Annotated in this window: 113 protein-coding genes, 4 tRNA genes and 1 riboswitch (1 of these 118 only partly in view); of the genes, 66 read left to right on the forward strand and 51 right to left on the reverse strand. The window is 69.9% G+C overall.

From position 1 onward, the window contains the following. Window positions 1-502: 502 nt before the first annotated feature. Complete coding sequence (dapE, locus tag GRI72_RS12265; protein WP_160734227.1) at window positions 503-1,648, reverse strand: succinyl-diaminopimelate desuccinylase; 1,146 nt, start codon at window positions 1,646-1,648, stop codon at window positions 503-505. A gap of 53 nt (window positions 1,649-1,701) precedes the next feature. Between dapE and GRI72_RS12270 the strand changes: the two genes are divergently transcribed. Further along, entirely contained in the window at window positions 1,702-2,169 is a 468-nt protein-coding gene (locus tag GRI72_RS12270; RefSeq protein WP_160734228.1) for a cupin domain-containing protein, read from the forward strand. 9 nt (window positions 2,170-2,178) lie between these two features. On the opposite strand, the gene GRI72_RS12275 is transcribed toward GRI72_RS12270, so the two are convergent. The 9 genes from GRI72_RS12275 to GRI72_RS12315 form a co-directional block, all read right to left on the reverse strand. Continuing rightward, window positions 2,179-3,075: a S1/P1 nuclease gene (locus GRI72_RS12275; protein WP_160734229.1), complete on the reverse strand. Its 897-nt coding sequence runs from the start codon at window positions 3,073-3,075 to the stop codon at window positions 2,179-2,181. Then, the gene (locus GRI72_RS12280) at window positions 3,036-3,701 is read right to left on the reverse strand and encodes a glutathione S-transferase family protein (protein WP_160734230.1); all 666 of its coding nucleotides are present in this window, start codon (window positions 3,699-3,701) and stop codon (window positions 3,036-3,038) included. The genes GRI72_RS12275 and GRI72_RS12280 overlap by 40 nt, the downstream gene beginning before the upstream one ends. Before the next feature lie 138 nt (window positions 3,702-3,839). Next, entirely contained in the window at window positions 3,840-4,754 is a 915-nt protein-coding gene (locus GRI72_RS12285; RefSeq protein WP_160734231.1) for an RDD family protein, read from the reverse strand. Beyond that, window positions 4,751-5,821 (reverse strand): stage II sporulation protein M, encoded by a 1,071-nt coding sequence (locus GRI72_RS12290; protein ID WP_160734232.1) that lies wholly within the window; start codon window positions 5,819-5,821, stop codon window positions 4,751-4,753. Before GRI72_RS12290 ends, GRI72_RS12285 begins: the two co-directional genes overlap by 4 nt. After that, window positions 5,818-7,146, reverse strand: a complete 1,329-nt coding sequence (locus tag GRI72_RS12295) for a DUF58 domain-containing protein (protein ID WP_160734233.1) — start codon at window positions 7,144-7,146, stop codon at window positions 5,818-5,820. Before GRI72_RS12295 ends, GRI72_RS12290 begins: the two co-directional genes overlap by 4 nt. Before the next feature lie 31 nt (window positions 7,147-7,177). Further along, on the reverse strand, window positions 7,178-8,134 hold the full coding sequence (locus GRI72_RS12300; protein ID WP_160734372.1) for an AAA family ATPase: 957 nt from the start codon (window positions 8,132-8,134) through the stop codon (window positions 7,178-7,180). A 2-nt stretch (window positions 8,135-8,136) separates the two neighbouring features. Then, window positions 8,137-9,429, reverse strand: coding sequence for a DUF4350 domain-containing protein (locus GRI72_RS12305; RefSeq protein ID WP_160734234.1), 1,293 nt, complete (start codon window positions 9,427-9,429; stop codon window positions 8,137-8,139). Continuing rightward, the gene (locus GRI72_RS12310) at window positions 9,426-10,097 is read right to left on the reverse strand and encodes a hypothetical protein (protein WP_160734235.1); all 672 of its coding nucleotides are present in this window, start codon (window positions 10,095-10,097) and stop codon (window positions 9,426-9,428) included. The genes GRI72_RS12305 and GRI72_RS12310 overlap by 4 nt, the downstream gene beginning before the upstream one ends. 69 nt (window positions 10,098-10,166) lie before the next feature. Further along, window positions 10,167-11,075 carry a prephenate dehydratase gene (locus GRI72_RS12315; RefSeq protein ID WP_160734236.1) on the reverse strand — a complete coding sequence of 303 codons (909 nt, stop codon included), beginning with the start codon at window positions 11,073-11,075 and terminating at the stop codon, window positions 10,167-10,169. A 123-nt stretch (window positions 11,076-11,198) separates the two neighbouring features. On the opposite strand from GRI72_RS12315, the gene GRI72_RS12320 reads away from it, so the two are divergent. Then, complete coding sequence (locus tag GRI72_RS12320; protein ID WP_160734237.1) at window positions 11,199-11,858, forward strand: c-type cytochrome; 660 nt, start codon at window positions 11,199-11,201, stop codon at window positions 11,856-11,858. A gap of 24 nt (window positions 11,859-11,882) precedes the next feature. Here GRI72_RS12320 and GRI72_RS12325 read toward each other — a convergent pair whose 3' ends face one another. Next, window positions 11,883-12,548, reverse strand: coding sequence for an RlmE family RNA methyltransferase (locus GRI72_RS12325; protein WP_160734238.1), 666 nt, complete (start codon window positions 12,546-12,548; stop codon window positions 11,883-11,885). Further along, window positions 12,548-13,756, reverse strand: a complete 1,209-nt coding sequence (locus tag GRI72_RS12330; protein WP_160734239.1) for a Ppx/GppA phosphatase family protein — start codon at window positions 13,754-13,756, stop codon at window positions 12,548-12,550. Before GRI72_RS12330 ends, GRI72_RS12325 begins: the two co-directional genes overlap by 1 nt. Window positions 13,757-13,949: 193 nt before the next feature. Here GRI72_RS12330 and GRI72_RS12335 point away from each other — a divergent pair. The 3 genes from GRI72_RS12335 (at window position 13,950) to GRI72_RS12345 (ending at window position 15,462) form a co-directional block, all read left to right on the forward strand. Beyond that, window positions 13,950-14,023 (forward strand) — tRNA-Gln (locus GRI72_RS12335). 193 nt (window positions 14,024-14,216) lie between these two features. Then, window positions 14,217-14,495, forward strand: a complete 279-nt coding sequence (locus GRI72_RS12340; protein ID WP_160734240.1) for a hypothetical protein — start codon at window positions 14,217-14,219, stop codon at window positions 14,493-14,495. A gap of 301 nt (window positions 14,496-14,796) precedes the next feature. After that, window positions 14,797-15,462, forward strand: coding sequence for a formyltransferase family protein (locus tag GRI72_RS12345; RefSeq protein ID WP_160734241.1), 666 nt, complete (start codon window positions 14,797-14,799; stop codon window positions 15,460-15,462). A gap of 48 nt (window positions 15,463-15,510) precedes the next feature. Here the strand turns inward: GRI72_RS12345 and GRI72_RS12350 are convergent, their stop codons facing one another. Genes GRI72_RS12350 through GRI72_RS12360 form a run of 3 tightly spaced genes read right to left on the reverse strand, consistent with a single transcriptional unit; the run spans window position 15,511 to window position 19,555 of the window. Continuing rightward, the gene (locus tag GRI72_RS12350; RefSeq protein ID WP_160734242.1) at window positions 15,511-16,818 is read right to left on the reverse strand and encodes a PepSY-associated TM helix domain-containing protein; all 1,308 of its coding nucleotides are present in this window, start codon (window positions 16,816-16,818) and stop codon (window positions 15,511-15,513) included. 11 nt (window positions 16,819-16,829) lie between these two features. Further along, a complete protein-coding gene (locus GRI72_RS12355) occupies window positions 16,830-17,393 on the reverse strand; it encodes a hypothetical protein (RefSeq protein ID WP_160734243.1) in 564 nt (187 codons plus the stop codon). Further along, the gene (locus GRI72_RS12360; RefSeq protein ID WP_160734244.1) at window positions 17,393-19,555 is read right to left on the reverse strand and encodes a TonB-dependent siderophore receptor; all 2,163 of its coding nucleotides are present in this window, start codon (window positions 19,553-19,555) and stop codon (window positions 17,393-17,395) included. Before GRI72_RS12360 ends, GRI72_RS12355 begins: the two co-directional genes overlap by 1 nt. A gap of 171 nt (window positions 19,556-19,726) precedes the next feature. Between GRI72_RS12360 and GRI72_RS12365 the strand changes: the two genes are divergently transcribed. Then, window positions 19,727-20,662 carry an LOG family protein gene (locus tag GRI72_RS12365; protein ID WP_160734245.1) on the forward strand — a complete coding sequence of 312 codons (936 nt, stop codon included), beginning with the start codon at window positions 19,727-19,729 and terminating at the stop codon, window positions 20,660-20,662. Here GRI72_RS12365 and thiD read toward each other — a convergent pair. From thiD to glmM, 3 genes are read right to left on the reverse strand one after another with little or no spacing between them, the layout of a single operon-like run. Beyond that, window positions 20,617-21,435 carry a bifunctional hydroxymethylpyrimidine kinase/phosphomethylpyrimidine kinase gene (gene thiD, locus GRI72_RS12370; RefSeq protein ID WP_160734246.1) on the reverse strand — a complete coding sequence of 273 codons (819 nt, stop codon included), beginning with the start codon at window positions 21,433-21,435 and terminating at the stop codon, window positions 20,617-20,619. The genes GRI72_RS12365 and thiD overlap by 46 nt on opposite strands. Further along, window positions 21,432-21,656, reverse strand: coding sequence for a DUF1272 domain-containing protein (locus GRI72_RS12375; RefSeq protein ID WP_160734247.1), 225 nt, complete (start codon window positions 21,654-21,656; stop codon window positions 21,432-21,434). The genes thiD and GRI72_RS12375 overlap by 4 nt, the downstream gene beginning before the upstream one ends. Before the next feature lie 20 nt (window positions 21,657-21,676). Continuing rightward, window positions 21,677-23,014: a phosphoglucosamine mutase gene (gene glmM, locus GRI72_RS12380; protein ID WP_160734248.1), complete on the reverse strand. Its 1,338-nt coding sequence runs from the start codon at window positions 23,012-23,014 to the stop codon at window positions 21,677-21,679. Between the two features lie 80 nt (window positions 23,015-23,094). Here glmM and GRI72_RS12385 point away from each other — a divergent pair, with 80 nt between their 5' ends. Both GRI72_RS12385 and GRI72_RS12390 read left to right on the forward strand, forming a co-directional pair. Continuing rightward, window positions 23,095-24,354 carry a dicarboxylate/amino acid:cation symporter gene (locus GRI72_RS12385; RefSeq protein ID WP_160734249.1) on the forward strand — a complete coding sequence of 420 codons (1,260 nt, stop codon included), beginning with the start codon at window positions 23,095-23,097 and terminating at the stop codon, window positions 24,352-24,354. A gap of 79 nt (window positions 24,355-24,433) precedes the next feature. Further along, entirely contained in the window at window positions 24,434-25,045 is a 612-nt protein-coding gene (locus GRI72_RS12390; protein WP_160734250.1) for a superoxide dismutase, read from the forward strand. Between the two features lie 103 nt (window positions 25,046-25,148). On the opposite strand, the gene GRI72_RS12395 is transcribed toward GRI72_RS12390, so the two are convergent. From GRI72_RS12395 to GRI72_RS12405, 3 genes are all read right to left on the reverse strand, one after another. Beyond that, on the reverse strand, window positions 25,149-26,324 hold the full coding sequence (locus GRI72_RS12395) for an AI-2E family transporter (RefSeq protein ID WP_160734251.1): 1,176 nt from the start codon (window positions 26,322-26,324) through the stop codon (window positions 25,149-25,151). A 66-nt stretch (window positions 26,325-26,390) separates the two neighbouring features. After that, complete coding sequence (locus GRI72_RS12400) at window positions 26,391-27,002, reverse strand: sigma-70 family RNA polymerase sigma factor (RefSeq protein ID WP_160734252.1); 612 nt, start codon at window positions 27,000-27,002, stop codon at window positions 26,391-26,393. Beyond that, window positions 27,002-27,178, reverse strand: a complete 177-nt coding sequence (locus GRI72_RS12405) for a NepR family anti-sigma factor (protein ID WP_160734253.1) — start codon at window positions 27,176-27,178, stop codon at window positions 27,002-27,004. Before GRI72_RS12405 ends, GRI72_RS12400 begins: the two co-directional genes overlap by 1 nt. 193 nt (window positions 27,179-27,371) lie before the next feature. Here GRI72_RS12405 and GRI72_RS14855 point away from each other — a divergent pair, with 193 nt between their 5' ends. Continuing rightward, entirely contained in the window at window positions 27,372-29,210 is a 1,839-nt protein-coding gene (locus tag GRI72_RS14855) for a CHASE domain-containing protein (protein ID WP_160734254.1), read from the forward strand. An 82-nt stretch (window positions 29,211-29,292) separates the two neighbouring features. Here GRI72_RS14855 and GRI72_RS12415 read toward each other — a convergent pair whose 3' ends face one another. From GRI72_RS12415 to GRI72_RS12425, 3 genes are all read right to left on the reverse strand, one after another. Further along, window positions 29,293-30,087 (reverse strand): response regulator, encoded by a 795-nt coding sequence (locus tag GRI72_RS12415; RefSeq protein ID WP_160734255.1) that lies wholly within the window; start codon window positions 30,085-30,087, stop codon window positions 29,293-29,295. 354 nt (window positions 30,088-30,441) lie between these two features. Next, window positions 30,442-30,882, reverse strand: coding sequence for a response regulator (locus GRI72_RS12420; RefSeq protein WP_160734256.1), 441 nt, complete (start codon window positions 30,880-30,882; stop codon window positions 30,442-30,444). An 80-nt stretch (window positions 30,883-30,962) separates the two neighbouring features. Continuing rightward, window positions 30,963-32,120, reverse strand: a complete 1,158-nt coding sequence (locus GRI72_RS12425) for an N-acetyltransferase (RefSeq protein ID WP_160734257.1) — start codon at window positions 32,118-32,120, stop codon at window positions 30,963-30,965. A 155-nt stretch (window positions 32,121-32,275) separates the two neighbouring features. On the opposite strand from GRI72_RS12425, the gene GRI72_RS12430 reads away from it, so the two are divergent. Next, window positions 32,276-33,382, forward strand: coding sequence for a fatty acid desaturase family protein (locus GRI72_RS12430; RefSeq protein ID WP_160734258.1), 1,107 nt, complete (start codon window positions 32,276-32,278; stop codon window positions 33,380-33,382). A gap of 132 nt (window positions 33,383-33,514) precedes the next feature. Here GRI72_RS12430 and GRI72_RS12435 read toward each other — a convergent pair whose 3' ends face one another. From GRI72_RS12435 to GRI72_RS12460, 6 genes are all read right to left on the reverse strand, one after another. Continuing rightward, entirely contained in the window at window positions 33,515-33,805 is a 291-nt protein-coding gene (locus GRI72_RS12435) for a hypothetical protein (protein WP_160734259.1), read from the reverse strand. Between the two features lie 71 nt (window positions 33,806-33,876). After that, entirely contained in the window at window positions 33,877-34,974 is a 1,098-nt protein-coding gene (gene lptG / locus GRI72_RS12440; protein WP_160734260.1) for an LPS export ABC transporter permease LptG, read from the reverse strand. Between the two features lie 10 nt (window positions 34,975-34,984). Then, window positions 34,985-36,208: an LPS export ABC transporter permease LptF gene (gene lptF / locus GRI72_RS12445; protein WP_160734373.1), complete on the reverse strand. Its 1,224-nt coding sequence runs from the start codon at window positions 36,206-36,208 to the stop codon at window positions 34,985-34,987. Between the two features lie 101 nt (window positions 36,209-36,309). Continuing rightward, a complete protein-coding gene (clpS, locus tag GRI72_RS12450; protein ID WP_237487173.1) occupies window positions 36,310-36,696 on the reverse strand; it encodes an ATP-dependent Clp protease adapter ClpS in 387 nt (128 codons plus the stop codon). 208 nt (window positions 36,697-36,904) lie between these two features. Then, window positions 36,905-37,702, reverse strand: a complete 798-nt coding sequence (locus GRI72_RS12455) for a phasin family protein (RefSeq protein WP_160734261.1) — start codon at window positions 37,700-37,702, stop codon at window positions 36,905-36,907. 193 nt (window positions 37,703-37,895) lie between these two features. Beyond that, complete coding sequence (locus GRI72_RS12460; RefSeq protein ID WP_237487162.1) at window positions 37,896-39,803, reverse strand: PHA/PHB synthase family protein; 1,908 nt, start codon at window positions 39,801-39,803, stop codon at window positions 37,896-37,898. Between the two features lie 157 nt (window positions 39,804-39,960). Between GRI72_RS12460 and GRI72_RS12465 the strand changes: the two genes are divergently transcribed. The 3 genes from GRI72_RS12465 (at window position 39,961) to GRI72_RS12475 (ending at window position 42,660) form a co-directional block, all read left to right on the forward strand. Then, window positions 39,961-41,166, forward strand: coding sequence for an LL-diaminopimelate aminotransferase (locus GRI72_RS12465; RefSeq protein ID WP_160734263.1), 1,206 nt, complete (start codon window positions 39,961-39,963; stop codon window positions 41,164-41,166). A 279-nt stretch (window positions 41,167-41,445) separates the two neighbouring features. Beyond that, on the forward strand, window positions 41,446-41,850 hold the full coding sequence (locus tag GRI72_RS12470) for a winged helix-turn-helix domain-containing protein (RefSeq protein WP_160734264.1): 405 nt from the start codon (window positions 41,446-41,448) through the stop codon (window positions 41,848-41,850). A gap of 3 nt (window positions 41,851-41,853) precedes the next feature. Beyond that, complete coding sequence (locus GRI72_RS12475) at window positions 41,854-42,660, forward strand: crotonase/enoyl-CoA hydratase family protein (protein WP_160734265.1); 807 nt, start codon at window positions 41,854-41,856, stop codon at window positions 42,658-42,660. A 9-nt stretch (window positions 42,661-42,669) separates the two neighbouring features. Here the strand turns inward: GRI72_RS12475 and GRI72_RS12480 are convergent, their stop codons facing one another. Then, on the reverse strand, window positions 42,670-43,449 hold the full coding sequence (locus GRI72_RS12480) for an acyl-CoA thioesterase (RefSeq protein WP_160734266.1): 780 nt from the start codon (window positions 43,447-43,449) through the stop codon (window positions 42,670-42,672). Window positions 43,450-43,676: 227 nt separating this feature from the next. On the opposite strand from GRI72_RS12480, the gene GRI72_RS12485 reads away from it, so the two are divergent. The 6 genes from GRI72_RS12485 to GRI72_RS12510 all read left to right on the forward strand — a co-directional run bounded on the left by GRI72_RS12485 (window position 43,677) and on the right by GRI72_RS12510 (window position 50,988). Then, window positions 43,677-43,750: transfer RNA gene (locus GRI72_RS12485), tRNA-Cys, on the forward strand. Window positions 43,751-43,810: 60 nt separating this feature from the next. Next, a tRNA-Thr gene (locus GRI72_RS12490) sits at window positions 43,811-43,886 on the forward strand. Between the two features lie 241 nt (window positions 43,887-44,127). Next, window positions 44,128-47,208: a TonB-dependent receptor domain-containing protein gene (locus tag GRI72_RS12495; protein ID WP_160734267.1), complete on the forward strand. Its 3,081-nt coding sequence runs from the start codon at window positions 44,128-44,130 to the stop codon at window positions 47,206-47,208. A 219-nt stretch (window positions 47,209-47,427) separates the two neighbouring features. Next, window positions 47,428-47,904 (forward strand): hypothetical protein, encoded by a 477-nt coding sequence (locus GRI72_RS12500; protein WP_160734268.1) that lies wholly within the window; start codon window positions 47,428-47,430, stop codon window positions 47,902-47,904. A gap of 242 nt (window positions 47,905-48,146) precedes the next feature. Beyond that, window positions 48,147-50,702 (forward strand): TonB-dependent receptor, encoded by a 2,556-nt coding sequence (locus GRI72_RS12505; RefSeq protein WP_160734269.1) that lies wholly within the window; start codon window positions 48,147-48,149, stop codon window positions 50,700-50,702. Between the two features lie 100 nt (window positions 50,703-50,802). Beyond that, window positions 50,803-50,988, forward strand: a complete 186-nt coding sequence (locus tag GRI72_RS12510; RefSeq protein ID WP_202389111.1) for a DUF1289 domain-containing protein — start codon at window positions 50,803-50,805, stop codon at window positions 50,986-50,988. On the opposite strand, the gene GRI72_RS12515 is transcribed toward GRI72_RS12510, so the two are convergent. The 11 genes from GRI72_RS12515 to GRI72_RS12565 form a co-directional block, all read right to left on the reverse strand. Further along, a complete protein-coding gene (locus tag GRI72_RS12515) occupies window positions 50,972-51,745 on the reverse strand; it encodes an ABC transporter ATP-binding protein (protein WP_160734271.1) in 774 nt (257 codons plus the stop codon). The genes GRI72_RS12510 and GRI72_RS12515 overlap by 17 nt on opposite strands. Next, window positions 51,742-52,725: a FecCD family ABC transporter permease gene (locus tag GRI72_RS12520; RefSeq protein WP_337191191.1), complete on the reverse strand. Its 984-nt coding sequence runs from the start codon at window positions 52,723-52,725 to the stop codon at window positions 51,742-51,744. The genes GRI72_RS12515 and GRI72_RS12520 overlap by 4 nt, the downstream gene beginning before the upstream one ends. Then, on the reverse strand, window positions 52,722-53,615 hold the full coding sequence (locus GRI72_RS12525; protein WP_237487164.1) for an ABC transporter substrate-binding protein: 894 nt from the start codon (window positions 53,613-53,615) through the stop codon (window positions 52,722-52,724). The genes GRI72_RS12520 and GRI72_RS12525 overlap by 4 nt, the downstream gene beginning before the upstream one ends. 166 nt (window positions 53,616-53,781) lie before the next feature. Further along, window positions 53,782-53,994: riboswitch (cobalamin riboswitch) on the reverse strand. A gap of 48 nt (window positions 53,995-54,042) precedes the next feature. Then, on the reverse strand, window positions 54,043-54,762 hold the full coding sequence (locus GRI72_RS12530) for a sigma-70 family RNA polymerase sigma factor (RefSeq protein WP_160734272.1): 720 nt from the start codon (window positions 54,760-54,762) through the stop codon (window positions 54,043-54,045). Next, complete coding sequence (locus GRI72_RS12535; RefSeq protein ID WP_160734377.1) at window positions 54,759-56,930, reverse strand: flagellar biosynthesis protein FlhA; 2,172 nt, start codon at window positions 56,928-56,930, stop codon at window positions 54,759-54,761. Before GRI72_RS12535 ends, GRI72_RS12530 begins: the two co-directional genes overlap by 4 nt. Before the next feature lie 26 nt (window positions 56,931-56,956). Continuing rightward, the gene (locus GRI72_RS12540) at window positions 56,957-57,841 is read right to left on the reverse strand and encodes a lysozyme family protein (protein WP_160734273.1); all 885 of its coding nucleotides are present in this window, start codon (window positions 57,839-57,841) and stop codon (window positions 56,957-56,959) included. A gap of 93 nt (window positions 57,842-57,934) precedes the next feature. Next, complete coding sequence (locus GRI72_RS12545) at window positions 57,935-58,279, reverse strand: flagellar protein FlgN (protein WP_237487166.1); 345 nt, start codon at window positions 58,277-58,279, stop codon at window positions 57,935-57,937. Then, on the reverse strand, window positions 58,276-58,566 hold the full coding sequence (locus tag GRI72_RS12550) for a flagellar biosynthesis anti-sigma factor FlgM (RefSeq protein ID WP_160734274.1): 291 nt from the start codon (window positions 58,564-58,566) through the stop codon (window positions 58,276-58,278). Before GRI72_RS12550 ends, GRI72_RS12545 begins: the two co-directional genes overlap by 4 nt. A gap of 62 nt (window positions 58,567-58,628) precedes the next feature. Further along, window positions 58,629-59,138 carry a flagella basal body P-ring formation protein FlgA gene (locus tag GRI72_RS12555; RefSeq protein WP_160734275.1) on the reverse strand — a complete coding sequence of 170 codons (510 nt, stop codon included), beginning with the start codon at window positions 59,136-59,138 and terminating at the stop codon, window positions 58,629-58,631. Between the two features lie 90 nt (window positions 59,139-59,228). After that, entirely contained in the window at window positions 59,229-59,669 is a 441-nt protein-coding gene (locus GRI72_RS12560) for a hypothetical protein (protein WP_160734276.1), read from the reverse strand. Further along, a complete protein-coding gene (locus GRI72_RS12565; protein WP_160734277.1) occupies window positions 59,666-60,340 on the reverse strand; it encodes a MotA/TolQ/ExbB proton channel family protein in 675 nt (224 codons plus the stop codon). Before GRI72_RS12565 ends, GRI72_RS12560 begins: the two co-directional genes overlap by 4 nt. A gap of 225 nt (window positions 60,341-60,565) precedes the next feature. On the opposite strand from GRI72_RS12565, the gene GRI72_RS12570 reads away from it, so the two are divergent. From GRI72_RS12570 to GRI72_RS12630, 13 genes are read left to right on the forward strand one after another with little or no spacing between them, the layout of a single operon-like run. Beyond that, a complete protein-coding gene (locus tag GRI72_RS12570; protein ID WP_160734278.1) occupies window positions 60,566-60,913 on the forward strand; it encodes a flagellar basal body rod protein FlgB in 348 nt (115 codons plus the stop codon). Further along, a complete protein-coding gene (flgC, locus tag GRI72_RS12575) occupies window positions 60,910-61,320 on the forward strand; it encodes a flagellar basal body rod protein FlgC (protein WP_202389112.1) in 411 nt (136 codons plus the stop codon). The genes GRI72_RS12570 and flgC overlap by 4 nt, the downstream gene beginning before the upstream one ends. Continuing rightward, window positions 61,317-61,604 (forward strand): flagellar hook assembly protein FlgD, encoded by a 288-nt coding sequence (locus GRI72_RS12580; RefSeq protein ID WP_160734280.1) that lies wholly within the window; start codon window positions 61,317-61,319, stop codon window positions 61,602-61,604. The genes flgC and GRI72_RS12580 overlap by 4 nt, the downstream gene beginning before the upstream one ends. 18 nt (window positions 61,605-61,622) lie before the next feature. Beyond that, window positions 61,623-62,435 carry a flagellar hook-basal body complex protein gene (locus GRI72_RS12585; protein ID WP_160734281.1) on the forward strand — a complete coding sequence of 271 codons (813 nt, stop codon included), beginning with the start codon at window positions 61,623-61,625 and terminating at the stop codon, window positions 62,433-62,435. A gap of 49 nt (window positions 62,436-62,484) precedes the next feature. After that, the gene (locus GRI72_RS12590; protein WP_160734282.1) at window positions 62,485-63,225 is read left to right on the forward strand and encodes a flagellar basal body rod protein FlgF; all 741 of its coding nucleotides are present in this window, start codon (window positions 62,485-62,487) and stop codon (window positions 63,223-63,225) included. Between the two features lie 40 nt (window positions 63,226-63,265). Further along, window positions 63,266-64,054, forward strand: coding sequence for a flagellar basal-body rod protein FlgG (gene flgG, locus GRI72_RS12595; protein ID WP_160734283.1), 789 nt, complete (start codon window positions 63,266-63,268; stop codon window positions 64,052-64,054). 8 nt (window positions 64,055-64,062) lie between these two features. Beyond that, window positions 64,063-64,740, forward strand: coding sequence for a flagellar basal body L-ring protein FlgH (locus tag GRI72_RS12600; protein WP_160734284.1), 678 nt, complete (start codon window positions 64,063-64,065; stop codon window positions 64,738-64,740). An 8-nt stretch (window positions 64,741-64,748) separates the two neighbouring features. Next, window positions 64,749-65,846, forward strand: coding sequence for a flagellar basal body P-ring protein FlgI (locus GRI72_RS12605; protein WP_160734285.1), 1,098 nt, complete (start codon window positions 64,749-64,751; stop codon window positions 65,844-65,846). Continuing rightward, the gene (locus GRI72_RS12610) at window positions 65,843-66,154 is read left to right on the forward strand and encodes a rod-binding protein (RefSeq protein WP_160734286.1); all 312 of its coding nucleotides are present in this window, start codon (window positions 65,843-65,845) and stop codon (window positions 66,152-66,154) included. The genes GRI72_RS12605 and GRI72_RS12610 overlap by 4 nt, the downstream gene beginning before the upstream one ends. A 3-nt stretch (window positions 66,155-66,157) precedes the next feature. Next, the gene (gene flgK, locus GRI72_RS12615) at window positions 66,158-67,486 is read left to right on the forward strand and encodes a flagellar hook-associated protein FlgK (protein WP_160734287.1); all 1,329 of its coding nucleotides are present in this window, start codon (window positions 66,158-66,160) and stop codon (window positions 67,484-67,486) included. A 4-nt stretch (window positions 67,487-67,490) separates the two neighbouring features. Beyond that, the gene (locus GRI72_RS12620; RefSeq protein ID WP_160734288.1) at window positions 67,491-68,399 is read left to right on the forward strand and encodes a flagellin N-terminal helical domain-containing protein; all 909 of its coding nucleotides are present in this window, start codon (window positions 67,491-67,493) and stop codon (window positions 68,397-68,399) included. Between the two features lie 28 nt (window positions 68,400-68,427). Beyond that, the gene (gene motA / locus GRI72_RS12625; protein ID WP_160734289.1) at window positions 68,428-69,291 is read left to right on the forward strand and encodes a flagellar motor stator protein MotA; all 864 of its coding nucleotides are present in this window, start codon (window positions 68,428-68,430) and stop codon (window positions 69,289-69,291) included. Continuing rightward, entirely contained in the window at window positions 69,291-70,157 is an 867-nt protein-coding gene (locus GRI72_RS12630; protein ID WP_160734290.1) for a flagellar motor protein MotB, read from the forward strand. The genes motA and GRI72_RS12630 overlap by 1 nt, the downstream gene beginning before the upstream one ends. Window positions 70,158-70,238: 81 nt before the next feature. On the opposite strand, the gene GRI72_RS12635 is transcribed toward GRI72_RS12630, so the two are convergent. Genes GRI72_RS12635 through GRI72_RS12645 form a run of 3 tightly spaced genes read right to left on the reverse strand, consistent with a single transcriptional unit; the run spans window position 70,239 to window position 72,500 of the window. Further along, window positions 70,239-70,541, reverse strand: a complete 303-nt coding sequence (locus GRI72_RS12635; RefSeq protein ID WP_160734291.1) for a polyhydroxyalkanoic acid system family protein — start codon at window positions 70,539-70,541, stop codon at window positions 70,239-70,241. Further along, window positions 70,541-71,281 (reverse strand): hypothetical protein, encoded by a 741-nt coding sequence (locus tag GRI72_RS12640; protein WP_160734292.1) that lies wholly within the window; start codon window positions 71,279-71,281, stop codon window positions 70,541-70,543. Before GRI72_RS12640 ends, GRI72_RS12635 begins: the two co-directional genes overlap by 1 nt. Window positions 71,282-71,288: 7 nt before the next feature. Next, entirely contained in the window at window positions 71,289-72,500 is a 1,212-nt protein-coding gene (locus GRI72_RS12645) for a toxic anion resistance protein (RefSeq protein WP_160734293.1), read from the reverse strand. A gap of 148 nt (window positions 72,501-72,648) precedes the next feature. On the opposite strand from GRI72_RS12645, the gene GRI72_RS12650 reads away from it, so the two are divergent. Next, window positions 72,649-74,205, forward strand: coding sequence for a TIGR00341 family protein (locus tag GRI72_RS12650; protein ID WP_160734294.1), 1,557 nt, complete (start codon window positions 72,649-72,651; stop codon window positions 74,203-74,205). Between the two features lie 49 nt (window positions 74,206-74,254). Here the strand turns inward: GRI72_RS12650 and GRI72_RS12655 are convergent, their stop codons facing one another. Next, on the reverse strand, window positions 74,255-76,009 hold the full coding sequence (locus GRI72_RS12655; protein ID WP_160734295.1) for a fatty acyl-AMP ligase: 1,755 nt from the start codon (window positions 76,007-76,009) through the stop codon (window positions 74,255-74,257). 135 nt (window positions 76,010-76,144) lie between these two features. Here GRI72_RS12655 and GRI72_RS12660 point away from each other — a divergent pair, with 135 nt between their 5' ends. From GRI72_RS12660 to GRI72_RS14610, 4 genes are all read left to right on the forward strand, one after another. Continuing rightward, window positions 76,145-76,708, forward strand: a complete 564-nt coding sequence (locus tag GRI72_RS12660; protein ID WP_160734296.1) for a regulatory protein RecX — start codon at window positions 76,145-76,147, stop codon at window positions 76,706-76,708. A 79-nt stretch (window positions 76,709-76,787) separates the two neighbouring features. Beyond that, on the forward strand, window positions 76,788-77,315 hold the full coding sequence (locus GRI72_RS12665) for a DUF192 domain-containing protein (protein ID WP_160734297.1): 528 nt from the start codon (window positions 76,788-76,790) through the stop codon (window positions 77,313-77,315). Between the two features lie 61 nt (window positions 77,316-77,376). After that, complete coding sequence (locus tag GRI72_RS12670; RefSeq protein WP_160734298.1) at window positions 77,377-77,775, forward strand: NADH:ubiquinone oxidoreductase subunit NDUFA12; 399 nt, start codon at window positions 77,377-77,379, stop codon at window positions 77,773-77,775. Between the two features lie 2 nt (window positions 77,776-77,777). Continuing rightward, window positions 77,778-78,371 carry a DUF2155 domain-containing protein gene (locus GRI72_RS14610; protein ID WP_202389113.1) on the forward strand — a complete coding sequence of 198 codons (594 nt, stop codon included), beginning with the start codon at window positions 77,778-77,780 and terminating at the stop codon, window positions 78,369-78,371. Here the strand turns inward: GRI72_RS14610 and aat are convergent. Then, window positions 78,293-78,985 (reverse strand): leucyl/phenylalanyl-tRNA--protein transferase, encoded by a 693-nt coding sequence (gene aat, locus GRI72_RS12680; protein ID WP_160734299.1) that lies wholly within the window; start codon window positions 78,983-78,985, stop codon window positions 78,293-78,295. The genes GRI72_RS14610 and aat overlap by 79 nt on opposite strands. A 139-nt stretch (window positions 78,986-79,124) precedes the next feature. Between aat and GRI72_RS12685 the strand changes: the two genes are divergently transcribed. Next, a tRNA-Trp gene (locus GRI72_RS12685) sits at window positions 79,125-79,200 on the forward strand. 87 nt (window positions 79,201-79,287) lie between these two features. After that, entirely contained in the window at window positions 79,288-79,548 is a 261-nt protein-coding gene (locus GRI72_RS12690; protein WP_160734300.1) for a hypothetical protein, read from the forward strand. 75 nt (window positions 79,549-79,623) lie between these two features. Here GRI72_RS12690 and GRI72_RS12695 read toward each other — a convergent pair whose 3' ends face one another. After that, on the reverse strand, window positions 79,624-80,313 hold the full coding sequence (locus GRI72_RS12695) for a queuosine precursor transporter (RefSeq protein WP_160734301.1): 690 nt from the start codon (window positions 80,311-80,313) through the stop codon (window positions 79,624-79,626). A 127-nt stretch (window positions 80,314-80,440) separates the two neighbouring features. On the opposite strand from GRI72_RS12695, the gene GRI72_RS12700 reads away from it, so the two are divergent. From GRI72_RS12700 to GRI72_RS12725, 6 genes are all read left to right on the forward strand, one after another. Further along, the gene (locus GRI72_RS12700) at window positions 80,441-81,748 is read left to right on the forward strand and encodes a NupC/NupG family nucleoside CNT transporter (RefSeq protein ID WP_160734302.1); all 1,308 of its coding nucleotides are present in this window, start codon (window positions 80,441-80,443) and stop codon (window positions 81,746-81,748) included. Between the two features lie 35 nt (window positions 81,749-81,783). Continuing rightward, on the forward strand, window positions 81,784-82,713 hold the full coding sequence (locus GRI72_RS12705) for an isopenicillin N synthase family dioxygenase (RefSeq protein WP_160734303.1): 930 nt from the start codon (window positions 81,784-81,786) through the stop codon (window positions 82,711-82,713). Between the two features lie 234 nt (window positions 82,714-82,947). Next, the gene (locus GRI72_RS12710) at window positions 82,948-85,509 is read left to right on the forward strand and encodes a TonB-dependent receptor (protein ID WP_160734304.1); all 2,562 of its coding nucleotides are present in this window, start codon (window positions 82,948-82,950) and stop codon (window positions 85,507-85,509) included. Window positions 85,510-85,675: 166 nt separating this feature from the next. Next, complete coding sequence (locus GRI72_RS12715) at window positions 85,676-86,425, forward strand: TonB family protein (protein ID WP_160734305.1); 750 nt, start codon at window positions 85,676-85,678, stop codon at window positions 86,423-86,425. 73 nt (window positions 86,426-86,498) lie between these two features. Then, window positions 86,499-87,557: a mannose-1-phosphate guanylyltransferase gene (locus GRI72_RS12720; protein ID WP_160734306.1), complete on the forward strand. Its 1,059-nt coding sequence runs from the start codon at window positions 86,499-86,501 to the stop codon at window positions 87,555-87,557. After that, window positions 87,554-88,375 (forward strand): class I mannose-6-phosphate isomerase, encoded by an 822-nt coding sequence (locus tag GRI72_RS12725; RefSeq protein ID WP_160734307.1) that lies wholly within the window; start codon window positions 87,554-87,556, stop codon window positions 88,373-88,375. Before GRI72_RS12720 ends, GRI72_RS12725 begins: the two co-directional genes overlap by 4 nt. Before the next feature lie 62 nt (window positions 88,376-88,437). On the opposite strand, the gene GRI72_RS12730 is transcribed toward GRI72_RS12725, so the two are convergent. Continuing rightward, on the reverse strand, window positions 88,438-89,247 hold the full coding sequence (locus GRI72_RS12730) for a flagellin N-terminal helical domain-containing protein (protein WP_160734308.1): 810 nt from the start codon (window positions 89,245-89,247) through the stop codon (window positions 88,438-88,440). Window positions 89,248-89,341: 94 nt separating this feature from the next. Then, entirely contained in the window at window positions 89,342-89,521 is a 180-nt protein-coding gene (locus GRI72_RS12735; RefSeq protein WP_160734309.1) for a hypothetical protein, read from the reverse strand. Window positions 89,522-89,527: 6 nt separating this feature from the next. Between GRI72_RS12735 and GRI72_RS12740 the strand changes: the two genes are divergently transcribed. From GRI72_RS12740 to GRI72_RS12830, 19 genes are all read left to right on the forward strand, one after another. Further along, the gene (locus GRI72_RS12740; protein ID WP_337191192.1) at window positions 89,528-90,799 is read left to right on the forward strand and encodes a sigma-54 interaction domain-containing protein; all 1,272 of its coding nucleotides are present in this window, start codon (window positions 89,528-89,530) and stop codon (window positions 90,797-90,799) included. Further along, entirely contained in the window at window positions 90,796-91,167 is a 372-nt protein-coding gene (gene fliE, locus GRI72_RS12745) for a flagellar hook-basal body complex protein FliE (protein ID WP_160734310.1), read from the forward strand. The genes GRI72_RS12740 and fliE overlap by 4 nt, the downstream gene beginning before the upstream one ends. Window positions 91,168-91,170: 3 nt before the next feature. After that, on the forward strand, window positions 91,171-92,808 hold the full coding sequence (gene fliF / locus GRI72_RS12750) for a flagellar basal-body MS-ring/collar protein FliF (protein ID WP_160734311.1): 1,638 nt from the start codon (window positions 91,171-91,173) through the stop codon (window positions 92,806-92,808). Next, a complete protein-coding gene (gene fliG, locus GRI72_RS12755; protein ID WP_160734312.1) occupies window positions 92,808-93,824 on the forward strand; it encodes a flagellar motor switch protein FliG in 1,017 nt (338 codons plus the stop codon). The genes fliF and fliG overlap by 1 nt, the downstream gene beginning before the upstream one ends. After that, window positions 93,817-94,428 (forward strand): FliH/SctL family protein, encoded by a 612-nt coding sequence (locus GRI72_RS12760; RefSeq protein WP_160734313.1) that lies wholly within the window; start codon window positions 93,817-93,819, stop codon window positions 94,426-94,428. The genes fliG and GRI72_RS12760 overlap by 8 nt, the downstream gene beginning before the upstream one ends. Next, window positions 94,422-95,753 (forward strand): FliI/YscN family ATPase, encoded by a 1,332-nt coding sequence (locus tag GRI72_RS12765; protein ID WP_251105008.1) that lies wholly within the window; start codon window positions 94,422-94,424, stop codon window positions 95,751-95,753. The genes GRI72_RS12760 and GRI72_RS12765 overlap by 7 nt, the downstream gene beginning before the upstream one ends. Beyond that, complete coding sequence (locus GRI72_RS12770) at window positions 95,743-96,168, forward strand: hypothetical protein (protein ID WP_160734315.1); 426 nt, start codon at window positions 95,743-95,745, stop codon at window positions 96,166-96,168. Before GRI72_RS12765 ends, GRI72_RS12770 begins: the two co-directional genes overlap by 11 nt. 33 nt (window positions 96,169-96,201) lie before the next feature. Then, a complete protein-coding gene (locus tag GRI72_RS12775; RefSeq protein ID WP_160734316.1) occupies window positions 96,202-97,551 on the forward strand; it encodes a hypothetical protein in 1,350 nt (449 codons plus the stop codon). Window positions 97,552-97,587: 36 nt separating this feature from the next. Then, complete coding sequence (locus tag GRI72_RS12780; protein WP_160734317.1) at window positions 97,588-98,169, forward strand: flagellar basal body-associated FliL family protein; 582 nt, start codon at window positions 97,588-97,590, stop codon at window positions 98,167-98,169. Beyond that, the gene (locus GRI72_RS12785; RefSeq protein ID WP_160734318.1) at window positions 98,166-99,086 is read left to right on the forward strand and encodes a FliM/FliN family flagellar motor switch protein; all 921 of its coding nucleotides are present in this window, start codon (window positions 98,166-98,168) and stop codon (window positions 99,084-99,086) included. The genes GRI72_RS12780 and GRI72_RS12785 overlap by 4 nt, the downstream gene beginning before the upstream one ends. Next, a complete protein-coding gene (gene fliN / locus GRI72_RS12790; RefSeq protein ID WP_160734319.1) occupies window positions 99,083-99,409 on the forward strand; it encodes a flagellar motor switch protein FliN in 327 nt (108 codons plus the stop codon). Before GRI72_RS12785 ends, fliN begins: the two co-directional genes overlap by 4 nt. Beyond that, the gene (locus GRI72_RS12795; protein ID WP_160734320.1) at window positions 99,409-99,708 is read left to right on the forward strand and encodes a flagellar biosynthetic protein FliO; all 300 of its coding nucleotides are present in this window, start codon (window positions 99,409-99,411) and stop codon (window positions 99,706-99,708) included. The genes fliN and GRI72_RS12795 overlap by 1 nt, the downstream gene beginning before the upstream one ends. Next, entirely contained in the window at window positions 99,705-100,460 is a 756-nt protein-coding gene (gene fliP / locus GRI72_RS12800) for a flagellar type III secretion system pore protein FliP (protein ID WP_160734321.1), read from the forward strand. Before GRI72_RS12795 ends, fliP begins: the two co-directional genes overlap by 4 nt. A gap of 16 nt (window positions 100,461-100,476) precedes the next feature. After that, window positions 100,477-100,749 (forward strand): flagellar biosynthetic protein FliQ, encoded by a 273-nt coding sequence (locus tag GRI72_RS12805; RefSeq protein ID WP_160734322.1) that lies wholly within the window; start codon window positions 100,477-100,479, stop codon window positions 100,747-100,749. Next, window positions 100,746-101,531 carry a flagellar biosynthetic protein FliR gene (gene fliR / locus GRI72_RS12810; protein ID WP_160734323.1) on the forward strand — a complete coding sequence of 262 codons (786 nt, stop codon included), beginning with the start codon at window positions 100,746-100,748 and terminating at the stop codon, window positions 101,529-101,531. The genes GRI72_RS12805 and fliR overlap by 4 nt, the downstream gene beginning before the upstream one ends. Next, entirely contained in the window at window positions 101,528-102,658 is a 1,131-nt protein-coding gene (locus tag GRI72_RS12815) for an EscU/YscU/HrcU family type III secretion system export apparatus switch protein (RefSeq protein WP_160734324.1), read from the forward strand. Before fliR ends, GRI72_RS12815 begins: the two co-directional genes overlap by 4 nt. Window positions 102,659-102,704: 46 nt before the next feature. Continuing rightward, window positions 102,705-104,123, forward strand: coding sequence for a flagellar filament capping protein FliD (fliD, locus tag GRI72_RS12820; RefSeq protein ID WP_160734325.1), 1,419 nt, complete (start codon window positions 102,705-102,707; stop codon window positions 104,121-104,123). A gap of 1 nt (window position 104,124) precedes the next feature. Beyond that, the gene (locus GRI72_RS12825; RefSeq protein WP_160734326.1) at window positions 104,125-104,499 is read left to right on the forward strand and encodes a flagellar protein FliS; all 375 of its coding nucleotides are present in this window, start codon (window positions 104,125-104,127) and stop codon (window positions 104,497-104,499) included. 179 nt (window positions 104,500-104,678) lie between these two features. Further along, complete coding sequence (locus tag GRI72_RS12830) at window positions 104,679-105,311, forward strand: response regulator transcription factor (protein ID WP_160734327.1); 633 nt, start codon at window positions 104,679-104,681, stop codon at window positions 105,309-105,311. Here GRI72_RS12830 and GRI72_RS12835 read toward each other — a convergent pair. Continuing rightward, a complete protein-coding gene (locus GRI72_RS12835) occupies window positions 105,278-105,718 on the reverse strand; it encodes a hypothetical protein (RefSeq protein ID WP_160734328.1) in 441 nt (146 codons plus the stop codon). The genes GRI72_RS12830 and GRI72_RS12835 overlap by 34 nt on opposite strands. A 275-nt stretch (window positions 105,719-105,993) precedes the next feature. On the opposite strand from GRI72_RS12835, the gene GRI72_RS12840 reads away from it, so the two are divergent. Then, entirely contained in the window at window positions 105,994-107,325 is a 1,332-nt protein-coding gene (locus tag GRI72_RS12840; protein ID WP_160734329.1) for an alkaline phosphatase PhoX, read from the forward strand. Between the two features lie 57 nt (window positions 107,326-107,382). Beyond that, a protein-coding gene (locus GRI72_RS12845) for a hypothetical protein (RefSeq protein WP_160734330.1) crosses the window boundary here: on the forward strand, window positions 107,383-107,934 show its 5' portion. Its footprint extends 12 nt past the window's final position; the window shows 552 of its 564 coding nt (coding positions 1-552); its start codon is at window positions 107,383-107,385; its stop codon lies beyond the right edge, outside the window.

A 107,934-nucleotide genomic window follows, 5' to 3' on the forward strand; every position in this document is an offset into this window, starting at 1 on the left:
GTGCGGACGGTTACGCCGGGAGGAAAGGCAAGCGGACGGAACCGGCCGGTGCCGCCTGGGCATCACAGGATTGCCACCTGGGCGTCACAGGGTTGCCTTGGCAACATCCTTGCGAGTGGCGGGAGGGGTTGCCTTCAACCTCCCGCTCGGCCCTTCGAGGGGTGCGAGGCGCGGACAGGGCCAGGGCTCGCGCTTGCCCTGTCCGCCAGAGGCTATCGCGGGAGCGTCCCCTGGAAAGGCTCGCGGCGTTGAGGTCCGCCGCGGGCCGGGCAAGGGACATGCCCCGTTACGAATAGTCCTCGCATCCCGGCACAGGGGTGCTTTATCGAGCGGTCACTAGCCCCCCGAGGCACCGGCCGTATGGACGAAGCGGCCAGACGTGACGCGTACACGCTTTGCCCCCGTCGCTGTAGCCAGCCTGGACTGGCCCTCACCACATAACCAAAACGGTTATAAATGTCAAGGGAAATGTGCCAAGGACGCTTTCGCGCGCCGTTGCGGGCTACCCCGCGCGGGTATGGAGCGCGGCGAGCGCGATGCGGGCGTAGATCCGCGACAGCGCGTGGAGATCGTCGACCGCGACGGCCTCGTCGCGCTTGTGCATCGTCGCGTTGCACAGCCCGAACTCGATCACCGGGCACAGGTCTTTCAGGAAGCGGGCGTCGGACGTGCCGCCGCCGGTGGACGCTTCGGGCTCGATACCGGTTTCGGCTGCGATCGCGCTGGCGACGAGCTGCGAGAATGCGCCCGGCGGGGTCAGGAAGGGCTCGCCCGAGATCACCGGCCGCGCACGGCCGCCGTGCCTTTGCGCGATGGCGGAAATCGTCTCCGACAGCGAGGCGCCCGAATGCCGGTCGTTGAAGCGGATCGAGATGCGCGCGGTGGCCTTGGCCGGGATGACGTTGTGCGCCGGGTTGCCGACTTCCAGCTCGGTGATCTCGATATTCGACGGCTGGAACCAGTCGGTCCCCTCGTCCAGCGCCAGCGCGTCGATCTCCGCCAGCATCGCGACCAGGCGCGGCACCGGGTTGTCGGCATTCTGCGGATAGGCGACGTGGCCCTGCGTCCCCTCTACCTCGAGCCAGATGTTGACCGATCCGCGCCGGCCGATCTTCATCGTGTCGCCCAGCCGGTTCACGCTGGTCGGCTCGCCCACCAGGCACAGGTCCGGCCGGATGCCGCGGTCGCGCATGTAATCGATCAGCGCGCGCGTGCCGTGGATGGCCGGACCTTCCTCGTCGCCGGTGATGACGAAGCTGATCGTGCCCGCTTCGGGCGGGACCGCGACGACCGCCGCGACCATCGCCGCGATCGCGCCCTTCATGTCCACCGCGCCGCGGCCATAGAGCAGCTCTCCGCCCGGCGCATCGCGCCGTTCGGGGGCGAAGGGCCCGCTGGTCCAGCCGTCGCCCGGGGGCACGACGTCGAGGTGGCCGGCGAAGGCGAAGTGGCGCGAGCCCGGCGGCCCCTGGCGCACCGCGAACATGTTCTCCACCGGCCCGTCGGGCGCGTCCCCCGCGGTGAAGCGGTGGACCGCGAAGCCGGCGGGGGCCAGCATGTCTTCGAGCACGTCGAACACCTGGCCGGTGGCGGGGGTGACGCTGGGGGCGGCGATCAGCTTCTCGGCAAGCAGGCTGGCGTCGGTCATGGCTGGCGGGTTAGACCACCGCGCGCGCAGTGACCAGCCACCGGAGACGCTCGATGCCCCGAATAGACCTCGACGCCGTGCCGCAGACCAATGCCACCGGCTATCCCGCCCCCCACGATCGCGCGGTCGCGGGGCGCTGGCACCGCCGGCTCGCCCCGGCGGGCGGGCTGACCGCGCTGGGCGCGAGCCACGTCGTGCTGAAGCCCGGGGCCTGGTCGTCGCAGCGCCACTGGCACGCGGCGGAGGACGAGCTGCTGGTCATGCTCTCGGGCGAGGCCGTGCTGGTGGAGGACGGCGGCGAGACCGTGCTGCGCGCGGGCGACGTGGCCGCCTGGCCGATGGGGGTGCGCGACGGGCACCACCTGCAGAACCGGGCGGCGCAGGACTGCGTGTTCGTGGTCGTGAGCGCCGGCGACCGCGCCGCCGACCACGGCGAATACCCGGACATCGACATGGTCTTCGGCCCCGAAGGCTACGCCCGCGAGGACGGCACGCCTTACGGCGCGAACCGCACGCCGTAGGGCGCGCCTTCAGGGAATCCGGTCGAGCTTGCCCGGCGCGAAGGCGGCGTCGAGCAGGTCGGCGATCCGCAGGCCCGCCTGGGCCAGGCGCCGTTCGACCACCGGGACGGCGGCGGCGATGTCGTCCTGCGTCAGCGCGGTCTCACCGGGCAGGTCGCCTTCGCACGGCGCGCGGTCGAAGGCGGTCGGATAGACGAAGTCGCGCGCGATCTGCCACGATTCGCGCCCCCAGTCGGCCGGCTGCCCGCCCGCCAGCGCCTGCCGCTCCGCCGCGGCATAGCGGCGCACCAGCGGCGGCTGGGCCGCGGTGATCGCGCGTTCGGCCAGCGCGGTGTCCCAGATCGAATGGAGGTTGAGGCCGGGCACGATGCCATAGGCGGTCTCGCGGTCGTTGCCGCCGCGGTCGTCCTTTTCGCCCGAATGGAGCGGCATGTGCACGTCGCCGGCGAAATGGACCATGAAGGCCAGCGCCTCGAGCCGGACGTTCGCCGGCAGGCTCTCGTCCGAAAGGATGCGGAAATTGCGCTCCACCTGCGCGGTCACGCAGTTGCCGCCGGGGCAGTTGGCGCGCGCGTCGTAAGGTTCGCAGACCGGGGCGGTGCGATAGTGCCAGGCCGCGGTATAGCCCCAGCGCCAGTAATCGCGCCGCACGCAGTCGGGCCAGGTCGAGGCGTCGGCGAGGTCGGCGATGCGGCATTCGGGCGTGCCCAGCTCGGCATCGTGCGCGACGAGGCGCGCGATCGCCGCGCGCGTTTCGGGCGAGACGTTGGCGAGCGCGATGTCCGCCGTCGTGCGGTGGCCGTAATAGCCCCAGGCCGCGGCCCCCTGGGGGGCGAGCGCGGCCAGCGCCAGCGCGAGCGCCGCGATCAGACGCGCGGCGCGGTCTCGTATTGCTCGATCACCCATTGTTCGTCTTCCGCCCCGTCGATCCAGGCCTGCATCCATTCGTGTTCCCACACCGCCTCCATGTACGCGCGGGCGAAACCGGGCACCGCGATCCCGTAAGTGACGAAGCGCGAGACGACGGGGGCGTAGAACACGTCCGCCGCGCCGAACGTGCCGAACAGGAACGGCCCGCCCTTGCCGAACCGGGCGCGCGCCTCGGCCCAGAGCTGGAGCACGCGCACGATGTCGTCGCGCGCCGCGTCGCTGAGGCCCACGCCGTCGAAGCGCTTGCGCACGTTCATCGGGCATTCGCTGCGCATCGCCATGTACGAGCTGTGCATTTCGGCGACCATCGACAGCGCCATGCCGCGCGCCGCGTCGTCCCGGGGCCAGAAGCGTTCGCGCCCGACCTTGTCGGCGAGATAGTCCATGATCGCCAGGCTGTCCCAGATCACGGTCTCGCCGTCCCACAGCACCGGGACCTTGCCCGAGGGCATGATCTCGCCCGATTCGCGCTTGAGCGCGGCCCAGTCGTCGCCGCCGATGTTGACCGTCAGCTCCTCGAACGAGAGGCCCGACTGCTTGAGCGCGAGCCAGGCCCTGAGGCTCCAGCTCGAATAGTTCTTGTTGCCGATGATCAGCTTCATGCCTGCGCCCGTTTTGCCTGCCGCGCGGGACCTAGGGGCTCGGTGCGGGCAAGTCGAGGGCCAAGCCGCACCGTTTTCGCCCCGGCGCGGGTTTCGCCGGCGGGCCGGTGCCGGCTAGCTGAAGCGGGCCGGTGCCGGCTAGCTGAACTTGTCCGCCTTGCGCCGACCGAAGCGCATTTCCCCCTCCAGCCGGGCGCGGAGCTGGGCATAGAACGCCTCGAGGAAGGCGCGCTCGTCCCCGCGGCCCGGGTTCCAGCCGATCTTGCGGCAGATGGCGGCATGGACCGCCTCCAGCGTTTCGGGATCGCCGTCGCGCAGGACGCCTTCGAGCGTCTGCAGCTCGTACTCGCCGTAGATCGCCAGTTCCTCCTCGCCGAAACGGTACTGCGCCCCGGTCACCGTGCTGGCCCCTTCGCGCGCGGCGCCGCCGGTGGACAGCGCGTCGGCCAGGCTGGCGCGCGGCGCCTCGACCACCCAGGTCCCGGCGATCACGTCGCCGGCGCGCAGCGCGTCGCGGTTGAAGCAGGGGAACAGCAGGAAGACGAGGAACCAGGCCGCCCCCGCGATCCCGGCGGCGCCCATCTCTCCGCTGGAGGCGGAGATCAGCAGCGCGAGCGGCAGGAACAGCTCGATATCGCGCAGCAGGTTGCGCGCCAGCACCGCCTCGGGCGTCAGCCGCCCGCCGTCGCGCGCGGCGACCCGGATGCCGGCCAGCCGCTTGCCGATCGTGGCCCCGCGCGGGCCCATCTCCAGCGCGAGGAAATAGCCGTTCCACAGCACGAACCAGATCAGCGTATAGGCGACGAAGATGAACTCGGCCGCTTCCTCGCCGCCCGCCGTCCCGTCCAGCGCGAGGCTGGTCGCGAGGTAGAAGGCGCCGATCGCCATCGCGATCGCGGTGACGAAGAGGATGATGAAATCGATGATCAGCGCCCCGGCGCGGGCGGCGCGGCTGGCGACGGTGAAGGGAAGCGCGATCCCTTCCGGGGTCACGACCTCGCGCATCCGGCGCGCGCGCTGGGCCCGGTGCCGCGCGGTGCCGGCTGCGGTCATGCCCCGTCCCCCGCGTCCGGCGCGCGCTTGCGCGCGAAGGCGAAGAAATAGGCCAGCCACGCCAGCAGCATCGTCGTGCCGATCAGCAGGCGCCCCTCGGTCCCGAGCAGTTGCCGGGGGAAGGCCTCCAGCACGGCGGCGGCGACGAGCATGATCACAACCCCGACCATCACCTGCGCCCCGCGCCGCCCGCTCGCGGCCGCGGCGGCCAGGATCGAGCGGTCGCCGGGGAAGGCCATCGCGCGCCCGATATGCAGGCCCGCCGCCCCGGCGAGGAGGATCGCGAACAGCTCGGTCGTGCCGTGCACGGCGAGCCAGGCGGCGAATTCCAGCGTCAGCCCCGCATCGTGGTAGAGCCACAGCATCGCGCCGAGCAGCGCCATGTTGTGCAGCAGCAGCATCAGCGACGGAATGCCGAAGGCGAAGCCGAGCGCGAAGGCCAGGATCGCCACGCCGGCATTGTTGCTGAACAGCTGCGCCGCGAAGGCGGACAGGCCGGCGGCCTCGTCCTGCGCCCGGAGGCTTTCGAGCAGGGCCGCGCGCCCGGCGCCGGGGACCCGTTCGCCCGCCATCTCTGCCGGGACGAGGGCGAAGAACCATTCGCGCTCGCGCATCACCAGCAGCCAGCCGACGATCGTGCCCGCGACCATGACCGCCAGGGCGACGCAGATGTCGAGCCAGATCGCCCGGACCGCGCGGCTCAGCCCGCCGCCGAGGAAGGCGCGCAGCCAGGCGATGAACCCCTGGCGCGGGCCATAGACCTGGAACCAGGCGCGCTGGACCAGCGCGTCGAGGTAGGCAAGCGTCGCCGTGTCGAGCGAAGTCTCGCGCGCGACCGCGAGGCTGGAGGCCGCGGTGCGGTAAAGCGCGGGCAGGGCCAGGACATCCTCGTCCGAAAGGCCGCGCAGGCGCCCTTTCTCCATCCGCGCGACGATCGCGTCGAGCCGGCGCCAGTCGCCCTCGCGCTCCAGCCGGAAGCGGTCGGACCGCAGCGCCGCGGCCTCGACGTCGGGCGGCGGGGCGACTTCGGCCCGGCCGAACAGGGTTCGCAGGATCGGGGCCTTCATCCGATCGCCTCCGCCCGCTTGATCTCCAGGTAGCGATCGATCAGGCGGTAGCCGATCCGGTCCCACGGCGCCTCGATGATGTCGACCCCCATCTGCCGCAGTCGTTCGAGCACCAGGGCCCGCTGGCGCAGCAGGGTCTCGGCCGCGACCGCGGTGGCGAGCGAATCGAGCGATTCGGGCTCCGCGTCGGACAGGCCCGCCAGGTCCTCGTCCTCGATCGTCACGAACAGGACCAGGTGCCGGTCGACCAGCCGGCCGATGCTCTCGATCATCAGTTCGGCCCCGGTCGGGTCGGTGAAGTCGGAAAACAGCACGATCATCGAACGGCGCTGGAGCCGCGTGGCGAGCGTGGCGAGGGCGAGAGTGAAATTGGGTTCCTGCGCGTGGTACTCGAGCCCGGCGGCGGCGCGCTGGAGGCGGTGGAAATTGCGCGAGTTGCCGACGAAAGGCGTCGAGAGTTCGGGCCGCTGGGCGAAGCCGAACAGGGCCACCCGGTCGCCGCCCTTGAGCGCGACGTAGCTGGCGGTCAGCGCCGCGGTCACCGCGCGGTCGATCCGCGGCAGGCCGCCGACCGGCTCGCACATGGCCTGGCCGCAGTCGAAGGCCAAGACGATCTGGTTGTTGCGCTCGCTCTCGTTCTCGCGGGCATAGAGGCGGGTGTGGCGCGCGCTCGCCTTCCAGTCGATCCGGCGCCGGTCCATCCCCGGTTCGTATTCGCTCAAGGCCTCGAACTGGGTGCCCTCGCCGCGGATGCGCCGCGCGATCAGGCCGAACTGCGCGTCGCGCAGGAAAGCCTGCAGTTCGGGGCTGCGCACCGGGGCGAGATCGGGCCAGATGCGTACGTTTTCGTCCAGCGCGTGGCTCGCCTGGCGCGCGCCGAGGCCGAGCGGCCCGGCCCAGCGCAGCCAGACCCGGTGGACCGGGGCCGTGCCGCGCCGCCCGGGCGTGACCTCGGCCGTGCCCTGCCAGGCGCCGGCCTGCGGGGCGAAGGGGGCGGCGAAGCGCACGCCGCCCGCCGGGTCGAGCCGGGGATCGACCGCCAGCGCGACGTCGACCGGCGTGCGCGCGGCGCGCCCGGCAATCTCCGTCAGGGCCAGCACGGTCAGCGGCTCGCCCACTTCGGCGTCGGCCGGCAGGTGGACGCGCCAGTCGGTCATGCGCCCGGCCAGCAGGCCGTCGAGCACGATGACGACCAGCAGCGCGACCCCGGCGGCCGGCGCGACCACCCACGCCTGGGGCGCGGCCGCGGCGATCACGATCGCCAGCGGGGCGGCCAGCGCCGCCAGCCAGGCCGCGCGCGCGGTGGGCACGACGGGCAGGGTCACCGCGCCGCCCGCACAGCGGGGGAGGCGCGGGTCATCGCGGCGCCTCGGTGTTCTCGACCAGCTCGCCGACCAGCGTTTCGACCTCGCGCCCCTCGATCTCCGCCGCGGGGCTGAGCACGAGGCGGTGGCGCAGGGCCGCGACCGCAAGCGCCTTCACGTCGTCGGGCAGGACGTAGTCGCGCCCTTCCAGTGCCGCCCGCGCGCGCGCCGCGTTGGCGAGCAGCACCGCCGCGCGGGGGGAGGCGCCGCTCGACAGCTCGGCGCTCTCGCGCGTGGCGCGCACCAGCCGCACGACGTATTCGACCACTTCGGGCGCGACGCTGACCTGCTTCAGCGCGGCCCCCGCCGCGCCGAGCGCGGCGGCATCGGTGACCGCCGAGACCCCGAATTCCGCCGGGCGCGGCGGGCCCTGCCGTTCGCCGAAACGGGCGACGATCGCGGCTTCTTCCTCGGCGCTGGGATAGGGGACCAGGAGCTTGAACAGGAACCGGTCGAGCTGCGCCTCGGGCAGGGGATAGACCCCCTGGTTCTCGATCGGGTTCTGCGTCGCGACGACCATGAACCGCTCGGGCAGGGGGTGGGTTTCGCCGTCCAGCGTCACGCGCCGTTCCTGCATCGCCTCCAGCAGGGCGGCCTGGGTCTTGGGCGGGGTGCGGTTGATCTCGTCCGCCAGCAGCAGGTCGCAGAAGATCGGCCCGCGCGTCAGCGTGAACTGGCTGGTCTGGAAATTGAACAGGTTGGACCCCAGGATATCGCCCGGCAGCAGGTCGGGCGTGAACTGGATCCGCCCGTAATCGAGGCCCAGCGCGCTGGCGAAACACTGGGCGAGGAACGTCTTGGCCGTGCCCGGCGGCCCTTCCAGCAGGACGTGCCCCTCGCTGACGAGGGCGACCAGCAGGTGATCGATCGTCTCGTCCTGGCCGACAATCGCCTTGGCCACTTCTGCGCGGATCGCCTGCGCCATCGCGCGGACGTCGTCGAGCGTCATCGTCATCGAACCAGTTTCCTTTCGAGGGATTTCAGCGCGCGCGCGGCGCGCAGGATTTCTTGGGGCCGCGCGGCCGTGTCGAGCGCGGCCGCCAGTTCGGCGAAGGGCGGCGCGCCGGGCAGGCGGCGGGCGATCGCGCGATCGAGCGCCGCGTCGTCGGGCCGGCGCAAGTGCAGGGCATCGGCGATCCGCTGCCGCACCGCGCGGGCATAGGGCGCGGTCAGCAGGTGGAGCCGCCCGGTGCGAAGGGTGAAGGCGGCGCTGTTGGCGACCAGGCTGCCCTTGCCGAAAGCGATCGCGCGCGCTTCGGCCAGCGGCGGGCCGAACCGGCGGAACGCGCGCCAGCCGACGATCGCCAGCGCGAGCAACAGGCACAGCGTGGCCGCGAGGAAGGGCGGCGTGAAGGCCAGCGTCAGCAGGCTCCTGTTCGCGCCCAGCCCGTTCAGCGTCACGTCGAACACGATCGGCATGTCCTGCCCTTCCAACGCGGTGTCGATCAGCGCGTGGGCCAGCGCGGCCCGTTCGCGGTCGGCCATGCCATAGTTGTTGAACAGGTCGGGGTCGGCGACGACGGTGAAGTTCCAGCGATCGGTGTCGAGATCGTCGGCCTCCGGGTCGGCGCGCGGCAGGCCCGCTGCCTCGTCCAGCACCGGGTAATAACCGCCGTCGTCGTAGTAGCCGGCAAGGACGCTGCCCTCGGCCGCGGTGACGAGCGGGATCACCGTCCCGTATTCGAGGACCTGGAGATTGCCCGGATCGGGCATCGCCCCGCGCCGGGCGCCCATCTGCCAGTGCGCCGCGCCGTCGCCGTCCAGCGCCAGCGGGGCCAGCCCGGTCGCGTAGCGGCCTTCGAAATCCTCCACCCATTGCGGCGGGCGCGCATCGGCCAGGTAGACCCAGCCGTCTTCCGCCCCGACCGGGTCGCGGGCCGGGACTTCGAACGCGATCCACTTGGGCAGGACCAGGATCGTCGGCCCGGCGTAGCGCCGGCGGGAGACGATCTCGGCGATCTCCTCCCCGTCGGCGCTGTGGGGCGGGGCCAGGACCAGCAGGTTCTCTTCGTCGAGCGAAGCCGCGCTGCGCGAAACGCGCACCTCGTGCCCCTCTTCCTCCAGCAGGCGGACGAGCGCGGCATAGCCGTCGAGCCCGCGCGCGATGGCGTGCCCGCTGCCCGCCGAGCCGCCCGACGTCTGGCCCGCCGCGATGAAGTAGAGCGTTGCCAGGAAAGCCGCGGCGCCGAACACCACGATGCCCAGCACGACCCGCGGGTCGAAGGCCGGCGGCGCGCCTTTCATGCCCGGTCCGCCAGCGGCTGGAGGGCGAAGCGGGCATAGGCGTCGCGCGCGGCCTGCCAGTCCTCGCGCGCCAGGCTGCGCAGCGCGAACAGGCTGCGCTCGACCCGGCCGGCGATGGTCGCGAAGGCCTCGCGCGCGGGTTCGGGCAGGCCGGGCAGCATGGCCAGCTCGCGCGCGGTGCTCGACGGTTCGACCCAGCCGGGGCGGGCGGCGGCGATCTGCCCGACGCTGCGCCGGAGGAGGAGGTGCGTCGCCTCGTCGTAACGCCCCTCTGCCGCGAGGCGGTCGGCCTCTTCCAGCAGGGCGAGGGCCGCGGACCGCTCGGGCGTCCAGGGCGCGTCCCCGCCCTCGGCTTCGGGCGGCCTTTCGCGCGCCAGCAGCGGGGAGAGCAGGCGCCAGAGCAGCCAGGCGAGCAGCGCGACGGCCAGCGCCAGCAGGACCCACCTGGCCACCGGCCACGACAGGCCCAGCACGCGGGCGATGGCGCCCAGCACGTCGCCCAGGAACGAGAAGAAGGCGGTCAGCCAGCCGGGCGGGGGCGCGGCCGCGGGCGCCTCGACCGGGGCGAACTGGATCGCGTCTTCCGCGCGCACGGCGGCCCAGGCGTCCTGCGCCGGCGCGTCGCCGGCCGTGGCCTCCGCCGCGATGTCCCCTGCCGCCCTCGTCACCGGCGGAGTGGTGACAGGTCGCACCGGGGCGCGCAAGGGCGCAGGTGGGCGCTAACGGGCCGGGGCGGCTCAGCCGCGCGCGCGGGCCTGGCGATAGGAGCCCAGCAGCCGCAGTTCCTTGCAGTGGAAGGCCAGTTCCTCCAGCGCGCTGTCCACCCGCGGATCGCCCGGAGCGCCGACGATATCGGCGTAGAACATCGTCGCGGCGAAGCTGGCCCCCTGCTGGTAGCTTTCCAGCTTGGTCATGTTGACCCCGTTGGTCGCGAAGCAGCCGAGCGCCTTGTAGAGCGCGGCGGGCACGTTCCTTATCTCGAACACGAAGGTCGTCATCGCCGTATCGCCGCTGAAGCGCGCCGGGTCGAGCGGCTCGGGCGCCAGGATCACGAAGCGGGTCGTGTTGTCGGGCGCATCCTCCACCCGGTCCTCGACCACCTCGAGCCCGTAGAGCTCGCCCGCCAGGCGCGGGGCGATCGCGGCGAGGCGCGGGTTCGCCTTCTCGGCGACGAAGGCGGCCGCCCCGGCGGTGTCGGCGTGGCTGAGCGGGACGATGCCCCGCTCGCGCAGGAACAGGCGCGACTGGCCCAGGGCCTGCGGGTGGCTGTAAGCCGCCTCGAACGGGCCGAACGTGCCGTCGTCATGCGGTACGGCCATCAGCGCATGGGTGATGCGCATGAAGTGTTCGCCCACGATGCACAGCCCGCTTTGCGGCAGCAGGAAATGAATGTCGGCCACGCGGCCGTGCTGGCTGTTCTCGATCGGGATGATCGCGCTGCCGGCGCGCCCGTCCTTCACCGCCTCCAGCGCGTCCTCGAACCCGAAACAGGGCAGCGGCAGGTGATCGGGCGCCGCCTCGCAGGCCGCGCGATGCGAATTGGCGCCGGGCGCGCCCTGGAAGGCGATCGCGCGCGACGGGTCCTCGGCCGCGGCGGCGCGCATCCGCTCGACCAGCGCGAGCGCGGGGGTGGGAAAGCTGTGCATGGCGGGCCAGCGCGTAGACCGGCGCCGGGGATGCGGCAAGACATATGGCTTGCGCTTGCCGGGGGTGCCGACTAGAGCGGCGCGCGAAAACCGCCACAACCGTATTTCACGGACATTTGACGCATGACCGACCGTTTCAACACCGCTGCCGGATGGCTCCTCTTCGCCGGGATCGTGGGCCTGGGGCTTTCCAGCGTCAGCTCGCGCTACTTCGCGGCCCACGCGCCGGAAGACGGCGGCTATCCGATCGAGGGTGTTGCCGAGGAAGGCGAAGGCGGCGAGGAAGTGCTCGACATCGGCGCGCTGCTGGCCAATGCCGACGCGGCGATGGGCGAAGCGGCGGCGACGTCGCGCTGCGGCACCTGCCACACGTTCAATTCGGGCGGGGCGGACGGGCAGGGCCCGAACCTGTTCGGCATCATGGGAACGACGATCGGCCAGCATGCGCCCGGCTTCGCCTACAGCGACGCCCTGGCCAGCCACGGCGGCTCGTGGACTTACGAGGCCATGTTCGACTGGCTCGAAAGCCCGCGCTCGTTCGCGCCGGGCACGAAGATGAGCTTCGCCGGCCTTTCCAGCCCGGAAGACCGCGCCAACATCATTCTCTACATGTACCAGAACGGCGGCGGCCCCGCGCTGCCCGAGCCGCTGCCCGAAGAGGCGACGGAAGAAGGCGATACCGCGATCGAGGCGGCCGAGGCCGATGCCGGCGGCCAGGCCGACACGCCCGAGGCGGACATGACCGCCCCCGGGGCGGACCAGACCAACCCGGTCGGCGAGTAATACTCCGTTCGCGAAGGGGCGCGGTCAGTCGCGCCCCTTGAACCCCTGCGCCACGACGTACCATTCGGACGAGCCCTTGCGGCTCGCCGGCGGCTTGGCGTGCTTGACCGTGCGGAAATGCTTCTTGAGCAGGGCCAGCAGCTCGGTATCGGTGCCCCCGGCCAGGACCTTGGCCACGAAGGCGCCGCCCGGCGCCAGGTTCTCGGCCGCGAACCAGGCCGCCGCCTCCACCAGGCCCATCGTGCGCAAGTGATCGGTCTGCTTGTGGCCGACGGTGTTGGCCGCCATGTCCGACAGGACCAGGTCGGGCGGCCCGTCCAGCGCATCGGCCAGCGCCGCCGGCGCCTCGTCCGCCATGAAATCCATCTGCAGGATCGCGACCCCTTCGATCGGCTCGACTTCGAGCAGGTCGATGCCGACGATCGCCGCGCCCGGCGCGCGTCGGCGCACGACCTGGCTCCACCCGCCCGGGGCGATGCCCAGGTCCACCACCCGGCGCACCCCGCGCAGGAGGCCGAATTTCTCGTCCAGCTCGGCCAGCTTGTAGGCGGCGCGGCTGCGATAGCCGTCGGCCTTGGCCTGGCGGACGTAGGGGTCGTTGAGTTGGCGTTCGAGCCAGCGCGTGGAGGACGCGGTGCGCCCCTTGGCGCTGCGCACGCGCTTGTCGGGATTGCGGCCGGAGCGCGCCATCAGCCGCGCTCCTGCCCGGCGCCGGCGCCGGTGGTGGCGGAGGCTGGGGCGGAAGCCGGGGCGCGGCCGCCCGCCGGCGCGGTCTCGGACGCCATCAGGCTGCGCAGGATGCCTTCGCGGATCCCGCGGTCGGCCACGCCGAGCCGCTTGGCGGGCCATATGTCGAGGATCGCTTCGAGGATCGCGCAGCCCGCGACGACCAGTTCCGCCCGGTCGTTGCCGATGCACGGCAGGCCGCCGCGTTCGCGGGGGGACATCGCCGCAAGCCGCATGCTGACCTCGCGCATCGCGGTGGACGGGACGATCAGCCCGTCGACCGCGCGGCGATCGTACTGCGGCAGTTCGAGGTGCACGCTGGCGAGCGTGGTCACCGTGCCGCTCGTGCCCAGCAGGCGGATATCGTCGGCCCGCGCAGCGACCGGAGCGATCCGCCGGGCGAAGGCGGCGAAGCTCTCGGCCACGACGCGGCGCATCTCGGCATAGCGCGCCTCGCGCGCGGCGGGCGCGCCCGAAACCGGGCCGACCGTGTCGGTCAGCGAGACGACGCCCCAGGGCACGCTCTGCCAGTCGAGGATGCGCGGAACCGGCCCGCCCGGTTCGATCAGCACCAGTTCGGTCGATCCGCCGCCGATGTCGAAGATCACCGCCGGGCCGGCCCCGTCTTCGAGCAGGATGTGACAGCCCAGGACCGCCAGGCGCGCCTCTTCCTGGGCGGAGATGATGTCGAGCACGATGCCGGTTTCGCGGCGCACCCGCTCGATAAACTGTTCGCCGTTGGCCGCGCGGCGGCAGGCCTCGGTCGCGACCGAGCGGGCCAGGTGGACGTTGCGCCGGCGCAGCTTGTCGGCGCAGATGTGGAGCGCGCCGAGCGTCCGCTCCATCGCTTCCTCGCTCAACCGGCCCGATTTCGCGAGCCCTTCGCCCAGGCGGACGACGCGGCTGAACGCGTCGATCACGGTGAAGTTCTCGCCCGAGGGGCGGGCGATCAGGAGCCGGCAATTGTTGGTGCCGAGGTCCAGCGCGGCATAGGCCTGCCGCCGCTGGGGCGATCCCTGGCGGGATTCGCCGCGACGCGCCGGGCGCTTGCCCGATGCTTTCCTCTCCGATGGCGCGGGGCGCTTGTAGCGGAAGTCAGCTACCTTGCCGGACGACTTGCCCTTGTGCGCGCCTGGTCTCCTGTCTCTGTCCGGCGGAGAAAGATCCGCCATGTTCCCAATGCTTTCTTTATCCTCCCGCGCAAGGCCGCGCGGGGACCTGGCGCCGATGCTAGCGCGCGCGAGGGGTGGCGGCAAGCGCGCCCTTCGGGTCGCCGGGGCGTCGCCGGGCGCGGGGTGCACAGACGGGCTTGACCTGCGCCGCGCGCAAACCTAGATGCGCCCCCTCGCGACCCGTCGCGCACAATGCCCCGTCGTCTAATGGTAAGACTACGGACTCTGACTCCGTCAATCGTGGTTCGAATCCACGCGGGGCATCCAGCTTTCCTTCTCCAAGATCAAACACTTGCGGACGCGGCTCTGAGATCGGGGTGGCATATCGTGTTGCAGTTTGTTGCGGCCGAATCCCACGGGTTTCCGCCGTTTACCCAATGCTGGCGGCCAAGCGCCGGCTCGGGCGGAAAACGCGCGTTCGTCCTCGCCATCCGAGTGGGGCGACTGCTATCCGATGGTGATGACCGACGCTGCCGAGGCAGTCGTGAAGGACGCAATCGTATGCCGGATCCTGCGGGTGGACGATTACCACCGATGGCTGCATGCGGCGATGGATGAGACGAGGGCGCTTTGCGTGCCTTATGGCGCAGAGGTTGCGATCGACCAGTCGGCGCAACCCTGGAGGTCCGGCTGGTTTGGTTCAACTCCCGCCACAACCTGCGCCTCCGTATCGTGCCCGCAGATCGCATCGACATTAGCGGCGCATTTCCCGGACAGGGTAACCGTCACTGTCCTCTAGCCCCCATCAGCATCGATCGAGCCTGCCCGCGCCGCTGCATCATGCGGCCGGATTGCCTCCACCTTGCCGCACACGCCTCGAACCCGGCTTTATATGGCTGGCGGCTCGCCCAGAGTGAAGTTGGCGCTGAGCTTCGTGTGGGAGTCATCCAAGCGCCGCCTCCGTGTTGCGCACCTCTGCCGAGCGAATCCCGCCTTGGAAAAATTGCAAAATGACAACAAGTTATACTTAGTATATCGATTCGAGAGCGGCGCTAGTATTGGACTCGTCTATTTGTTATTTATGTGCTACAGTCATCATCATGAGGGTGGTTGTTCTTAGCAAGGCGGATGGATTCTGTAAAAGCGCGCAATCTGTTGTGCGGCTTCACTGGCCGGATGCCGAATGTGCTGACGGGGCGGTTGGCGACCAGCGTCCTGCCTGCCTGGAGCGCGCGGGCGACATCTTGATCTCTTTCCTCTCGCCGTGGATCGTCACGCGGGCCGAGCTCGCCCGCTTTCGTACTGCGATCAACTTCCACCCGGCGTCCACGGACTACCCCGGCAGCGGCTGCTACAACTTCGCGCTTTACGACGAGGCGCCGGAGTATGGGGCTACCTGCCACCACATGCTTCCGAAGGTCGACACCGGGGACGTGATCCTCGAGCGGCGCTTCCCGGTAAAGGCGAGCGACTCGGTGGAGACGCTGAAGCTTGCGACGATGGAAACCATGCTCGGCATGTTTCGCGACATCTGCGCCTTGCTGGCCGAGGGGCACCCTCTGCCGCGAGCGGACCGGAGCTGGTCGCGCAAGCCGTACACCTTCGGGGAAATGAACGCGCTCAAGCGCCTGACCGACGACATGACCCCAGACGAAATCAAACGCCGGGTCCGAGCCACTGTCTATCCCGGATACGATGGACCCTACTACGATCGGGATGGGGTGATCGAGCGGCTGCCGGTCCCGCAGCGCGCTCCGCTCGCGTGAAGGCATCCGGGCAGGCCGCGTTTCTCGCGCGGTGCCCGGTGCAGCGGGTCAGGCCGGCAGGGCCTCGGGGGCGGGGCGGCGGCGGGCGGCCAGGGCGACGGCGGCGGCGATCCAGGCGGCGAGGGCGATCCAGAAGATCGCCGCGAAGGGGGCCTCGTTGCCGATCGCGACCCGCGCGGCGACGGTCGCCAGCAGGGCCACCGGCGTGCCCACGACCACCCCCGTCCAGGCGGCGCGCAGGCGCGGCTCCTCGATCCCGCGGCGGCGGCGCTTGCCCAGCCAGATATAGGTCCCGGTGGCGCAGACCGCCGTCAGCGCCGCGCCCAGCACGACATAGGCGATCTTGACCCAGACGCCGCCGAAATTGCCGAAATGCAGCTTGTAGGTCGAGGCGGCGGCCTGCTGGCCCAGGGCCCCGTCGGCCATGCCGGTCGTGCCGGCGAAGCGGCCCTGGCTGTCGAAGGCGTAGTATTCGCCGAAGATCAGCCGCCGATCATGCTCGCCCACCATCTGCACGTGCTGCCCCGCGGTCAGCGGGTCGTGCAGGATCGCATATGTCAGGCGAACCCCGGGATGTTCGCGGGCCATGTACTGCAGGGCCGCGGCCACGTCGGGCGCGGGGGCGGGGGACGGATCGGGCGCCGCCTCTTCCCCGAACACCGGGCCATAGACCGCCGCGACATCGCCGTCGTAGGCGCTTTCGGCAATGCCATAGGCGGTCACCGTCGCCAGCCCGATGAGCGCCCCGGTCAGCGCGATCGCGATGCCGAAGGGCAGGGTCCACACGCTCAGCCGGTTGTGCCAGTCGGTCAGGCCGACCCCGGCGTTGTTGCGCGCGCGCAGGCGGAAGGCGTCGCGGAAGATGCGCGGGTGGGCCAGGACGCCCGAGAGCGACAGCGCCAGCATCATGACCCCGAACGCGCCGACGATCGTGATCCCGACCAGCGAGGGGAGGTTGAGCGTGTAGTGCAGGTGGACGAGGAAATCGTTCCACGCGATCCGTTCGGGCATGGCGATGTTCCCCGCGGCATCGAGGTGGAACGCGTTGCTGTCGGTCGTGATCGTCGCGCGGGGCAGTTCCTCGACCGGGATGTGGACGTAGAGATGGCTCGTCGGCGCGAGGCCTTCCTGCGCCTCGCGCGCGAGTACGGCCTCGACCCCGCGCTGGACCGCCTCGGGCGCGATTTCCGCCATTTCCGGCGCGCCGGGTTGCTCGAGACGCTGCATCTCGACGTAGAAGACCGCGATCGTCCCCGTCAGGCAGAGGATATAGAGGATCGCGCCGGCCAGCAGGCCGATCGCGGCATGGGCCGAAAGCGCCCGCTTGACCGTGCCCGGTTCGATACTCGCGCCCATCGTCCCCTCCCTCACAACAATACCGTCAGCGCCGGCGCGGCCGCCAGCGCGAGGATGACCAGCTGGCGCCGCCGGCTCGCGGCCATCAGCACCATGAAGGCGATCGCCGTCCATACGACCGGCGCGGCGAACAGCGCCAGGACATTTGCATCGGCTTCCCCCGCGCCCATTGCCGCGGCGAACCAGCGCACGCCGACGGCGAAGGCCACCGATGCGGCAAAGCCCGCGGCCGCGACCAGCACGAAAGTCAGCGCGCGCCGTCCGAGGTGCAGCGAGGCATCGCCTTCGGGCATGATCCCGGCACGGCGCCTCGATGCAGGGGCGCGGGCGCGCGGCGAGGCCCAGGCCTCGCGCGCGAGGATGCAGCAGGCCGCGCCCATGGCCCAGAGCGTGACGACCGCCAGCCCCCAGGCGCCCGCCGCGCTGCACCCGGCGGCGAGGCCGAGCGCCGCAAGCGCCCAGCCGGCCGCGTTGAGCGCGTGCGAACGGCCCGGCCGCCCCCATGACAGGCGCAGGACCAGCACCGCGACAACCGCCAGTGCCGCTCCGGCCGCGGTGAGCCCCCCGCCCGCCATCAGAAGTGGTAGCTCACCGTGCCGAACACGTTGCGCTCGCTGCCCATGAAGCAGTCGCCGCGCGCGAGACAGGCGGAGTAGTAGCGCTTGTCGAACAGGTTGGTCGCGTTGATCGCGAAGCTCCACCGGTCCACGCTGACTTCGGCGAAGGCGTCGACGAGGGTGAAGGCCGGCGTCACGATGCCGTCGGGGAAGGCCGGGCCGTAGGACCGGTTCTTGCCCACGTGGCGCACACCGCTGCCGATCAGCAGCGACGCGTCTTCGGACAGGGCGAAACGCCTGGTCCCCCACAGCGAGGCGTTGAACCTGGGCACGTTGTCGAGCTGCTGGCCGGTGCCCGCGATCTCCGCCTCGTTGTAGCTCAGGTTGGCGATCAGGTTCAGCTCGCCCGGCAGCGCGGCATTGCCTTCGAACTCGAAGCCCTTGGAAACGACCCCGTCGACCTGGATCTTGTGATCGGGGTTGTCCGAATCGGGATCGTCGATCGGGCGGCCGCTTTCCTCGATGCGATAGCCGGTGACGGTGACGATGATCGAATCGAGCGGGTGGAACTTGATCCCTGCTTCGAACTGGCGCCCGGTCTTGGGGCGGAGCGCGGCGCCGCTGCTGGTGATGCCCGAAACCGGTTCGAAGCTCTCGGTATAGCTGACGAAAGGCGAAACGCCGTCGATCACTTCGCCGATCAGGCCGGCGCGGAAGCTGGTGGCGCTGGCGTCGTACTGCTCGACACCGGCGGCGTGCGATTCGGCGAGGTCGTGGCGCACGCCGAGCACGAGCGAGGCGCGGTCGAAGAAGCGGACCTGGTCCTGCAGGTAGAACCCAATCTGCTCTTGTGTCACATCTTCCGATGTTGCGTACTGGAAACCGGGATAGTTCGGCGTTGGATAACTGCCGCCAAAGTCGGAAAGGCTGTCTCGATCGATATCGTAAAGATCGACGAGTTCTAATGCTCTTCCGCCGTGTTTGCGTACCCGATTCCAGATGTAATCCACGCCGGATAGGATGGTGTGCTCAACGGCGGAGCCAGTATTAAAATTGACTTGAAAATTATTATCGCTCGAAAATATTTCCATTCGCGCTATACTACCGCTCGCGTAGTTCAGGATGTACCGCTGGCCGGGGTCGGGTATCGGATCGCCAGTTGCGGGATCGATCAGAACATACGGATTGGCCGGGTTCGAATAGCTGTTCGCGTAATGCGTGAGATAGGTCACGTCGCTATCGATGTAGCGGGCCTTGAGGTTCAGCGTCGCCGCCTCGCCGAAGCGTTGTTCGAACAGCGCCGTGCCCTGCAGCAGGCGGCCGTCGTAGCGGTCCCAGCCGGGCTTGCCGACGAACAGGTCGTTGGGCAGCCGCCCGTTGGGATTGGGCAGGATCGTGCCGACCAGCGGGAGGAACTGCGAGGTCGAGCCGCTGTCGTCTTCCTGGTAGAGGCCGATCAGCGTCAGCTCGCTGTCGGGGGAGGGCGCGAAAGTCAGCGAGGGGGAGATCATCACCCGGTCGTCCGACACGAAATCGGTCTGCGTGTCCGAACCGCGCAGCCGCGCGACCACGCGGCCGGCGACGGTGTCGGTCAGCCCGCCGGTGAGGTCGGCCAGCACTTCCTTGCGATCGTGCGAACCGTAGCGAACCGACAGCTCGCCCGCGGTTTCGAACTCGGGGCGCTTGGAAACCATGTTGATGATCCCGCCGAGCGAACCCTGCCCGAACAGGACCGAGGCCGGCCCGCGGACAAGTTCCACCTGGTCGAAGTTGTACGGGTCGGACCGGATGCTGGCGTAGTAGCTGAACACGTCGCGCATCCCGTCGCGGAACTGCAGCGCGTTGATCCCGCGCACGAAGGCCCCGTCGACGCGGCTGTCGGGGCCATAGGGATTGGCCGTCACGCCGGAGACGTAGTTGAGCGTGTCGCTGACCGAGATTGCGCCCTGGGCCAGGTAGAGCTCGTCGTCGACCACGGTGATCGGCTGCGGCGTCTCGATGATCGGGGTGTCGGTCTTGGTCGCGGTGCTGCTTTCCTCCCGCGCGCCGGTGACCACGATCTGGCGCGGCGCGGCGGCATCGGCGGCGGCATCGGCGGCGACGGCGTCGTCGGTGGCGGCGAGAGCGGGGAGGGGCGCGAGGGCGGTCGCGCAGAGCAGGGAAAACCGAACGAGTCGCATGAACTATCCTTCTGGTGAGTCGCGAGGCCTGCTAATGCGATCAATTATCAATTGCAAGGTCTGTAAGCGGGGAAGCCCGTCGAGGTTGCGGGCGGGGCCGGGGCGCGGCCTCGCCGGCCCTGCCGCGGCGGGGCATTGCCGCCCCGCGGCGGCGGGCCTATGGGAAGGCCGATGAGCGAAGAAAACGAAACACGCGGCGAGCGCGATCTCGCCGACCGCAAGTTCTACCCCGCAGACCAGGAAGCCGCCTTCTCCGACGCGGCGATGCCGCAGACGCCGCAGACGCGCCACCCGGCCTACAAGCTGGCGTTTCGCGACACCGACTTCCTGCTGCGCGACGAACTGCGCCCGGTCCGCTTCCAGCTGGAGCTGCTGAAGCCCGAAATGCTGCTGGACGAGGCCGGGGTCGGCTCCACCCTCGTCATGTATGGTTCCGCGCGCATTCCCCCGCCCGAGGCGGTGGACGAAGCGCTGGCCGGCGCGAAGGACCTGCCGGACGACGAGCGCCGCGTGGTCGAGAACCTGGCGCGGAAGGCGAAGTACTACGGCGAGGCCTACAAGCTGTCGAAGATGGTCAGCGAGAAGTCGATCATCGAAGGGGGCAAGCGCCAGTTCGTCGTCTGCTCGGGCGGCGGCCCCTCGATCATGGAAGCCGCGAACAAGGGCGCGAGCGACGCGGGGGCGGAATCGATCGGGCTCAACATCGTCCTGCCGCACGAGCAGGCGCCCAATCCCTATGTCACGCCCTATCTCTCGTTCCAGTTCCACTACTTCGCGCTGCGCAAGATGCATTTCCTGCTGCGGGCCAAGGCGGTGGCGGTCTTCCCCGGCGGTTTCGGCACGTTCGACGAGTTCTTCGAACTGCTGACGCTGATCCAGACGGGCAAGATGAAACCCATGCCGATCCTGCTGTTCGGCAAGGATTTCTGGAACCGGGTGATCGATTTCGAGGCGCTGGCCGACGAGGGGACGATCAGCCACAAGGACCTGGAACTGTTCCGCTGGTGCGAGACCGCGGACGAAGCGTGGGAGAAGATCGCCCGCTTCTACCAGATCGACGGTTACGAGGCCGACCCGGTCGAGGAACTGCCCCCGCGCACCGCCTGATGGCCCAGCGGGCCGTGGCCCGCGCCGAACCCGGGGGCCTTGCGCAGCGCCTCGATCACGAAGCGCCGGCCCAGCCGCACCGCGTGTTCGAGCGGCTGGCCATGCCCGAGCAGGGTCGCGATCGCCGACGACAGCGTGCAGCCGGTGCCGTGGGTATGGCGGGTCTCGATCCGCGCATCGTCGAACGAGGCGAAATCGCCGCTGGTGTGCACCAGCCGGTCGGTCACCCGCGCTTCGGCCCCGTGCCCGCCCTTGGCCAGGACCGCGCAGCCGTGGTCCTGCGCCAGGCGGTGCGCGGCGGCGGCGATCTCGTCCGGGGTGGCGCAGGGCATTCCGGCCAGCGCGGCCAGTTCGGGCAGGTTGGGGGTGGCCAGGGTGGCGCGGCGCATCAGCGCGCCGAAGGCCTCGATCGTCTCTTCGTCCGCCAGCACCGCGCCGCTGGTCGCGACCATGACCGGGTCGAACACCACGTGGCCATCGAATCCGGCCAGCAGGTCGGCCACGGCGCGGGCCGTGGCGGGCGATCCGAGCATGCCGATCTTCACCGCGTCGGCACCGATGTCGTCGAGGCAGCTACGCGCCTGCCGTGCCACAAGCTCGGGGGCGAGCGGTTCGACCGCCTGCACCCCGGTCGTGTTCTGCGCGGTGATCGCGGTGATCGCGGTCATCGCATAGCCGCCCAGCATGGTGACCGTCTTGATGTCGGCCTGGATGCCGGCCCCGCCCGAACTGTCGGACCCGGCAATGGCGAGGACGCGTGGCGGCGCGTTCATGCGCGGAACCTGCGTTCGGCGGAGGGCGGATACTTGCCGAGCAGCGCCTTCGCCCGGGTCGGCCGGTCCATCAGCTCGCCGCCGCAGTTCGGGCAGCGATCGTCGAGCGCCTCGGCACAGGCGGCGCAGAACGTGCATTCGAAGCTGCAGATGAAGGCGCCCGGTGCCTGCGCCGGCAGGTCCGTTCCGCAACGTTCGCAGTCGGGGCGCATCTGCAGCATCGGCCTGTCCGCCGCGACCGTCAGGCCGCCGCCTTCACGGCGGCGCAGATCCGGTCCACGACCTGTTCGACCTGGGCCGCATCGTCGCCTTCGGCCATGACCCGGATCACCGGCTCGGTGCCCGAAGCGCGGATGACCACGCGGCCCCTGCCCTCCAGCTCGGCCCGGGCGTCGGCGATGCAGGCCTTGACGCTTTCCGCCTCCAGCGGGGCGCCGCCCGAATAGCGCACGTTCTTCAGCAGTTGCGGAACCGGCTCGAACTGGTGCAGCAGCTCGCTCGCCGGCTTGCCCGCGCGCACGAGGCTGGCCAGCACCTGGAGCGCGGCAACCGTGCCGTCGCCCGTGGTGGCGTGATCGAGCAGGATCATGTGCCCCGATTGCTCGCCGCCGACGTTGAACCCGCCCTGGCGCATCCGTTCGAGGACGTGGCGGTCGCCCACCTTGGTCCGTTCGAGCGAGAGGCCCTGGTCTGCCAGGCAGCGCTCGAGCCCGAGGTTCGACATGACGGTGGCCACGACCCCGCCCCCGCGCAGCGCCTGCCGGTGGGCGAGGCGGGTGGCGATCAGCGCCATGATCTGGTCGCCGTCGACCGTGCGGCCGCGTTCGTCGATCACGATCAGGCGGTCGGCATCGCCGTCGAGCGCGATCCCGATATCGGCGTTCTCGCGCACGACCGCGGCCCGTACCGCCTCGAGCGCGGTCGAACCCACCCCGTCGTTGATGTTCGTGCCGTCGGGCGCGACGCCGACCGTCACGACGTCCGCGCCCAGTTCCCAGATCGCCGAGGGCGTGACCTGGTAGGCCGCGCCGTGGGCGCAATCGACCACGACCTTCAGGTCGTCGAAGCGGACCTGGTTCGACACCGACTGCTTGACCGCGTGGATATAGCGGCCGCGCGCGTCCTCGATCCGGCGGGCGCGGCCGATCATCGGCGCGGCGACGAGCGGCGGATCGGCTTCGAGCAGCGCCTCGATCGCGACCTCGTCCTCGTCCGAGAGCTTGAAGCCGTCGGGGCCGAACAGCTTGATGCCGTTGTCTTCGAACGGGTTGTGGCTGGCGGAGATCATCACCCCCAGGTCGGCCCGCATCTCGCGCGTCAGCAGGGCGATCGCCGGGGTCGGCAGGGGGCCGGTCATGATCACGTCCATCCCCACGCTGGTGAAACCGGCGACCAGCGCGCTTTCCATCATGTAGCCGGAAAGGCGGGTGTCCTTGCCGATCACGACCCGGTGGCGGTGGTCGCCGCGCAGGAAATGGCGGCCCGCGGCCTGGCCCACGCGCATGGCCGTCGCGGCGGTCATCACGCCGTCGTTCGTGCGCCCGCGAATGCCGTCGGTACCGAAAAACTTGCGTGCCATGTTCGAATTCTATCCCCCCGGCGATTTGCCAGCCGCTTCTGGCGCGGTTAGGCGGCAAAGGAAAGGGGACCCGCGCACGGATGGCCGTCGAAAAGGCAGAATCTACCGAACTCCTGGCGATCCGGCTCCCCGTGTGGTGGACGTTCGGCGGCCTCGTCGCGGGCCTGCTCGCCGGGCTGGCGCTGGCCGGGACCGATGCGCTCGACCCGGTGCTCGCGGTGACCGAGCCGACCGGCGCGCTGTGGCTGCAGGCGCTGCAGATGACGATCATCCCGCTGGTATCCGCGCTGCTGGTGATCGGGATCGCGCAGATGGTCCAGGCCGCGCGCGCGGGTCGCGCGGCGCGGCGGATGCTGGGCTGGGTCTTCGCGGTCCTGCTCTTCTCGGGCCTCGCCGCGGCGACGATGATGCCGCTGCTGCTCAACCTCTTCCCGATCCCCCCTTCGGCCGGGACGCTGCTGCAGACCGGCGACATCGCGCCGCAGGAGGTGCCCGGGCTGGCCGATTTCCTGACCTCGCTGATCGCGCCCAACGTCATCGCCGCGGCGGCCGAGACGACGATGCTGCCGCTGACGATCTTCTTCGCGCTGTTCGCCGTGGCCGTCGCGCGCCTGCCGGCGGCGCAGCGCGATACGCTGCTCGGCGTGTTCCGCGCGCTGGCCAATGCCATGCTGACGATCATCGGCTGGGTCCTATGGATCGCGCCGCTCGGCGTCTTCGCGCTCGCGCTCGGGGTCGCCGCGCGCGCAGGCGGCGGGGCCTTCGCCACGCTGGTCCACTATATCCTCGCCGTGTCCGCGATGGGGGCGATCGTGCTGCTGGCGGGCTATGCCCTCGCCTGGTTCGGCGGCGGGATCGCGCCGCTGCGCTTCGCGCGGGCGATGATTCCCGCCCAGGCGGTCGCGGTCTCGACCCAGAGCTCGCTCGCCAGCCTGCCCGCCATGCTGGCGGTCGCGCGGCGGCTGGGCGTGCGCGAGAGCACGGCCGACTTCGTCCTGCCGCTGGCCGTGGCGATCTTCCGCGCGACCAGCCCGGCGATGAACCTCGCGGTCGCGATCTACGTCGCCACGCTGGCGGGGGTGGAGCTGACCCCGGCGACGCTGGCGGCGGGCATCGCCGTGGCGCTGGTCATCTCGGTCGGGTCGGTCAGCCTGCCCGGTTCGATCAGCTTCGTGATCTCGATCGGCCCGATCGCGCTGGCGATGGGCGTGCCGATCGAACCGCTGGCCTTGCTGGTTGCGGTGGAGATGCTGCCCGATATCATGCGCACCCTCGCCAACGTGACGCTGGATGTGGCAGTAGCGGCGGCGACCGATCGCCCGGAGGACGAAACCGTATAGATCTTGCAACCCATGGCCGGCCCGCGCGTTGGACGGGCAAGCCGAACCTTCAACTCTGGACCTTTAGGGGAACCAATCCATGGCCTTCAAACTGATCGACCTGCCTTATGCCAGCGACGCCCTCGCGCCCGCCGTGTCGGCCGAGACGCTGAGCTATCACCACGGCAAGCACCACCAGGCCTACCTGGACAAGACCAACAAGGCGATCGAGGGCACCGGCCTCGAGGGCAAGCCGCTGGAAGACGTCGTCGCCGCGGCCCGCGACAGCGACCAGGGGCTGTTCAACAACGCGGCGCAGAGCTGGAACCACGGGTTCTACTGGCACTCGCTGTCGCCCGAAGGCGGCTCGCCTTCGGACGAGCTGGCCTCGCTGATCGACGATGCCTTCGGCTCGCTCGACGATCTCAGGTCGAAGCTGGCCGAGCGCGGCGCGGGCCACTTCGCCAGCGGCTGGGTCTGGCTGGCGGAGAAGGGCGGCAAGCTCTCGATCGAGGAAACGCACGACGGCGACACGCTGGCGGACCAGGATTTCAACCCGCTGCTGACGATCGACGTGTGGGAACACGCCTATTACCTCGATCACCAGAACAAGCGGCCCGAATACCTCGACCAGGTGATCGGCGGGAAGCTCAACTGGAACTTCGCCTCGGAAAACCTCGCCCGCGGCGAAACCTGGAAATACCCGGGCTGATCCCGCGCGCCCGGCGACCGGGCGCGAAATGCGAAAGGCCCGCCTCGCGCTCGTGCGCGGGGCGGGCCTTTTCGCATGGCGCCGTTCCAATGGAAGGCGGAGGCTAGACCGGTTCCTCTTCCTGGCCGAGCGCCATGAGGTTGGTCGCGAACAGCGGCTCGCCGAAGATGAAGCCGACCAGGTTCGGCCGGCCGACATGGTCGAAGAAAGCCGTCAGCATCAGCAGGATCGGGACCGAGAGCAGGGCACCGAACACGCCCCAGATCCACGAGAAATAGCTGAGCGCGATGAGGATCATCACCGGGTTCATCGTGAAGCGCGCGCCGAGGATCGACGGGGTGACGACGTTCGATTCGACCGTGTGCAGCGCGAGGTAGGCCGCCGCCGGCACGATGCCGAGCAGGAGGGTATCCCCGGTGCCGATCCCGAACAGGGCCAGCAGCGCCGTCATCGCCAGCGGCCCGATATAGGGCAGGAAGTTGAGCAGCGCGGCCAGCCCGCCCCACATGACCGGCGCCTCTACCCCCAGCGCCCAGGCGCCGAGGGCCACGACCACGCCGACCCCGGCGTTGATCCACGAGACCGTGAAGATATAGGCGGCGACCCGGTCCTGCACCTCGCGCATGACCCGCGCCGCCTTGATGCTGGTGCCGAAACTGGCGCGATCGAACAGCAGGTGCCGCCGCAGCCGCACGCGCGCCTCGATCATGAAGAACGTCATCAGGAAGGTCAGCAGGACTTCGAGCACGACGCTGGGCGTGGCGAAGGCGAGCTGTTCGATCACCGAGGGGCTGGCCAGCACGACCTCGCGCGAGGTGGAGCGGCCCATCAGGTCGGCCAGCCGCTCGTTCGCGGCCGCGACCCAGGCGAATTCGTCGCGCAGCTCGCCGAAGCGGCGCGCGACCTGGTCGGCCATCGCCGGCAGGCTGTCGAACAGGGCGATCGCCGGCTGCAGGATCAGCGCCAGCGCGAGCAGCAGGACCCCGAAGAACGCGGCCAGCGCCACGAGCGAGGCGAGCACGTTGGGCAGGCCCCAGCCGGCCAGGCGGTCGGCCAGCGGCGAGAGGATGATCGTCAGCACCACTGCCGTGACGAGCGGCAGGAACACGACCGATCCGATCGACAGGACGAAGGGCAGGGCGAGGAACAGGCCGAGCCCGATCAGCAGGACGAGCGCCGAGATCAGGCGCAGTTCCTGTTCGGCGAAGGCCGCGCGCGTCGTCCGCCGGGCGGGGCGCCCGGCGGGTTCGGCAGATGCTGCGGGGGGCCTGTCGGTCATGCGGCTGCCGGATCCTGTCTGCGATTTCGGCGGCCATAGCCGCGCCGCGCCCGGCCTAGCAAGCGACTAGCGCGTGGGGGAGGTTTCGCCGCGGCCGGCGGCCACGTCGTCGAGTTCTTCCAGGATCGCGCGATGGGCCGCGTCGTCCTCGATCGAACGCTGGGGGATCGACCCGTCCTGCAACATGGCGCTGAGCGCGGCGCGCGCGCGGCCCACGCGGCTCTTGATCGTGCCGACCGCGCATCCGCAGATCGTCGCCGCTTCCTCGTAAGAAAAGCCGCCGGCGCCGACCAGCAACAGCGCCTCGCGCCGCTCCGGCGGCAGGGTCAGGAGCGCGCGGTGCATGTCGGACAGGTGGATCGGCTCTTCCTGGCCCGCAGGCTGGGTCAGCAGCCGCTCGGCCACGTTCTCGTCGTACTCGCCGCGGAAGCGGTTGCGCCGCATGTCGGTGAGATAGGCGTTGCGCAGGATCACGAATGTCCAGGCGCGCATGCTGGTGCCGGGTTCGAACCGTTCCTGCGCGGCCCAGGCCTTGAGCAGGGTTTCCTGGACCAGGTCGTCGGCCATGTCGGGCCGGCCGCACAGGCCGCGCGCGAAGGCGCGCAGGTGCGGGACGACTTCGGTCAGCTCGCGCTTGAAATCGGCTTTCTCGGAAGCCGTGCGTTCGGGGCCGGCCATCAGGATTTATCGTCCAGCTTCGAGAGCAGCTCCTTGAAGCTGTCGGGCAGCGGCTCCTCCACCACCGAATCGTACAGCTGGCGCAAGCCGTCGGCCCATCCCGGGTTGTCCCGCTTCTTCTTGCTGTCCCCGCTGTCGATGGCGTCCCCCTTACGTCGATCCCCGTCAGTATGCATGTAAGCTCGCAATCCTTCGAAAAAATACGTAAAACCCCGGCGGCGCCTTACGGTGCCCGCGGGGACTTTTCCAGTTTTCCAACTTATGGTCTGCCAGGGGGAACGAAGCCGCGGGTGCTTGGTTCCCGAACTGGAGGGGCGTTGCCCGCCGGTCGTGAGTCTTGGTTTGTTTGGTGGAGTGCGGCGCAGCCTGATGCCAGTTAACGCGTCTCGACGGGGAAGAAGTCGCCGCTGGCTGGTAGAGTATCCGCGCGCCGCGCCGGTCGCCATCTTCCTGCTGATAGCCGCGATCACCGCGCTCAGTGTCTTCGCGATCGAGCGGGGGGAGGCGCAGCGCGAATCCGCCCGCCTCAACGAACGCGCGCGCGCGGTCGCCTCCGCCCTCGAACGGCGGGCCAGCGCCAATTCCGCCTACCTGCGCGCGGGCGCGGCCATGTTCGCCGCGGTGGACCGGGTGGACGAGACGCTGTTCGACCGTTTCGTGTCCGAGCTGCAGCTCGACTTCGACTATCGCGGCACGGAAGGGATCGGCTGGGCGCAGAACCTGCGATCCTACGAACTCGACCAGTTCCGCGCCGGCGCCAACCCGCCGGCGCCCGCCGCCGCGCCCGACGACGCGACCGAGGGCGACGCGATCGAGGGCGAACAGGGAGCCGGCACCGGCCGCGATCCCGCCGGTTCGACCGCAGCGCCCGGGCCGCCCGCCGATACCGCCGCTGCCGCGCCACCCGCGGACGGGGCGACCACGGGCGCCGCGCCGGCCCCGGTCCAGATCTGGCCCGTTCCCAGCGCGATGACCGGCCGTGTCGTCCCGGTCACCTTCCTGCGCCCGGACACCGATCGCAATCGCCGGATGCTGGGGTACAACATGTTTTCCGAGCCGGTGCGCCGCGCCGCGATGGAGGAGGCGGAGACGACCGCCCAGCCGACCGCGAGCGGCAAGGTCCAGCTCGCCTATCGCGACGGGCCGCAGATGCCGGGCTTCATCGTCTACATGCCGGTGTTCCGCGGCAACCTGAGCCAGCGCAGCCTGCGCGGCTTCATCTACAGCCCCTTCAACGCGGAAAACTTCCTCGCCTCCGCGCTCGAACTGGCCGACGCGGGGGAGCGCGGCGTGCGCCTCTACGACGGCGAGCCGACGCCCGACCGGCTGCTGGCGCAGATCGCGCCCGATGCCGGCTCGGGCAAGTCGGTGCAGCAAAGGATCACGATCGCCAACCGGCCGATGGTGGTCGAAGTCGCCTCGCCCGCGGCCGCCAGCCTCTCGACGCTGTCGATGGTAACCCTGCTGTTCGGCCTGCTGGTCGCCAGCCTCCTGCTGGTCGTCGCCCGCCTGGTGACGCAGCAAACGCGCGAGGACCAGCTGAAGCTGGAATGGCTCGAAGAACAGGATTCGATCCGCAACTCGCTGACGCGCGAGCTGAACCACCGGGTCAAGAACACGCTGGCCAACATCCTCTCGATCGTCGCGCTCACTCGCCGCCGGTCCGAATCGCTCGACGAGTTCGCCGACGGGCTGGATGGCCGCATCCGCGCGATCTCCGCCACCCACGACCTGCTCACGCAGTCGGAGTGGGGGACCACGCCGGTGCGCGCGGTGGTGGCGGCCGAAATGGCCCCGCACGTCCACGATTCGGGGGCCGACTTCTCGGTCGACGGGCCGGAAGTGGAACTGGCCCCGGGCGACGCGCTGACGCTGGGCCTGGCGATTCACGAGCTGGCGACCAATGCCTCGAAATACGGCGCGCTGTCGGTGCCCGAAGGGCGCGTTTCGGTGCGCTGGGAGCTGGAAGGCAAGAACATCGTGCGGATGGAATGGGTGGAAACCGGCGGTCCGCGCCTGTCCGGCCGGCCCGAGTGGCGCGGCTTCGGCCTCGACCTGATCGAGAAGATCGTCGCGCACGAACTGAACGAGCGGGTCGAACTGGAATTTCCGCCCGAGGGCGTGCGCTGCACGCTGCGCATCCCGGTCCGGCGGCCGAGCCAGTTCGCGATCCGCGCGGCGCGGCGCAAGGAAAAGGCCGCGGGCTGAACCCGCGGCCTCGATCGTTTCCCGGCTGCCAGTGGAAGCGCCCCTGCGGGCGGCGCCCGGCCTGCGGACGCCGCGCCGCGGGTCAGGCGATCGGCTGGCTGGAGTTGAAGAACAGCGCCTGGCTGATCGCGGTGCGCACCGTCGCTTCCTTGAACGGCTTGGTGACCAGGTAGGTCGGTTCCGGCCGGTCGCCGGTGAGCAGGCGTTCGGGATAGGCGGTGATGAAGATCACCGGCACCGAATCGATCGCGAGAATATCGTCCACCGCGTCGAGGCCCGAGGAGCCGTCGGCCAGCTGGATGTCGGCCAGGACGAGGCCCGGGGTCTTCTCGGCGACGACTTCCTGCGCCTGCGTGCGGGTGGCGGCGGTGCCGCAGATCTCGTGCCCGAGCGAGGTCACGAGGTCTTCGAGCTGCATCGAGATCAGCGGCTCGTCCTCGATGATCAGCACGCTCGTGCTCGATTCGCGGTCGATTTCCTCGACCGCTTCCTGGACCAGCTTCTCGACCGACTCGCGGTCGAGATCCATGATCTCGGCGGTCTGGTCGATGCTGAAGTCTTCCAGCGTCGTCAGCAGCAGCGCCTGGCGGTTGAGCGGCGTGATCGCGCTCAGCCGGTCGTGCGCCGCGCTTTCGTGCATTCCGGCTTCCGGCCCTTCGCCGGTGGTTTCCAGATAGGCGCTCGACCAGACCTTGTTGAACGCGCGGTAGAGCGGCACGCGGCCCCCGGCGAGCGATTCCTTCAGCTGTTCGTCGGCCAGCGCCGCTTCCAGCGTCTGGCGGACGAAGGCGTCTCCGGTCGATTGCGATCCAGTCAGTGCGCGGGCGTAGCGGCGCAGGTACGGCAGATTGTTGGCTACCTGTTCTCCAAGCGGCATGAATTCCCTTCCCTAGAAGTGAGGCGTCGCTAGAACGCACGCATGCGCCCTTGGTTCCACGGGCGCGCTGGTGGACGATAAGCCGCCCCCGCGCAAGCGCCTGGCGGCCGCCTGCCCGGTGCGCGAGCCAACCGAAAACCTGCCCCGCAGGAAAAAATGAAAAAATTCACCCGGCCCGGGAACCAGCGTTCTGGCCGGTCATTATCTGACTGTCACCGCCGAGACCCCCCTCCCGTCCAAGCGGCAGGTGATACGATCCCGAAGGGCCTCCGCTCGATACGTCGAGCGGAGGCCTTTTTTTTGGCTCCGCCGGGCGGCCGCAAACGGGCGCAGGGAAGCGCGGGATCGGGCAGGTCAGGCGATCGGGCGGCGCAGGCGATCGAGCAGGCCCCGGCGGCGCGGCGCGGCGACCGCGCGCACGAGGTCGCGCGGGTCGTATGGCTTCTCGAGCACTGTGCCCAGTTCGGCCACTTGCGGCGGGATGCGATCGGGGGCGCCGGTGGAAAAGACGATCCGCGGCGGCTGGGGGCCGACGCTGTCGATCAGCTCGGCAATCGCCCAGCCATCGTCGCGGTCGGCCAGCTGCACGTCGAGAACGACGACGTCGGGCCGGCTCCGGCGCAGGGCCTCCAGCGCGGCCTCGGTCGTCTGGCAGATCTCCACCCGGCGCGCGCCGGCGTCGCGCAGCGCGGCCTCGATCGCGAGCGAAAGAACCGCGTCGTCCTCCACCACCAGCACGTGGCCGATGTCCGGCGTCTGCGAAGCCGACGAGGGTGCCCTGCCTGTCTTGCCCATGTCTTCTTTCAGATCCGGGCCGCACCCCGTGTGCGCCCGTGCAGGAAACGGGGCGGGTGCGGGCCCGGTTCCCGCAATGGCTACAGCGACTTGCGGTAGATCGCGTATTCGCGGTTGATCTCGCTCTCGATCGCGTCGGCGATGGCGACCATGCCCTGGTTGTCTTCGAGGATCCAGCCGATCTCCCCCCGCTCGGTGCCGTTGGCGCGGGTCGTGTCCTCGCGGATCTCGCTGATCATCATGAAGGCCAGCTGGCTGGCGAGGCGCGAGTTGTGAAATTCCTTCAGCACGCCCATCAGCGGCACCCGCGCCGTGCGCGCGCGCGGCTTGCGCAGCCAGCGCAGCATCGTGATCCAGCCGAAGGGGAACAGCCTGCCGCCGATCCGGGCCAGCGGTTCGTTCACGTCGGGCAGGGCGAGCATGAAGGCGACGGGCCGTCCGTCCAGCTCCGCGATGCGGGTCAATTCCTCGCGCACCAGCGGGCGCAGCTTCTTCGCGCCATAGGCGATCTCGCGCTCGGTAAAGGGGACGAAGCCCCAGTTCTTCGACCAGGCATCGTTGAGGATGTGCAGCACGGTGCGCACGTCCTGCGTGTAATTGGCGTGGTCCACCGGGCGGATGCGGATGCGCGGGTTGCGCTTGCCCGACTGGACGATGCGCCGCACGATCGGCGGGAAATCGTCGCTGACGTCGAGCGCGTAAGTGAACAGACGCTTGGCCACTTCGTAACCCGCGTTCTCGACATAGCCCTGGTAGCGGGGCGGGTGATGGCCCATCAGCACCGTCGGCGGCTGGTCGTGCCCGGCGACCAGCAGGCCCGGCTCTTCCCACATCGAGAGCGAGATCGGGCCGAGCACGCGCGTCATCCCCTGTTCGCGCAGCCAGCCTTCCGCCGCGGCCAGCAGGGCGCGGGCGGCGCTCTCGTCCTCGGCATCGAAATAGCCGAAGATCCCGGTGCCGGGGCCGAAGCCCTGTTCGGCCGGCATGTCCAGCATCAGCCGGTCGACGCAGGCCGCGATCCGCCCCACCGCCCTGCCGCCGCGGCGGGCGATGAACAGCTGCACCCGGGCATGGTCGAAAAGCGGGTTCCTGGCCGGGTCGAGCAGTTCCATCTGCTCGCCGCGCAGCTGGGGCACGGCATTGGGCGTTACGGCGGAAAAGCGGCGGCCGAGATCGACGAAGGCCGCGCGCCCCGCCTTGCCCTCGACCGCCTCGATCACTATTTCGGTGTCTGTCACGGGCTATCCTGTTCAGCTTGGGTTAGCCCTGTCTGTGCTTGTCGCGCCTTGTCAAGCAACAGCGATGGCAGGGCCGCCGCGCCGGCCGCAATGGCGGCGGATTGTTCCTTCGGCGGCCGTTTTGCTGTAGGCGCATTCTCCCGGGACCAATGACCATGAACCTGCAACAGACGATCGAGCCTGCCGCCGGCACCGTCCCGCCTGCCGCCCCGCGCGCCGGGGCGAAGGCGGCGATTGCAGACGACAAGGCGATGCTGCGCGCCGCCCGCGACCTGACGAAGGACATCGCGGTTGCGCGGCCCGCGATCTACTGGACCGACACGCTGCTTTCGGCCGGGATCGGCTATGCCGCGCTGGCGGGCGCGATCCTGGTGGACAGCGTGCCGCTGGCAATCGCGCTGGGCGTGGTCGCGGCGCTGGCGCTCTATCGCGCGCTCCTGTTCATCCACGAACTGTCGCATATCCACCGCGACGCGCTGCCCGGATATCGACTGGCGTGGAACCTGCTCGTCGGCATTCCCGTGCTGACCCCTTCGTTCATGTATGAAGGGGTGCACACGCTCCACCACGCGCGCACGCGTTACGGCACGGTCGAAGATCCGGAATACCTGCCGCTGGCGCTGATGAAGCCGTGGAGCCTGCCGCTGTTCGTCGCGATCGCCCTGCTGGCGCCGCCGGCGCTGCTGTTCCGCTTCGCCGTGCTGGTGCCGCTGGGCGCGGTTGTCCCCCCGGTGCGCAAGCTGGTGTGGGAGCGGTTTTCCGCGCTTTCGATCAATCCCGATTTCCGCCGCCGGCCGCCCGAAGGCGAGCTGACGAGGCGCGTGTTCTGGCAGGAACTGGGCGGCAGCCTGTGGGCCATCGCCCTGCTGGCCAGCACGTTCGCGATCGGCTGGCGCCCGCTCCTGATCGCGCTCGCCGTGCTCTCGCTGACCGCCGTGTTGAACCAGCTTCGCACGCTCGTCGCGCACTTGTGGGAAAACGACGGCGAACCGATGACGGTGACCGCGCAGTTCCTCGATTCGGTCAATGTCCCGCCGCCCGGCTGGATGGCGGCGATCTGGGCCCCGGTGGGCCTGCGCTACCACGCGCTGCACCACCTTCTGCCCAGCATGCCCTATCACTCGCTGGGCGAGGCGCATCGACGGCTGGCCGCGCACCTGGGGCAGGATTCGACATATGCCGGGGCCAACCACCCGGGGATGCTGCCGCTGGTCATGCGGATCGCGCGCAGCACGATGCGGGTGGGCCGGCCCGGCGCCTGACCGCCCGCCGCCCCGCCGCACATCTGCCGGCGCGAATGCAACGAAAGAGGGGCCGCCTCCCGCACCGGGAAGCGGCCCTCTGGCATTTCGCCCGGGCGGCGCCGCCGGAGCGGTGCCGCGGGCCGGTGCGGATCAGTCGGTTTCGACCGTCAGCGAGGGATCGCCGTCGACGTCCGCGCGCACGCGGGTGTTCTCGTCGCCGAGGTCCGCCTCGAGCCCGTTCTCGTCGACCGTCATCCGGTCGCCGGTCATGTCAGGGTCGCCGACCGGCTCCTGCGTGATGATCGTGGTTTCCTCCGGCGCAGGGGCCACGGTCTCGTCCACCACGGTCTCGTCTTCGGCCGGGGTGGGGGCATTGGCTTCGCTACAGGCGCCGAGCGCGAGCGCTCCGGCGGCCAGCGCGGGCAAGGCAAGTGCCTTCATGTCGAATTCTCCTGCATAGGGCATGATGGGCCCTAGACTCGCAAACGCGCTACAGGTTCCGGGGCCGCCGGTTATTCCTCGGTCCGGACGAGCACGGTCTCGCCCACCAGCAGGAACAGGAAGAACGGCGCCCAGGCGGCCAGGAAGGGCGGGTATCCGCCGAAACTGCCCATCGCCAGGGCGGCGTTGTCGATCACGAAATAGGCAAAGCCGAGCGCCATCGCGATGATCGCGCGCAGGAACAGCTGGCCCGACCGCGCGAGCCCGAAGGCGGCGATCGCGCCGAGCAGCGGCATCAGGAAGGCCGACAGCGGGCCGGAGAACTTGTGCCACCACCTGGCGCGCAGCTCGTCGGTCTGGCGGCCGGCTTCCTCGTAGGCGGCGATCGAGCGGTAGAGCTCGACCACGCCCAGAGCATCGGGATCGACGCTTTCGAGCGCGATCTGCGTCGGGGTGAGCCCGGGGGCGACGACCATGCTGTCGAGCTGCGCGGTATCGGCCGCCGCGACATCGAACCGCTCGACCTGTTCCAGCCGCCAGCCCGGCCCGGCGTAGCGGGCCCCCTGGGCGCGCGCCTGTTCGACCAGCGCGCCGTTGTCGCCCCGCCGGTACCAGGTAACCCCGCGCATCCGGATGTGCTCGCCTTCGCCCCATAGCGAAGCGGCGGTGAGCACGTCGTTCCCGTCGGTGAAATAGGCGTTCGCGCGCACGCCCGACTCCTCGGGCACGGTGCCGAAATCGTTGGCTTCCCAGGCCTTGAGCGTCGCCGTGGCGCGCGTCACGACCGTTTCGTTGAAGGCGAAGGAGATCGCCGAGACGCCGGCCGCCGTCAGCAGGAGCGGGGCCAGGACCTGGTGCGCGGAAAGCCCGGCGGCCTTCATCGCGATCACCTCGCTGTTCTGGTTCAGCGTGACCAGCGCGATGATCGTCGCCAGCAGGACCGAATAGGGCAGGAAACGCGCCGCCAGCTGGGGCACGCGCAAGGTAACGTAAGTCCACAGTTCGCCCTGGCCGTTGCCCGGCGCGGCGAGGATTTCGCCGCTCGTGCTGAGCAGGTCGAGCATCATCAGCACCAGCACGAGAACGGCCAGCATGGCGACGATCCGCACGATGAACAGCTTCGCGAGATAGAGCGTCAGCGTGCGCGAGGGGAAGAAATCGAACTGCATCGCCGGGGCCCTATTCCGCCGGGGCCAGTTCGCCGGCGCGGGCCGGGCGCCGCCGGCCGAACAGCTTGCGCAGGCGGCCCGCCAGCTTGGCGAAGGCGGTTTCGAGCGCGCCGATCGGCTGCCCGCCGGGCACGTAGGCGACCTTGTAGTACATCCACACGATCAGCGCGGCGAAGAGGACGAAGGGAACCCAGAGCGCGAGGACCGGATCGAACCGGCCGAGCGCGGCGATATCCTCCCCGTACTGGTTCACCTTGTGATAGGCGACGACCATCACGATCGAGACGAAGACGCCCAGCGCGCTGGTCGATCGCTTGGGCGGGATCGCCAGCGCCACGGCCAGCAGCGGCATCAGGGCCATCATCACCACCTCGACCATACGGAAGTTGAAGCTGGCCTGGCTCGCGTCGCGTTTCGCCTGGGTCGTGCTCTCGCTCCACCCGATCCGCAGCAGTTCGGGCAGGATATATTCGCGCTCCGCATCGCCGCGGGCGCGGAATTCCTCCACCGCGGGAAGATCGATCGGCAGGTCGTGGCGCGTGAAGCTGAGGACGCGCGGCGTCTGCTCGCCGGTGTCCTGCACGATCGTGCCGTCGGTCAGCCGCAGGATGATCGTGTCGGGGCTGTCGCTGGTGGCGAGGAAGGCGCCCTCGGCCGCCGAGATCGACAGGACCTGTCCCTTGTCGTCGGCGACCCGCGCGAAGATCCCCCGCAGCCGGCGCCCGTCGTCCTCGCTCGAATCGATCCGCAGGGCCATGCGGTCGGCCAGGGTCGTGAACTCGCCCACCTTGATCGAGGCGCCGAGCGCGCCCGAGCGCAGTTCGTATTCCAGCTGCTCGTAGTAATAGCGGCTGACCGGCTGGACGTAGAAGACCAGCGCCACGTTCACCGCCATCAGCACGGCGGTGATGATATAGGGCACGCGCAGCAGCCGGCCATAGCTGAGGCCGACGGCGCGCATCACGTCGAGCTCGCTCGACGTCGCGAGCTTGCGGAAGGCGAGCAGGATGCCGAGCAGCAGGCCGAGCGGGATCGCCAGGCTCGCATATTCGGGGATCAGCGCGCCGAGCATCTTGAACACCACGCCGACCGGGCCGCCTTCGACGGCGACGAAATCGAACAGGCGCAGCATCTTGTCGAGCAGCAGCAGCGAGGCCGCGATCGCGAAAACCCCCAGCATCGGCAGGATCACCAGCCGGAAGATATATCGGTCGAGGGATGGGATCGATTTCAGCAAGGGCTTCGGCTCAGCGTCGGTTCGCCGCTGCCCTAGCGCGAAACTGCCCGCCGGTCATGCCCCAACCGCCCGACCGGCGGCCGCGCCGCGGTGGCGGATCAGGCCTTTTCCAGCGTGCACTGCAGCGGGTGCTGGTTCTGGCGCGCGAAATCCATCACCTGGTTCACCTTGGTCTCGGCGATTTCATAGGGAAAGATCCCGCAGACGCCGACGCCCCGCTGGTGGACGTGCAGCATGACGCGGGTCGCCTGCTCCAGGTCCATGCGGAAGAACCGCTTCAGGCACATGACGACGAATTCCATCGGGGTGTAATCGTCGTTGAGCATCAGCACCTTGTACTGGCTGGGCTTCTTGGGGCTGGTGCGGGTCCGCGTCGCGATCCCGACCTGCCCTTCGCCGTCACCGTCGCCGGCATCCGAATCGCCGGGGCCCGCGCCGAGGGGGCGCAGGGGCAGGGGGTGCAGGATTTCGCGGTCGATCGGCATCAGGCAGTGAATATCGTATCGCATTCGGCATTCGCAAGTGGCGCGCACGCAGGCAGGGGAGCGATTGTGGGGCGCGGCGGTTGCCGGGCGATTAACGTGTAGCGCCCCCGGCGCCAAGCGAAACGGGCCGGCCCAGCGGTGGAGCTGGCCGGCCCGTGTCGTGTCCGGCGCCCGCTCGCGCCGGGCGCGAGAGGACGCGTCCCGGCGATCAGGCCGCGGGGCGGGCCTTTTCCATCGCCAGGCTGACCCGGCTGGAAAGCGGCGCGGCGACGTCGCCGGCCAGCTTGACCCAGGCTTCGGTCGCCTTGGAGAACTGCGCCACTGCGGCGTCGAAATTGCGGCTGGCGATCTGGCCCTGGAGCTGGACGAAATCGGTCGGCGACTTGACCGCGGCGAATTCCTTCGCGTCGCCGGTCATCGTTTCGACCGCGGCCTTGCTGTCTTCCATCGTCGCCTTGGCGATCTCCTGCAGGCCGGCGGCGAAGATCTTGCCCGATTCGACCATCGCGTCGAGGTTGCCCTTCGAAAACTCGCGCGCTTCCACGGCGTATTCGGCGCTCTTCTCGTAAGCGGTCTGCGCGCGGGCCTGCAGTTCGGCGAGGCCTTCCTTCATCTGGGCGGCGTAATCGGTGCTGGTCTGGGTCTTGGCCATGTCGGTTTCCTTCGTTCGGGGGCGGGCGGGGGCCTTTGTCGCGAACTTGCGGGCGGCGGCCTTGCCGGCGTTCTTCTTGGGGGCGGCAGTCCTGGCGGCGGTTTTGGCCCGCGGGGCTGCCTTCTTCTTCTTCGCGCCGCCGTTCTTCGATCTGGCGGGTTTCGGCTGGACGGGGGCGGATCTCCCGGCCCCGGCCATCGCTTCGGCGGTATCGGTCTTCATCGCGGTCGTGCTCTTGTCTCCGGCCGGCGGGGCGGACTCGCCTTCCGGTCTTGCATCGGCCTTGCGCGCCGCGGCTTCGGCATAAGCTTTCGCGGCTGCGGCATCGCTGCTGGCTTCATCGCGTGTCGCCATGACGATCCTTCCTCTGCCTGCGGGCCCTCTGCCTGCGGGCCCTCTGCCTGCGGGCATTGTGCCCGGCCAATGCGTCGGTAATGTTGCAGTGCACAAAATAGGCGGATGCGCGCCGAAGTCAAGAATATTTTGTGCAGTGCACAATAAGCGCGCAGGTCCCTTCCGGACCAGCCACGGTGAAGGCGGATTGGCCTCAGCGCATCCGCACGTAGCGGCCCGGCGCGTCCTCGATCGTCCTGTCCCCGCGCCCGCCCGGCTTGCGCTTGCCGGTCGCCGGCACCTGCGCGTCGCCGTGCCCCTTCAGCCAGTCCAGCCAGTGCGGCCACCACGATCCGGGATGCTCGGTCGCGCCTTCGATGAAGGCGTCGAGCGAGGACGCCCGGCTGTCGCCGGTCCAGTACTGGTACTTGTTCGCGGCCGGCGGGTTCACGACCCCGGCGATATGCCCGCTGCCGGCGAGGACGAAAGTCGTCTCGCCGCGGAAGTGGCGGGTCGCGCGCCAGACGCTTTCGGCGGGCGCGATGTGATCCTCGCGCCCGGCCTGGATGAAGGCGGGCACGGCGATGCGGGTCAGGTCGATCGGGGTCCCGTCGGCCGCGAGGGCATCGGGGATCACCAGCTTGTTGTCGCGGTAGAGGTCGCGCAGGTAATCGCCGTGCCAGCGCGCGGGCAGGTTCGTCACGTCGCCGTTCCAGTGCAGCAGGTCGAAGGCCGGGTAATCCTCCCCCAGGAGGTAGTTGTTGACGACGTAGTTCCAGATCAGGTCGCGGCCGCGCAGGGCGTTGAACGTGGCGGCCATGTAGCGCCCGTCGAGATAGCCTTCGGGAGCGAGGCGGCCGATGATCTCCAGCTGGCCGCCGTCGATGAAGCCGCGCAGTTCGCCCGCTTTCTCGAAATCGACCTGGGCGGTGAAGAACGTCGCGCTGGCGACCTTGTCCGCCTGCCCCCGGCGGGCAAGGATCGCGAGAGTCGCGGCCAGCGTCGTGCCGGCGACGCAATAGCCGATCGCGTGCACCGCCGACACCTCCAGCCGCGCGCGAACGTGGTCGATCGCCTCGGCCTGGGCGCGGATGTAATCGTCCCAGGCCACGTCCTTCATCGTCGCGTCGGCCGACTTCCAGCTCACCACGAACACGGTCAGCCCCTGGTCCACGGCCCACTTGATGAAGCTCTTCTTCGGCGAGAGGTCGAGGATGTAGAAACGGTTGATCCACGGCGGGAAGATCACCAGCGGCACGGCGAGCACGTCCTTCGTCGCCGGGTCGTACTGGATCAGCTGGTAGAGCGGGGTCTCGTGGACCACCTTTCCCGGGGTCGCGGCGATGTTCTCGCCCAGGGTGAAGGCCGCCGGGTCGGTGTGGGTCAGCTGGCCCCGGCGCAAGTCGGCGATCAGGTGGCCCATCCCCTTGACGAGGTTCCGGCCCGATGTCTCGACGGTGCGCTTCAGCACCACCGGGTTGGTGGCGACGAAATTGTCCGGGCTCATCGCGTCGAGCAGGGCGCGGGTCGCGAAAGCGAGCTGCTCGCGGCGCTCGGCCGGTACACCCTCGACCTCGTTCGCCGCGGAGACGAGGTAGTCGGCCAGCATCAGGTACGTCTGGTGCAGCAGGGCGAAAGCGGGATGTTCGCGCCAGGCCGGGTCGGCGAAGCGCCGATCGGTGCGCGGCAGCGCGGTTTCGGGCGGCCCGTCGCCGCCCTCCGCCGTCTCGCCCAGCATGGCCCCGGCCATCGCGCGCCACAGCGCCAGGCCGTCGTCCATCATCCGTTCGATCGCGGCCGGATCGGCCTGAGGCGGAACGGGCCACTGCCCGGCCATCTGCATCCAGGCGGCGGGATCGAGCGGGTTGGCCGGGTCGGGCCGTCCCGAAAGCCGTTCCTCGACGAAATCGAGCCACATCGCGCGCAGCTCCTGCGCGGTCCGGCCCCACTGCGCGATCGCGTCCCGGTCCTCGGGTTCGCCGTCGCTGTCGCCGTCGTCGTCGTCGGCGGCGGCGGATCCTGCCCCGGCGCTGCTCGGCCCGGCGAAAGCGGCCATGGCGGCGCGCATCACCTCCCCCTGCATCCGCAGGGCGGCGGCGAAGGGATCGTGCGTATCGGGCATCGGGGCGCTCCGTCGAAGTCGCGGTTGCGGCCACGATAGCCAAAAGCGCATTTCACCGCGACCGCTATTCGGTTAGGGTTTTGGCATCAGCCCGGCTGAACGGCACCCGCGTGCCGCCCCGCAATCGAGAAACGCCCCGCAATCGAGAAAGAGGTCGATGGATACCGAATTCTACCGCATGAAGCGCCTGCCGCCTTACGTGATCGCCGAAGTCAACGCGATGCGGCACGCGGCGCGGCGCGCGGGACGGGACATCATCGACCTGGGCATGGGCAATCCCGACCAGCCGCCGCCCGCCCACGTGATCGAGAAGCTGTGCGAAGTCGCGGCCAAGCCCGATGCCCACGGCTATTCGCAGTCCAAGGGCATCCCCGGCCTGCGCCGCGCCCAGGCGAACTATTACGGCCGGCGCTTCGGCGTCGATCTCGACCCGGAGACCGAAGTGGTCGTGACGATGGGATCGAAGGAAGGGCTGGCCAGCCTCGCCACCGCGATCACCGCGCCGGGCGACGTCGTGCTGGCGCCGAACCCGAGTTACCCGATCCACACCTTCGGTTTCATCATCGCCGGGGCCACGATCCGGTCGGTGCCGACAACCCCGGACGAGCACTATTTCCGCAGCCTCGAGAAGGCGATGTATTTCACCGTCCCGCGGCCCAGCGTCCTCGTGGTCAACTACCCCTCCAACCCCACGGCCGAAGTGGTGGACCTCGCCTTCTACGAGCGGCTCGTCGCCTGGGCGAAGGAGAACAAGGTCTGGATCCTGTCCGACCTCGCCTATTCGGAGCTCTATTTCGACGGCAACCCGACCCCCTCGATCATGCAGGTGAAAGGGGCGAAGGACGTCGCGGTCGAATTCACCTCGATGTCGAAGACATATTCGATGGCCGGCTGGCGGATGGGCTTCGCGGTCGGCAACCGCGATCTGATCGCGGCGATGAGCCGGGTGAAATCCTATCTCGACTACGGCGCCTTCACCCCGATCCAGGCCGCCGCCTGCGCCGCGCTCAACGGCCCGCAGGACATCGTCGAAAGCAATCGCGAGCTTTACCACAAGCGGCGCGACGTAATGGTGGAGGCGTTCGGCCGCGCCGGGTGGGATATCCCGGCCCCGCGCGCCTCGATGTTCGCCTGGGCCCCGCTGCCGCCGGCCCTGAAGGACATGGGCAGCCTGGAGTTTTCCAAGCAGTTGCTGACCCATGCCGACGTCGCCGTCGCGCCCGGGGTCGGTTATGGCGAGGAGGGCGAAGGGTACGTGCGGATCGCGATGGTCGAGAACGAGCAACGCCTGCGCCAGGCCGCGCGCAACGTGAAACGCTATTTCTCCTCGCTCGGCATCAATGCCGCCGCCGGCACCGGCTGAGCCGCAACGCCGCGAAGGCCCTCCGACCGGCGCGAAGGGTTGAAATCGGACCTACCTTGCGTTGACCGCACGCAGGCGCGCTTCCTAGCCCCTTGCCCGAGAGGCAAGGGAATAGCCGGGGTCGCTGGGGGAACGCATGGCTTCGCGAAGGTTCATGAAACCGGGTTCGACGATCGGCGGGCGGACGCCGCCGGGCTGGCTGGCTGGCCGGCGAAGGCCTGAACTGCGGGAAACCGGCTGGCGGCCCGCTCGCTCGCGGGCAGCCCGGGGCCGCGCCTGATGTGGCGTGCGGAAGACGCGCCGGCGGGGGAATTGCCCCGCGCGATGCAGGTGGGGCCGGTCACGCTCGACCTGTTCCATCGCGACGCCCATGTCGCCGGGCGCTGGTTGCGGCTGCACCCGCGCGAGTTCGCGGTTCTCTGGCACCTCGCCGAACGGCCGGGTCGCCCGGTGCCGCGCGCGCACCTGCTGCGCCACGTCTGGCGGCTGGACTTCGATCCCCAGACCAACCGAGTCGCGGTGGCGGTGTGCCGGATCCGCGCCCGCCTGCGCGCGGTCGGGGTCGAGGGGCTGATCGCGACCGTTCCGGGGGGCGGCTATCTGCTGCGCCGCCCGCACGAAGCGCTGGACAGCCCCGCGCCCATGCGCGACGATGCCGGCAACGAAATGGCGGCAGGTGGATGACGAATGGATTTTGCGGCGAACGAACGCGTCTCGATCGAACTGGGTGACGACGGCGTGGCCCAGGTGCGGCTGATCCGTGCCGACAAGATGAACGCGCTCGACCCCGAGATGTTCGCCCGGATCATCGAGGCGGGGCAGGCGCTCCACGATATGAAGGGCCTGCGCGCCGTCGTCCTTTCGGGGGAGGGGCGGGCCTTCTGCGCCGGGCTGGACCTGTCGAATTTCGGCAAGCTGCCCGATCCCGATGCCCCGCCGCTCTCGGCGCGGACCCACGGCAATGCCAACCTGTTCCAGCAGGTCTCCGTCCAGTGGCGCAAGCTGCCGGTCCCGGTGATCGCCGCCGTTCACGGGGTGTGCTTCGGCGGGGGCCTGCAGATCGCCAGCGGGGCGGATATCCGCGTGGTCGCGCCCGATACGCGCATGGCGATCATGGAAATGAAGTGGGGCCTCGTGCCCGACATGGGCGGTTTCGCGCTCTGGCGCGGGCTGGTCCGCGACGATCACTTGCGCGAGCTGGTCTATACCAACCGCGAGTTCAGCGGCGAGGAAGCGCTCGCGCTCGGCCTCGCCACCCATTGCGATGCCGACCCGGTGGCGCGCGCGACCGCCATCGCCGGGGAGATCGCCAATCGCAGCCCGCACGCGATCCGTGCGGCCAAGCGTCTCTTCGCCGCCATGGCCGACCGTCCGACGGACGAAATCCTGGTCGAGGAAAGCATCGAGCAGCACAAGGTCATGCGCACCCCCAACCAGGTGGAGGCGGTGATGGCCGGGATGGAAAAGCGCGCCCCGAACTTCGCCGACGTCTGAACCGGGGCGTCAGCCGAAGATCGCGGCCGCCTGCATCGCGTCGAGCACCTGGCGTCCCTCGGCATTCCACAGCCGCAACCGTTCGGAGGAATAGCCGTCGTCGGCGTGCTGGCTGGCATTTTCCGACAGCCACCAACCGTCGCGCGTCGTGGGCGCCGTGTCGAGCAGGTTGAACGACCAGTTGATCGAACTGACCGGGCCCTGCCGCTGCATCGCGCGCATCGCGCCGGGCGGCAGGACATCGCCCATCAGGATCAGTTCGGACACAGGGTCCAGCACGTCGCGCTGCGTCAGGCGGGCCCAGCGGCGCACGACGGGCGCGCCCGGGCCGCGTTCGTCCTGCGCGCGGCGCAGTTCGAAATTGTTGCGGATGAAGGCCGGCCCCGAATCGACCATGACCGGCTCGGCCGCTTCCGGATCGCCGGGCCAGTTCGCCGGCGTGGCGGCAGGGTGGACGGCATTGGGCTCGCGCGCGGTGCCGAACACCCACAGCGCGGTCAGCGCGCACTGGCCGCCGGTCCAGATCTCGCTGCGGACTTGCGCCACGTTGCGGCCCTGGCGCACGATCTCGCGCCGCAGCTCGATCTCGCCGCCCACCGGTGCGACGAAGCCGATCTGCGCCGCGCGCAGGGGCGGCAGGTCGGGAAAGGCGCGGACCGCGGCGGTATAGGCGACCAGCCCCAGCGCCCCGCCATAGAGCGTGCGGCCCTGCATCCAGGCCTCCGCCTGCGAAAGGTTGGCAGGGCCGCCGGCAGCGGGGACGGGATCGATCAGGCTGGATATGCTCATGCCCGGCAGCTTTACGTAATCGTCAGGCAGGGTCCAGACTGACGTAACGGAAAGGGCGCGGCAGGTCCCGTCGGGGCATCCGGGGCGGGGCGGTTCGCGTGCCCGAGCGGGGCGGCGGACGCGATTTGGGGGCCCGCGTGCCTCGATTGCACCTAACCGATTGCCTTGGCGCGGCCGAGCCGCTAGGGGGCCGCTTCCCCTTGCGTTCCGCCGATGCAAGGGGACGAGGCCCGATGGCGGAGTGGTTACGCAGAGGACTGCAAATCCTTGCACGCCGGTTCGATTCCGGCTCGGGCCTCCACTCTTCGCGAAGCAAGGCATTGCGGGCCGCCCGCGGTGCCGATAAAGGCCCGCGATCAGTGCCGCTTTAGCTCAGTTGGTAGAGCACATCATTCGTAATGATGGGGTCACGTGTTCGAGTCACGTAAGCGGCACCATTCCTCCTCTTCTTGACCGGTGAATCGATCGCGTCGCTGCGCGCGTGTCGGTACGCGCCTTCGCGGCGATTCGCATGGCCGGACCTGCGCGACCGGCGGGCCCCGCGCGGGGCAAAAGCCTCGGAAGCGGAGCATTCGCACGCCATACATTGACATCAATGTCAGTTAGATTACACAAGGCGCGGGAAGAACGACGACGAATCCGGCCAGACGGTTCGCGATCGACAAGGGAGAGGACATCATGCGGATTGCCCGTAGTTGCTTTTGCGCCTGCAGTACTTTGGCTCTGATCGCGGGGGGCGCATCGGCCGCCCACGCGCAGGAGGAACCGGCGGGCTCGCCAGCCTCCGCCTCCGCGCCGACGGCCGAAGCCGGCGAAACGACCGGCCCGGTCATCATCGTCACCGCGCAGAAGCGGGTCGAGCGGCTGATCGACGTGCCGATCGCCATTACCGCGCTCTCGAACGAGGCGCTCGACGACTACAAGATCGAAGGCGGATCGGAACTGCTGCGCGCGGTGCCCAACGTCAACTTCTCGAAAAGCAATTTCAGCATGTACAACTTCTCGATCCGCGGGATCGGGACCAAGGCGATTTCGGCTTCGACCGACCCCGCCGTGGCGGTCAGCTTCAATAACACTGCGCTGATCCGTAACCGGCTGTTCGAATCCGAATTCTTCGACATGGAACGGATCGAGGTGCTGCGCGGCCCCCAGGGCACGCTCTACGGCCGCAACGCAACGGCGGGCGTCGTCAACATGATCCCGGCAGTTCCGGAGTTTTCGGAATTCAGCGGGCGGATCAAGGGCGAACTGGGCAGCTATGATACCCGGCGTCTCAGCGGGCATGTGAACGTACCGCTGGGCGATAGTCTGGCCGTACGCGGAGCGGCCATGATGACGAAGCGCGACGGGTACGATTTCAACACTTTCACTGGCAAGCGGGTGAATGGGCGCGACTTGTGGTCAACCCGCCTCTCGATCGGGTTCGAACCGAGCGACAACTTCCGCCTCAACGCGATCTGGCAGCATTTCGAGGAAGACGATGACCGCTCGCGCACCGGCAAGCAGCTGTGCGCGCGCGATCCGGGGCCGGCCGAGATCGGCGGGGTCGCGACGGACTCGGGTATGCAGGGGAACGTCAGCCGGGGGCGCCTGAGCCAGGGCTGCCTGCCAGTTTCGCTTTATGATGACAGATCGTATGGCGCTCCGAACGGTAACTCTTTCGTATTCATCACCGTTCCGCAAGAGGTGATGGCGCAGGGGATCGATGGGCGGGTGTTCCCGTTGGTGCAGTCGGTACCATTCCTCCTTCCCGGCGATCCCTATGCCGGCATCACGCAATCGCGAGATCTGCGCGAGGTTTCCGCCGCCATCGATCCGATATTCCGCGCCAACAACGATATTTTCCAGCTCAACATGGAACTGGACCTGACCGAGGGACTGACGTTCTATTCGCAGACGACTTATGCGGAAGACAGCTACTATTCATCGCAGGATTACAGCCGCTACGTTTCTGCGCCAGTGTTCAATGACATTGGCGACAATCTGACCGACATATTTGGAAATCCGGTTCCCGATGGCTGGGACCCTTATCAGGACGGACAATTCTGCGATCCCCAACTCGGTTGTTCTGACCGGATTTTGTCGCGCGATCTCAGTCATTCGGAAAATAAGCAGTGGTCGCAGGAATTTCGTCTGCAATCCGATTTTTCGGGGACGGTGAATTTCAGCTTGGGCGCAAACTATTTGAATTTTGAATCTCAAGACAATTATTATGTATTCAATAATTTATTCACATTGATTGCTCAATATCACTATAACCGCGGCAATGGTTATACTTTGGATCCGTGCGAACTCGGATTTGAAGGGTATGAATGCGTCTATATTGATCCCAATCCGCTGGAGAGTGTTAACAATCAGGGGCACAATTACTTCCTCAGCCAGAACGGGGTTGAGATCGAATCCTGGGCTGCGTTTGGCGAATTGTACTGGGACATCAACGATCGGCTGAAGTTGACGGCCGGCTTGCGCTATACGCGTGACGAGAAATTGTCCGACCAGATCCCCAGCCAGACATTGCTCGGCGGTGGACAGGAGAGCCCCTATCCCGGCGACAGTTCCGGGGGACGTGTGAACAGCGGATATCCTGCGCTGCCGGATATTGAACAAAGCTGGAGCGAATTCACGGGGCGCCTGGCGCTGGACTGGAAGCCCGATCTGTCCTTTACCGACGATACGCTGGTCTACGCCCTGGCTTCCCGCGGGTACAAGGGCGGGGGGACCAATCCGCCGCGGGTCGATTTCAACCCCGACGTGGTGCAGTATCAGCCGCTGCCGCAGACGTTCGAACCCGAATACCTGAACGCTTTCGAAGTCGGGATGAAGAACAGCTTCGCCAACGGGCGTTTCACGCTCAACGCGGCAGCGTTCTATTACGATTATACCGATTACCAGGTTTCGCAGATCGTCGATCGCATCGCCTACAACGAAAACTTCGATGCCTCCAGCATGGGCCTCGAATTCGAAGCGGCGTGGAGCCCCTCGCGGGCGTTCCGTCTGAACGCCACGCTCGGCTATCTTAAAACGCGCATTGCCGACGGCGAGCGGTCGATCGACGTCACCAATCGCACCCAGGGGAATGAAGATTGGGTCGTGCTGCGCCCGTGGTTGCAGGTGCCATCGAACTGCATAGCGCCCCGGGAATTTGTCGAGAGGATCTATCAGCATCCTTTTCATCAGTTCGGATTTACACCGCAAGCTTTGATGGTGCTGTGCCCGGGGTCGAACCGGGTCGGCTCCTTCAATCCCGATGCACCTCAGGGTACGCTGAATTATTCTGCCTTCTATGGTTTCACCTATGACCCGTTCGCACCTTACAATCCGGACACGGTCGGCCTGAACATCGCTGACGGCGGCAGCGGGGCACCCAACGGTGGCCGGGGTTTCTACGCCGACCTCTCAGGCAACGAACTGCCCAATGCGCCGAACATGACCTTCAATATCGGCGCGCAGTATACGTTCTTCATCGAGGATGGGGACTGGGAACTGACGTTCCGCGGGGACTATTACCGCCAGTCGGAAAGCTTCGCCCGCGTCTACAACACCGAATACGACCGGCTGAAGGGGTGGGACAACGTGAACGCCGCGATCACCCTGTCCCGTCCGGATGATCACTTCACCATGCAGCTTTACGTCAAGAACCTGTTCGACAATGCCCCGATCACGGACTTCTTCACCAACAGCGATGATCTGGGCCTGACCACGAATGTCTTCACGCTCGACCCGCGCATCATCGGATTCAGCGCGACAGTGGGCTTTTGATCGCGGCGCTGGCGAAGACTGGTGCGACATGGTCAAGGCGAAAGGTCCGTAAGCGGTGTAAATAATAATTTATCCGACTTTCAGCGACTTAGCAAAAAGAGGCCCAGCGGCGATTTGCCATTATAAACATTGATGTTAACGTAAGTTCGCTCGGTTCCTAATCGACCGAGTCGCCGGGAACGGTGTTCAACGGGAACTGAAATCCGAGGAGAGGAAATCATGAAAAAGACATTGGTTGCACTCGCCGCCACAGCCGCGCTCTGCACGGCGCCTTCGGCCAGCGCCGATACCTGGTCGCCGTCCGGAAGCTGGCAGATGTCGGGCACCGTAACCGTGCACAAGGGCATGACGCTCAACTGCCCGCTGACGATCAACGCCACGGTCCCGTCGGGCGGCGCGACGGCTTCGGCGACTCCTTCGTTCAGCGGCTTTCCCTGCGGGACCATCACCTTCAACGGCACGCCCTACCTCGCGGAACTGCAGCCGGATGGCACGACGCTCACGTTGTTCAATGTTTCGGTGAATACCATCACCTCGGGCGGATGCTCGGGCGATATCAGCGGGCAGTGGGACAACAGCGCCAAGACGCTGACCGTCAACACCACGCTGCCGGAGACGGCGCCGGGCACTGGCGACTGCACGATTGCCGGCACGCTGACTCTCAATTCGCCGTCGGGCGGTTCGATCACTCCTTGATCGTTCGACGGAAAGGTCGTGGCCCTGGCCTGGGCCGCGGCAATGGTGGCGGGGCAATAGACCGTCACTCTCCTGAACTCGCGCGCCTGTCCAGCGCGCGGGGCCTTCACCAGGCCTAGACTCGTGCCGCGGCCCACATCCGGGCCGCGGCACCACTTTTTGCAGGGTAGTTTCGTGCGGCCATTGCGACAGGTGCGATCCCATCTGGCGATCGGGGCCCCACCGGGGCAATCTCCGGGATCATGAGGAGGCCGACCATCTGCCGGGCCGGGGGGTCTTGTGCGGCGATGTCGCTCCTCGCCATGCTGGTCGCCTGTCCGCTTCACGCGCAGGGCACGGTACGCGATCGCGCCGGACAGCTCGCGGAGCGCGCGAGCACCGCGAATGCGGCGGAGGCCGACGACGCGACCGGCCCGGAGGCCGACATCGTCGTTACCGCGCCGCGCCGCGGGGAAGCGGTCGTGGCGGCGGAAACCGAACTCGGCGAGGGGGAGATCGCCGCGCAGGGCGCGGCCACGATTTCCGACCTGCTCGAGCGGCTCGGCCCCCTCGTCGATCCTTCGGGGGAGGAGCCGGTCATCCTCGTCAACGGCAAGGAAGTCGGCTTCGACCGTTCGATCCTCGCCTATCCGCCGGAGGCGCTGGAGCGGCTCGGCCTGCTCGGGCCGGGGGCCGCGGCGCGATACGGGCACCCGGCGGGCAAGCGGGTGATCAACCTCGTGCTCAAGCCGTCGTTCGTCCAGCGCTCGGCCGAACTGGCGGGCCGCGTGCCCACGCGCGGCGGACGCCACGGCGGCGACCTGCAACTGGGACAGGTTGCGATCACGGGCGAAAGCCGCTGGCACGCCCAGGCTCGCCTGTCGTTCGATGGCCCGCTGCACGAGAGCGCACGCGGGCTTTCGTCCGGGGCGGCGGACCTGGCCGGCCACGTCCGGGGCTTGGCAGGCGAGGAGATCGATCCGGCGCTGAGCGCGCTCGCCGGAAGGATCGTGACGGTGGCACCGCTGCCGCGCACCAGCGGCCGCGACACCCCGGCGCTGCCGGCGTTCCTGCCCGCGCAGGACGCAGGCACCCCGGCGAAGGGTGCGCGCTACGCGACCCTTCTGCCCGCGACGCGCAACCTCAGTGTCACGCTCGGCCTCGGGCGACCGCTCGGCCCCTTCAGCGCCACCGCCAGCCTGACCGCGACCGCCAGCAAGACCGTCGACGAGCGCGGCCTGCCCGAGATCGCGACCATCCTTCCCGCCGAAAGCCGCCGGTCGCCTTTCGCCCGCGACGTCGTCCTGTCCCGTCCGCTCGACGGCGACGCCCCGCTACGGGGGGAAAACGCGGCGCGCTCGCTGGCCCTGGCGCTTGCGCTGTCGGGGCCGGTGGCCGGCTGGCGCACCAACCTGTCGGCGACTTACGTCCGCAATCGGGGCCGCACCTTGCAGGAAGAGGGGATCGATGCCGCGAGAGTGGCCGCCATGCTGGGGCCGGGCGGTTCGCTCAGCCCTTACCGCCCGTGGTCGCGCAGCCTCCTGCGGGCCAGTCGCAGCCGTTCCGCAAGCGACATGCTGGGCATGCGGCTGAGTGCGGCGAAGCCGGTCTTCGCGCTTTCGGGCGCGCCGGTCAGCGCCCGGGTCACGCTCGACGGCTCGCACTCGGCGAGCCGGTTCGTCCCGCTCGATCGCCTCGGCAACGCGCTGGCGGGCGCAACCCGCACCGCCCATCGGCGCGCTTCGGGCGAGATCTCGCTGGCGGTGCCGCTCGCGCGCCGCGGGGAGGGAGGGCTCGTGCCGCTCGGCGATCTCGCGCTCGATCTCTCGGCGGGTTTCCGGGCCGCTTCGGGCAGCGCGCTGCGCCGGCAGTACGGGGCCGGCTTCACCTGGTCGCCCTTCGCGCCGCTGCGGCTGTCGGGATCGTTCGAACACAGCGAGACGGTCCCTTCGAACGACGATCTCGGCGCGCCGCGGGTGGAAACGGTGCGGCGCGTCTACGACTTCGAGCGGCAGGAAATCGCGGAGCCGCTGTGGATCACCGGGGGGAACCCCGCGCTGGGGCCGGGAACGCGACGAAGCCTGTCGCTCGCCGCGCGCCTGCAGCCGCTCGGCAGCCCGGTGCTCGCGCTCGACGTTCGTTATCGCCGGAACGACAGCGAAGGCGGCGTTGCGCCGTTCCCGGACCTGACGCCGGCGACCGAGGCGGTATTTCCCGAACGCGTGACCCGCGATGCCGCGGGGCGCCTGGTCGCGGTCGATGCGCGCCCGATCAACCTCGCGCGATCGGAGCGGCGCGAGCTGGCATCGGGCATTGCCGTGCGCCTGCCCGACCCGGCAGGTGGCGCCGCCGCGGGGGCCGTGCGTTACACGCTCTCGGTCAACCACACGTGGAAGATCGCGGACCGGATCGTGCCCCACGCGGGGCTTGCGCCGATCGACAGGCTCGCGGCCAATGGCCAGTCGCGCCACGTCCTCTCGGCCCGGGCTTCCGCCGGACGCAGGACGCTGGGCCTGAACCTGCAGGCAAGCTGGAGCAGCCCGGCGCGGGTGCGCTCTGCCAGCGGGGCGGCCGACTACCGCTATCGACCGCCGCTGCGGATCGACCTCGGCCTGTTCGTAGAGCCTGCCGCGCTCGTGCCTGCAGGCGGACCCGGCGGCGCCTTGCGCGACCTGCGCCTGTCGCTGGATGTCGAGAACCTGTTCGACACCTATCGCCGGGTCACCCTGTCCGGCGGCAGTCCCGCGCCCGGTTTCGCCCGCTACCAGGTCGATCCGCTGGGCCGCCAGGTCACGCTTTCGCTGCGCAAGACGTTCTGACGCGCGGCAGGACAGCGGGCCGTCCAGCGCGCCCCTGTCGCCGATGCGATCGCCCGCCGGGCTATTGCCATCGGCAGGCCGGATGGCGCAGGGGCGGGCCATGGTCGATCCGGTTCCTTCCCCCTGCCGCAATGTCTGCCGCGTTTCGGCGGACGGGGGGCTGTGCGAGGGGTGCGGGCGCACGCTGGACGAGATCGGGCGCTGGGCGGCCGCTTCGGAGCGGGAGCGGCGCGCGATCGTTGCCGCCGCCGCCGCGCGGCTTTCGCAGGTCAGGCCGGGCCGGTGACGGCCAGCGCCAGGCCGTCGGCGCTTCGATCGATCCGGGCGGCGACCCCGAACACATCGGCCAGGCGCGCCGGGGTCATCGTGTCCTCCACCGTGCCGTCGGCCACGATCGCGCCGTCCTTCATCCACAGCAGGCGGTCGGCATAGCGGGCAGCCAGCGCCAGATCGTGCATCACGGTCAGCACCCCGTGCCCCGCGCGGGCGGCCCGGGCGAAAAGCGCCGCGACCTCGTGCTGGTAGAGCGGATCGAGCGCCGCGACCGGCTCGTCCGCGACCAGCAGGGGAGCCTCGGCCGCGAGCGCGCGGGCGAGGTGGACGCGGGCCAGCTCGCCCCCCGACAGGGTATCGGCGGCGCGGTCCTCCAGCCCCGCCAGGCGGCAGGCGGCGATCGCGCGCGCCACCGCGCGGGCGTCGTCGGCCGCCAGCCGCCCGGGGGCGACGCCGTGGGCAAAGCGGCCGAGAGCGATCACGTCGCGCACCGGGACCGGCCAGGCCAGCGGGCGCGTCTGGGGCAGGTAGGCGACCTTACGGGCGCGCGCGGCGGGGGAGAGGCTGCGCACCTCGGCCCCGTCGATCGTCGCGCTTCCAGCGCTTGGCGGCAGCAGGCCGAGGGCAAGCCGCAGCAAGCTGGACTTGCCCGAGCCGTTGGGCCCGATCAGCATCGTCAGCGTGCCGGGCGCGAGGCGAAAGCTCGCCCCTGCCACCAGCCGCCGCCCGCCCGCCTCGAACGATAGGCCTCGCGCTTCCAGCACGCTCATCGCGACAGTCCCCCGCGCGCCGCGATCCAGGCGAAGACCGGCGCGCCGACGAGCGCGGCGACCACGCCCAGCCGGAGCTCGGCATCGGTCGGCAGGAGTCGCACCCCGATGTCGGCGAGGACGAGCACCAGCGCGCCGAGCAGGGCCGACGGCACGAGCAGCCGGGCCGGGTCGTGGCCGACCAGCGGGCGGACCAGGTGCGGCGCGACGATCCCGACGAAGCCGATCGCGCCGGCCAGCGAGACCGCGGCCCCGGTCGCCAGTCCCGCGCCCAGGATCACCGCGAGCCGTTGCCGCCGCAGGTCGAGGCCGATCCCCTCGGCCGCTTCCTCGCCCAGCGTCAGCGCCGCGAGCCCGCGCCGGCTGGCAAGGAGCACTGCGACGCCGAGGACGAAGAAAGGCGCGGCATGGGCGAGATCGGCGAAGCTGCGATTGGCCACGGTGCCCAAGGTCCAGTTGATCATGTCGGCCAGGGTGAAGGGATTGGGCGCGAGGTTCATCAGCAGCGCCATCAGCGCGGCGGAGAAGCTGGACAGGCCGATCCCGACGAGGATCAGCGTGACCGCCGATCGCGCGCGCAGCGCGGCAATGCCGACCAGGACGGTCGCGGCGAGCGCGCCGGCCACCGCGGCCAGCGGCAGGACAAGCGGCCCCGTGCCGGCGAGGCCGAAGAACAGCACGAAAGTGGCGAACAGCGCGGCCGTGGCCGAGACGCCGAGAATACCCGGCTCGGCCAGCGGATTGCGCAGCAGCCCCTGCAGCGCAGCGCCGCTCATCCCCAGCGCCGCGCCGACCATGGCCGCCGCCAGCGCGCGCGGCAGGCGGATCTGCCAGACGACGAGCACGTCGCCGGCTTCCCCGCCCAGGGCAAGCGCGCCCAGCACCGCGCCCGGCGCGAGGGCGACCGAGCCGAGGAGGAGCGCGAGGAAAATCCCCCCGGCAAGGAGGGCGCCGAGGGCAATGTTCGTGCGCGCCGTCACCGCGTGGCCCCTTCGCTCACCCCGGTTCGGGCCCGGGCGAGCGCCTCGATCGCATCGACGAGAAACCAGCCGCCGCAGCTGGTCCAGGCGCCTTCGAGCGCGACGACCGGGCGTTCGGCCAGCTGCGCGCGGACCACCGGGTGGCGCGCCGCGCTCCAGCGGTCGGTTTGCCCCGTCGCGCCGTCGTAGAAAGCGGCCGCGATCACGTCGGGCCGCTGGTAGGCGAGCCGTTCGAGGGGGAGGGCGTTCCACCCCGGCCGGTCCTGGAAGTTCGCCAGCCCCGCTGCGCGCAGGACCTCGTGAACCAGCGTTCCTTCGCCCGAGGTCACGCCGCCCGGCGTCATGTAGAGCGCGGCCGGCGCGCGCCCGGCGGCGGGCGGGGGCAGGGCGGCAAGGCGGCGATCCATCGCTGCCGCGACCCGTCGCCCTTCTTCGGGCGCGCCGAGGGCATCGGCCAGGCGGACCACTTCCGCGCGCACCTCGGCCAGGGTCTGCGGGAAGCCGATCTGCACCACCGGGATGCCGAGATCGGCGAGGAACGGCACGACGTCCGCCCCCCCGCCGTAGGAGCGCACGACCAGGTCGGGCCGCAGCGCGGCAATGTCCGCCGCGCGCGGGCGCGCCGTGGGCAGGCCGCGGGCCTGCGCGCGCATGTAGGAAAAGGGCTTGGCCGCATCGGGCGAAAGCGCCGCGATCGCGCCGCGCTCGGCGAAACGCAGCACGTACTGGTCGGCGCAGTAATCGAGGCTGACGATCCGTTGCGGCGGCCCGGACGGGCGCTCTACCTGCGCCGGGGGCCCCGCGCAGGCCGCCAGAACGATCGCGGGCAGCACGGCCAGCGCGCGCGCGGCGCGCCGGGCGCGGCAGGCGAGGCGCGACATCCATGGCATGGGCTGCACTTCCCCGGCGGCGGCCCGGCAGGGGGATTCCGGTCCCCCGCGCGGCCCTGGACAGTGATGGCCCGCCGGGCAGGGCCCGGCGCCGGGAACCCGGCCGGTGGCTGTCGCTGCTGCGGGAAACGCGGTTTCCCGTCGGCTGGAGCTGACCCGGCTCCCCCGGACGAACGACGCGACGGCAGGTCTCCTGGCTCGCGGATCGGCGCCCTGGGCCGTCTTCCCGGCCGCGCCCGCATGAAAGCGCGGGCGGCCAGTGACGCGGTGGCCCGGGGCTCCCCGCTTACAGTTGCGGGCACAGCGCCGGCCTTGCACCGGCTTCCCTCTTCGCCGCGCGTGCCTGGGCGCGCGCGGAACCGTCGCCGCGACCAGTGCGGCGGCGGCGCGGGCTTGTCAATCTTTCCCCGGCCGCGAAGGCGGGCCTCTAGGCCGCCTCCATCGCCTTGCGCATCCTCGCCAGCGCGGCGGCCTTGAGCTGGTGGACCCGCGGCACGCTGACATCCAGCACGGCGGCGATTTCCGACAGGTTCAGTTCCTCGACGAAGTAGAGCTGGATGACCAGCTGGTGCCGCTCGCCCAGCGCCGACAGCGCGGCGACCAGGCTTTCGCGGTCTTCCTGTTGCAGGACCTGCCGCTCCGCGTCCGGCTCGGCCGAGGCGAAGGCGGCGTCGGTCTCGCTGTAGCATTCGTCGAGCGAGGCAAGCCGCGTCTCGGCGAGATCGCGTTCGTACTGCAGGAATTCCTTCACCGGCATCTCCAGCGCTTCGGCCAGCTCGGCGGCCGAGGGTTCACGGTCGAGCGAGCGGCGCAGTTTCGCCCGCGTTGTCTCGAGCTGCCGCCGGCGGCTGCGCGCCCCGCGCGAATCGGGGGAGGCGCTGCGCAGGAGATCGACCATCGCCCCGCGCACGCGCAGCTTGGCATAGGCGGCGAAACCGTCGTCGCTGGGCGAATCGTGCTTCTGCGCGCACTCGGTCAGGGCGACCAGGCCGGCCTGCATCAGGTCGTCCACGTCGATCGTCGGGCCGCCGCTGCCCGACAGGTGCCAGGCGAGCTTGCGGACCATCGGCAGGAACCGGGTGACCCGGTCGCCGACGTTGCCGCGATAGGCTTCCGCCGCGGCGAACTGGGTATGATCGAGCTTCATGCGGCCATCGCCTCCGTTTTCATCTCCATGCCCGCTGCGGGCCCTGCGCCCGGGCCCGGCTGCGCGGCGTCCTGCGGGGCTGCCTCTGCGGCGGCCTGGGCCGGGGCCTGGGCGCCAGGCTGCGCGGGCGGGGCCTGCGCGGCGCCATCGTCCTCGCCCCCGACAACCGCGATCACCTCGATCGGCTGGGAGACGGGCAATTCGTTGATCGACAGGACCGTGCAGCCCGGCGCGCGCAGGCGCAGCAGGCCGGCGAGCGGGCGGCGCGCGCGCGGCTGCACGATCAGCGCCGGCGCGCCCGCGCCATGGGGCCGCTCGGCCACGATTGCGGCGATCCGTTCGCCGATCGACCGGGCCAGGTCCGGCTCGATCACGATTGCGCCGCTGGCCGGGTCCTGCATTCCGCCGACGACCATTTCCTCCAGCTGGGCGGCCAGGGTGATGACCGGCAGGCGCTGGTCGGGCGGGCAGAGGCTGCCGACCAGCATCGGGCCGAGGTCGGCGCGCAGCATGTCGACCAGCCTTTCGTGGTCGGTGGTCTGCTGCGCCGCCTGCGACAGGCTGGACAGTACCGGTATCGGGTGGGCCAGCGTGATCCCGTCGGCTAGGAGCGCGCGCAGCAGGCGGGTGATCGCGGCCAGCGACAGCGGCTGCGGGGTGATCGTTTCGACCAGCTGCGCGTTGCGTTCGCGGACCATGTCGAGCAGCTCGCGCACCTGGTCGGGGCCGAGCAGCTCCTGCGGCCGGGCGGAAAGCAGCTGGTTGACCTGGGTCGCCACGACGCTTTCGGCATCGACCACCAGGTAGCCTTCGGCAACCGCGAGATCGCGCGCCGCCGGCTCGATCCAGATCGCCGGGCAGCCGAAGCTCGGGTCCAGCGTCGCCTCGCCCGGGATCTCGGCCAGGCGGCCGGCCTCGCCGGTGTCGATCGCCAGCATCCGGTCGGCCTTGAGCTTGCCGGTGCCGAGCGGCGCCCCGCCCAGCGTGACGCGGTAGGCATCGGGCGCGAGGTCGAAACTGTCCTTGATGCGGAATTGCGGGACGACGAAGCCGAAAGCCTGGCACAGCTGGCGCCGCAGCCCGGTCAACCGGGCGACGAGCGGCGCGCCGCGCTTCTCGTCGGCCAGGTGGACCAGCCCGAAGCCGAGCTCGACCGTCACCAGCGCCTGTTCCGACACGTCGCCGATCGCGATGCGGGTGGGATCGGGGGCGGGCTCCGGCTCTTCGGCGGGCACGAACTTCTTGCGCTTGCTGAGCATTCGCCAGAGCGCGAAGGCCCCCGCCGCGAGCGGCAGGAAGACGGTTTGCGGCATGGCCGGGATCATGCCCATCGCGGCCAGGATGCAGCCGACCGGCAGCCAGATACCCGGCTCCGCCAGCTGGCCGCCGATCTGCCCGGTCAGGTCGCGCGAATCCGCGACGCGGGTGACGATGACCGCCGCGGCGATCGACAGCAGCAGCGCCGGGATCGACGCCACCAGCGCGTCGCCGACGGCCAGGGTGACATAGACCTGGCCCGCTTCGCCCGCGGTCAGGTCGTGGGTCGCCATGCCCAGCACGAAGCCGGCGATGATGTTGACCAGCAGGATCAGCAGGGCGGCGATCGCGTCGCCCTTCACGAACTTGCTGGCACCGTCCATCGAGCCGTAGAAATCGGCCTCGGTCGCGATCTCGCGCCGGCGGGCCTTGGCCTCGTCGGCGGTCATCAGGCCGGCGGCGAGGTCGGCGTCGATCGCCATCTGCTTGCCGGGCAGGGCATCGAGCGTGAAACGGGCCGAGACTTCGGAGACGCGGCCCGCGCCCTTGGTCACGACGACCAGGTTGATGATCATCAGGATCATGAAGACGAACAGGCCGACCGCGAAGTTGCCGCCGATCAGGAAGGCGCCGAAAGCTTCGATCACCTTGCCCGCCGCGGCTTCGCCCTCGTGCCCGTTCATCAGCACGACGCGGGTCGAGGCGACGTTGAGCGCCAGGCGCATCAGCGTCGCGAACAGGAGGACCGAGGGGAAAGAGGAGAAATCGAGCGGCTTTTCCGCGTTCATCGCCGCCATCAGCACCGCGACCGAGAGCGCGATGTTGAGGACGAAGAACAGGTCCAGCATGGCCGGCGGGATCGGCACGACCATCAGCACGATGACCGCGAGAATGCCGACCGGCAGCGCCATCGAGGGCGCGAGGAAGGTCCGCCGGCTCACAGCCCGAACGCCCTGAACTTGCCGTAGGCTTCATTGACCTGCCGGGCGGCCCGGCCGCCGAGCGCGCCGGACCCGCCGAACGTCGCCTGCAGGGTCTCTGCCATCGAGGGGCGCGGCGCCGGGCGGCCGCCATCCGCGGGCTCGCCCGCGAAGCTGCGCCGGGCCTGGGTGAAGGACGCGGCCGGGGTTGCGGGCAGGGGCGCGGGCAAGGCCGCACCGGCCGCCGGGGCGATGCCGGGCGCGATCCCGTCGCTGGCCTTGGCCCGTTCGACCTTGCCGCGCACGAGGTCCATCACGTCGGCCACCGAACGCGCGCGGCCGCCCTTGTAGAAGATCGCCCCGTTGGCTTCGGCCGCCTTGGGAAACAGCGATGCCGCCGGCGTCAGCGGGTTGTCCTGCAGCGCGCCGAGGAAGCTCTTGGCGCCGCCGGCACCAAGGAAGTGCGCGAGGTATAGCTCGGCATGGTCGGGCTCGCGCCCCAGGAAGCCGCGCAGCTCGCCCGCGTTGTCGCGCGCAAGCTCGGCCGCCATCAGCGAGGCGACCTCGGGATCGAAGCGCAGGGCCATGATCTGCGAACGCAGGCCCGCATCGCCGACCGTCGCCCGGCCGCCGCTGCGCGTGATCGCCGCCTCGGCCCAGTCCAGCCCGTGCGTGCGGCCGTGGCGGTCGAGCGTCTCGAGCCAGGTGGAGGATATGAACTGGTAGAGGCCCGATGCGCTCGAGGTGCGGGCGCGGGCCTGGGGTTCGAGGTTGGATTCGATCTTCGCCTGCGCGAGCAGGTAGTCGAAATCGACCCCGGTCGCGGCAGAAGCGCGGGCGATCGACGCCTGGACGGCGTCGCCCGGTGCCGCGCTGCGCTGAACTGATGTGACCTCTGGCAAGACTGCCCCCGGCGTGGTTGAACTCGCCGGGTGTCAAGCAAGAGGTGTGCCAAAACGGGAGCAGGCCCGCCTGGCCGGCCCGCGGTGCCGCGGTCAGGCGGTGTAGGGCGCCTCGCGCGCGACCATCGGCCGGCCCGATCCGTAAAGGCTGATCCGCCCGGCCAGCGCGCCGAGGCGCGCCTCGACATTGGCGGCGATCAGGTTGCGGATCTTGCGGTTGACCGCGTTGAGCCGCGCCACCGCGTCGAGCAGGCCGCGGCATTCCTCGTCCAGCGGGCCATGGGCCTGGCGCTCGATCGCCTCGCACAGTTCGAGCTTGCCGTCGCTCAACGACAGGATGCTGTCGAGATCGAGGGCGGCAAGGGCCTGCCGCTCGTTCTCAAGCAGGGCAAGCATTTGCCGCAGGCTGTCGCGCAGGGTCGCGTGTTCGGTCGTCATTTCGCATTCCTCGGCAGGAAGCCCGCGGCGATCATCGCGTCGGCGGTCTTGCGGGGGTCGAGCTGGTAAGTGCCGTTGTCGAGCGCGGCGCGGATGCCGGCGACGCGTTCGCCGTCGATCGGCGCCTCGCCGCGGGCCTGGGCGACGGCGTCGAGCGCGCCTGCACCGGCCCGATCGGCTTCCTGTGCCGCCGGCCTGGCCTGCTCCGCCCGGGCGACGGGGGCCGCGCTGCGCGTTCTCAGTCGCGCCGCGATCCCGTTTGCCGCCTGCATGTCGATCCGGTCCATCGGTCCGCTCCGTTGCTGTAGCGGGACTGATAACGGCACCGGCGGCCGATGTTTAAGGGGTCTTACGGCAAATCCATGCCGACCCGGCCGGGCTGGATCACGCGGGCGCGGATCGCCTCGCGCTTCTCGCCCGCGGGGCGCACGCGAATCCAGTCGCCGACCGCGCCGGCTTCCAGCGCCTCGCCCTGGCGCGAGACGGTGAACCCGCTGCCCTGGACCGCGATAGAAACCATTTCGCCGCGCGCGATGACCGGGCGTGCCGGGGCCGCGGCCTGGCTCGCCGCGATCGGCACGAACAGCCGCCAGCCGCCCGATACCGGGCAGCGGACGAGCACGGTGCGGTTGCCGCTGCCATACCATTCGAGCGCGACGGGCGTGGGGCACTGGGCCAGCTTCAGCCGCCGGTCGACCGGGGTGCGCGCGCCGCCCTCGCTGCCCAGCGGCGCGCCGGTGAAGCGTTCGACCGCGCGGTCGATGCTGGAAAGATCGTGGAAGCCCGCGGCCAGGGTGGGGGCCGCGACGGCAATCGCGCCGGCGGCACCGAGGGCAAGGATCGTCCGAATGGGTCGCATGGCATCACCTCTTGCTGGGCGCGCTGCGCGCCTTTCGCGCATGCGCTTTGCCGCTTCCTTGCAATCGTCGTGCCAGTCTGCCGGGCACCGTCAGTTCGGCTGGCGGCCGTCGAAATCGAGCACCGCGGCCAGTTCTTCCGCCGGGCCGGGTTCGACCACGATCCGCGCGCTGCGCCCAGCGCGGCGCGCCTCCTGCGCGAGAGCGAGCGCGGCCGCCGCCGCCCGGTCGCCGCCGCCCGGCCGGTGGCGGGCGATGATGGTCAGGTTCTGGCGCGGGTCGCGCGGCTGCTCCGCCAGCCACTGGCCGATGGGCGGGGCCCCGGGCGCGGCGCGGTAGATGGCGATCGGCTCCCCGCTTGCCGGCAGGGCCGGGGCGGGAGAGGGTGCCTCGGTGGGGGTGGCTGCTGACGCGGCCGCGTCTGCATCCGGCTCGGGCATCTCGGCCATGGCCGCCGCGGTCACCATGAACAGGATCATTGCCAGGTCGGCCAGGGTCGTCTGCCACCCGCCGCGGATCGAGGAGGCGATCATGCCGCCACCTTGCCGCCATCGCCCGATGCCGGCTCGCCCGCGTCGATCCGGCTGCGCGGTATCGAGCGTTCGACCGCCGCGGCGAGCCAGCCGATCAGGTCCTCGCGCGCGGTCTCTTCCGCGCGGGAGCGGCGCGCGACGGCGCCGGCCAGCGGGCCGAACACGAAATTGGCGAGCACGAGGCCGTAGAGCGTCGTGACCACCGCGGTCGCGATCGCGCGCGCGTAGTCGCCCCCGGCCGCGGCCGAGAACCCGCCCAGCGCGACGAGCGTGCCGACCAGGCCGAGCACGGGGGCCAGTTCGGCCGCTTCGCCCAGCACGCGGGTCGCGGTTTCCGATATCTGCCGCCGGCGCGCGCTGTGCCGCGCATGTTCGTCGTGCAGGGCCCGGATCGAACGGTGGCGGACCAGCGCGTCGCTGAGATCGTCGAACTCGCCGTCGCCGAAGCTGTGCGGTTCGGCCCGCAGGATGCCGTCCTGTTCGATCTCGCGCACCTGGGCCGCCAGCTCGGCGCGTACGCGCGCGACGTCGAACGGCCGGCGGGGCAACTGCGCCAGCGCCGCCAGCGCGGCGCGCGTGTCGCGCCAGCCGCAGCGCAGGAGGGTGGCGGCCAGGGTGCCGCCGAACACGAGCGCGAGCGACACGGGATCGAGCAGTTGCAGGACGTTCATCGAAATCTCCTCGACCCGAAAGAACGCCCGCCGCGCCGTGCCATTCAGCCCCCGGCGGACATTTGCCGCTTCCGGCAATCGCTTGCCGGCCCCGGCTGCCGCCCCCCCCGGTGACATCGCCGTCGCGGGACGCGACTGGCACGCGCTTTGCGGAAACTGGCACGTGCTTTGCGGAAACTGGCACGCGCTTTGCAAGAACGGCGGCGAACACGTCAGGAGACTGTCATGAGCGAAGGCCTTTTCGGAATTCACGGTGCGGCGCTGGAGATCAGGGCGCAGCGCATGGGCATGCTCGGATCGAACATCGCCAATGCGGCGACCCCCGGCTACAAGGCGCGCGACATCGATTTCGCCGCCGCGCTGGAGGCGAAGCTGAACGGTGCGGAAGGCGAGCAGGCGATCGGATCGGCCACCCGCTACCGCGTCCCCGTCATGCCCAGCCTCGACGGCAACACGGTGGAAATGGCGAGCGAGCAGGCCGCCTTCGCCGAGAACGCCGTGGCCTATACCGCCACGCTGGGTTTCCTGCGCGGCCGGGTCGAAACCCTCACGCGCGCGATCAAGGGCGAATGACGATGTCGGGCCCGATGACCCTGTTCGAACTCGGCCAGCGCGCCATGTCCGCCCAGATGGTGCGGATGAACGCGGCCGCGTCCAACCTCGCCAACGCCGGCAGCGTCGCTGCCAGCGAGCAGGAGGCCTATCGCCCGCTGCGCCCGGTCTTCGCCGAGCAGCTCGATGCCGCCACGGGGATGAGCACGGTGCGCGTCGACGGCGTCTATCGCGCCGATGTCGCGCCGGTCCGCCGGCACGAGCCGGGGCACCCCCTGGCCGACGAGAACGGCGACGTCTGGGCCTCCCCCGTCGATGAGAACGCCGAGATGGTCGAGATGCTCGAAGCCTCGCGCCAGTACCAGAACATGGTCGAGGCGCTGTCCACCGCCAAGCAGCTGATGCTCGAAACGATGAGGATGAAATGACCAGCGTAGCAGCCACTTCCGATGCCGCCGCGATGGCGGCCGGCACTGCCGGCACGGGGCGCGACTACGCCTCGCTCGGCCAGGCCGACTTCCTGCGCCTGCTGACCGTGCAGGTCCAGCAGCAGGACCCCTTCGACCCGGTCGATAACAAGGAGATGCTGGCCCAGATGGCGCAGTTCTCCTCGCTCTCCGGCATCACCGAGATGAACGAAACGCTGCAGGGCATTTCGGACAAGCTCGATGCCCTCGCCGCCGCGCAGGCGGCGACCGATCCCGACGAATGACGCACAGGAGCACCCAAGATGTCTTTCTACACCTCGCTTAACGGCCTGAAGAATTCGCAGACCGATCTGGGCGTCATCGCCCACAACATCGCCAACGTCGAAACCAACGGTTTCAAGAAGGGCAGCACGCAGTTCGCCGACATCGTCGCCGGATCGGCCCAGACCGACCCGCGCATGATCAAGGGCATCGGCGCGACGGTCGAGGCGATCACGCAGAACTTCGGCCTCGGTCCGATCGAGCAGACCGGCGGCTCGCTGGATCTCGCGATCACCGGCGACGGCTTCTTCGCGGTCCGCTCGGTCGATAGCGGCAACACGCTCTATACCCGCAACGGCGCGTTCGGCGTGGACGAGGCGGGCTTCGTCACCGACGGCGGGCCCAACCGCCTGCAGGTCTACCCGACCGATGCCGACGGCAATATCACCGGCACGACCCCGGTCGATGCGCGGATCCCGACCGCCAATGCCGACGGCGCGGAATTCGTCGGCGTCGTGGTCGGCAACGACGGGCTGGTTTCCGCCTCCTATGCCGACGGCACGACCGAGGCGGTCGGCTCCGTCGCCCTGGCATCGTTCACCACCCCGACCGGGCTGAAGCAGGTCGGCTCGTCCAACTGGGAATCGACCGGCATCTCGGGCGAGGCGAAATACGGTTCGCCGGGCTCGGGCCAGTACGGTTCGCTGATGTCGGGCGCGATCGAGCGGTCGAACGTGGACATTGCCGAGGAACTGGTCGGCCTGATCACCGCGCAGCGCAACTTCCAGGCCAATGCCAAGGCGATCGATACCGCGACCCAGATCTCGCAGACCGTGATCAACCTGCGCAGCTGACCGGTGGCAGCGCGCGCCGTGATCCGCCTTTCCTGAATGGAGGAACCCGATGGACCGCCTGATCTATACCGCGCTGAGCGGCATGAACGCCTCGATGGAGCGCCAGCGGGTGATCGCCAGCAACATGGCGAACGCCCAGACGGTGGGCTTCCGCGCGGAGCTGATCGATCAGCGCCCGGTGACCATCGACGGCCAGACGCTGGACGTGCGGGCCATGCAGCGCGCCGAAGTGCGCGGCGCGACGATGGAAGCGGGCGAGATGGTCCGCACCGGGAACGAACTGGACCTGTTCATCCAGGGCGAGGCCATGATGGCGGTCCAGGCGATGGACGGGACGGAGGCCTATACGCGGCGCGCCGACCTGTCGGTTTCGCCGACCGGCGCGCTCGTCAACGGCGAGGGGCGCCCGGTCATCGGCGATGCCGGCCCGATCACCGTGCCGCTGGGTTCGCGCGTGGCGATCGCGCCCGACGGGATGGTCAGCGTGACCGATCCCGCCGCGCCCGACCAGCCGCCGCTCGAAGTCGGGCAGATCAAGCTTGCCGGGTGGCAGGGCAGCCCGATCGCCAAGGGCCTCGACGGGCTTTTCCGGGTCCAGGGCGGGGGCGTGCTCCCGGCCGATGCGGAGGCGCAGGTGATCACCGGCGCGCTGGAACAGTCCAACGTCAAACCCACCGAGGTGCTGGTCGAGATGATCGATGCCCAGCGCCTGTTCGACATGCGCAGCAAGCTGATCGCAACCGCGCGCGACTGCGACCAGTCGGGCGCGCAGCTGATGCGCCTGGGCTGATCGCCCGCGACAAGACACGAGCTGACGAAAGGAACAGCCAATGCCCACTTCCGCTCTCCAGGTCGCCCGCACCGGGCTCGAGGCGCAGGACACGCGGATGCGCGTGATCGCCAACAACCTCGCCAACGTCGGCACCACCGGGTTCAAGAAGGACCGCGCCAATTTCGCCACGCTCGCCTACCAGGACGCGCGCGTCGCCGGGCAGCGTTCCTCGGGCGAGACCGCTTATGCCACCGGGCTCAACCTCGGCACCGGCGTGGCGGTCCAGTCCACCAGCCAGATCGTGACCCAGGGCGCGCTCAACACCACCGGCAATGCGCTGGACCTTGCGCTCGACGGCGACGGCTATTTCCAGGTCGAGCTGCCCGGCGGGCAGCTCGGCTATACCCGGGCGGGGAATTTCACCCGCTCGGCCGAAGGGCAGCTGGTGACGCAGCAGGGCTACGTCGTCCAGCCGGCGATCACGATCCCCGAGGGCGCGACCTCGATCGCGGTTTCACCCGACGGCATCGTTTCGGCCGCGATCGACGGCGAGGCCGAACCGGCCGAGCTGGGCCAGATCCAGGTCGCCAGCTTCGCCAACCCGGGCGGCCTGCGCGCGATCGGCGACAACTTCCTGGTCGAAACCGCCGCCAGCGGCGCGGCGCAGCTGGGGCCGGGCGGCGAACTGGGCCGCGGCAACGTGCGCCAGGGAATGCTGGAGGCATCGAACGTCAACATCGTCGAGGAGCTGGTCGACATGATCGAGTGCCAGCGCGCCTACGAAATCAATTCGAAGATGGTCTCGTCGGTGGACGAGATGCTTCGCAACGCCAACCAGACGCTGTGAGGGGCCCGATGACTTACGCCTTTGCCCGAACTGCCCTGCGCTCCGCCCCGCTTGCCGCCTGCGCGCTCATGCTCGCCGCCTGCGGGGGCGAGCGTGCCGTGGGTTTCCAGGCCGCCCTGCCGCCGGCGCCCGCGCCGGTGCCCGCAGCGAGCGCCAATGGCGCGATCTTCCAGCCGACGGCCGGTTTCACCCCGCTTTACAACGGCAACCGCGCCAGCCGGGTCGGCGACCTCGTCACCGTGGTGCTGATGGAACGCACGCAGACCAGCAAGTCGGCCAGCAGCAATACCCGGCGCGACGGCGGTTTCTCGCTGACACCGCCGAGCACGGGCCCGCTCTCGTTCGACCCGAACGTGCTTAATTCTTCGGGCCAGTCGTCGTTCAAGGGCAAGGGCGACGCCTCGCAGACCAGCGTTTTCAGGGGGGACATCACCGTGACCATCGCCGAAGTCCGCCCCAATGGCACCGCGCTGGTCCGGGGCGAGAAAGTCATGGAACTGAGCCAGGGCGAGGAATGGGTCCAGCTGTCGGGCATCGTCCGCCTGTCGGACATCGACCAGGACAACCGCATCCCCTCGCACCGGATCGCCGACGCACGGATCACCTATGCCGGGAAAGGCGCGGTCCAGCGCGCCAGCCGCGAAGGCTGGCTGTCGAAGTTCTTCAATTTCGTCACCCCGTTCTGAGGCGCGCCATGACCAGGATCATCTTCCTCGCCCTCGCGGCACTCGCCGCCCTCTTCGCCGCCCCGGCCTCGGCCGAGCGGGTGCGCGACCTGGGCACATTCCAGTCGGTCCGTTCCAACCAGCTGACCGGCTATGGCATCGTCGTGGGCCTGGATGGCACGGGCGACGACAACTTCGCCTATGTCACCCAGGCCATGCGCGGGGTGTCGGACCGGTTCGGGCTGCAACTGCCGCCCGGGGTCAACCCGGCGCTGAAGAACGCCGCCGCGGTCATGGTGACGGCTGACCTGCCGGCTTTCGCCAAGCCGGGCCAGCGGGTGGACGTGACCGTTTCGGCGATCGGCAAGGCCAAGTCGCTGCGCGGCGGGGCGCTGATCCTCACCGCGCTCTACGGCGCGGACGGGCAGATCTACGCCATGGCCCAGGGCAACCTTGCGGTCGGCGGGCTGGGCGTTTCCGGGGCCGACGGCTCGCGCCTGACGGTCAACGTGCCGACTGTGGGCCGCATCCCCGACGGGGCCAGCGTCGAGCGCGCGGTGGCGACCGGGTTCGAGACGTCCGACGTGCTGCGCTGGAACCTCTACCAGGCCGATTTCCTCACCGCGACGCGCGTGCGCGACGCGATCAACGCGCGCTATCCGGGCATGGCCCGGGTCGAAGACGGCGTGACCCTGGCCCTGCGGCTGCCCTACGGCGCCAACGAGCGGGCCGGCATCATGGCCGATATCGAGATGCTGGACATCGACCCGGCCGAAGCGGCCGCGCGGGTCATCGTCAACAGCCGCACCGGAACGGTGGTGATCTCCAGCGCGGTGCGCCTCGCGCCCGCCGCGATCAGCCACGGCAGCCTGGTCGTGCGGATCGACGAGAACCCCACGATCGTCCAGCCCGGCCCTTTCAGCGACGGCGAGACCGCTCTCGAACACGACAGCACGATCGACGCCTACGAGGAAGGCGACCGGATCGCGATGCTGCAGCCGGGTGCCTCGCTGGCCGAACTGGTCGACGGGCTGAACATGCTGGGCCTTTCGCCGTCGGACCTCGTGGCGATCCTCGAGGCGCTGAAGCAGGCCGGCTCGCTCAAGGCGGAGATGGTGGTGATATGACCGACGCGATTACCCTTTCGCAGGCCAACCCGGCGATCGTTTCGGCCAGTGCGCCGGGCGGGACCGAGCGCGAGCGGCTGGCCGAGGCGGCCCGCCAGTTCGAGGCGATCTTCGTGCGCCAGATGCTCGCCGCCGCGGACAAGACCGATTTCGGCGGGGAGGACCTGTTCGGCAGCAGCGGGGAGGAGACCTTCCGCGAGATGCGCGACGCGCGCTTCGCGGAACTGGCCGCCGGCACCGGGTCGCTGGGCCTCGCCGCGACGATCGAGGCGCAGCTCGCGCGCTTCGTCGGACCGGGGGAGGGCTGAGCCATGGCGTCCGACTTGCTCTCGATCGCCGCCAGCGGCGCTCGCGCGGCCCGCGCCGCGCTCGACGTGACGGCGCAGAACATCGCCAACGCATCGAGCGAGGGCTACGTCCGCCGCTCGGTTTCCATCTCGGAAGTTTCCGCGGCCGGCGGGCAGAACCGGCTGGGCGACATCTCGCTATCGGGCGCGCGCGTTTCGGGGATCGACCGCAACGCCGACATGTTCCGCCAGGCCGAGGTGCGGCGCACGGGCAGCGACCTCGCCCGCGCCAATACCGAGCTGGGCGGGCTGGAGAATATCGAGGCCGCGGTCGAGCAGTCGGGCGTCTACGATTCGATCGTCGAGTTCGAGGCCGCGCTGCAGCAGCTTTCGGCCGACCCGGGCAATCCGTCGCTTCGCGCGGCGGTCCTCGCCGGGGCCGATACCCTGGCCAACAAGTTCAACATCGCGGTCGATTCGCTCGGTGCCGCGGGCGAGGGCCTGCGGTTCGATGCGGCCGCCTCGGTCGAACAGGCCAATGTCTTCGGCGAGGAACTTGCCCGCGTGAACCTGCGCCTGGCGCGGGCGAGCGAGGGCAGCAGCGACCGCGCGACCCTGCTCGACCAGCGCGATACCCTGCTGGAGAAGATGAGCGGGATCGTCGATATCTCGACCACTTTCGCGGCCGACGGCACGGTGACCGTGGCGACCGGCGGGGAAACGCTCGTCAGCGGCGGGCAGTCGGCCGCGCTGGCCATGACCACGGCCGGCGACGGGACGATCGCGTTCCAGGTTGGCGGCGCGCCGATCGCGCCGCGCGGCGGATCGCTCGCCGGGGCCGCGCTGGCGCTCGAATCCGCGCGCGACGTGCAGGGTCGGCTCGATGTCCTGGCCGACCAGATCGCCGGCGCCGTCAACGCGGCCCAGGCCAACGGCGTCGCCTTCGACGGCAGCCCGGGCCAGCCGATCTTCGCCGGCAGCGGCGCGGCCGGGATCCGCGTCGTCGCGACCCAGGGCAGCGCGATCGCCACTGCCCCCGCCGGCTCTCCGGCAGGCAGCATCGACGGCTCGAACCTCGCCGCGCTGCGCCAGGCGCTGGACGGGGCGGATGTCGCCGGATCGGCCAACGGGCTGCTGTTCGACGTGTCCAGCGCGGTTTCCGGCCGCACGGTCACGCGCGACGCGCTCGATGCGATCGCCGCTTCCGCGCGCATTTCGCTGGAGCAGCAGGCGGGGGTCGACCTCGATACCGAGGCGGCCAACCTGATGCGGTTCCAGCAGGCGTTCCAGGCCTCCGGCCGGGCGATGCAGGTCGCCAGCGACGTCTTCGACACGATCGTGGGCCTGAGGTGACGCGATGATCAATCTCAGCACATCCGCCTTCTACGACCGCGCCGGCCGCCAGATCGGCGTGCTGCGGGCCGAGGCCGAGAAGCTTCAGCAGCAGGTCGGCACCGGCCAGCGGCTGACCCGCTCGTCGGACGATCCGGTCGCCGCGGCGCGCCTGCGCACGCTCGAGCGGGCGGAGCGCCTTTCGGATATCGACCAGCGCAATTCGGACGTGGCGACGAACGATCTCGCCATGGCCGACGATGCGCTCGGCTCGCTCGCCAATCTCGTGATCCGCGCGCAGGAACTGGCGACCCACGCGGCCAGCGAGACGCTGAGCGCCGAACAGCGCGAAGCGATCGCGACCGAGATCGACAGCCTGCAGGACGCCGCGCTGCTGATCGCCAACGGACGCAACAGCGCGGGCCACGCGCTGTTCGGCGGACAGGCGAGCGGCGTGGCCTACGAACGCGACGCCGGCGGTGTCGCTTATGTCGGCACCGGCAGCCGCGAGGCGATGGACCTGGGCGATGGCCAGTCGGTCGTCCCCGGACTGACCGGGCCGGAAGTCTTCGCCTTCGAAGTGGACGGCACGCCGACCGATATCTTCGCGGTCCTCGGCGACCTTGCCACCGGTCTGCGCGCGGCGGGCGACCCGGCCGAGGCCAGTCGCGACGCGCTGGGCGGGCTGGCGGCGGGGCTGGAGAAAGTCACCACCGCGCAGACCGTGGTCGGCGCCCGCCTGGGCTGGGTCGAGGTGATGGACGATCGCCGGATCGCGCAGTCCGAGCGGGTGGCGGACGAACAGCTTGCCGTGGGCGGGGCAGACATCGCGGTGACGATGACCCGCCTCCAGGAAATCAGCACCGTGCTCGAGGCGAGCCAGGCGAGCTTCGTGCGGCTGGCCGGGCTGTCGCTGTTCGACATGATGCGCTGACAAGACGTTTAACAGGGGTTCAAGACAGATGTACGCTGCAATCGGTATCGTCGTCCTGCTGGTCATGGTGTTCGGCGGGTTCGCCCTCACCGGCGGCGCGCTTGGCCCCGTGATGGCGGCCGTCCCGCTGGAGATGATGATCATCGGCGGCGCGGCGGTCGGCGCGATGATCGCGGGCAATTCGCTGCACGAGCTGAAGGCGATCGGCAGTTCGTTCATCAAGATCTTCAAGGGGCCGCGCCATTCGCGGCAGGACCATATCGACGCGATCGCGCTGACCACGCGGCTGATGAAGCTGATGCGGACGGAGGGGCCGATCGCGCTCGAAAGCCATGTCGAGAACCCGCAGGAATCGGAGATTTTCGCCGAGTATCCGAACCTGCTGGCAAATGGCCCGCTGATCGCGCTGATCTGCGACACGCTGACCCTGCTGGTCGTGTCCTCGGGCACGCTGGAAACCCACGCGGTGGAAGACGTGATGGACAACGCGATGAAGACGCAGTTCCACGAAATGCGCGAACCGCAGCACGCGCTGCAATCGCTGGCCGACGCGCTGCCCGCGCTGGGCATCGTCGCGGCCGTGCTGGGCGTGGTCAAGACGATGGGATCGATCGACCAGCCGCCTTCGGTGCTGGGCGGGATGATCGGTTCCGCGCTCGTCGGCACGTTCCTCGGTGTGCTGCTGGCCTATGGCGTGGTCGGCCCGCTGGCGAGCCGGCTGAAGCAGATCATCGACCAGGACGAACAGATCTTCCACGCGGTGAAGCAGGTGATGATCGCCTCGCTCAACGGCTATCCGCAGCCGCTGGTGGTGGAAAGCGCGCGCTCGGGGCTGGGCCATGCCTTCCGCCCGGGCCTGTCCGAGCTGCTCGACAGCCTGAGGGGGCGGTAATGCCCGCCGCCGGCGGGGCAGGGCGCAACGACCCGGCGCCGATCATTGTCAAGAAAGTCACCGTCGTCGAGGGCGGGGGGCACCACGGCGGCGCGTGGAAGGTCGCCTATGCCGACTTCGTGACCGCGATGATGGCCTTCTTCCTCCTGCTGTGGCTGCTCGGGTCCACCACCGAGGCGCAGCGCAAGGGACTGGCCGACTACTTCACCCCCACCCTGGTCAAGCTGAAGGAGCAGAGCGCGGGTTCGGACGGTTTGCTGGGCGGGGCCTCGCTGGTCGATCCCGACAACTATCCCCAGCGCGCGGCCCAGACCGGGCAGCGGCCGTTGACCGTGCCGCGCGACGCGACCGGCGGGCAGAAGGAAGCGCTCGACCGCGTGCGCCGGATGCGCGAGCGGGTCGAGGCCGAAGTGCAGAACGATCGCCGCCTGCGCCGCCTGCTGCGGCAGGTGCGGATGGTCGATACGACCGAGGGGGTGCGGATCGACCTGGTGGACGATGCCGATTTCTCGATGTTCGTGCTCGGCACCACCGTGCTCACCCCCGATGCGCGCAAGCTGCTCGACGCGATTGCCGAGGCCCTGCGGCCCGAGCCGGGCGATCTGACCATTCGCGGGCACACCGATGCCCTGCCGTGGCGCAGCGGGGCGCAATCGAACAACTGGTCGCTTTCGGCAGGCCGGGCGGAGGCGACGCGCCAGGCGCTGATGCGCAATGCCATCGGCGAAGGGCGGTTCCGCCGGATCGAGGGGGTGGCCGACCGCGAACCGCTGGTGCAGGACAACCCGCAGGACCCGCGCAACCGGCGGATCTCGATCGTCCTTGCCGGCGCGCGCCTGGCGGCGGGCCCGCGAACGACGGGCTAGCCCGCGCGCGGGACGACCGGCGCCGTTCGCCCGGTCCTTCCGCTCGCCTGCCTGTCGCTCGCCTGCCGCTCGCCCGGCCCTTCAGGCCTTGCCGATCAGTTTCTGGCCCTGCTGGCGGACGGCGCCGGCGATCATCGGTTCGAGAAAGCCGAGCGCGGGCGGCAGGTCGATTTCGAACACCAGTTCGCCTTCCTCGATATCGACCCGCCCGTCGAGCGCCTGGCCCATCGCGCTGATCCGCATGGTCATGCGGTTCTCGCTCGGCCAGGCGGTCGTGACATCGGCCATGCCGCCCGGGATATGGTCGCCGATCTCGTGGCTGCGCCGCTGCATCCTTTCGCGCACCGTTTCGCGCGGAAGGTCGTGGGGAATCGCGACCCGCATCAGTTTTCGTCCTTTCCGGCGCCGTCGCCGTACCGGTAATCGAGGAAGCGGTGGCGCACCGCCAGGTCGTCCAGCGCGCCGTCGGCCAGCTGGCGGGTGACCGAATCGATCTCGCGGCTGATCCGGCCCAGCCCTTCGGCCAGCTGCTCGTCGGGCGTGGCCCCGGCGCGCCGTTCGCCGCGCAAGTGCGCGGGCACCTTGCGATAGGAATCGATCATCTCGGGCAAGTGCTCGCCGACCAGCTGGCGCACCTCGCGCACGGCGGGATGTTCCTGGTCCACGGTTTCGAGCTGGAGGCCGAGCGCGTCGAGCTGGACGCCGAGATCGTCGACGATCTTCGCCGCCGGCGGGGGCAGGGCCGGGCGCTGGTGTTCCAGCCACAGCTCGGTCCGCCCGACGAGGTCACGCGCGTTGCCCTTGTTCAGCTCCGCCCGGCGGGGGACCTTGATCCGGGGAAAGGCGGCGAAGACGCCGACCGCGACCACGATCGCGAGGAACGTGATCATGATCCCGGCAAAGCCGATCCCGTCGACGATCAGCCCGGCGACCATCGCCGCGGCGACGATCGCGCCCACGGCCAGGACGATCCGCTTGATCTTGCCCACCAGGTGGCGCGTCTTCAGCGCTGCCGACCCGCGCCCGATCGAGGCGCGGCGGTGATATCCCCCGGCGCGGTTTTCCGCCAGCGACCGGCGCGCATCGGCGAGGATCGCGTCGCTTTCGCGTGTCGTGTCCGCCATGCGCCGCCTAGCTTTCCAGCGCCAGGAGCGAAGGCTCCGAACCGATCTTGGCCTGGGCCTGGGCCTGGCCTTCGGCGCGCGCGATATAGCCTTTCGACTTCTCGACCTCGTCGCTCAGCACGGTCACCGTCTGTTTCATCGAATCGAGCGCGCGCAGCTTGAACTGGTCCACTTCGTCCATCGTGTCGTAGATGTTCTGGAACGCGCGCTGGAGCGTTTCGAGCGGGATCGTGCTCGACGCGGCCTGTTCGTGGATCTTGCCGGTCTGGTCGCGCAGCATCGTGCTGGTCGAATCGATGATCCCGGCGGTCGTGTCGTTGAGCGCCGAAATCTGTTGCAGCACCAGCCGCTGGTTGGTCATCGCCTCGCTCACCGTCACCGCGGTGCGCAGCGCGCCGACCGTGGTCGTGCTGGCGCGATCGACCCCTTTCACCAGCTCGACGTTGTTCTTCTTCACCAGGTCGAGCGCGAGGTAGCCCTGGACGCTCACCGCCATCTGGGTCAGCAGGTCCTGGGTGCGCTGGCGGACGTAGAAGAGCGCGGTCTCGCGGATCGCCTTGGCCTTGGCCGGATCGGTCGCGTCGAGTTCCGCCGCCTTGTCCTCCAGCCGCTGGTCGAGCGAGCGCGAGATGTGGATCATCTGCTCCAGGTTGCCCATCGCTTCCCACAGCTTGGCCCGTTCCACGTCGATCGCGGCATTGTCCATCAGCAGCTCGTCCTTGCCGTTGGAAAGCTTGTCGAGGATCTGCTGGATATGGGTCTGCGCGCTCTGGTAGCTGCGGAAATAGTCGTTGAGCTTGTTGCCGAAGGGGATGATGCCCAGCAGCTTCTTCGGGCCGGTCAGCTTGCCGCGGCGCGATGGGTCCAGTTCCTCCACCGTCCGGCGCAGTTCGGCCAGGTTGGCGCCGACCCCCTCGTCCTTGTCCATCGCGCGGATCGGCCGGTCGAGGAAGCGGTTGGAATGCTGCGAGGCGGCCATGATCTCCTTGCGGCCCATGTTGGTGATCTGGTCCACCTTCTGGCCGAACTCGGGCGAATTGGCATCGACCGCGACGAGATCGGCGACGAATTCGTCGACTTTCTCGTCCAGCTTCGATTTCTTCTCCTCGCTCACCGGCACCAGGCCCGCGGCCTTTTCCGGCGCGACCTGCGGCACCGGGTCGGGCGGGGTCAGTTCCAGATCGGTCTCGCTCGCCGTGGCGGTCTGATTGGTGGCCATACCTGCTTTTTCGCTCCTCGCGGCCGCGCCGGGCGGCCCTCTGCCTGGTGTATTAATGTCCTAAGACACGAATTTCAACAATTGCGCCCGCGGCGTCTGGCGCGAATGTCGGCTTTTTTCCGCGCATGGCAAGCGCTAAAGCCGGCGAATGGACAGCGAGGAAACAGGGGGCGGCGACACGGGGCGCAGCCCGGCCGCGGCGGCCGCGGCGGCGGTGCGACGCCCGCAGTGGTCGTTCCTGCGAGTGGTGGTGAGCTTCCGCCGCTGGTGGCGCGAAATGGTGGTCGAAACGGTCCACCAGGGCGAAGTCATAGAGCGCCGGCGCAAGGAATGCGCGCTCTCTTCCCGCTACCTGTTCATGACCGCGATGTCGGCCGGGATCGCGATCCTCGGCCTCCTGCTGTCCTCGCCCGCCGTGGTGATCGGGGCCATGCTGCTATCCCCGCTGATGGACCCGATCATGGGGCTCGGCTTCGCCCTGGCGATCGGCGACTATCGCTGGCTGCGCCAGTCGGCCCGCTCGCTCGCCTGGGGCACGGCGATGGCGGTGGGTCTCTGCGCGCTGATCGTGTTCATGTCGCCGTTGCAGGACATCACGCCCGAGATCGCCTCGCGTACGCGGCCGAGCCTGTTCGACCTGCTGGTGGCGCTGTTCTCCGCGCTCGCCGGTGCCTACGCGATGATCCGCGGGCGCGAGGGGACGATCGTCGGCGTCGCCATCGCCACAGCCCTCATGCCGCCGCTGGCGGTGGTCGGCTTCGGCCTCGCGACCGCGAACTGGACGGTCTTCTGGGGCGCGCTGCTGCTCTATATCACGAACTTCGTCACGATCGCGCTCACCGTCTGGGCGATGGCGCGCCTCTATGGCTTCAGCGTCACCCTGACCGAGCGGCAATCGCGCTGGCAGAACTTCGTCCTCGGCGCGGTCTTCGTCGCGCTGGTCGTGCCGCTGGGCCTCTCGCTGCGCCAGATCGCGTGGGAAGCGGCGGCTGCGCGGCAGGTGCGGACCGAGCTGGCGGAAAACTTCGGCAGCGCGGCGCGCCTGTCGCAGCCGGAGATCGAGTTCGATACCGACCCGATGCGGGTTTCCGCCTTCGTCTGGACGACCAGCCTGCAACCCGATGCCGAAGTGCGCGCCGAGGAGAGCCTGGCCCGCGCGCTCGGCACGCCGGTCGACGTGCAGCTCAAGCAGTTCCTCGTGCGCGACGAGCAGAGCGCGGAGGAGGCGCAGCTCGCCTCCGCCAAGGCGGCCGAGGAAGAGGCCGCGCGCGACCGGCTGGACGATCTCGCCGCCCGCCTGGCCGTCGCCGCGGGCACGAGCGAGGACGAGGTCCTGCTCGACCGGCAGCGGCGCCGCGCGCTGGTGCGGGCCGAGCCGCTGCCGGGCGCGGGCCTGGCGGCCTATGCCGCGCTCGAACAGCGGATTGCCGCGACCGAGCCGGAATGGCGGATCGAGCTGGTGCCGCCGGTCTCCGACCTGCCGCAGGTCGCCTTTGCGGGGGAAGAGCCCGACGAGCCCGCGCGCGAGGCGATCGCCCTCGCCGGCTGGAGCGCGAAGCGCCTCGGCCGGCCGCTGGTCGTTTCCGGGCCCGAGGCCGAGGCAGAGGCGGTTCGCGCCCTCCTGGCCGAACAGGGCGCGCGGGTGCGCCTGGGCGATGCGGGCGGGGCGCTGCGCCTCGCCTGGGGGGACGAGGCAACGCAGTAAGCCGCGACAGGGCCGGGCGGCGCGGGGCCCGCGGGCCCGACCGGCCGGGTCAGGCGGCCTGCATCAGCGGCAGCGGCTGGATTTCCCCGGCGAGGTAGAGCTTCTTCGCCTTGGCCCGGCTGAGCTTGCCCGAGCTGGTGCGGGGCAGCGTGCGCGGCGGGACCAGTTCGACCACGCAGTTCATCCCGGTGATGGAGCGGACCTTGTCGCGGATCTGTTCGTGCAGGCGCACGCGCTCTTCCGGGTCGGACACACGGCAATGGACCAGGACGGCGGGCGCTTCCTCGCCGTTCTCGGTCTCGACCGCGAAAGCGGCGATGTCGCCGTGGTTGAAGCCGGGAAGCTGTTCCACCGCCCACTCGATATCCTGCGGCCAGTGGTTCTTGCCGTTGATGATGATCATGTCCTTCGCCCGGCCGACGATGAACAGGTAGCCATTGGCCATGTAGCCCATGTCGCCGGTGTCGAGCCAGACGTCCCCGTTTTCCTTGGCGACCAGGCAATCGGTGGTCGCTTCCTCGTTGCGGAAATAGGAATGCATCACGCTCTTGCCGCGGCACCAGACCTTGCCGATCTTGTGATCGCCCTTGGGCTTCCCGTCCTCCCCGCGGATTTCCACTTCCATGCCAGGCAGCGGCTTGCCGCAGTTGACGATCGCGCGGTAGCGCGCCGGGCGGGAGAAATCGGCCCGGGTGCCCGAAAGCCGCTCTTCCTCGACCAGCTCGACGCGGATCCCCTCGCCCGGGGGCATGACGGTGACCGCCAGGGTCGCTTCCGCCAGGCCGTAGGACGGGGTGAAGGCGCTGGCGCTGAAGCCGGCATCGGCGAAGGCGTTGACGAAGTTCTGCATCACGTCGGGGCGGATCATGTCGGCCCCGTTGCCCGCGGTGCGCCAGCGCGAGAGGTCGAAGCGTTCGGCGACGCTGCTCTGGCTGGAAATGCGGCGGGCGCAGATGTCGTACCCGAAGGTGGGGGAATAGGACAGGGTATTGCCCTGGTTGCGGCTGATCAGGTCGAGCCAGGCGAGCGGGCGGCGCGCGAAATGCTCGGTCTTCAGGTAATCGACCGAGGCCTGGTTGGCGATCGGCGAGAGGAAGCAGCCGACGAGGCCCATGTCGTGATACCACGGCAGCCACGAGACGACCCGGTCGTTGACGCCCAGGTCCACCGCCGTGGCATGGCCGAACAGGTTGTGCAGCAACGCCTCGTGCGTGACCGCGACCCCGGTGGGGAAGCGGGTCGAGCCGGACGAGTACTGGAGATAGCAGATATCGTCGGGCTTCGCCTCGGGCAGCGGGCATTCGGGCGCCTCGCGCGCGGCGAAGCTGTCCCAGTCGGTGCCCTCGCACCCCTGGCGCCGGGCGGCCGCCTGCGCCATGTCGGCGATCTCGGGCGGGTAGATCAGCACCTTGGGATCGCAGCTTTCGAGCTGGACCGCGAGCTGGTCGATATAGCTTTCCTTGCCGCCGAAGCTGGTCGGCAGGGGCAGGGGGACGGGCCAGGCCCCGGCATAGACGCAGGCGCAGAACAGGGCCGCGAACTCGGGCCCCGTCTCCGCGATCAGGGCGACGCGGTCTTCCCTGCCGATCCCCGCGGCGACCAGCCGGTGGGCCATGGCCAGCGCATCCTGCCGCATCTCGCGATAGGGATAGGGGCGCTCCAGCGTTCCGCGCATGTCGTGGAAATTGAGCCCCTTCTCGCTCCGCGCCGCGTAATCGATCGCTTCGCTGAAGGTCGCAAAGTCCGACCGCCGGCGCGGCAGCGCGCAGTCATTCGGGGTCGGAATCAGGTTGGTTTCTGTCATGTCTGGAGGCGTTACCCGTCATTTGCGCGCAACATGGCGCGTGCATTGTCCCCTATAAGCGACGCTCTTTATCCCGTGCCCGGCGACGTTTCAAACTTTCCCATTTCCCAACGAGTGTGGCACGAATAAGGCCGCATGGCCGACCACAGCATGAACAAGCGGCGAACGCGCCGCCAGCCGAGGCCGCTCGATGCCGCGCGGCTGGAGGAACTGGCGCTCGCCTACGTCGCGCGCTTCGCCACCAGCACGGGCAAGCTGGAGGGCTATCTCGCGCGCAAGCTGCGCGAACGGGGATGGGAAGGCGAAAGCCCGCCCGATCCCGCAGCGATCGCCGCGCGCTTTGCCGATCGCGGCTATATCGACGACGAAAGCTATGCCCGCAGCCGGGCGGAAGGGCTGCTGCGGCGCGGCTATGGCGCGCGGCGGATCGACGAGACGCTGCGCGGCGCGGGGATCGGGGGGGCGCTGCGCGAGGCGGTGGGCCCGGGCGAGGGCGCGCGCCGGGCCGCGGCCCTGCGGCTGGCGCGCAAGCGGCGCTTTGGCCCGTTCGCACCGGAACCGCCCGACCGCGAACGGTGCGAGAAACAGATTGCCGCGATGGTGCGCGCGGGCCATGGATTCGAACAGGCCCGCGCGGTAATCATGGCGGCCAGCGTGGGCGAGGCGGAGGAATGGGCCGCCGAAGCCCCGCACGACTGATTGCGCCGACTGACTGCACCGACTGACTGCACCGACTGACCGCGTACACTTGCGCCGACCGACCGACAGGGGACCGCCCATGCGCCGCACGACAGCCGTTATTTTCCTGGCGCTGGCCGCCGCCTGTTCGCCCCAGGCCGGGGCCGGCGGGGCAGCGGCGGCGACCGCTGCGCCCGGCGAGCGCCACGAGGTGCTGCGCCACCCGGTCTCGGGCCTGGAGATCGTCGAGCTGGAGGTCGCGACCGGGACGGGGCGGCACAGGTTCGCGGTCGAGGTCGCGCGCACCCCGCGCGATCAGGCCCAGGGCCTGATGTTCCGCACCCAGCTGGGCGAGAACGAGGGGATGCTGTTCCCGCGCGACCCGCCCGACATCGCCAGCTTCTGGATGAAGAACACGCCCCTGCCGCTGGACATCATCTTCATCGGCCCGGACGGGCGGATCATCAATATCGCGGCCGAGACCGTGCCCTATTCGCTCGACCCGGTGGTCGCCGCGGGGCCGACCGCGGCCGTGCTGGAACTGCGCGGCGGGCGCGCGGCCGAACTGGGCATCGGCCCGGGCGACCGGGTCGAATGGCCGGTCCACGGGGCAGCACGCGCGCGATAATGCACCGGCCGGTCGATTGGGCGCTTGGCCGCGCGGGCCGAATCGGCTAACCGCCCGCTTCATGAAATTCCTGGCCAAGATCTTCACCTGGTGGGATGGCGCGACCATCGGCACGCTGCTGCACAGCTGGCGCCACGGGGAACATGTGGGCACCGACGCGCAGGGCAACCGCTATTACCGCTCGCGCCGCAAGTCGGCCGACGGGCGCGAGCGGCGCTGGGTGATCTACGAAGGCGCGAACGACGCCAGCCGGGTGCCGTCCGAATGGCACGGCTGGCTGCATGGGGCGTTCGACGACGTGCCCGAAAGCCACCTGCCCCCGGCGCGGATCTGGGAAGCCGACTTCACCCCCAATGCCACCGGCACCCAGGGGGCCTACCTCCCGCAAGGGGCGCTGCAGCGCGGCGGCCGCCGGGCGGCGGCGACAGGCGATTACGAAGCGTGGTCGCCGGACAGTTGAACATGCGCGTCCTCGCCGGGCTGCTGGCCGGTGCCGTGGCCCTGGCCGGCTGCTCCCCCGGAGCGTCCGAATCCGACGCCCCCGAAACCGAAGCCGCCGGAACCGGAGCCCCCGAAACCGAAGCCCAGGCTGGCGATGGCGCGGCAACAGGCGCCGCGGGCGATGCCGCGCCCGCCCTTGGGGCGAGCGACGACGCCGCATCCGAGAGCGCGGCGGGCGAGGTCGAGGCGACGCCGATGGAAGAGCGCGTGGCCACGCTCGGCCTGCTGAACAAGCGCAACAACCTGTCGCAGGACCTCGAGATGACGCCCGGCGAATCGCGCCGCGTGGGCAATGTGATCGTGCGCCTCGCCGCGTGCGAGCGGACCGCGCCGTGGGAAATGCCGCGCGAAACCGGGGCGTTCGTCCAGGTCCTCGTGCGCGATAACGCGGCCGAGGGCGAGGGGCGCTGGGACAAGGTCTTTTCCGGCTGGCTGTTCCGCAATTCGCCCAGCCGCAACGTCGTCGAGCACCCGATCTACGATGTCTGGGTGAAAGACTGCGCGATGAGCTTCCCGGGCGAGGAAGATCCCGCCTCCGCCAGCAACGCGGCATAGGCTTCGGGCAAGGCCAGCCCGGGCCGTCCGCGGGCGCTTTCCAGCAATGCGCGATAGTGCGCCTGCGGAATTTCCACCGCGCCCAGCGAGGCGAGGTGTTCGGTCATGAACTGGCAATCGAGCAGCGCGAAGCCGGCCCGCTGCATCAGCGCGACGAGCCAGGCCAGCGCCACCTTCGATGCATTGTCGGCCCGGCTGAACATCGATTCGCCGCAGAAGGCCCGATCCACCGCCAGGCCGTAGAGGCCGCCCACGAGCGCGCCGTCGCGCCAGCATTCGATCGAGTGGGCATGGCCTTCGCGATTGAGCGCGAGGAAACTGCTTTCGATCCGGCGGCTGATCCACGTCCCGCCCCCGTCGTCGCGCGGGGCGGCGCAGGCGCGCAGGACATCGCCGAAGGCGCGGTTGCAGGTGACTTCGAACCGGTCGCGCCGCAGGACCTTGCGCAGCGATCGGGTGCAGCGAAAACCGTCGAGCGGGATGATCGCCCGCTGCCGCGGCTCGACCCAGAACAGCTCGGCATCGTCGCGCCCGTCGGCCATCGGGAAAATGCCGTTGCGATAGGCGTGCAACAGCATCTCGGACGGGATCGGGCCTTGCGCGGGCGCGTGCATGGGGGCGGCCTTAGCCCCGGCCGCCGCGGGTGAACAGGGGCGGCGGCGGGTGCCCGCGCGCGGGCAGGGCCGCTGCCGGCCCGCGTTCGCGCCGCCTTGCCAAGGGGCGTGCTTGGCTCTAGAGGGCGGCTCCGCCTGCAGGGGTGTAGCTCAGTTGGTAGAGCATCGGTCTCCAAAACCGAGGGCCACGGGTTCGAATCCTGTCACCCCTGCCAGGCGATTTCCCCCCGATCGCCGCTTTCCGTCGCCGCCACTCGCGCCGCTTGCCGGCCGTGCCGCCGGGCCCTAAGCCCGCGCACGTCATGGAATTCGACGATCTCCTGCGCCGCTATTTCGCGGCCGACGACCTTGCCGCGGTGCGGCCCGAGGCCCTGGCCGCGGGGATCGAGCGGTGCCAGGTGGACCTGGGGCTGGAGCGTGATCCGGGCAAGCGCTTCGCGCTCTGGGCCCTTCTCCACATGCTGGGCGCCGCGCCTGATCTCGACGTCGCGTTCGAGGACGAGGGCGAGCGCGAGGCCGCGCGCAATTTCATGGACCTGCTGGACGCCGCCGGGCCGCGATAGCCGCCGCCCGCCGCGCGTGCAGCGGAAGGTTCGGGCCGGGGCGGGTCAGGCCTGGGCGGGTCAGGCCTAGGCGGGTCAGGCCGGACGGTCGAGCCGCTGCGCGATCCGGACCGCGAAGGCGATCAGGAAGGGCACGAGCACCAGCGAGAGGACGATCTTGGCCAGGGCCTGTCCGGCGATCAGCGAGCCGATCTCGCGCTCCCCGCCGAAGGCGAGGGTGATGAAGATCACCGAATCGATCGCCTGGCTGAGCGCGGAGGCGATCGCGCCGCGGATCATCAGGCCGATACTGCCCCGCGCGCCCTTGCCGTCGTCGGCACCGGCGCCGCGCAGGCGCGAGAAGATCCAGACATTGAGCAGCAGCGAGACGAGATAGGCGACCGGCCCGGCGGCCATGATTCGCGGGGTCGTGGCATGGATCAGCTGGAATGCCTCGAGCCCTTCGGGCCACATCGCCGGATCGGCCGGCAGGCGCAGGACCAGCAGGATCAGGACGATCGACACCGCCAGCGGCAGGAAACCCCAGACCACCAGCCGGTTGGCCGCCGCCGAGCCGTGGATCTGGGCCGTCGCGCTGGACAGGACGACCAGGACCAGGAAGGCGAAGATCCCCGCCTCCACCCCCAGCGCGGTGGGCCAGAGCATGACCTGCTTCACCGCCAGGAACCCGGCGAGCACGGTCATCCCGCCGTAGAGGAGGGCGAAGACGAACAGTGAACGGGGCAGCGAAGGCGCGGTCGGGTGGCTGGCAGGCGTGTCGTTCATCGCCCCGGATTATGGGCTGGCGCGCGAAAAGGGAAGCGTGGCCAACCGGCTACCGGCGTTTGACTGTGGATGCGCGGCAGGCAAGAGAGGGCCTGCCCCATCGCGCGCAATTCGGATTCTCACTTTTATGCACCCAGTCGTTGCCAGCCTGCTCGGGATCGTCGCGATCCTGGCGATCGCCGTCCTGCTTTCCACCGCGCGGCGGCGGATAAGGTTGCGGATCGTCATCGCCGCCTTCGCGCTCCAGGCGCTGCTCGCCTTCCTCGTCCTGCGCACGCCCTGGGGCCGGGCGACGATCCGCGCGATGAGCGACGGGGTCGCGGCGCTCCTGTCCTACGCCGATGCCGGCACGGCCTTCCTGTTCGGGGCCGACAACCCGCTGGCCAACACTTTCGCGCTCGGCGCCCTGCCGGTGATCGTGTTCTTCGCCTCGCTCGTCTCGATCCTCTATTACCTCGGCATCATGCAGCGCGTCGTGCGCTGGGTGGGCGGGGCGATCGCCTGGGTCACGGGCATCAGCCGGGTCGAATCGCTGGGCGCGGCGGCCAATATCTTCGTCGGGCAGAGCGAAAGCCCGCTGGTCGTGCGCCCCTATCTCGCCGCGCTCGCCCCCAGCCGCCTGTTCACGCTGATGAGCGTGGGCATGGCCGGCGTCGCGGGAACGATCCTGGCCGCCTATGCCGGGCTGCTGGGCGCGGAGTACCTGCCATTCCTGCTCGCCGCCGCGTTCATGTCGGCCCCGGGCGGCATCCTGATGGCCAAGATCATCATGCCCGACGAGGACGAGGCTTCGCCCGAGGCCGAAGGCGAGATCGCCCTGCCGCGCACACGGATCAGCGCCGAAGGCCCGGCCGCGATCACCGAAGGGGGCAAGGCGCACGAAGTCGAAGTGGCCGAGACGTTCGAGGAAGGCCAGCGCCCCGCCAACGTGATCGAGGCGGCGGCCCAGGGCGCGCAGACCGGCGTCAAGCTGGCCGTGGCGGTGGGCGCGATGGTCCTCGCCTTCGTTGCGCTCGTGGCGCTCGCAAACGGCCTGCTGGGCGCGGTCGGCGGATGGTTCGGGATGCCCGAGTTGTCGTTCCAGATGGCGCTGGGCTGGCTGTTCTCGCCGGTCATGTTCCTGATCGGCGTCCCGTGGGAGGAAGCGGGCGTGGCCGGCGGCCTGTTCGGAACCAAGATCGTGCTCAACGAATTCGTCGCCTTCATCGAACTGGGCCAGATCGATATGCTGACCGATCGCAGCCGCGCGATCGTGACCTTCGCGCTGTGCGGCTTCGCCAATTTTTCCTCGATTGCCATCCAGATGGCGGTTACGGGCGGGCTTGCACCGAATCAGCGCCCCGTCATCGCCAGGCTCGGTCTGCGCGCGCTCGCCGCGGGCAGCCTCGCCAACCTGATGAGCGCGGCGCTGGCCGGCCTGTTCCTGCCCTATTGAACGCCCGCCCCTCAAAGCCCGCTAGAGTTCCGCCCATGTCCGACATCGCATCCGTTTCCATCGCCCGCCCGCTGTCCGAAGTCTCGGAAGAAATCGGCCGCAGTTTCGAGGAATACGGTTTCGCGGTGATCCGTGACCACGGCATCCCGGCGGACCTGATCGCGCGGGCGGAAGACCTGTCGAAGGCGTTCTTCGCCCTGCCCGACGCGGTCAAGCGCGCCTATCACGTTCCCGGTGGCGGCGGCGCGCGCGGCTATACCCCCTTCGGCACCGAGAAGGCGAAGGACGCCGAAGTCCACGACCTCAAGGAATTCTGGCACGTCGGGCGCAGCTTGCCCGAAGGGCACCCGCTGTCCGAATTCATGGCGCCCAATATCTGGCCGGCGGAGATCGACGGCTTTCGCGAGACGTTCGAGGCGCTCTATGCCGCGTTCGAACAGGCCGGCGGCCGCGTGCTGGAAGCGATCGCGCTGCACCTGGGGCTGGAGCGGACCTGGTTCGCGCCGACGGTGGAGGACGGCAACTCGGTCATGCGCCTGCTCCACTATCCGCCGCTGACCGGGGCCGATGCCGAAGGCGCGATCCGCGCGGCCGCGCATGGCGACATCAACACGATCACCCTGCTGCTCGGCGCGGAGGAGGCGGGGCTCGAACTGCTGACCGCGGGCGGCGAGTGGAAGGCGATCGACGTGCCCGAAGGGGCGCTGGTGGTGAACATCGGCGACATGCTCGAACGCCTGACCAACGGGAAGCTGCGTTCGACCACCCACCGCGTGGTCAACCCGCGGGGCGAGGCGGCCTATCGCTCGCGCTATTCGATGCCGTTCTTCCTCCACTTCCGGCCCGACTTCACGATCGAGACGCTGGAAAGCTGCATCGACCCCGATGCGCCGGGCGATCACCCCGAGCCGATCTCGAGTCACGACTTCCTGATGCAGCGCCTGCGCGAGATCAATCTCGCCTGAATCGCGCCCGCAAGCGGGCCCGGGCCAGTTTTTTCGCGCAATGTTGCATTGCAGCAACAGCCCGAAACCCGCGGAAATCCGGGGCTGATGCCGAGCGGCCACAGATGCCGTGCGAGTTTCGCGGGAACTGTCACTTTCCGGTAACAAATCCGACTTCCTAGCGTCGCGGTTCGCAACTATCGGGCCGGCAGCCACTTTCACCTGCCCAACCGAGCCTCACCGAAGGGATCGTAAATGAAGCTCAAGTATCTCCTAGCCGCCAGCGTCGTCAGCCTGTCCGCCTCGGCCCTCATGCCGAGCGTGGCCCACGCGCAGTCGACCGGCTCCGTCGATTTCGAAGACGAGGAAATCATCATCGTCACCGGTTCGCGCGCGACCGATGTCGGCGGTGTCGATATCCCCGATACGCCGAAGGCGAAGCAAGTCCTCACCGACGAAGTCATCCGCCGCCAGCGCCCCGGCCAGACGGTGAACGACATCATCAACCTGGTGCCCGGCGTCAGCTTCCAGAACAACGACCCCTGGGGTTCGGGCGGCGGTGGCTTCACCATCCGCGGCTTCGGCGCCGATCGCGTGTCGCAGACGGTGGACGGCATCCCGCTGAACGATTCGGGCAACTACGCCCTCTACACCAACCAGCAGGTCGATCCCGAGGTGCTGGAACAGGTCAACGTCAACCTCGGCGTGACCGACGTCGACAGCCCGACGGCCTCGGCCGCCGGCGGCACCGTGAACCTGCGCACCCGCGTCCCGTCCGAGACTTTCGGCGTGGTCGCCTCGGCCACGTACGGCAACGTCCTGGCCGAAGCATCGGGCGATCGCCCCTATGTTCGCGCCTTCGGCATGGTCGACACCGGCGACTTCACCGGTTTCGGCACCCGCGCCTTCGCCTCGGCGTCGTGGACGACCTACGACAACCCGTTCAACAACTACGGCAAGGTCCGCAAGCAGCAGTATAACGGCCGGATCTACCAGGAACTGGGTGCCAACGGCGACTTCGTCTCGATCGCCGGCCACTACAACCAGAACCGCAACAACTTCTTCGGTTCGCAGAACGTCCTGGCGCTCAAGGAGCTGGTGACCAGCCGGCCCGGCAGCGACCGGTTCTACGAAATCAACTATCCCTGCACCGTGGCCAGCGTGCCCGGCGTGTTCGAAACGCCCGCCGACCTTGCCGATCCGGCCAACCAGGATGGGGACGGCAACTACATCGATCCCGATGGCGTGAACGGCTGCGGCGCCGAATTCGATCGTCGCTTCAACCCGTCGAACACCGGCAACATCCGCGGCTCGTCGCGCTTCACGCTCAGCGACGGCCTGATCCTGACGGTCGATCCGAGCTTCCAGTACGTCAAGGCGAATGGCGGCGGCAACGAAGAGCTGCTCGAAGGCACGCGTACGATCAACGGGGTCGAATACACCGGCTTCATCGGCGGGCGCTACTACTACGGTCGCGACCTCAACGGTGACGGCGACATGCTGGACGAAGTCAGCGGTTTCGATCCCAGCCAGACGCAGACGCGCCGCTACGGTGTGATCGCGAACCTGATCTACGACATCAATCCCGATCACCGCGTTCGCCTTGCCTATACGCTCGACCATGCGCGTCACCGGCAGACCGGTCAGACCTCTATGGCGGACATCAATGGCGACATTCCGGACGTTTTCCCGATCAACGACCCGCTGCTGACCGCGGACGGTTTCGAACTGAACAAGCGCAACCGCCTGTCCTACGCCATCCTGAACCAGGTTTCGGGTGAGTACCGCGGCATGTTCGGCGCGATGACCGTCGTCGCCGGCCTGCGCGTGCCGTTCTTCAAGCGCGAACTGAACCAGTACTGCTACACCACCTCGGCTTCGGGCTACGTCGATTGCCTGGGCGACCAGGACACGACCGCCTACGAGGCGGCCAATCCGAACGCCGCTCCGCCGCAGGAACGCACTTACAAGTACGACAAGTTCCTGCCCAACGTCGGCCTGACCTACGATTTCGGTGCGGCCTCGGTCTTCGCGAACTATGCGAAGGGCATCTCGGTCCCGGGGACCGACCCGCTCTATGACTCGCTGTTCCTCGCCGACGTGCGCGACTCGCAGCCGGTTCCCGAAACCACCGACAGCTTCGACCTGGGCGTGCGCTTCGGCTTCGGCAATGTCACCGCGCAGCTGGCCGGCTGGTACACCCGGTACAACAACCGCCTGGCCTCGGCCTACGATCCGGTGCTGGAAGAAACGCTGTTCCGTAACCTCGGCCGGGTCGACAAGTACGGCCTCGACGGCTCGATCGCTTGGAACCCGACGCCGAACACGCTGCTCTACGTCTTCGGTTCGATCAGCGAATCGGAAATCAAGGACGACGTGGTCGGTGGCCAGTGCTACCTCGACGACGGCGACCCGACCCCGGCCGAATACGGCTGCACGGCGGCCAACATCGGCGAGGACTACTTCCTCCCGACGGCCGGCAAGCGCGAGAGCGGCTCGCCGAAGTACACGGTCGGCGCGCGTGGCCAGGTCGCCTTCGGCGCGCTCGAACTGGGCGCGCAGGTGAAGTACACCGGCAAGCGCTACATCAACGACCTGAACGTCGACACCGTGCCGTCCTACACGCTGGTCGATCTCGACCTGCGCTACGACCTCGGTGAAATCGGCGTCGGCCAGAACGCGGCGATCCAGGTGAACATGACGAACCTGTTCGACGAACGCTACGTCGGCTACTTCGGCGGTTCGCTGGACAACACGCCGTTCGCGCAGATCGGCGCGCCGCGCGCGGGCAGCATCTCGCTCATCATCGGCTACTGATCGCCGGCCGCGGCGGGAAACCGCCGCGCGCCGACACGAAAGACGGCGGCGTCCCCTGGGGGCGCCGCCGTTTTTTCTTGTCCGGCGCACGCGGACCTGGCGCTATCGCGTGCGGGAACCGCGCGGGGGGCGCGCGGATTTCGCATGGTGGGAGGTGATCCGCACTATGGCAGATCGGCAGGGGGCGCAGCAGGCACGCGGCCGCGGCGGGTTCGCATCGGCGCGGCGCAGGCCGCGCCTGGGCACGCTGGCGCTGGTCGCGCTGCTGCACGTTCTCGCCGTCTATGGCCTCGCCAAGGCCTTTGCCCCCGACTTCACCGGCTCGGTCGAGCGCGAGGTGATGGAGGCGATCACCGTCACCGTGACCACCCCGCCCGAGGAACTGCCCGATCCCGAGCCGGAGCCCGATCCCGGCGCCGCGGGGGAGGAAGGGCGCGAGGCGACACCGCGCGAAGTGACCGCGCCCGAACCGCCGGTGCGGGTCCAGCCCCCGGTGCCGGTGCCGCAGGCATCCTCCACCGGCACGGCAGCGAGCTCGGGCGCGCGCGAGCGCGGCGAGGGCACCGGCGCGGGCGGCACGGGCACCGGCACGGGCAGCGGGCAGGGCGGCGGCGGCGCGGGGGGCGGCGCGGTGAACAAGCCCGTCCACGTTTCGGGCGGGATCGACGACGCGCGCGATTACCCGGTGCCCGAGGGCGGGCGCGCCGCGCGGCGCGGGACCGAGGTGATCGTGCGGGTGATCGTGGGCACCGACGGCCGGGCCTCCAACTGCACCGTCTATCGCCCCAGCCCCGACCCGGAGGCAGACCGGATCACCTGCCGCCTGGTGACCGAACGGTTGCGCTTCCGCCCGGCGACCGATGCCGCGGGCAACCCGGTCCCGGCGCCGTTCTACTGGCGGCAGCGCTGGTTCTAGGCCGCGCCGTGCAGGCCGGGCGCGCGGCTTGCGCCTTGCCCTCGGGCGCGAGGTGGCCGATGACGGGGCGGGCATGAGCGAGACGATTCACCCGATCATCCTGTGCGGGGGCAGCGGCACCCGTCTCTGGCCCCGCAGCCGCGCGGTGCGGCCCAAGCCTTTCCTGCCGCTGCTGGGCGAAAGCTCGCTGTTCGAACAGACCCTGGCCCGCTGCTCCGGCGAAGGGTTCGCCCCGCCGCTGGTCGTGGCGGGCGAGCGCCACGTGGCGCTGGTGGAGGAACAGGGAACGCCGGACATGCGGCTGGTCGTCGAACCGGCGGCGCGCAACACGGCCCCGGCGATCGCGCTCGCCGCGAACCTCCTGCCGGGCGAGGCGATCATGCTCGTCTGCCCCAGCGACCACCACATCGCCAATACCGATGCCTTCCGCCGCGCGGTGACGGCGGCGGCGGGTCTGGCCGCCGAAGGGCGGCTGGTCGCCTTCGGCATCGCGCCCGACGGGCCGGAAACCGGCTATGGCTATATAGAGCGTGGCGCACCGATAGAGGGTGGCGGGTGCGAGATCGCCCGCTTCGTCGAGAAACCCGATGCCGAGCGGGCGCGCGCCTTCCTCGCCGCGGGCGGGTTCGACTGGAACGGCGGCATCTTCGCCTTCCGCGCCGACACGTTCCGCGAAGAACTCGCCGCCTATCGGCCGGCGATGGCCGAAGGCGCGGCCCGCGCCGTGGCGCAGGGGGCCTGGGACGGCGCGCACTTTCACCCCGACGCAGCCGCTTTCGCCGAAGTCGAGGGCGAATCGATCGACTACGCGGTGATGGAGAACACCGGCCGCGCCGCGCTGGTGCCGGTGGCGATGGGCTGGTCCGACATCGGCTCGTGGTCCGCGCTGCGCGACGCGCGCCGCGCCGGCGGCGACGCGCGGGATGGCGGGCCCGACCGGCAGGGCAACGTGGCGCGCGGCCCGGCCGAACTGGTCGATTGCCGCAATGTCATGGTCGACAGCGACGGGCCGCGCGTGTCGTGCATCGGCCTCGACGACGTGATCGTGGTGGTCGACGGGGACGAGGTGCTGGTAACCAGCGCCGGCGGCGCGCAGCGCGTCGGCAAGCTCGACGGGGCGCGCAGGCAATGAGCGGGCGCCTGCTCCCCACCAGGGCCGTGGCCAAGGTCTGGGGGCGCGACAGCCTGCCCGAACCTTTCGCCGCGCCGGAAGGGGAGCGGATCGGGGAAATCTGGTTCGAACCGCCCCCCGAACTGCCCGAGATCCTGGCGAAATACCTGTTCACGAGCGAGAAGCTCTCGGTCCAGGTCCATCCCGACGATGCCCAGGCCCCGCCCGGCGCGCGCGGGAAGGAGGAATGCTGGCTGGTGCTCGACGCGGAGCCGGGGGCCACGCTCGCGATCGGGTTCGAACGGCCGCTGTCGGCCGAGGCGATCCGCGCCGCCGCGCTCGACGGCTCGATCGAGCGGCTGCTCGTCTGGCACCCGGTGCGCGCCGGCGATTTCTTCTATCTTCCCGCCGGGACGGTCCACGCGATCGGGCCCGGCCTGTCGCTGGTCGAGATCCAGCAGAACAGCGACGTGACCTATCGCCTCTACGACTATGGCCGCCCGCGCGACCTGCATCTCGACGAAGCGGTCGCGGTGGCGAGAGGCGCGCCTTACGACGCCGCGCGCTATCGCCGCAGCACGGGCGAAGGCGCGGCGACACTGGTGGATGGCCCGCGTTTCCGGCTCGACCGCGTGGCCGGTGCCCCCGGCGCGGCAGTCGCCGCGCGCTATCGCGGGCCCTTGCTGGTCATGCCGCTGGATGGCGCGGTCGCCGTCGGCGACCGACAGGTCGCGGCCGGGCAATGCGCGCTGGCAGGCGGGCTGGGCGACGTTGACTTCGCCGCATGCCGCTTGGCCCTGCTGACCCAGCCGGTCCGCGCCGCCGGGGCCGGCGGCTAAGCGCGAAAAAAGGCCCGGCGCTGGAAATCCAGCCCCGGGCCCGGTCTTCTTCGGAGAAGAAATCAGCGCAGCAGCGAAAGAACGTTCTGCTGGCTCTGGTTGGCCTGCGACAGCATCGCGGTCGAAGCCTGGCTGAGGATCTGCGCCTTGGCGAGCGCGGTCGTTTCAGCCGAATAATCGGTGTCTTCGATGCGCGACCGCGCGTCGGAGAGGTTCGTGACGTTGTTGCTCAGGTTGTTGACCGCCGATTCGAGGCGGCTCTGCCCGGCACCGAGCGAAGCGCGCGTCGCGGCGACTTCGGCCAGGGCAGCGTCGACCGTGTCGATCGTGGTGCTGGCGTTGGCCGAGGTATCCACCGCGAGGGTCGACATGTCGGTCGTGATCGCGGTCGAGGTCAGCGTGACCGTGTCGCCGCTGTTGGCGCCGACCTGGATGTCGAGCGTCACGTCGGCGGCCGTGTCGAACACGGCATTGCCGTTGAACTCGGTGTCCGAGATGATGCTGGCGATCTGCGCCTTCAGCTCGGTCACTTCCGAATCCATGTAGCCACGATCGGAATCCTGGTACGAACCCGAGGCCGACTGCACGGCCAGTTCGCGGACGCGCTGCAGCATGTTGGTGACTTCGTTCAGCGCGCCTTCGGCGGTCTGCGCCATCGAGATGCCGTCGTTGGCGTTGCGAATGCCCTGGCTCATGCCGCGGACCTGCGCCGTCATGGTCGTGGCGATGGCGAGGCCGGCGGCGTCGTCCTTCGCGCTGTTGATGCGCTTGCCGGTCGACAGGCGCTCCATCGCGGTGCCCAGGGCCTTGTCGGCCGCGGTCGAGGCATTCGCCGCACGCATCGCGCTGGTGTTGGTATTGATAACAGCCATTGTTCAAACTCCCACAATGCTCTTCGAACGCTCCCCCCGAGAAACCCATCCTGGGCGGTAGCTGGAGCGAAGACCGGCAGGGCCGCGAAAAGTTTTAGGGGGTCGGCGCAGATTTCGGCCGATACGTATTTTCCCTTAAGTTGATTTCGCCGTTAACCATTAAGTCGATGTTGCCCATGCCGGCTCCAATACCGCTCGCGAACGGAACTTGGTTAATCAGCAGGGGGCTGAAGTGGGAACGATCGAGCGGACGGAAGGCTTCGAGAAAGCTCACGCACCGGTGGCAGGCAAGTTCGCGGGCATTGCATCCTCGCTCCTGCCGCGCCGGCCGGTGCACCTGGCGGATGCCGGCGAGGCGGGGGCGGGCAGGATGCCCAATGCCATTGCGCTGGACCGCGCCGACAGGCCGGCCATCGACCGCCAGGGAACCGGGGCCAGGCTGACATATGCCGACCCGGTTTCGGAAGCGACCTTCGGCGCGCTCGTCGCGCTGGTCGCCGGGGCGGGCGGCGGGCCGGTCGCGGCCGACCCGGAATCGCTTTCGGTCCTGGCGCTGGCCGACCGGCTGGCGCAGACCGACATCCCGGTCCTGATCAACGGGCCGACCGGCACCGGCAAGGAAGTCCTGTCGCAGTTCATCCACAATCGCAGCGCGCGGCGCGACAAGCCGTTCGTGGCGGTCAACTGCGCGGCCATTCCCGAAACCATGCTCGAGGCATTGCTGTTCGGCCACCAGAAGGGCGCCTTCACCGGCGCCAACGCGGCCGGCGAAGGCTTCTTCCGCGCGGCAGAGGGCGGCACGCTCCTGCTCGACGAGATCGCGGAAATGCCGCTCTCGCTCCAGGCCAAGCTGCTGCGCGCCTTGCAGGAAGGCGAAGTCGTTCCGGTCGGCGCGACCACCCCGGTCAAGGTCGACGTGCGGATCATCGCCTGCGCCAACCGCGACCTGCCGCTGGAGGTGGAGGAAGGCCGCTTCCGCGCCGACCTGTTCTATCGCCTCAACGTCTTCCCGATGACGCTGTCGGCCCTGCGCGAGCGGCCGACCGACATCGTCCCGCTCGCCTTCGCCATGCTGCTGCGCCATGCGCCGCGGGGGGCGAAAGTGCCGTGGCTGACCGACGGCGCGATCGCCATGCTCAAGCAGCACGGCTGGCCGGGCAATATCCGCGAACTGGAAAACGTCATGCGCCGGGCCCTGGTCCTGGCCGGCGATGTCGATGCGATCGGCACCGGACACATCGTGTTCGATCGCCCGGCGCGCCTGGTCGATCGCGAAGCCGCCGCGCCCGCCGCGCCGGCAGTATCCGCGCCGGCAGCGGCAGAGGCCGCCCCGGCCGGGGACATGCCCGCCGCCCCCACCGGGCCGGTCGCGGGCAGGAAACTGTCGAAAGTGGTCCAGCTTTCCGAAGCGCGCGCGATCATGGAAACGCTCGACGCCTGCGGCGGCAAGCGGGCCGAGGCCGCGCGCCAGCTGGGCATTTCCGAGCGCACGCTGCGTTACCGGCTGGCGTCTTTCCGTGAAGCCGGCCTGGCCGTGGGAGGCCGCCGATGAGCGCGATCAACGGGATGGGCGGCGCCGGCTCGGTCCAGCAGATCATGGCCCTGCGCCAGCAGATCCTGGAACGGTCCAGCACGCTGCAGGAAATCCACCAGACGCGCGAGGTCGGCGGCGCCGCGCCCGCCGCCGAACCGGCCGCCGGCGGCGGCTTTGCCGATACGCTGCGCGATGCGCTGGACGGGGTGAACGAGGCCCAGTCGCGCGCCTCCGCGCTGACCGAGGGCTACGAACGCGGCGAAGTGACCGACATCGCGAAAGTCATGCTCGCGCGGCAGGAAGCCGGCGTCGCCTTCGAGGCGACATTGCAGGTCAGGAACAAGCTGTTGTCCGCCTACCAGGACATCATGCGGATGGGGGTCTGATAGATGAGCGAACTCGTTCCCGCCAATGCCTCCCCGGGCTCGCTGCTCGCGCCGCTGCGCGGCGGCGGCGGCTCGTTCCGCGACCGCGCGGCGCAGTTCGTCGCGCAGCCGGCGGTGAAGAAGGCGCTGCCGTGGTTCGCCGGGCTCGCGCTCGCGGGCCTGCTCGCGCTCGTCTGGGCCGGGCTCTCGCCCGCACCGCAGCGGATGCTCTACTCCTCGCTCGGCGATGCCGAGCGTGCCGGCGTCGTCAGCGCGCTCGACGCGGCATCGATCGACTACACGATCGACAACGACACCGGGGCGCTGAGCGTCGGCGAGGACGATCTCTACCGCGCGCGCATGGTCGTCGCCTCCGACGGCGCGCTCGCGACGCCGGAGACCGGCCAGCAACTGCTCGATTCGTTGCCGATGGGGGCCAGCCGCACGCTCGAGGGCGACCGCCTGCGCGCGGCGCAGGAACGCGACCTGATGCTGACGATCAAGGAAATCGACGGGGTCGAATCGGTCCGGGTCCACCTGGCCAAGGCCGAACGCTCGGTCTTCGTGCGCGACAGCGTGCCGCCGACCGCCTCGGTCATGCTGCGCATGGCGCGCGGCCGCCAGCTTTCGGATTCGCAGGTCACCGCGATCGCCAACCTCGTCGCCGGGTCGGTGCCGGGGCTGTCGATCGATTCGGTCCGCATCGTCGACCAGCACGGGCGGCTCCTGTCCGAACCGCAGGGCGGCGACAGCGACGGGCTGGAACTTCAGAGCCGGATGGAGGCGAAGCTGCGTTCGCAGATCGACCAGCTGCTGACCCCGATGATCGGGGCGGAGAACTTCTCCAGCGAGATACAGGTCGCGCTCGACATGAACGAGGTGACCTCGGCCCGCGAAAGCTACGACAAGGACGGCGCGGTGCGCCGCGAGACGACGCAGACCTCGACCGCGGCGGCGATGGGCCCGGCGGCCGGCGTCCCCGGCGTCCTCGCCAATACCCCGCCGCCCGCGCCCGAGGCGGTCGAAGACGCGCCCGAGGGCGGCCCGGCCCAGGGCGCGGCCAACGAGATCGGCGAAAGCCGCGCGACCCGCACCTACGAACTGGGGCGCGAGGTCGCCGTGTCGAACATCGCGCCGGGCAGCGTGAAGCGCCTGTCGGTCGCGGTCGCGCTGAACCAGGATGCGCTGAAGGATGCCAAGCCCGCGGACCTGCAGAAGTTCGAACAGCTCGTGGCCGCCGCGGTCGGCGCCAATCCCGACCGGGGCGATACCGTCGCGGTCGTCGTCCGCCCGTTCGAACCGGTCGTGGCGGAAGAAATCCCGTTCTGGGAACAGTCGTGGTTCGCGATGGTCGTGCGCAACGGCGTGGCCCTGATCGCGGTCCTCCTGGTGCTGTTCTTCGTCGTCCGCCCGATCATGCGCAGCGTGACCGGCAAGCGCGAGGGCGAAAGCGACGAGGCCCTGGCCGAGGGCGAGGACCCGACGATGATCACCCAAACGCCGCGCACCGCGCTGCCGGCCCGCCCCGACGAGCCGAGCCGCGAGGAACTGTCGGCCCAGATCGAGCTGGCCCAGCGGATCGCGCGCGAACAGCCGGACGACGCGCTGCTGGCCCTGCGCCGGATGCTGGGCGAGAACCGCAGCACCGAAGGGGTCGCGTGATGAGCGTACCGATCGAATTCGATGGCGCCGATCGCGCCGCCGTCATGGTCATGCTGCTGGGCGAGGAAGACGCCGCCCGGCTGCTCGCCGGCCTTTCGCCCGAGGAGCTGCGGACGCTGGGCGCGAAGATGTGCGAGATGGGGGAGATCGGGCCGAGCGCGATCGCCGATGCCATCGCCAGTTTCGCCAGCACCGCCGGCAATGCCGGGATCTCGGCCCATGGCCGGGTGGACGAAGTGCGCAAGCTGATGACCGGCGCGCTCGGCGAAGTGAAGGCCGACAGCATCATGCGCCGCGTCGCGCCGCCGGAAAACGCCCCGCGCACCCCGGCGCTGGAAATCGCCCAGTGGCTGGAACCCGAAGTGCTGATCCCGCTGGTGCAGGACGAGCACCCGCAGGCGATCGCGGTTCTCCTGGTCCAGCTGGAGCCGGCGACCGCGGCCGCGGTGCTCGCCGGCCTGCCCGAGCCGCTCCATACCCCGGTGGTGCACCGCATCGCCAAGCTCGGCCCGGTCTCGCCCGAAGCGATCGCGATCCTCGAGGAAACGCTCGCCGCGCGAATTGCCGGCGTCCACGGGATCAAGCGCCTGGAGATGGGCGGCGTGCGCGAGGCGGCGGAAATCATCAACAGCGCCGCGCGCAGCGTCGAAAAGCGCGTGATGCCCGGCCTCAACAAGCTGGACAAGAAACTGGCCCGCGACCTGGAGAGCGAGCTGTTCAAGTTCGAGCACCTGCTGGAGCTGGACCCGCAGATGATGGGCCAGCTGCTGCGCGAGGTCGAAAGCGAACTGCTGATCGACGCGCTCAAGGGGCTGGAGGAGCCGCAGCGCGAGGTGTTCTTCGCCGCCATGTCGAGCCGCGCGGCCGATGGCCTGCGCGACGAGATCGAGGAACGCGGCCGGATCAAGCGCGCCGACGTGGAGGCCGCGCAGAAGGCGATCATCGCGGTGGCGAAAAAGCTCGCCGCCGACGGCACGATCGTGTTCGGCGGCGGGGGAGACGACGACTATGTCTAGCGCCGCCGCGCTCAGGGCCACCCTGCCGCTCGACCGCTTGCGCGGCGGCGGCGGGTTCGCCCGCGATCCACGCTTTTCCGGCCTGTTCAAGGGGCCGTCCGAGCGCGCCCAGGACCCCGCGCCGGAGCCGGCGCCCGACCCGGTGGCGGAGGCCTATCGCCGCGGGTTCGAGGAGGGCCGGGCCGAGGCGGAAGCCCACGCGGCCCAGCGCGCCGCCGAGGAGGAGGGCCGGCGCGAGGCGATCGAGCTGGCTTTCGCCCGCTTCGACGCGGCCAGCGCCGATGCCCTGCGCGAGCGCCTGCGCCAGACCGTCCTCGCCCTGTGCGAGGACGCGGTCCTGCCGCTGGCGATCGACCCGCAAGGGCTCGCGGCGCGGGTAGAAAAGGCCGTGGCCATGCTCCAGCGCGCGCAGGACGAACGGCGCGTGCTGCTCCATCCCGAAGACCTCGCCCTCGTCGAAAGCCGCCTGCCCGAAGGGATCGCGCTCGTGCCCGATCCCGCGATCGAGCGCGGCGGCTTGCGGATCGACAGCGAGGACGGCGGGATCGAGGACGGGCCGGCGCAATGGCGCCGGATCCTGGCGGAGGCGTTCGGCGAGTGCTGACCCTGGCCGAGGCGACGCTGGGCGAGCTTTCGGCTGCGCCGCTCGATCTCTCCCCCCGACGGTTCGGGCGGGTGGCGGCCTGCGATGGCGGCCTGATCGAGGTGAGCGGGCTCTCGGTCCCGATCGGCGGCCTGTGCCGGATCGACGACGGCAAGGGCACGACGCTGACGGCGGAGGCGATCGGGTTCCGCAACGGGCGCACGATGATGATGATGCTGGGCGACAGCGTGCTGCTGCGCCCGGGCGTGGCGGTAAGGCCGGAAGGGCGGCCCGGGATGCTCCCGGTCGGCCCGGCCTACCTCGGCCGCGCGGTCGATGGGCTGGGGGAACCGATCGACGGCGGGCCGCCGCTGCACGCGGGGGCCCAGTGGCCCGCGGGGGGCAAGCGCACGGGCGCGCTGGACCGTGCCAGCGTGCGCGAACCGTTCGATACCGGCATTCGCGCGATCAACGCGCTGACGACTTTCGGCGTCGGTCAGCGGGTCGGCATCATGGCCGGTTCGGGCGTGGGCAAGTCGGTCCTGATCGACATGATCGCGCAAGGGGCGCAGGCCGACGTGGTCGTCGTCGGCCTGATCGGCGAGCGCGCGCGCGAGGTTTCCGATTTCGTCGAACGGCACATGCAGGGGGAGGCCGCGGCGCGCACCGCGGTCGTCGCCGTGCCCGCCGACCATGCCGCCAACCTGCGGCTGCGCGGGGCCCTGCTGGCCACGTCGCTGGCCGAGTATTTCCGCGCCCAGGGCCTGCGCGTCCTGCTGATCCAGGACAGCCTGACCCGCATTGCCCACGCGGCCCGCGAAATCGGCATCCTGCTGGGCGAACCGGGCGCCGCGCGCGGCTATCCCCCCTCGGCCCTCTCGACGGTGACCAAGCTGGTCGAACGCGCCGGCAATTCGGCGGAGAGCGGCGGCTCGATCACCGGCATCTATACCGTGCTGGCCGATGGCGACGACCAGAACGATCCCGTGGTCGATACCGCGCGATCGATTCTCGACGGGCATATCGTCCTCTCGCGCGATCTCGCGCAGCGCGGGCAATATCCGGCGATCGACGTCGGCGCCTCGCTCAGCCGGGTCATGTCGGACGTTGCCGATGCCGGCCACAATGCCTGCGCGCGCAAGCTGCGGGCGCTCGTTTCGGCCTATGAGAGCAATCGCGATCTCGTGCTGATGGGCGCCTATCGCGCCGGCGCCGATCCGCTGATCGACCGCGGGATCGCGCTCCAGCCGCAGATCGCGGCCTTCCTGGGGCAGGCGGTCGGCGAGCGGGTCCCGCTGGGCCGGGCGCGGGCCGAACTCGAAAAGCTGATCGGCGATGACCAGTGACGCCGCCCGCCTTCGCCGTGCCCGCCTGATCGAGCGGATGCGCTGCGCCGAGCAGCGCCAGGCCGCGGCCGAGGCGCACCGGGCGGAAGCCGTCCGGCAGAAGCTGGAGCAGCTTTCGGACCGGACGCGCACGCTGGCGCAAGTCTATGCCCTGCGCGACGGTGCGCGCGACGGGGCGGACCTGCGCAGCGCGAGCGTGCTCGGCTCGCACCTCAACGAACTGGGCGCGACGGCCGCGCGCCAGGCCGCCGATGCCCGGCGCACGGCGGACGACCGCCTGGCCCAGCTGGCGGTTGCCGACCGGCGCCTGCAACGCGCCGAAGAGGGGTGCCGCGACCTCGCCCGCGCGATCGGGGAGAAGGCGGCGCGCGACGACGTTCCCCGTGCAAGGAAAACTGGCACGCATCTTGAATAATGGCCTGCGTAGCAGACGCAGAACGGCAGGCCCATGATTTCGCAGCTCCTTTCGCAAACGCAGATGTCCGCCGGCCCGGCGGGCAGCGAACCGCGCCCCGCCGCAGGCGAGGCTCCATCCGCGGAAGGGGGATTTTCCGCGCTTCTCGCGATGCTCGGCACCGCGCTCGCCCCCGTCGCGCCGAAAGACGGCGAGGGGGCGGGGCAGGGCGAAGCCCGGGGTGAGGCTGCAGGCGGCGAGACTGCTGGCGGCGAGACCGCCGGCGGCGGCACGGGCGGCGAATTGCCGGTTGCGCTTGCCGGCGTGCCGGCAATTGCCGGAACCGGCAAGACTTTGCCGGCCGGGGGCGGCGAGTTGCCGCCTGCCGCCTTGGCGAATACCCCGGCGACCCCGGCCAGCCCTGCCATCCCCGCCACAGCCGATGGCGTGAACCTGCATCCAGCCGGCAAGGCCACCGGGCAGACCGCCGACCAAGGCCAGCCCCAGGCAACCGGCCAGCCCGCACCCGGCCAGTCCGCATCGGTCCAGCCCGCATCCGCCCAGGCGCAGATCCCGGCCAGCCGCCCGATGGTTGCGCTCGAAGTCGCGCCGCGCGCGCAGGCTCCGCAGGGCGAAAGCGTGGCCGGCGGCTCTGCGACCGGCCCGGCCAACGGCGCATCGGTTCAGGCCACGACGCTCGCCGCCGACACGGCGGGCGGGCGCGAGGCGGGTCAGCGCGATGGCGCCGGCCATGCCCGGGCCGCGCAGGGCGAAGCGCCCGTCGCCGCGCCCCGCGCCGCCGCCGAGGCAAGCGCCTTCGCCGCCGTCGCGCCTGCCGCACCGGCCGGCGCGAACACCGCCGTCCAGCCGCTTTCGCCCATGGCCGCGCCCGCCGCGCCGGGCGAGGGCGCGACCCCGTTTTCCGCCGACAAGCCGGCGATCGAGACCCAGCTCGCCCGTGAACTGGGCCGGATCGTCGACAGCCTCGCCTCCGCGCGCGAGGCGGTGACCGCGAAGGCGGCCACGCTGGCGCTCGACCATGCCGAGTTCGGCGACCTGTCGCTGCGGTTCGACCAGCGCCGCGACGGGCAGCTCTCGGTCCAGCTTTCCGCCGCCGATCCGGAGGCGCACCGGGCAATCGCCGCCGCGGTGGCCGAGCGCCCGGCGCCGGCTTTCGCCCAGGGCGACGGCGCGCCGGCCAATGGCACCGGCCAGGCCGGCAGCGGCCCATCCGCCCGTGCCGGGGCGGAGCGCGAGGGCAACGCCGACGGCCACGGGCCCGACGGCAATCCCGCCGAGGGCAATGGCCGCGACCGCCGCGACGGCGGGCGCGATGCCCGGCCCGACGGCGGCAGCCAGCCCGGCACGCCGCGCAGCGACGGGCGCGCGGCGGTCTACGCCTGAACCCGAACAGACAGCCAGAACCGAGGAACCGAAGGAATGAGTGACAAGAAGGCAAAGCAGGACAAGCCCGCCAGGGGCCGCGGCGTGATGAAGTTCGCGCTGCTCGGCCTGGCGCTGGTCGGCGCCGGGGGCGGCACCGTGTTCGGCCTGATGGCCGCGGGCGTGATCCAGACCGCCGATGCCACCGCGCGCGAGGCCGGGCCGCAGTTCGTGCTGAAGGGGGAGAAAGACCCCTATGCCCTGCCGGCCGCCAAGGGGAAGGACGCGGTCGAGCTGGTCCACGGCGAAGGCGGCACGAAGTACCGCACCGCCTATTTCAGCTTCGCGGAGGATTTCACCTCCAACCTCAAGGATACCAGCGGGCTGATCCAGGTCAGCCTGGCCGCTTCCACCCGCCGCGACGGGCGCGTGCTGATGTGGCTGCACGAACACCAGCTCGCGATCCGCTCGCGCATCCTCGTCGAACTGGCCGACACGCCGGAAGAAGAGGTGATTTCGAGCGCCGGCAAGGTGCGCCTGCAGAAGCGGCTGACCGACGCGGTCAACGAAGTCCTGGTCGAGCAGGAAGGCTTCGGCGGCGTCGACAACATCTATTTCCGCACTTTCATCGTCCAATGAGCAAGGCCGCGCCTTCCCCCTCCGCGCGCCGCGCGGCGCGCCATTGCGACGCGCTGCTGAGCCAGCGCGAGCCGATCGCCGACCTGGGCCCGGAGTTCGAGCGTTTCGGCGCCCGCCTGTGCGGGGCGCTGCATTCCTGCGTCGCCGAACTGGCCGAGGATGCCGGCGTGCGGATCGCCTCGCTCGGATCGCAGGCGATCGAGGGGGCGCAGCTGGCCGCGCAGTGCCCGCCGCTCGCGGCGATCAGCCGCCACCGCTTCGGAGTGGCCGGCCACGTCCTGGCCCTGGCGGTGGACGGGCGCGCGATCCTGGAACAGCTCGATCGCACGTTCGGCGGCCCGGGCCAGATCGGCGAGGAACTGCCGCCTGCCCTGCCGCATACCGCGCGCCTGCTGTCGCGCCGGTTCGAACGCAAGGTGATCGCCGCCGTGGCCGGGGAACTGGCCGGGCTGGAGTTCAAGGCCGAGGACGACGCCTCGCCCGCCGACCTGCTCGCGCCGTTCGCGCCGGAGGCGGAACTGACCGCGCTCGCCCTGGCCGTCACCGGCTCCGACGGGCGCGAATGGCGGCTGGTCCTCGCGCTCGAGACCGCCGCGCTCGCCTCGCTCCTGCCCAAGCGCGCCTCGGCCCGCCGGGCCCCGGTTTCGCGCCGCAAGCGCGGGATCGACGAGGCGCCGTTCTGCGACCTGCCGCTGGCGGCCAGCGCGCGGCTGGTGGACATGGAGATGCCGCTCCACCGCGTCGCCGCGATCCAGCCGGGCACCGTCCTGCCGATCATGGTCGCGCGCAACGTGCCGCTGCAGATCGGCGAAGCGGTGATCGCGCGCGGCACCGTGGGCGAAGTGGACGACCAGGTCGCCCTGCAGATTACCCAGACTTTCACCGGCCCGATAACCCCCGGAAAGGATTCCCAATGACCGATGCAAACCAGGGCTTCGGCCTGATCCAGGACATCGACGTCCGCCTCACCGTCGAACTCGGCCGCACGCAGATGAACCTGCGCGAAGTGCTCGACCTGGCGGAAGAAAGCGTCGTCATGCTCGATCGCCTGACCGACGAACCGCTCGACGTGCTGGTGAACGGCAAGATGATCGCCAAGGGCGAAGTCGTGGCCGAGGGCAACCGGTTCGGCCTGCGGATCCTCGAGCTGGTCGGCGAAGGGCGCGGCGGCGCCCCGCGCGAACGGCGCGCGCCGCCGATCGAGGTCACGACCCGCCAGCCGGAGGGGAGCGCGGCCTGATGGGCTGGTACATCCTCAAGCTGCTGATCCTGCTGCCGCTGATCGGCCTGATGATCTGGGGCAGCCTGAAGCTCGCCCAGAAGATGCAGGGCCAGTTCGGCGCGCCGCAGGGCGGGGGCGCCAAGGCCGTGCGCGTGGTGGAAACCACGATGCTGTCGCCGACGATGCGCCTCGCGGTGATCGAGTTCCACGGGCGCGAGATCCTCGTCTCCACCTCGCGCGCGGGGCTGACCCGCCTGGCCGAGGCGCCGGCCCGCCAGGCGCCTGAAGGCCCGGCGATCGCGGAGAACGGCAAATGAAGCGTCTCCCGGCGATTGCCGCGGCGCTGGCGGCCCTCGCGCTGCCGGCCGCCGCGCGGGCCCAGGCGGCCGTTCCCGGCGCGCTCGACCGGGCTTTCGGCGAACTCGGCGGGGCCGGCGGCGAACCGCTGAGCATGTCGCTCCAGCTGCTCCTGGTCATGGGGCTGCTGACGATCCTGCCCGCGCTGGTCCTGATGATGACCAGCTTCACCCGGATCATCGTCGTCCTCGCGATCCTGCGCCAGGCGCTGGGCCTGCAGCAATCGCCGCCCAACCAGGTCCTGATCGGCCTGTCGCTGTTCCTGTCGCTGTTCGTCATGGCGCCGACGCTGGAACGGGTGAACGAGGCCGCGATCGCGCCCTATGCCGCCGGCCAGGTCAACGCCGAGGAGGCGATCGAGCTGGCGGGCGACGAGTTTCACGCCTTCATGATCCGCCAGACGCGCGAGCGCGACCTGCAGATGTTCGCCGACATTGCCGATGCACCGCAGTTCGCCAGCCCGGCGGAGGTGCCGTTCTCGATCCTGCTGCCGGCTTTCGTCACCAGCGAGCTGAAGACCGCGTTCCAGATCGGCTTCATGCTGTTCCTGCCGTTCCTCGTCATCGATCTCGTGGTGTCGAGCGTGCTGATGAGCCTGGGCATGATGATGATGAGCCCGATGCTCGTCTCCCTGCCGTTCAAGCTGCTGCTGTTCGTCCTCGTCGACGGGTGGGCCCTGCTGATGGGCTCGCTGGCATCGAGCTTCGTCTAGCGGGGAGGGCGATACGATGGACGAAATGCCCCTTCTCCTGGCGCTGGCGGACCGGATGCTGTGGATCACCGCGCTGGTGGCCGCGCCGGTCCTGCTCGCCAGCCTGGCGATCGGCCTCGTCGTCGGGCTGATCCAGGCGGCAACCTCGGTCAACGAACAGACGCTGACCTTCGTGCCGAAACTGGCCGCGGTGGCGCTGGTGCTGGTCCTGTTCGGCGCCTCGATGATGGCGCTGCTGGGCGACTTCATGCAGGAAATCTTCTTGGAAATCGCCAGGATCGGGCGGTGATCGCACTCGATCTCGGCCTTGGCGCGATAGAGCAGGATTTCTGGCGCATCGTGTTCCTGATGACGCGCATCGGCGCCGGCCTGCTGGCCGCCCCGTTCTTCGGCGCCGCCTCGGTCCCGATGACGGTGCGCGTGTGCCTTACCGGCGCGCTGGCGATCTTCGTCGGGGTCTGGATGCCCGCGATCGAGCCGCCCGCGGCGCTGCTGTCGGCCGAAGGGATGCTGGCGGTGGCGGGCGAGGTCGCGATCGGCCTCGCGCTCGGCTTCGTCCTGCAGATCGCCTTTGCCGCCCCGGCGATCGCGGCCGAGGTGATCGGCGGCGCGATGGGGATGAGCATGGCGATGGCGGCCGATCCCAACGGCGGCGGGCAGACCACCGCCTTCGGCCAGTATTTCACCATCGTCCTGACCCTGATCTTCCTCGCGCTGGGCGCGCACCTGCAATGGATCGCGCTGCTCGCCGAAAGCTACCGCGTCTTCCCCCCGGGCGACACCTGGATGGGGGCGGCGGGCTTCGCCCAGGTCGCGGGGTTCGCCGGGGCCATGTTCGAAACCGCGGTGCGGATCGCGCTGCCCGTCACGCTCGTCCTCCTGCTGGTGCAGATGGTGACCGGCGTGCTCAGCCGCTCGGCCCCTTCGCTCAACCTCTTCGCGCTCGGCCTGCCGGCCGGCGTCCTGGCGGGGATCGCCGCGCTGATCATCGCCGCGCCGATGATCTACGACCAGTTCGGCGACATCGTGCAGATGTCGATCGACCAGACGACCGGGGTGCTGGTGCGATGAGCGAGACCGCCGGCGAGAAAACCTTCGCCCCGACCGACAAGCGCAAGCGCGACGCCGCGCGCAAGGGCGACGTCCTGCGCTCGCGCGAGATCACGACCGCCGCGGCGATCCTGTTCGGCGGTGCCTGGCTGATGTTCGGCGGCCCCTGGCTGCTGGAGGAAATGACCGGCATCGTGCGCGATGCGCTGGTGTTCGACCGGGGGGAGATGATCGATTTCCAGCCGGGCCAGATGATGCTGACCGGCCTGCTCGCCGCGCTGCCCCCGATCCTCACCATTGCCGGGCCGATGATCCTGATCGCGCTCGTCACCCAGCTGGGGCCGAGCGCGGACGGGCGCTGGGTGAACGAGAACCTCAACTTCAAGGGATCGCGCATCAACCCGCTTTCGGGGCTGAAGCGGATGTTCGGCCCCAACGGCTGGATCGAGATGGGCAAGGGCATCCTGAAAGTCGCGCTGCTGGGTGCGATTGCTTGGTTTTGGGCGCGCGCATGGCTCGACACGATCGTCGGGCTGGGCAGCGGCAACCTGTCGCAACAGCTCACCGCCGCCTGGGGCGCGGTGATCTCGCTCCTCCTCGCGCTGGGCGGGGGGCTGGTGGTGATCGCGCTGGTCGATGCCCCGATCCAGTGGGTGCGCCGCAACCAGCGGCTGAAGATGAGCCACCAGGAAATGCGCGACGAGCACAAGGAAGCCGAAGGCTCGCCCGAGGCGCGCGCGCATCGCCGCCAGCGCCAGCGCGAGATTGCCGCCGGCGGGGTCGCCCACGCCATGCGCGAGGCGCAGTTCGTGTTGACCAACCCGACCCATTTCGCGGTCGCCATGGTCTACGATCCCGACAAGGCGGCGGCGCCGCTGGTCCTGGCCAAGGGGCGCGGGGACAAGGCCCAGGCGATGAAGGAGCTGGCGCGCGAATACGGCGTGCCGATGCTCGAATACCCGCAGCTCGCCCGCTCGGTCTATTTCACCACGCGCGAGAACCAGACCATTCGCGAAGAGCTCTATGCCGCGCTGGCGGCGGTGCTGGCCTTCGTCTTCTCGCTCAAGCGCGGGGAGGAGCGGCCCGCCCCCGCGATCGAGGTGCCGGTGGAGCTGCGCTTCGACGCCCAGGGGCGGCGCGCGCCGTGAGTCCCGGGGGGCTTAACACCGGCCATTTGCGGCCGTTCTGGTCGGCATGAGCGAAGTATCGTCCATCATCGCCGGCCTCGGCGCGGGCAGCGGCGTCGACATGGTCAAGCTGGCCAGCGACCTTGCCGACGCGCAGTTCGCGCTGCGCAACGACCGCCTCGCGGCACGCAGCGAGGAGCTGGAACGGCAGATCTCGGCCGCATCGTCGCTCAAGAACACGCTCTCGCTGCTGGCCAGCGCGCTGGGCGACCGCGTGCGCGCGGGCGACCTGGCGGTCCGGCCGCAGATCGCCAATCCCGCGGTGGCGACGGCGAGCAGCCCCGCCGGGACGATGGGATCGGGGTCCTACAGCCTCGAAGTCACCGCGCTGGCGCGCCGGCAGACGCTGGCCAGCCCGGCTTTCGCCGACCCGGCGGCCGCGGTCGGTTCGGGCACGCTGACGATCCGCTTTGGCGAAACCGACGGCACCGCCTTCACCGCCGACGCGGGGCGGGCGGCGCTGGACATCGAGATCGCAAGCGGGGCGACGCTGGACGACGTGGCCGGCGCGATCAACGCGCAGAAGGCGGGCCTGACCGCCTATGTCGCGCAGACCGACCAGGGCGCGCAGCTCGTCGTCAAGGGCCCCGAGGGCGCGCAGAGCGGCTTCGTGATCGAGGCGACCGAAACGCCGGGCGAGGAAGGGCTCGCCGCGCTGGCCTGGGACCCGGGCGCAGGGGGCGACCCGGCGCGCCTGCTGGCCGCTTCGGCCGATGCCGAGTTCCGGCTCGACGGGCTGGCGATGACCAGCGCGACCAACGATGTCGGCACGGTCGCACCGGGCCTGTCGCTCAAGCTGACGGGCACCAATGCCGGCGCGCCGACGACGATCGACTTTCCCAGCCCGGTGGGCACGATCGCCAGTGCGATGCAGGACATCGTCAGCGCGCTGAACGAGGTCGTGACCGAGCTGAACGCGGCGACCGATCCGCTGTCGGGCGATCTCGCGCGCGACAGCGGCGCGCGCACGCTGAAGAAGACGCTGTCCGGCCTCGCCGGGATGGAGATCATGCCCAATGCGCCCGAAGGGGCGCCGCGCACCCTGTCGGACCTGGGGCTGGCGATCGAGCGCGACGGCACGTTTCGCCTCGACACGACCCGTCTCGACGCCACGCTCGCGCGCGATCCCGGCGGGGTCGCGGCGATGTTCACCACCGGCCTCTACGGCGTCTACGCGACGGTGGACAAGATCTCGCGCGCGGCCTCGCGCACCGGCGATCCCGGTTCGCTCGCCGGGTCGATCGCGCGCTACCAGTCGCAGTCGTCCGACATCTCGGACCAGGCGACCAAGCTGGCCGACCAGCAGGAACGCCTGCGGGCCAACATGATCGCGCGCTTTGCCAAGGCCGACACGCGCATCGCCTCGTCGCAATCGACGCTGTCGTTCCTGCAGTCGCAGATCGACGCCTGGAACGCGCGCGATTGACATGCTGGCGCTGACCGATCCGCACGAGGCCTATCGCCGCAGCGCCTTCGACGCGCGCGTCCAGGGCGGGGATTCGGCCGCGCTGGTCCAGCTGTGCCTGGAACAGGCGATCGCCGGGCTAGGCTCCGCGCTTTTCGCGCAGGAACGCGGCGATGCCTCGCTGCGCAGCAAGGCGCTGACGCGCACGCTGACCGCGATCACCGCGCTGGAGATGGGGGTCGATCGCAACGCCCCGCTCGCGCAGGCGCTGCTCCAGGTCTACGGCGCGGCGCGCAAGGCCGTGCTCGACAGCGTGACCGATTTCAACGCGGACCTGCTGCAATCGGTGCGGCAGGATTTCCTCGACATCGAATCCGCGCTGCGCCCCGCCGGGTGACGACAGAAAGTTACCGATCCGGACGATGAAACGATTGCGGCTTACTTACCGTTGGGTTAATTAACCCCGCGTTGGACGGGGTTCGATCGGGCTTGGGGGCACAGACCTGCCTATCTTCCTCATATAACAATGCGTCGCATTATCTGTGCGGGAACTGGGATCGATCAGTGAAGCCGGCAATGCAAGTGACCGACGCGGCGAGCGGGGGCCTCGTCCATGTGATTGACCGCGATTCGCGGCGCCGGGCGGAGGTGTCGCGCGAATTGCTGGCGCTGGGCGTCCATGCCGAGATTTACGAGGATGCGGGCGAGTTCCTGCGCATGCTGCCCACGCGCGGCGCGGTCCTGATGGTCGAATCCGACGAAGGCACGCTGCCCGAATTCATGGGCCGGCTGCGCGCGCGGCAACGCTATTACCCGGTCTCGCTCTATGCCGAGGCGCCAAGCCCCGACCGGGTCGTGCGCGCGATGCGCGAAGGGGCGATGGACTATCTCGCCTGGCCGTTCGAACCGGGCCTGTTCCAGGACACGCTTCGCCGCCTGAGCGAGGAAGGCGACCGGCAGCGCCGGATCGAGCGCGCGCGCGCCGATGCACGGGGCCGGGTGGAACAGTTGACCGGGCGCGAACGCGACGTTCTGGTCGCCCTGCTGGACGGCAATTCGAACAAGCAGATCGCCGCGCTGCTCGACCTCAGCCCGCGCACGGTCGAGATCTACCGCAAGAACGTGATGCGCAAGTTCGACGCCAAGTCCACGTCCGAAGCCGTGCGGATCGGCATCTATGCCGACTTGTGGGAGGCGCCGCCGGGCTGACCCGTCCCCCCGGGGGCGAGGTTCAGCAGGAAGGCGCACCAGGCCAGCGCCAGCGCGCGCGCGGGCGACGAAGCGCGCACGCGCGCTTCGCCCGATTGCCCTTCCAGCCACACCCGCGCGCCGGCTTCGCGCGCGCCGCGGGCCACGATCTCGTGCCGCAGCGTCCCGCCGACCAGCGCCGCCGCGGCCGTTTCCCATGCCCCGCGCTCCAGCAATTGCTCGAAAGCCTCCTCGTCCATCGGGCAGGCGGTCAGCCGGTCGAACGGGGGCGGGGTCAGGGCGGCGAGATGGAACGCGTGGCGCAGGCAGTTTTCCAGCCGGGCATCGCCCTCCATGCGGGCGGACAGGCGGGCGATGCCGTCGAACCACGTCGCCGCGTCGAGGCGGGCATTATCGTACGCTTCCATCAGGGCAGGCCCCTTCCGGCTTGGAATCGAACATACACCGATAGGGGGGCGAGGGTTAGCGTTCTGTTTCGGGCGGAGTAGCGGGCGCATTCCGGGTGGAATCCCCCAGCCGGCCCAATGTTCCCGAAAAGCGCGGCGTTTCCGCAAGGCGCGGCGAAAATCTGTTCATGGCCCTCCCCGAAGCCCGCAAAACGCTGTTCGGCGCATTGCTGTCACATGGCGTTCATGCTGCTAGGGCAGTCCTGTCCGCAACGCCACGCAGGATAACTTTACTTATGTCATATTCCGCCAGCCGCCGCACGTTCCTCGCCGCCACCGGTTCCGCCTTCGCCGGGCTCCTGGCATCGGGCTGCACGACCACCGGCGCCCGCGCCGGGGGCGCCGCCATGGCCGCCGGCTACGGGCCGCTGCGCCCCGATCCGGCCGGGGTGATGGACCTGCCCGAGGGCTTCACCTACCGCGTGATCTCCAGCCTGGGGGAGGCGATGGACGACGGCTTCACCGTGCCCGACGCGGCCGACGGCATGGGCTGTTTCGACCTCGGCGGCGGCAGGCTCGCGCTCGTGCGCAACCACGAGCTGGTGCCGGGCAAGGACGGGGGCGGGGTCGTGGGCCCGGCCTTCGACACCGTGGGCAGGAGCCTGGTGCCCCTGCCGGGCGGCACGACCACGCTGGTCCTCGATGCTGAAACCCTGGCGGTCGAGCGGCAGTATCGCTCGCTCGCCGGGACGATCCGCAACTGCGCCGGCGGGATCACGCCCTGGGGCAGCTGGCTGACGTGCGAGGAGGCGCCGGCGCGCGCCGACGGGCGGATCAACCAGGATCACGGGTGGACGTTCGAAGTGCCCGCCGATGCGCCCGGGCTGGTCGACCCGGTGCCGCTGAAGGCCATGGGCCGCTTCAACCACGAGGCGGCCTGCGTCGATCCGGCGACCGGCATCGTCTACCAGACCGAGGATCGCGACGACAGCCTGCTCTATCGCTTCATCCCGAACGTGCCGGGAAAGCTGGCCGAGGGCGGGCGGCTCCAGGCGCTGGCGATCGTCGGCGCACCGGCGGACACGCGCAACTGGGCCGACGCAGGCGCGCCCTGGCCCACCGGTAGCTGGGCCGATGCGCGCTGGATCGACCTCGACGACGTGGAATCGCCCGAAGACGACCTGCGCCGGCGCGGCGCGGCGGACGGCGCGGCATTGTTCGCGCGCGGCGAAGGCATCCACATGGGCGATGGCGAGCTCTATTTCTGCTGCACCAGCGGCGGCGCGGCCCGGCTGGGCCAGATCTTCCGCCTCGTCCCCGGGCGCGGCGGGGCGGCCGACCGGCTGCAGCTGTTCTTCGAATCGACCAGTCCCGACCAGTTCAACTACGGCGACAACCTGACCGTGGGCCCGAACGGCCACCTGGTCGTGTGCGAGGACCAGTACACCGAGGTCGTGACCAACCACCTGCGCGGGATCACGCCAGAGGGCACGGCCTATCCGCTCGCGCTGCTGCACATGCAGACCGAGTGGGCGGGGGCCTGTTTCTCGCCCGACGGGCGGACGCTGTTCGTCAATGCCTACAGCCCCACGCGCACGTTCGCGATCACCGGCCCCTGGATCGCCTGATCCTCGATCCGGCGCGGCGGCTTGCCACTGCCGCGCCGCCCCCGCATGACGGGCGCCATGTCCTCGCTGTTCTTCGGTTTCATCGCGGTTCTCCTGGGCACGGTCGGCGCGCGCGACCAGCTGACGGTGGCGCAGGTTTCCGCCGTTTCGCGGCGCGGGCCCGGCGTGCTGGCCGCGGCGGCGATCAGCGCGACCGTTTCGGCCATGGCCATGGCGCTCGCGGGCCAGGCGATGTCCGGCCTCCTGCCCGCGGCGGGCAAGACGATGCTGGTCGCCTTCGCACTCGGCTTCGCCGCGATCGAGCTGGCGCTGCCGGTGCGCCAGGCGCGGGCGCGCGAGCCGACCCGGTCGGTCGCGGCGATCGCGATCGTCCTCTTCGCCCGGCAACTGGGCGACGCGGCGCGTTTCATCGTCTTCGCCATTGCGGCCGCGACCGGGGCGCCGCTCTGGGCCGGGGTCGGCGGAGCGCTCGGCGGGATACTGGCGCTGGCCGCCGGCTGGGCCGCGGGCGAGGGCGGTCTCGCCGCACTGCCCCTGCGCGCGCTGCGGCTGGCGCTGGGAGCTATCGTCCTCGCCGCGGCGGTCGCCGTCGGCCTCGGCGCGAGGGGG

The organism is Pelagerythrobacter marinus (assembly GCF_009827515.1).
GTDB classification, from domain to species: Bacteria; Pseudomonadota; Alphaproteobacteria; order Sphingomonadales; family Sphingomonadaceae; genus Pelagerythrobacter; species Pelagerythrobacter marinus.

What these genes read in the sequence shown, in the direction of transcription:
- dapE (WP_160734227.1), bottom strand. Translation starts at nt 1,648, where the DNA reads ATGACCGACGCCAGCCTGCTTGCCGAGAAGCTGATCGCCGCCCCCAGC.
- GRI72_RS12270 (WP_160734228.1), top strand. Translation starts at nt 1,702, where the DNA reads ATGCCCCGAATAGACCTCGACGCCGTGCCGCAGACCAATGCCACCGGC.
- GRI72_RS12275 (WP_160734229.1), bottom strand. Translation starts at nt 3,075, where the DNA reads ATGGGTGATCGAGCAATACGAGACCGCGCCGCGCGTCTGATCGCGGCG.
- GRI72_RS12280 (WP_160734230.1), bottom strand. Translation starts at nt 3,701, where the DNA reads ATGAAGCTGATCATCGGCAACAAGAACTATTCGAGCTGGAGCCTCAGG.
- GRI72_RS12285 (WP_160734231.1), bottom strand. Translation starts at nt 4,754, where the DNA reads ATGACCGCAGCCGGCACCGCGCGGCACCGGGCCCAGCGCGCGCGCCGG.
- GRI72_RS12290 (WP_160734232.1), bottom strand. Translation starts at nt 5,821, where the DNA reads ATGAAGGCCCCGATCCTGCGAACCCTGTTCGGCCGGGCCGAAGTCGCC.
- GRI72_RS12300 (WP_160734372.1), bottom strand. Translation starts at nt 8,134, where the DNA reads ATGACGCTCGACGACGTCCGCGCGATGGCGCAGGCGATCCGCGCAGAA.
- GRI72_RS12305 (WP_160734234.1), bottom strand. Translation starts at nt 9,429, where the DNA reads ATGAAAGGCGCGCCGCCGGCCTTCGACCCGCGGGTCGTGCTGGGCATC.
- GRI72_RS12315 (WP_160734236.1), bottom strand. Translation starts at nt 11,075, where the DNA reads ATGCACAGCTTTCCCACCCCCGCGCTCGCGCTGGTCGAGCGGATGCGC.
- GRI72_RS12320 (WP_160734237.1), top strand. Translation starts at nt 11,199, where the DNA reads ATGACCGACCGTTTCAACACCGCTGCCGGATGGCTCCTCTTCGCCGGG.
- GRI72_RS12325 (WP_160734238.1), bottom strand. Translation starts at nt 12,548, where the DNA reads ATGGCGCGCTCCGGCCGCAATCCCGACAAGCGCGTGCGCAGCGCCAAG.
- GRI72_RS12330 (WP_160734239.1), bottom strand. Translation starts at nt 13,756, where the DNA reads ATGGCGGATCTTTCTCCGCCGGACAGAGACAGGAGACCAGGCGCGCAC.
- GRI72_RS12340 (WP_160734240.1), top strand. Translation starts at nt 14,217, where the DNA reads ATGACCGACGCTGCCGAGGCAGTCGTGAAGGACGCAATCGTATGCCGG.
- GRI72_RS12345 (WP_160734241.1), top strand. Translation starts at nt 14,797, where the DNA reads ATGAGGGTGGTTGTTCTTAGCAAGGCGGATGGATTCTGTAAAAGCGCG.
- GRI72_RS12350 (WP_160734242.1), bottom strand. Translation starts at nt 16,818, where the DNA reads ATGGGCGCGAGTATCGAACCGGGCACGGTCAAGCGGGCGCTTTCGGCC.
- GRI72_RS12355 (WP_160734243.1), bottom strand. Translation starts at nt 17,393, where the DNA reads ATGGCGGGCGGGGGGCTCACCGCGGCCGGAGCGGCACTGGCGGTTGTC.
- GRI72_RS12360 (WP_160734244.1), bottom strand. Translation starts at nt 19,555, where the DNA reads ATGCGACTCGTTCGGTTTTCCCTGCTCTGCGCGACCGCCCTCGCGCCC.
- GRI72_RS12365 (WP_160734245.1), top strand. Translation starts at nt 19,727, where the DNA reads ATGAGCGAAGAAAACGAAACACGCGGCGAGCGCGATCTCGCCGACCGC.
- thiD (WP_160734246.1), bottom strand. Translation starts at nt 21,435, where the DNA reads ATGAACGCGCCGCCACGCGTCCTCGCCATTGCCGGGTCCGACAGTTCG.
- GRI72_RS12375 (WP_160734247.1), bottom strand. Translation starts at nt 21,656, where the DNA reads ATGCTGCAGATGCGCCCCGACTGCGAACGTTGCGGAACGGACCTGCCG.
- glmM (WP_160734248.1), bottom strand. Translation starts at nt 23,014, where the DNA reads ATGGCACGCAAGTTTTTCGGTACCGACGGCATTCGCGGGCGCACGAAC.
- GRI72_RS12385 (WP_160734249.1), top strand. Translation starts at nt 23,095, where the DNA reads ATGGCCGTCGAAAAGGCAGAATCTACCGAACTCCTGGCGATCCGGCTC.
- GRI72_RS12390 (WP_160734250.1), top strand. Translation starts at nt 24,434, where the DNA reads ATGGCCTTCAAACTGATCGACCTGCCTTATGCCAGCGACGCCCTCGCG.
- GRI72_RS12395 (WP_160734251.1), bottom strand. Translation starts at nt 26,324, where the DNA reads ATGACCGACAGGCCCCCCGCAGCATCTGCCGAACCCGCCGGGCGCCCC.
- GRI72_RS12400 (WP_160734252.1), bottom strand. Translation starts at nt 27,002, where the DNA reads ATGGCCGGCCCCGAACGCACGGCTTCCGAGAAAGCCGATTTCAAGCGC.
- GRI72_RS12405 (WP_160734253.1), bottom strand. Translation starts at nt 27,178, where the DNA reads ATGCATACTGACGGGGATCGACGTAAGGGGGACGCCATCGACAGCGGG.
- GRI72_RS14855 (WP_160734254.1), top strand. Translation starts at nt 27,372, where the DNA reads ATGCCAGTTAACGCGTCTCGACGGGGAAGAAGTCGCCGCTGGCTGGTA.
- GRI72_RS12415 (WP_160734255.1), bottom strand. Translation starts at nt 30,087, where the DNA reads ATGCCGCTTGGAGAACAGGTAGCCAACAATCTGCCGTACCTGCGCCGC.
- GRI72_RS12420 (WP_160734256.1), bottom strand. Translation starts at nt 30,882, where the DNA reads ATGGGCAAGACAGGCAGGGCACCCTCGTCGGCTTCGCAGACGCCGGAC.
- GRI72_RS12430 (WP_160734258.1), top strand. Translation starts at nt 32,276, where the DNA reads ATGAACCTGCAACAGACGATCGAGCCTGCCGCCGGCACCGTCCCGCCT.
- GRI72_RS12435 (WP_160734259.1), bottom strand. Translation starts at nt 33,805, where the DNA reads ATGAAGGCACTTGCCTTGCCCGCGCTGGCCGCCGGAGCGCTCGCGCTC.
- lptG (WP_160734260.1), bottom strand. Translation starts at nt 34,974, where the DNA reads ATGCAGTTCGATTTCTTCCCCTCGCGCACGCTGACGCTCTATCTCGCG.
- clpS (WP_237487173.1), bottom strand. Translation starts at nt 36,696, where the DNA reads ATGCCGATCGACCGCGAAATCCTGCACCCCCTGCCCCTGCGCCCCCTC.
- GRI72_RS12455 (WP_160734261.1), bottom strand. Translation starts at nt 37,702, where the DNA reads ATGGCGACACGCGATGAAGCCAGCAGCGATGCCGCAGCCGCGAAAGCT.
- GRI72_RS12460 (WP_237487162.1), bottom strand. Translation starts at nt 39,803, where the DNA reads ATGCCCGATACGCACGATCCCTTCGCCGCCGCCCTGCGGATGCAGGGG.
- GRI72_RS12465 (WP_160734263.1), top strand. Translation starts at nt 39,961, where the DNA reads ATGGATACCGAATTCTACCGCATGAAGCGCCTGCCGCCTTACGTGATC.
- GRI72_RS12470 (WP_160734264.1), top strand. Translation starts at nt 41,446, where the DNA reads ATGTGGCGTGCGGAAGACGCGCCGGCGGGGGAATTGCCCCGCGCGATG.
- GRI72_RS12475 (WP_160734265.1), top strand. Translation starts at nt 41,854, where the DNA reads ATGGATTTTGCGGCGAACGAACGCGTCTCGATCGAACTGGGTGACGAC.
- GRI72_RS12480 (WP_160734266.1), bottom strand. Translation starts at nt 43,449, where the DNA reads ATGAGCATATCCAGCCTGATCGATCCCGTCCCCGCTGCCGGCGGCCCT.
- GRI72_RS12495 (WP_160734267.1), top strand. Translation starts at nt 44,128, where the DNA reads ATGCGGATTGCCCGTAGTTGCTTTTGCGCCTGCAGTACTTTGGCTCTG.
- GRI72_RS12500 (WP_160734268.1), top strand. Translation starts at nt 47,428, where the DNA reads ATGAAAAAGACATTGGTTGCACTCGCCGCCACAGCCGCGCTCTGCACG.
- GRI72_RS12505 (WP_160734269.1), top strand. Translation starts at nt 48,147, where the DNA reads ATGAGGAGGCCGACCATCTGCCGGGCCGGGGGGTCTTGTGCGGCGATG.
- GRI72_RS12510 (WP_202389111.1), top strand. Translation starts at nt 50,803, where the DNA reads ATGGTCGATCCGGTTCCTTCCCCCTGCCGCAATGTCTGCCGCGTTTCG.
- GRI72_RS12515 (WP_160734271.1), bottom strand. Translation starts at nt 51,745, where the DNA reads ATGAGCGTGCTGGAAGCGCGAGGCCTATCGTTCGAGGCGGGCGGGCGG.
- GRI72_RS12525 (WP_237487164.1), bottom strand. Translation starts at nt 53,615, where the DNA reads ATGCCATGGATGTCGCGCCTCGCCTGCCGCGCCCGGCGCGCCGCGCGC.
- GRI72_RS12530 (WP_160734272.1), bottom strand. Translation starts at nt 54,762, where the DNA reads ATGAAGCTCGATCATACCCAGTTCGCCGCGGCGGAAGCCTATCGCGGC.
- GRI72_RS12535 (WP_160734377.1), bottom strand. Translation starts at nt 56,930, where the DNA reads ATGGCGCTGCCGGTCGGCATTCTCGCGGTCATCGTGCTGATGGTCGTG.
- GRI72_RS12545 (WP_237487166.1), bottom strand. Translation starts at nt 58,279, where the DNA reads ATGACGACCGAACACGCGACCCTGCGCGACAGCCTGCGGCAAATGCTT.
- GRI72_RS12550 (WP_160734274.1), bottom strand. Translation starts at nt 58,566, where the DNA reads ATGGACCGGATCGACATGCAGGCGGCAAACGGGATCGCGGCGCGACTG.
- GRI72_RS12555 (WP_160734275.1), bottom strand. Translation starts at nt 59,138, where the DNA reads ATGCGACCCATTCGGACGATCCTTGCCCTCGGTGCCGCCGGCGCGATT.
- GRI72_RS12560 (WP_160734276.1), bottom strand. Translation starts at nt 59,669, where the DNA reads ATGATCGCCTCCTCGATCCGCGGCGGGTGGCAGACGACCCTGGCCGAC.
- GRI72_RS12565 (WP_160734277.1), bottom strand. Translation starts at nt 60,340, where the DNA reads ATGAACGTCCTGCAACTGCTCGATCCCGTGTCGCTCGCGCTCGTGTTC.
- GRI72_RS12570 (WP_160734278.1), top strand. Translation starts at nt 60,566, where the DNA reads ATGAGCGAAGGCCTTTTCGGAATTCACGGTGCGGCGCTGGAGATCAGG.
- flgC (WP_202389112.1), top strand. Translation starts at nt 60,910, where the DNA reads ATGACGATGTCGGGCCCGATGACCCTGTTCGAACTCGGCCAGCGCGCC.
- GRI72_RS12580 (WP_160734280.1), top strand. Translation starts at nt 61,317, where the DNA reads ATGACCAGCGTAGCAGCCACTTCCGATGCCGCCGCGATGGCGGCCGGC.
- GRI72_RS12585 (WP_160734281.1), top strand. Translation starts at nt 61,623, where the DNA reads ATGTCTTTCTACACCTCGCTTAACGGCCTGAAGAATTCGCAGACCGAT.
- GRI72_RS12590 (WP_160734282.1), top strand. Translation starts at nt 62,485, where the DNA reads ATGGACCGCCTGATCTATACCGCGCTGAGCGGCATGAACGCCTCGATG.
- flgG (WP_160734283.1), top strand. Translation starts at nt 63,266, where the DNA reads ATGCCCACTTCCGCTCTCCAGGTCGCCCGCACCGGGCTCGAGGCGCAG.
- GRI72_RS12600 (WP_160734284.1), top strand. Translation starts at nt 64,063, where the DNA reads ATGACTTACGCCTTTGCCCGAACTGCCCTGCGCTCCGCCCCGCTTGCC.
- GRI72_RS12605 (WP_160734285.1), top strand. Translation starts at nt 64,749, where the DNA reads ATGACCAGGATCATCTTCCTCGCCCTCGCGGCACTCGCCGCCCTCTTC.
- GRI72_RS12610 (WP_160734286.1), top strand. Translation starts at nt 65,843, where the DNA reads ATGACCGACGCGATTACCCTTTCGCAGGCCAACCCGGCGATCGTTTCG.
- flgK (WP_160734287.1), top strand. Translation starts at nt 66,158, where the DNA reads ATGGCGTCCGACTTGCTCTCGATCGCCGCCAGCGGCGCTCGCGCGGCC.
- GRI72_RS12620 (WP_160734288.1), top strand. Translation starts at nt 67,491, where the DNA reads ATGATCAATCTCAGCACATCCGCCTTCTACGACCGCGCCGGCCGCCAG.
- motA (WP_160734289.1), top strand. Translation starts at nt 68,428, where the DNA reads ATGTACGCTGCAATCGGTATCGTCGTCCTGCTGGTCATGGTGTTCGGC.
- GRI72_RS12630 (WP_160734290.1), top strand. Translation starts at nt 69,291, where the DNA reads ATGCCCGCCGCCGGCGGGGCAGGGCGCAACGACCCGGCGCCGATCATT.
- GRI72_RS12635 (WP_160734291.1), bottom strand. Translation starts at nt 70,541, where the DNA reads ATGCGGGTCGCGATTCCCCACGACCTTCCGCGCGAAACGGTGCGCGAA.
- GRI72_RS12640 (WP_160734292.1), bottom strand. Translation starts at nt 71,281, where the DNA reads ATGGCGGACACGACACGCGAAAGCGACGCGATCCTCGCCGATGCGCGC.
- GRI72_RS12645 (WP_160734293.1), bottom strand. Translation starts at nt 72,500, where the DNA reads ATGGCCACCAATCAGACCGCCACGGCGAGCGAGACCGATCTGGAACTG.
- GRI72_RS12650 (WP_160734294.1), top strand. Translation starts at nt 72,649, where the DNA reads ATGGACAGCGAGGAAACAGGGGGCGGCGACACGGGGCGCAGCCCGGCC.
- GRI72_RS12655 (WP_160734295.1), bottom strand. Translation starts at nt 76,009, where the DNA reads ATGACAGAAACCAACCTGATTCCGACCCCGAATGACTGCGCGCTGCCG.
- GRI72_RS12660 (WP_160734296.1), top strand. Translation starts at nt 76,145, where the DNA reads ATGGCCGACCACAGCATGAACAAGCGGCGAACGCGCCGCCAGCCGAGG.
- GRI72_RS12665 (WP_160734297.1), top strand. Translation starts at nt 76,788, where the DNA reads ATGCGCCGCACGACAGCCGTTATTTTCCTGGCGCTGGCCGCCGCCTGT.
- GRI72_RS12670 (WP_160734298.1), top strand. Translation starts at nt 77,377, where the DNA reads ATGAAATTCCTGGCCAAGATCTTCACCTGGTGGGATGGCGCGACCATC.
- GRI72_RS14610 (WP_202389113.1), top strand. Translation starts at nt 77,778, where the DNA reads ATGCGCGTCCTCGCCGGGCTGCTGGCCGGTGCCGTGGCCCTGGCCGGC.
- aat (WP_160734299.1), bottom strand. Translation starts at nt 78,985, where the DNA reads ATGCACGCGCCCGCGCAAGGCCCGATCCCGTCCGAGATGCTGTTGCAC.
- GRI72_RS12690 (WP_160734300.1), top strand. Translation starts at nt 79,288, where the DNA reads ATGGAATTCGACGATCTCCTGCGCCGCTATTTCGCGGCCGACGACCTT.
- GRI72_RS12695 (WP_160734301.1), bottom strand. Translation starts at nt 80,313, where the DNA reads ATGAACGACACGCCTGCCAGCCACCCGACCGCGCCTTCGCTGCCCCGT.
- GRI72_RS12700 (WP_160734302.1), top strand. Translation starts at nt 80,441, where the DNA reads ATGCACCCAGTCGTTGCCAGCCTGCTCGGGATCGTCGCGATCCTGGCG.
- GRI72_RS12705 (WP_160734303.1), top strand. Translation starts at nt 81,784, where the DNA reads ATGTCCGACATCGCATCCGTTTCCATCGCCCGCCCGCTGTCCGAAGTC.
- GRI72_RS12710 (WP_160734304.1), top strand. Translation starts at nt 82,948, where the DNA reads ATGAAGCTCAAGTATCTCCTAGCCGCCAGCGTCGTCAGCCTGTCCGCC.
- GRI72_RS12715 (WP_160734305.1), top strand. Translation starts at nt 85,676, where the DNA reads ATGGCAGATCGGCAGGGGGCGCAGCAGGCACGCGGCCGCGGCGGGTTC.
- GRI72_RS12720 (WP_160734306.1), top strand. Translation starts at nt 86,499, where the DNA reads ATGAGCGAGACGATTCACCCGATCATCCTGTGCGGGGGCAGCGGCACC.
- GRI72_RS12725 (WP_160734307.1), top strand. Translation starts at nt 87,554, where the DNA reads ATGAGCGGGCGCCTGCTCCCCACCAGGGCCGTGGCCAAGGTCTGGGGG.
- GRI72_RS12730 (WP_160734308.1), bottom strand. Translation starts at nt 89,247, where the DNA reads ATGGCTGTTATCAATACCAACACCAGCGCGATGCGTGCGGCGAATGCC.
- fliE (WP_160734310.1), top strand. Translation starts at nt 90,796, where the DNA reads ATGAGCGCGATCAACGGGATGGGCGGCGCCGGCTCGGTCCAGCAGATC.
- fliF (WP_160734311.1), top strand. Translation starts at nt 91,171, where the DNA reads ATGAGCGAACTCGTTCCCGCCAATGCCTCCCCGGGCTCGCTGCTCGCG.
- fliG (WP_160734312.1), top strand. Translation starts at nt 92,808, where the DNA reads ATGAGCGTACCGATCGAATTCGATGGCGCCGATCGCGCCGCCGTCATG.
- GRI72_RS12760 (WP_160734313.1), top strand. Translation starts at nt 93,817, where the DNA reads ATGTCTAGCGCCGCCGCGCTCAGGGCCACCCTGCCGCTCGACCGCTTG.
- GRI72_RS12770 (WP_160734315.1), top strand. Translation starts at nt 95,743, where the DNA reads ATGACCAGTGACGCCGCCCGCCTTCGCCGTGCCCGCCTGATCGAGCGG.
- GRI72_RS12775 (WP_160734316.1), top strand. Translation starts at nt 96,202, where the DNA reads ATGATTTCGCAGCTCCTTTCGCAAACGCAGATGTCCGCCGGCCCGGCG.
- GRI72_RS12780 (WP_160734317.1), top strand. Translation starts at nt 97,588, where the DNA reads ATGAGTGACAAGAAGGCAAAGCAGGACAAGCCCGCCAGGGGCCGCGGC.
- GRI72_RS12785 (WP_160734318.1), top strand. Translation starts at nt 98,166, where the DNA reads ATGAGCAAGGCCGCGCCTTCCCCCTCCGCGCGCCGCGCGGCGCGCCAT.
- fliN (WP_160734319.1), top strand. Translation starts at nt 99,083, where the DNA reads ATGACCGATGCAAACCAGGGCTTCGGCCTGATCCAGGACATCGACGTC.
- GRI72_RS12795 (WP_160734320.1), top strand. Translation starts at nt 99,409, where the DNA reads ATGGGCTGGTACATCCTCAAGCTGCTGATCCTGCTGCCGCTGATCGGC.
- fliP (WP_160734321.1), top strand. Translation starts at nt 99,705, where the DNA reads ATGAAGCGTCTCCCGGCGATTGCCGCGGCGCTGGCGGCCCTCGCGCTG.
- GRI72_RS12805 (WP_160734322.1), top strand. Translation starts at nt 100,477, where the DNA reads ATGGACGAAATGCCCCTTCTCCTGGCGCTGGCGGACCGGATGCTGTGG.
- GRI72_RS12815 (WP_160734324.1), top strand. Translation starts at nt 101,528, where the DNA reads ATGAGCGAGACCGCCGGCGAGAAAACCTTCGCCCCGACCGACAAGCGC.
- fliD (WP_160734325.1), top strand. Translation starts at nt 102,705, where the DNA reads ATGAGCGAAGTATCGTCCATCATCGCCGGCCTCGGCGCGGGCAGCGGC.
- GRI72_RS12825 (WP_160734326.1), top strand. Translation starts at nt 104,125, where the DNA reads ATGCTGGCGCTGACCGATCCGCACGAGGCCTATCGCCGCAGCGCCTTC.
- GRI72_RS12830 (WP_160734327.1), top strand. Translation starts at nt 104,679, where the DNA reads ATGCAAGTGACCGACGCGGCGAGCGGGGGCCTCGTCCATGTGATTGAC.
- GRI72_RS12835 (WP_160734328.1), bottom strand. Translation starts at nt 105,718, where the DNA reads ATGGAAGCGTACGATAATGCCCGCCTCGACGCGGCGACGTGGTTCGAC.
- GRI72_RS12840 (WP_160734329.1), top strand. Translation starts at nt 105,994, where the DNA reads ATGTCATATTCCGCCAGCCGCCGCACGTTCCTCGCCGCCACCGGTTCC.